The organism is Saezia sanguinis (assembly GCF_963921665.1).
Classification (GTDB): domain Bacteria; phylum Pseudomonadota; class Gammaproteobacteria; order Burkholderiales; family Burkholderiaceae_C; genus Saezia; species Saezia sanguinis.
The window spans coordinates 114,703-230,045 of record NZ_CAWUGC010000015.1; the positions used below are offsets into that span (position 1 = coordinate 114,703).

The window sequence follows — 115,343 nt, forward strand, 5'->3', positions numbered from 1 at the left end:
TTTCATTGCCAGCCTCATTTCCAGCATGATTCCCGGCTGCACCTTCAGCCTCATGCGGCACCACACCGCCTTGCAGACTGCCCAGCAGCGCCGCACTCACCGAAGCATCATCACGCACCTGCACCTCTCCGTTATCCGCACCCGCATCATTCACTGTATCCATGCTCATCACTCCATCGTTGATCATCATTCCCTGTGCCCGCATTCATCAGCCGCACCAGTTGTGCATCGCTGATATTGAGTGTCTGCACAATCTTCAGCCATACCTCGCGCCGCCCCTCCAGCACCGCCGTGGCGTGCGTATCCACACGTCCATCCTTGCCAAAAACTACGCACGACATATCGGCGCGGCAAAAGCCGCGCAAATCCGCCAGCACCTTCTGTGCCGCACGGCTCAACGCCTGCTCCTGCGCTGCATCTGCATCTGTGCCAACACCTCCACCAGCACCTGCGTTATCCTGCATCACCTCGCCGTACCAGAACACCCGCCGGTACCAGTGCCGCAGATTCTTAAAAAACGTCATCCGGTTCATTGCCAGCCCTTACGCCATCAGCCCGGCGAAACGCCCGGCATAGGTCCCTGCTCTGCCGTGGCAGCCAGCACCTGCGCCTGCGCCAGATCCTTGGCGGCACTTGCCGCTACCGGTGCGGCGGCCAGAATCTGCTGTTGCTGCTGCGCCTGCATTTCCTGCGCCTGCTGCTCCTGCCGCTGCTCCATCAGCGCCTGCACCTCATCATCCCCGCGGATCACCCGCGCCGGCACACCGCTTACTTCTAGCATCACCTTGGCTGCCTGGTCAAAATCCACCCGCGCCAGTACATCGGGCCCAGCTACCTGCGCCAGTGCGCCCAGTTGCTCAATCGATCGCATGATCGCCACCCCGTCATCCATACGGCGGTAACGCGCCAGCTCATTCGTATACTCAATGCTGTACTCGCCGCCCTGCTCCATCAACGCCTCAGGCATTTGCGGCAGCTCCTCGTGCATGGCCAGAATATCAATCTCCCGCGTAATCGTCGGCTCCAAAAACTCGCTCTCTACCCGGGCTGCGGCAGGCGCCAGCAACGCACCCTTTTCCTGCGCACGCAGCATTGCCTCGGTAGCGGTCATATTCGGTGTCTGCACCAGAATCTGAAACAACGTGTTCCACAGCGCATCATTGATAATCTGGCGCTTTTGCTCCATCATCTCCATGCCAATCGGCAGACTGTTACCAAACTGCATTGGAATCGCCAGTTGCCGCCCCTGGTCGTCCACCCCGCCATAATTGATGGCACCCGGCGTCAGATTAAACCCGGTCGAAAAAATACCGTCGCGCGCAGCCAGCATCGGCGGCATCACCGCCAGCTCGGCGGCCTGCATCATGTCGCGGTTCATCACATTCAGCATCTTGATATCAGGCAGCACCAACGCACACGGCCCCTCGCCATAATTACCATCGCCCGAAAACCGCAGAATCGAATACGGCATCGTGCGGTAGCCGCCCTCACCCACCACCTGCGAGCCCGTCAGCGAAATAAAAATAGACTCAAACGCCATGCCACGCGCATCCAGCCGCTGCTGCTCACGCTCCCTGCGCGGGCGCACCATATGCACAAACCAGAACTTCTGGTTCGGCGTGCGTTCCTTCGCACTGATCACCGTTGCCGGCAGCCTGTCGCCAAACCGCTGATACGCCTGGCGCGCCGTCAGCGCAAACTCGCGGTCCACCCAGTCCACTTCGCCATAATCATTGCTGCACCAGTACACCTGCTCCAGCGGCACATGGCGGTAATACAGCGAACGCCCCAGCCGCTCACCCACATACATACACGCATTGCCAAAACAGCCCGCATCCAGATAACACTCCTGCGTGGCCACATCAAAATTCGCCGAATAACGTGCCGAAAACAACCGGTCACGCACCAGCTCGGTATAAGCCCGCACCTGCGGATCACCGTCCAGATCCTCATCCACCGCCTTGATGTCATGCCACATGCGGTTTTTCGGCGTTGCCAGCGACGACAGTGCCGCCGCAAAACGTTTGAGCGCCAGCGCCGGCGTTGCATCATAAATATGCTCGGTACGCGCCTTGCCCTTGTACAGCGCCTCATCGGTCATCGAGCGGTGCTCCCTGAAATTTGCCCGGCTCGGTGCCACCCGCTCGGCAATACTTTGCCACAACTGCTCATACAACCGGCGCTCCTGGCGCAACTGCTCATGCAACGCCAGCAGGTCAGAAACCTTCTCCATGCTCACACTCCCCCTTCTTATCTGTGCCATCCGCTTCCTGCCGCGCCTTACTGCCCAAGCAGCGTTTTGCTGGCTACCGCACCACTCGTATTACCGCTGCCATCGGTCAAAATATTCGCAGCCACCCCCTTACGGCGGCGCGCCATATCCTGCGCGTTGCGCAGTGCCGCCTCATTGTTAGGCGTCACCTCCTTGTTACTCAGCGTATCCAGTTGCGGCCCGGCCTTATTCGCCTTGGATGCCATCATTGCGCTGCCAACCGCCCCGGCCGCACCCGCCACACCGGCAATCGTCGAACCATAAGTTGAAAGAAAACCACCCACAGCCGCCATCGTTCCTGCCATACCAAACTCCCTTCCCTGATCCTCATTCGCTCAATCCATGAAATTAAAATTCGCCACCGCCTTCGTCGGCAACCGCTCCTGCCGCTCACTCACCGGGTAGGCAAACGTCAGCGCCAGCGAATCCGCCCGGTCGGGCGACTTCACGCCCCGCCGCTTCGCATCCTCTTTACTCTCCATCAGCAACGCACCACCCCTGTAGCTATAACGCAGCGCCGACAAATCCGTCTGCAACTCCGCATCGTTAGGCAAAGACGCACCAGCCTTCAGATAGTCCCGCAAATCACGCCACAGCCGCGCGCGCAGGTTATAGTTCTGCCCGTCTGAGAGCCGCAGCGCCGAATTCACATCCACCACCACCGGCCCGAACTCACGCCGCAAAATATCCGCCACCCCCGCGCCAATACCTATCGTATCCACCGCAATCTGTGCCACACCGGCACCCCGCTGGCGGCTATAAACACCGCCCCAGTCATGCACCACATCCTTCACCCGGCCCGCCACATCCACCACATCGGCCTGGCCGAACACCACCTGAGGAAACACCACACGCCCCTGGCGCAGCGTAATCACACTCTTATCATCACCAAACCGCGCCACATCCACGCCCACCTGCAACGGCCCCAGCGCATGCACATCGGCCGGGCCGCAGCGCATACACTGGCTCACCACATCACCCGGTATATACGTATTGCTCACCGACGCCGCATAATTACGGTCCACCTCCTGCGCCAGCACCACCGCATCCAGCAGCGCCTGCTGGCGTGCATACCAATCCGTGCCCTTACGCGGATCATCCCGCCAGTCAAACACAAACACCGGCACGCGCCCGCCATGCCGCTTGCGGTAAAACGGATTACCCACCCCGTTGGGCGTACTCACATCAATCTTGCAGTTACTCGTCTGGCTCAGCGCCGCTTCAATCGCCTCGGGCTGCTCATAAAACGCCGACTCATCCTTAAAATAAATCGACGTGCGGTTACCTCGCCCGATATTGCTGCCCGCCTCGCCCACCATCACCGCGCCATTCTCCGGGTTGATGATGCGCATCGCCGGCGCATGCCTCTTCTCGTCATACCCTTTAGGCAAAAACTCACGCGGCAAATACTGCAACGCCGTACGCACCTTCCAGAACAACGACTTCGGGTCGCCCACCTTATCCACGTACTCCTCCTTGCGTGAACCAAACCCGATCACCACTCCAGGATGAAACAACCACATCCACACCGCCACGGCCACACACAGCCACGACACCCCCATGTCGCGGCTTTTTTCAACCAGCCCGTCCTCGCGGCTGCGCCAGCGCGCCACCAGCCAGCGCACACACTCGGCCTGGCGCTCAAACAGCACAAACGGCGTCAGCGCATCGCCCCCCACCTCCACATGGCGTGGGTCAAACGTACACAGCCAGTCGCTGATAAACGCCACCGGCTCCTCGCGGTAATGTGCTTTCACCGCTGAGAGCAACTGCGCATCAGCTTGCAAAAGAGCCAGCCGTGCGCTACGCGCCTGCCACACCGGCGCATAATCCGGCGCCAGCCAATCCAGATCAACAGCGCCCATCTCATCCAATGCTGCTGCCGCTGATACCTTTGCCGATGCCTCCGATGTTGTCGATGTTTTCAATACCGCCATGCTCCTGCTGAGAACTCCGGGCAGCCCCATCTCATCAAACACTCCTGCTGAACCCCGGCCATGCAGCATGGTAGAAGCGCTGCAACACTTTATGTGAACATGAGCACATCATTCAAAAAAACAGATAGCCGCAACAACGGGAACCCCGGATAAAATCAAACCACAGCCAGGAGAAATCTAATGCCTTATGTCATGGAAAAAATACAGCCAAAAAATTGGGCGCGTATCATCACCGACCTGCAAACGCACATGCATCAAAATGCCAACTGCCTATCCTACAGAGAAGAATTCATGCACGAATGGCTTGAAAAAGAACAGACAAGAGAGAAAAAATATCAGGACGCAATTGCAAAAAGCCCCGAACGCTCAGACATCCTCGAACAAAGCGAGTCCTCCATACTCAGCAACCGCAACTGGATGATAGACGCAGAAAACGACAGCTATCTGCTGTACGGCCCGCAATCATTCTACTTAAACGGCAGGTCAACCTATCGCAATTACAGTTTTTTCCACCAAAATGCTCTGTACTGGCTCAGCGTCGATTACTGTTCATACAGCTTTTACCATAAAGACATTGAACGCCTGTTAGCAAAGGATCTCCCGGCATTTCATGAGGCGGTTCAGCAGGCTTTTTCTGCTGCAAATGAATACCCTTTAAAAGACAAAGCACGGTTTCATATAAACCCCTACCAAAGAAACACAATCCCCGCATACAAAACAAGAACCTACTGGGACTAGCATCCGCGTAATTCCACCGCCACACAGCCACACAAAAAAGCCCTCCGCCCAAAGACGAAAGGCTTTTCCACCGCATCAGCGGTCCAGATGAACTGCGCTGAACTATCCGCCCTGCAGCGCCCCCATCATCACCTGCACCAGCTCTCCGCCTTCAGGCGTGCTCCAGCTGCCGGCCAGCTCGGCAATCAACTGGTTGGTACTGGTCAGCGTCACGCCACCGCGCTCCATGCGCCGCAATGCAATGTCATCTGCCATCTTCGTTGGGGAGCCACCGGCATCAGCCACCACCTGCACCTCATAACCATCACGCACCAGGCTCAGCGCCGGATACACCGTACACACATCATTGGTCACCCCGGCAATAATCAGCTTTCTGCGCCCGGTTGCCTGGACCGCACTGGCAAAGCTTTCATCCTCCATCGCATTCACAATCCCGCGCCGCCGGATACGTGCGGCAAACGCCTGCGGCAAAATCGTCTCCAGCTCGCTCAGTAAAGGCCCCTGCACATAATCCTCCATGCTCGAAGTCAGCACCACCGGCAGCTTGAGAATCCGCGCGGCCTGCGCCAGCATCAGCGCATTGCGCTTCAGCTCTTCAAATCCAATCGACTTCACCCAGCCCATCGTGCCCACCTGGTGGTCAATCAACAACATGGCCGCATTGCCTGCATCCAATTTTTCGCAACTCATGATCATTCTCCTCTCCAGCAGACGAAAACATACCGCCCCCGCCTGCATCAACCATCAACACACAAACACCGTTCATCCCATCAGGCCGTTATCACCAGGCGGTTAGGCTGCGTATAGCGGCCGCCCATCTGAACGGGGGTGAATAACTTACTCATCTTTTTAATCCTTTACTGTATTGACTGAACCATGGTTTTATTGTCAATAAATATGAAAATGGAATAAAGACGGTAAAATGGAAAATATTATTTCATTTATGGCGCAATAAAACGGAGCATCATCCATGGAACTCCTCAATGACATGGCCCTGTTTGTCGAAGTCGTCAACGCCATGAGCTTTCGCCGCGCTGCTGAAATCACCGGTGTGCCCAACTCCACCCTGTCACGGCGCATCAAGGCGCTTGAGCAGGCCATCGGCCTGCGCCTATTACACCGCACCACCCGCAAAATCGAACTCACCGAAACCGGGCAAATCTACTACGATCGCTGCAAACGCATTGTCCACGAAGCCCGCCTGGCGCACGAACAGCTTGGCGACCTGCTTGCACAGCCCAGCGGCACCCTGCGCGCGTCGCTGCCGGTCGACTTTGCCAGCGTTTTCCTCACCCCGCTCATTGCCGAATTTGCCCGCCTGTACCCCGGCATCCGTTTTGAATTTGACCTCACCCCGCGCCGCGCCGACCTCGTGAGCGACCCGGTCGATGTCGCCATCCGTATCGGCGAGCCGCCCGACTCCAGCCTCATCGCACGCCAGCTCACCCGCCTGTCCAGCCACCTCTACGCCACGTCGCGCTATCTGGAACACCACGGCGAGCCCACCCACCCGCACGAGCTTGAGCAGCACGACTGCCTGCACTTTCCCAAAGTCAGCACATGGACCCTGCACAACGCGGACCAGACCGTGGAAATCCCTATCCACAGCCGCTTTGCCATCAACAACGTCGGCATGCTGCGCCGCCTGGCCACACTCGACATGGGCATCATCATGCTGCCCGCAGAAGTCGTTACCGAAGACCTCGCCAGCGGACAACTGCGCCACATCCTGCCCCAGTGGCAGGGCACACCCGTGCCCGTCTACGCGCTCACCGAAACCCGCCTGCTGCCCGCCAAAACACAGCGCTTCATCGCATTCCTGCGCGAACGCCTGAGCCTGCTCACCTTTGCCCGGCCCGCTTTCGCCCATGACGCAGCACCCGTAACACCGTCCGCAACAACACCCGCTGCACAGCCTGCCACACACACGCGCCATACCAAAGCCGGCCCGCAAAAACCGCGCCCAAAAAACTGAATGATTTATCCCCTTGCACTGCTGCGCCGTACCGCGCCCAGCAGTCACGCCGGTGATATCGCCTGTTGTATACCTTATGCCTTGCCCGTATACCGCCCCAATCCCGTCTGACAGGCCCGCGCACAACCCCACACGCAACGCTGCTCACAGCATTGGTACAACGCCGGATTCTCTCAGACACATAACATGGCTACGGAATCCATGCAACACCATCCGTTTTACAAAACTTTACCCGGATGTAACAGGCCATTAAACCGATTCAGATAAACTAACAACCAAATCAAAAAACCAAAAACTGGGGAAAAGACCATGAAAAAAATACTGTTGGCCTTGAGCATACTCAGCCTTTGCATCGGCAGCGCGTCAGCAGCAGACTTTACCGACTTTCTGGCCGCCATCCGCGGCAAATCAGACGTCACCTACTACCGCAACAACGACGCAGTCGTCGGCTCAGACGGCTCAGCCATCCAGATCAAAGGCCGCAACATCTACACCAACTATGGCGAAGTCTACCGCATCAACGGCGACACCATCTACGCCAGCAACAACATTATCTATCAGCTCAGGGGCAGCAGCCTGTGGGGTTCCAACGGCACCGTCTACACGCGCGAAGGCAACACCATCATCGGCAGCAACGGCATCGTATGCTATACAGAAACCAGCCTCGAAAAAAGAGAAGTCATGACCTTCTGCAAATCAAACCGCTCCTCATCGCGGCCACCTTCACAGCACAATTCACGGCCCCATTACCGCTGAGCCAGAACCTAAGCCAAACCCACACGCGGTGGCATGATGCCGCCATCAGCACCGCGTCTCCCGCCATCCATGGTGCAGGTCGGCAACAGGCCGGGCGCCCCTAGCTGCCCAGCAAAGACCGCTGCATCCTGCTCACCACCTCATCGCGCACCTGCTCGGTCAGGAAATGCGTCGGCACATGTCCCAGGCTACTGCGAAACCACCTTTTAGGCCGTAATTTCTGGCGCACAAACGCCAGGATCCGCAACGCGTCTTGACGGTTGCGCGCATACAGCAACCTGCCGCGAACCTCCCATCGCCACCACGCATCCTCCGGCCATGACAGCACATGCACACGGTTATCGTGACAATGCGAACACAACACCACACCCTTGTGCCACCTCTGGTAACCCGGCTTGTCATCGCCAGCACCGCGCAAAACCTGGTCAGAAGAACTTTGCGGTGGCGTCCACCGCAGCAAATGCGGGAACCGCTCCATCACATACCAGCCACCCCACTGGTGGTATAGATGTTGCTCATCCTTTTTCGGCGTGCGGTTCAAAAACACAAACGGCTCATGAAACTGCGCCATCTGCCCGCAAGCCGGGCAAATCACATCATACGGGTCATCCTTCATCATCCACATCCCCTACTGCAAACGCAGCCAATCCACCCATCGCATCACGACCATGGCATCACTGGTCCGCCAGGCGCAAATGCACCGCATTCCTGAGCATCGGATCAGGATTCTGGTTACTACCCCTGGCCCCGGTCGGAAGCTGCTGCGCAATCCACGCGGTACTCAGCGTCTGCGCCTGGGCATCCCAGACAAACGGCTCACGCGTAATCGGGTGATACGCCCGCAGCGCCGTATCGCGCATAAACGCATCGGCCTGCGCCGCACGTACACCCGCGCTCACCAACTGATACTTAGTATGCACCAGCATCAGATAACTGTGCACATCATAAAAACGGTTCAGATACACATCAAACGTATCCAGCGTATCTCCAATCCCCTGTTCGACAAGCCAGTTCGACGGCACCAGCTCACCGTTTTGCCGGCGCTCATTTTGCAGCGCCATCTGCGCATCAAAAACAGCACGGCGTGCTTGCCCCGGCGCAGGCAGCTCATCGCGGGCATACAAATCGGCCACCTCATCCATACTCAAAGCCGCCCGGTCCAGCATCGGCTGCATGGTCAGAAAAATCAGATTCTCCGAAGCCTCCGGATCATAGCTGGCCTGAACCACCAGCCAGTTCACCACACCTTGAGGCCCCTGCGCCAACTCCTCCTCCACACCCACGTTATACAGCCACAGGGTATACATCATGAAATTGCGCTCCCCCGCAAACCCCTCCACCATCGCTTTCTGCTCATCTACACTCAACGGCGCAATGAGCGCCTGCAACCGCTCATCGTGCAGATAAGGCCGCATCTGCGGGCTGTCCAGCAGCACACTGAGCGTATGGTAAACCGTATAAACCTCATTGATCGCAACCATCTTCCCGATCAGCGTTTTTTCCTGAACCAGCATGCGCCGGGCAAAATCCGCCTCAGCCTGCAACAACGCAAAAGCCGTATCCGCATCGCCTGCATCCAGCGCAACCAGCGCCTGCGCCAGCCGCAACTCAGAAAGCCGCAAGGCGTAATGGTAACTGGGTAAACGGTCGATTACCCGATAAAAATAACCACCATAGTTCGGCAACCGCTGAATCGCCACATAACGCTGTAGCAACGCCCCGTTGCGCTCAATCAATGCCGCCACATCGGCCTTGCGCGCAACCGTTTGCGCCACGCAGTCATCCACATCCAGCCACCTGCAGGCAAACACAAAATCCTTCCCGTCCACCTGTATGTTTAATTTCAGCGGTTCCCCGTCCTGATAATGATTTTCCGGCACGTCATACTGATCGCGCGTCGGTCCGCCGCCGGCCGCCAGCGCCTGTTCCAGATAATCATAATTATTCAGCATCACATCCGCGCCAATGGCCATATAGTCCATGTCCGCAGGCACATCCAGCGCAAACAGCCCCACATACACATCCTGCAGCAAAAAATCCCGCTGCGGCCGCTGCGGATGCATGATCTGCTCAACCTGAGGCAACATTTCAGTCGCTGCCATGGACGGCGCATCCGGCCCTTCCTGCGGTGCAGCCACTGCGCACAACGCCCAAGCCATTGCAGCCACTGTCGCCGCTATTCTAAAAAAGAACCCTGACATCGAAATTACCCTCCGTTAAACGGCTCAATACGTGGCCCCAAGTTTATAACAGCACTCCACTTTTACAAAGCGCTGCATAACCAGGCATATCCGAACCAGGCTGCCCCAGCAACCAGCCACGGCCTTCACCCCAGGGCAAGCGCATCAACGGCACGGCAGGCTGAATTGGCCAGCCCGGCGAATCCGGCTTATTCCAGCTTATTCCGGCCTAATCCTGCGCCAGCGTGCAACCCTCGGTTGCAAGCGCTTGTTCACCTTCATGGCCTGTGGCGACCGCCGGATTGGCAGCAATCCACGCCTTTAACAAAGGCTTATACACCAGCCACCAGGCCAGCCCGTCATCTGTGAGCAAAGCGGCTATATCGGCATCATCAAACGCCCACCACTGCGCCAGCGGATACTGCTTGCACTGCATCACCATCACCTCGGCGGTATACACCACCTGGCAGCACCGCATCTGGACCGTCATCACCTCCCGGCCATTGCCCAGCTTCAGCCCTGACAGGCTGGCGCCCTGCAAATTCACACCGGTCAGATCAGCACCCCACAACACCGCCTCACTCAGATTGGCGCCACGCAAATCTGCATCTTCCAGCCTGGCCGCACTCAGATCCGCACGGCACAATTGCGCTGCCCGCAGGTCGGCCCGGTCCAAATATGCACCCCTCAGATTGGCACCGTACAAATTGGCATCACGCAGCTTGGCAAAACTCAGCTCGGCATCATGCAAATTGGCCTGGTACAGATTCGCACCATTCAAATTCACATTGCGCATACGGCACTCATGCAAATCTGCCCGCTGCAAATCCGCCATGCACAAATTGGCACCATAAAGCTGCACGCCACTCAGCCTTATGCCCCGCAGCTTGAGCTCCTGCAGATTAGCTTCACTCAGATCCGCCTGATATAAACGCGTTTGGCGCAAATCCGTCTCACGCAAATCCGCACCGCATAATTTAGCCCCCGTCAAATCCGCCTGGTACAGATCAGCCTCCCGCAGACACGCCTTTTCCAGCCTCGCATGGCGCAGCCGTGCCCCGCTGAGGTCACACCCCTTCAAATCCGCCTCATCCAGATCGGTACTGTCCAGCACCGCACGGCTCAAATCGGCCTCACGCAAATCCATGCCATGCAAGTCGTACCCGCTCAGATTCAACTCTGCCAGACTGGCACGCTGCCCGTCCGTTTTATCCCTCAGCCATTTCTGGTGCTGTGCCAGCCTGCGATTGACTGCCGTTATCAAATCCGGATCGATCATGTCTCCTCCTTTGCCAGAATTTTTTGCCCTGCTGGCTGTAGCTATTCTTGTGCCATCAGCACAGCAGCCCCTGAGGGTCCAGACCTGCACGGCCTGCCCCCGAACTGCCTTACAGCAAACAACGCCCTGAAATTCCGGCAACACCATCCGGCCCCGGTCAGCCACGTGCGACAGCCTGCTACATCACACACCAACCGCGCTTCTTCTCATTCATCTTTTGACAGCGATGCAACGGCATCGCTCAAGCGGTTTCTCGCAAAATTATAAAAACTTTTTCTCCCGAACAACTGCTGTTCAAAATCCAACCGGCTGATCTGGTATGAAAAAAAAATCAAACTCCAGCGCGCCCTGCGCCTCGAACCCATTCATATTTTGAGGTTTATCTCACCTGCCCTGCCTGGTACACACCGGCCAAAGTATCACTCCGTCGGCCCACCGGTATCACAGCCTGATACGCCACAAAAAACAGCCGGCTGCCGCCACAGCCCCTGCCTAGAATGCCAGCAACATCTTTGGAGAACACTTTATGTACCAGATCGAAAACAACCAGGTCTTCTACACCAAGCCGCTGGAGCTCCGGCTGCGCCTGAAAACGGCCCATGTGCAGCATTTCCAGCCGCTCAAAGACCGCACCATCAGCGCCGAACTCACCCGCACCATCACCCAGTACGGCTGCTGGCACCGGCTCAACAACCTGATGGCCAAAGACGACCGCACCGTCTGGTTCGGCAACCAGCCCGTGCCCGGCGCCGACCCCGAAAGCTTTGTCTACTATCACGGCGGCGAATGCGCCTGGGGGCAAGACAAAAACCAGCTCTACTGCTTTTTTGACAAAGGCAGGCACAACATCAAAACCATCAAAAGCAAAAACCCCGCAAGCTTCGGCTTTTTCGACTTTCCCGAAACCATCGGCTACCTGCGCATGTACGCGTTTGACGAACACCACGTCTACCACCTGGGCCAGCGTGTGCGAAAAGCACACCCGAACGCCTTTCGCCCGCTCACCAAAAAAATCTATTCATTGGACCGGCAACTCATCACCCATAGCTATCCCAGCAGTGCTTACTACACCAGCGAAAACAACCTCTATTACCACGGCAAACCGATCGAGGGTGCCGACGGCTACACCGCGCACTTGGTCAGCCTGGAAAAAGCCGGACAGGCCAAATACCTGATCGCTTACGACCAGCACCACTTCTACTACGAAGGCGTGCCGGTGCACCCGCGCTTTCAGGCCATGTTCGACCTGATACCACCACCCATCATCGCGCACCAGAACAGCCTGGCACAAAAAGCCGCCTGAGCCCTATGCTTTGTGCTTTATGCTCTCCCGTGCCTTGCGCCCTGGTGCACCCGATTCCCCTGCAACCCGCCAGAAAGCCTTGCAGACGGAAGGCTGAAAGCGGAAGACCTACACCCGGCCAATCATCTTCAAATACGCCACCCCCGGCTCCAGCGCCACCGAGGCCTCTGACTTGATGGCGGGCAACTCCTCGGCGCCGCCCACGGCCACGCGCTCGCCGTACTTGCGCGGCAGCAGCTTGCCAATCATCCACTTGAGCGTATCAATGCGCAACTTGGCCGCCTGCACCGACACACTGGTGCTGGCGTCAATCGCGCTCGTTTCATCCACAATCAAATCCAGAAAAAACTCCGCCTGCCGCTCACGCGCACGCGCATACTGCGCGGCAAAAGCCGTCTGCTCCTCCAGCCAGCGGTACACCGTGGCGCGGGCAGGCATGCCACTTTCGCTGCAAATTACATTCAGGCTCTCACCCAGCGACAGACGTTCACAAATCACATCTGCCAGTGCAGCATGAAACACCGTGGGCTTGCGGGAAACTCTGGTTGACTTCTTTTGACTTGCCATCCGGGCATGCTACGCTTGTGGCAGCATGTCATGTGAACGCCGCCAACACCTGCCAACCTCTCAGTGCTTTCTCAGTGCTTTCTCAGTGATCTCTCAGTACCCTCTCACCGCTCAGTCAGCGCCAGCCTGGCCGCCAACAGACCAAACGCCGCCGCAAAACTGCGCTGCAGCCATGCCAGCACATGCGGTCGGCTCAGAACCCGGTCACGCATGGCTGCGGCAAAAACACCATAAGCGCAAAACACCACCAGCGTCATCAGCATGAAAACACCCGATAACTCCGCCATGCGCCATAAAGGATACGCGTCCTGCACGCTAATGAACTGCGGCAAAAACGCCAGAAAAAAAACAGACAGCTTGGGATTAAGCACATTGGCCAAAATACCATGACCCACCACCCGCCGGTACGACGGCGCTGCCTGCTGCGCCACTGGCCGCTGCAGGCTGCTGGCACTCAATGCCCCTTTCCCCTTCAGCATGCCCCAGGCCATATACAGCAGGTAAACCACACCGGCAAACTTCACAGCATTAAACACCAGCGCACTCGTGTGCATCACGGCCGCCAATCCCAGCATGGCCGCTGTCAGATGCGGCACAATCCCCAGCGTGCATCCCAAAGCGGCCGCCAAACTGACCCTGCTCCCATGTGCCAGGCCGGCGGCCAGTGTATAAATCACCCCCACGCCCGGAGACACCACAATCAGCAACGTCGTGAGCAAAAACTCTATCGACATATCCGCACCTTCCCTCTCAATTTGAACTGATCCGCGGCAGCCGCCTGCAACATCTGCTCACCAGTTGAAATCCGGCCGTATCATGCTCTCAATCCCCTGCGCAGCCAGCATATCACGTACCCTTTTCACATCCCGGGCCGCCCCCTCAAACACAACAGGGCGTTCCTGTCGGAGCAAATCTTTCGCTGCCAAAAAATTAACCGACGCCACAGCGGCAATCACCCTGATGTGCTGCACATTTTGAAAGCTGCCATTCAGCACATGAACAGCATACACCGTTTCATCCAGCACAATCCCTTCAATACAGGAAGTCACGGCCGACCAGCCGCACTGCAGGCAACGCACCCCCTGGCATGAGCCCTCTTGAAACGCCTGCAAAGCAACGCCACACTGGCCGCACGCCAAGGCGTCATGCTTATTCATATCACTTGGCCAGAACCGTCACCACGCCGTGCCGGTCCAGCCGGCCCTCTTCGGCATACAGCACCGTCAGCCCCCCCTTATCCCAGAAAGCCGACTTCACGCGTGCCGTATCCACCGTATCCATCTCCACCCGCTGCGGCGCGCCCAGCATCAGCCGTAGCCGCTGCATCACCACCTGCTGCGAATCCGCCCGCGCCTGGAACAGCACCTTCATCAGCCGGCCCGCATCATCCAGATAACCGAACGCCCAGTGAAAATCCCCCATCGAAGGCTGTGCCCCTACAGGGAAAAAAACCATCACCTGCTCATGCGACACCCCATTCACCAGCCCCTGCCCGACATCACGGCGCACACACATCACCATCGGCTCGGCATAAATGCGGCGCACCAGTTCCTTGAACTCCTCATCCGGCACCCCGGGAATGCGGCGCACCTCCGCCGGCACACACGCTGGCAACGCCAAAGGCTGCCCCAGCTTCAGGCCAAACACCTCCGTCATGTCCTGTGCAGGTGCGGGCTCCTGCACCACTTCCGGCTCCTGCGCATCCTGCTCCTGCTGCATCACTTCCGGCACGCCACCCTGCTGCACCAGCCCTTCATGCGGCTGAATAACAGACTCCTGCCGGTCTGGCCCCTGTTCTGTCTGCTGATCTATCTGTTGCCCTGTCTGCTGTTGTGGTGATTGCTCTGGCTGCGGCGCCGTTTCAGCCCCTTCCAGCGCCTCCCCGGACTCCCCAGCCTGCACGGCTTGCTCAACCGGTGCATTCACCGCAGCGGGCGGCTTCTCGCCCATCATCGCGGCCAATGCCACCATCAACAGCAGCACCACCACAATCGCCGCGCCAGTCGCCACCAGCACGCCCCGGTTATACTGCCCGGCTTTCGAGCGCCGGCCCTTTTTCTTCTTGCCGACCGAAACATTCGCCGCCGGGCGTTTACCCTGCTTTCCAGCCCCCGGGGCGCCAGAACCTTTTTGTGACACTTTTTTCGGCACTTTTGACTGCGCCTTGGATGCCCCTTCGGGCTGCACTTCAGCCTGCGCGGCCGTACCAACACGCACATCGCCACCTTTAACAACCGCACCCCCCAGGTCTGCGCTGCCCTGCGGGCTGTCAGCCGTGTTCTCAGCCTGAGCGTTCACCTCAGCATCAAGCAAATCTGCACCTGCCGCCTTATCTGCCGCAACACCAATACGGACACGCCGGCCCTTCTTTGCACTTTCACCCTTGCTCATACACCCCCGCCCTTACTGGCTTCACATCCATTCACCGTCACACGTCACACACGCCTGCGGGCATACACGGTCATACCCAGTGTACCCGCCCGGTTGCCACCGCCGCTTCACAATACAGTGCAAAACCGCAGTCCGTCGCTCCCGTTCGCAATCCCGTTCCCGGTGTTCATTTTCCATAACCGCAATTGTACACAGGCCGCCCCATTTCACGCCCAATGACCCGCCGCACTGCACAGCACCTGCCAGGTGCCACACCAGCAGATACCACCTCCCGCACAGACAACACTTTGACAGCCCTGTGCTTAGCCGCTACAGTCTCAACACATCAGGGCACCACATTCACCCACTTCGCCTGAAGCCTTTTCACACCGCAGGAAAATACATGCAAAAACTCAATTTTCCCAATAACTTAGGTTACCGTTTGCCTGAGCCGGAAAGCGTCAGAGAGCTGCAACGCAACGCCGGCTTCAGCAATGCCTATGCCCATTACCTGCTGACACAAAACGGCGCCGACCTGGACCTGCTGGACGACTACAATGGCACACACCCCAGCCTAGTGCCATCAGACACAGAAGAAACAGGCCCATACCTGCGCACACTGTATGGTCTGGACACCGGCGAAACCTATTATGACCTGCGCGACTGCTACAACCCCGGCGACCTGCTGGCCCCCTATTTCTTCCCGATCGGTGAAGACAAAGGCGGCAGCCCCTTCGTTGAAATTCTGCATGGCCGCTACCAGGGCCATATCGCCAGCCTTGACCACAACATGTACATCGGTTGCGGCAACCCGCAGGAACTGGCAACCCAGATGGAAATTGAAAACTTCGGGCTCCTCAGCCTGGCTGAACAAACCGATGCTCTGTGCAACCCCGAAATCGGGCTGGCCTGGTTCCACGCCAGCACCATTGATGAATTTCTGAACGACTGCATCTACTACGACAACCACCTCAACTGCCGCGTACTTGATGCTCCCTCGGTTGAAAACATCGGCTGATACTACCTCCGCGGCCAACGCCACTTTTGACGCCATCTACTTCCTCACCCTGGCCAATCCGCCAGGTCCGCAAACGCTGCCACGCAGCCGCCCCCGCCGTTTAAGTTTAATTAAGCCACGGCCGTATGCAGCCACCCCGTCACCAGCCTGGCCGCCTGCGCAACCACCGCATCATCAGGCTTCGCATCGGGAACCAGCCTGGTAAAAAACACTGCGAGCACCAGCGGATTTTGCTGCGGCGTCCACAGCACCCCCACATCATTACTCACACCATAGGCGCCGCTGCCCGTCTTATCGGCCACAATCCAGCCCGGCGGCACTCCGGCGCGTATGCGCTGGCCGCCCACGGCATTGCCGCGCATCCAGTCCTGCAACTGGGCACGCTGCGCTTCACCCAGCGCATCGCCCAGCAACAGCTTGCGGGTGCTGAGCATCATTGCCAGCGGTGAAGTCGTATCACGCTCGTCGCCCGGAATCGCCGAATTCAGCTCCGGCTCCCAGCGGTCCAGCCGGAACACCTCATCCCCCACCGAACGCGCAAACGCCGTCACCGCCTGCGGCCCACCCACCAACTGCACCAGCAGATTGGCCGCCGTATTGTCACTGTACTGCAGGGCTGCCGCACACAACTGCGCCACGCTCATACCGCTGCCGGCATGCTTTTCCGTCACCGGCGAATACGACACCAGATCAGCCGCTTCATAAACAATCTGCTGCGCCATCAGGCTGTCATCATGCATGCTGTAATGCAGCACCGCCGCCACCGCCACCATCTTGAATGTGCTGCACATCGCAAAACGCTCATCGCTGCGGTACAGCACCGTGCTGCCGCTGGCCATATCCAGCGCAGCCACACCCAGCCGCCCCTGTGCCGAGCGCTCCAGCGCTGCCAGTTGCTCCTGAATATCACCGCGCGCCAGCGCTGTGCCGCCTTGCAGCACAGAACCACACCCGCCAAGCCACGGCGCCACGCCCGCAGCCAGCGCCCCCAGAACCCATACCCGCCGATTAACCGGCTGATTCATTGCCATTGCCCCATCTCCTTGCTTGTTGCACTTGCCCCCGACCGCCCCTGCGCAAACATACACACAGCAGCCATGATACCCACACCGCCAGTTTAACCAAATACCTGTCGCCCATAGCAAAAAGCCGCCATTTCCTCACAAAAACAGCAGTCTCGGCCCCATGCATGGCCTAGTGCAGCCACCCCAAACCCTCTACCCACCTGGGCACACATACAGTATCATCATGGCTAAACCACACAGACTCCAGACATTAGGCACACACCATGACACCGCACCGCTTATACAACATATACCAGCGCCTGCTGGCACCGGCTACATGCGCTATGCCCGATGCGCCTGATGCCGGCGACGCGCTGCATGCCATCTGCCAGGCGGCTGAACAAGGCGATGCGCATGCCCAGTACCGCCTTGCACACATCTACGACAGAGGGCTGGGCGTTGGCCAGAACCACCAACTTGCCGCACAGTGGTACCTCAAAGCCGCTGAACAAGGGCACGCCCAGGCACAACACGACCTGGCATACAGCTACGCCAACGGCGAAGGCATTGAACAAAACCACGCCAAAGCCTTTTACTGGTACACACAGGCCGCCCAACAAGGACTCGCCGATGCGCAGAACAACCTCGGAGCCGCCTATTTTTACGGCCAGGGCGTGAACCAGAACCCGTCCATGGCTGCCCACTGGTACCGCCAGGCAGCCAGACAAAACAATGCCGATGCCCAATACAACCTGGGGCTGATGTACAAAAACGGCCAAGGCATTGACCCCAACCCCGGCACCGCAATCCACTGGTTTTTACAGGCGGCACAGCAAGGCTTTACACGCGCCCAGCACCAACTGGCCGTCATGTACGACACTGGAACAGGCGTTGCACAAGACCATGCCGCTGCCGCCCACTGGTACCTGCAGGCGGCCCAGCAAGGTTATGCCGATGCGCAGTACAACCTGGGCTGCATGTATGCCAGCGGCGAAGGCCTTACCCGCAACACCGAACAGGCATGCTACTGGTACACACAAGCGGCCCAACAGGGCCATGCCCAAGCGCAATACAACCTGGGCTGCCTGTATGCCAGTGGTGAAAACCTTCCCCGCGACACTGAACAGGCATGCTACTGGTACACACAAGCAGCCCAACAGGGTTATGCCGATGCGCAATACAATCTGGGCTGCCTGTACGCCAGCGGTGAAGGCGCCACCCGCAACACCGGGCAGGCGCGCTACTGGTTCACCCAGGCGGCCCGGCAAAACAGCGCCGATGCCCAGCAGGCACTGTTAGAACTTTTTGAAAACCCCATCAGCCCTGATAACACTCCGCCATGAAACACCCATACACATCCATACTTCTGCCCCGTTTTCTAATCGCCTTATTCACCGGCCTGTGCCTGAGCCTGTCCGTCACAGCCCAGCCGCTCGACGAACTGCGCGAGCTGGCCGACCAAGGCGACGTCCAGGCCCAATACAAACTGGCCTGGAGATACTACGAAACACAAACGCCCGACAGCAACCCGCAGGCCGCCGCCCAATGGTTTCTCAAAGCAGCCGAGCAAGGCTATGCACCGGCACAGAACATGCTGGGCGTCATGTATGAAAAAGGAACCGGCGTCACCCAAAACGACCGCACCGCATTCGACTGGTTTCGCCAAGCTGCACTCCAGGACGATGCCGACGCCCAATACAACCTGGGCCGTATGCTCTTCACCGGCCAGGGCACCACCACGGACTACCGTGCCGCACACGACTGGCTGCTCAAAGCCGCCGAGCAAAACCACATGCAGGCACAGTACGAACTGGGCATCATGTACCGCGATGGCGAAGGCGTCGAAAAAAACAACGCCACGGCCATTCAATGGATCACCAAAGCCGCCCAGCAAGGGCTGCCTCAGGCCCAGACCGTGCTGGGCACCAGCTATTACAGCGGCGAAGGCGTACCACAGGATCACCAGGCCGCGCTCAACTGGCTCACCAAAGCCGCCGAACACGGGGAGCCGATGGCCCAGTACAACCTGGGCGGCATGTACTTCTCCGGCCAGGGCGCACCGCGCAACCTGCAAACCGGCATCACCTGGCTCACCAAAGCCGCTGAACAAAACTTTGTCCAGGCCCAGTTTGCCTTAGGCTCCATTTACAGCACCGGCCAGGGCGTGCCGCAGGATTACACCGCCGCAGCCGCCTGGTACCGCAAAGCCGCTGAACAGGGCCACCCCAATGCACAGTACAATCTGGGCCGAATGTACGAAACCGCCCGCGGCGTTCCCAAAGACCTGCAGCAGGCGCGCTACTGGTACGGCAAAGCGGCCGCACAAGGCCATCCCAAAGCCGGGCAGGCACTTAATATGCTCAAATAACCCCGACTTTTTTCACAAACACATCGCATGATCATAGGTAACACTGCATGAAACATCACCGCCAAAACCCCATCGCCTATCTGCTGCACCCGCTGCTCATCCTCATCGCATGCATGTGTCTGATCCTGCCAGCAACAGCCCAGCCATCGCTGGACACCCTGCGCCAGCAGGCCGAGCAGGGTGATGCCCAGGCCCAGTTTGAACTGGGAAGCATGTACGACTTTGGCGACGACGTGCCGCAGAATTACGACACCGCCATCACCTGGTATCTTAAAGCTGCCGAACAAGGCCATGCCGAAGCGCAATACCACCTGGGCAACATCTATGACCAGGGCGACGGTGTCGAACAAAACACCGAAACCGCCTACTCCTGGTACCTGAAAGCCGCCGAGCAGGGCCATGCCGAATCCCAGTACAACGTCGGCAACATGTATGACAACGGCGAAGGCGTTAAACAGGATTACACCTCCGCTGCTGCCTGGTACCGCAAAGCCGCCGAACAAGGCCACGCCGAAGCACAGTTCAGCCTGGGCGACATGTACGACCAGGGCGACGGCGTCCCCAAAAACCTGCAGACCGCCTTCTCCTGGTACCTGAAGGCCGCCGAGCAGGGGCACGTGGATGCCCAGTTCAACGTCGGCCAGATGTATTACACCGGTGAAGGCGTCAAACGCGACCACGAACAAGCCAAACTGTGGTTTACCCGCGCTGCCGACCAGGGCGATAAACCGGCGCGGCAGATACTGCGCGAACGGTTTCAATAAAAAAACCCGCTGCACACCGCCACAGCCACCACCACCGTCACAACAACAGTCGCCGGCCTGACACCTGCAAAAATTCACAAGTCAAAGCCGGCGGCTGTTTTTTTAAAGCCCCCTCTGCCACAGCTTGCCCCCCCGCTGACTGCTGCTCGCTGGCCACTGGCCACCACAACCGTGTGCGTGCGGCCATGTCACCATAACACTGTATGACAGCGTAAACACCACAGCCAACATCAAAAACACCTTCGCTTTTCTGACCCGCCAGCCTCCCCATCCCGACACCGGTATTGACAGTAACAAAGCACAGGCCTGACAATGGCTCGCATGACAACGTGTTCATACATACACATGCATACACACGCAGCCAGCCCCCAAATCACCATGATGAAACATACACACACCATGCCAGGCACCCTTTTCATAAAATTCGCATTGCTATTGATGGCCTGTTTTTACCTGGCATTTCCAGCCGCCGCCCAGCCACTGAACGCCCTGCGCCAGCAGGCTGAACAGGGCAGCGCACAGGCCCAGTACCAACTGGGCCGGAAATACGATTTAGGCCAGGGCATACAGCAGGACTACGCCGCTGCAGCCAGTTGGTACCTCAAAGCGGCTGAACAAGGCCACGTCAACGCCCAATATAGCCTGGCAGAAATTTACTACTATCAGGGCGATGGCATTGCGCGCGACCTGGAAGCCGCATTCTCCTGGTACCTCAAGGCCGCCCAGCAAGGTGACGCGCACGCCCAGTTCAATGTTGCGCGCATGTACCATAAGGGCGAAGGTGTCGGGCACAGTCTGGCAGATGCCTATTCCTGGTACCTCAAGGCCGCGCAGCAGGACTACACTCCCGCTCAGTTCAACATCGCAATGATGTATGAGATCGGCGAAGGCGTGGAGCGAAACCTCGAAACCGCCCATTCCTGGTACCTGAAAGCCGCGCAACAGGGCGACGCCAACGCCCAATTCAACGTTGCGCACATGTATTACAGCGGTGAAGGCGTGCAGCAAAACCTGGAAACCGCCTTCTCCTGGTACCTGAAAGCTGCGCAGCAAGGCGATGTTGACGCCCAGTTCAACGTATCGTACATGTATTACCATGGAAAGGGCGTGCAGCAAAACCAGCAGCAGGCCCAGTTGTGGATGACACGCGCCGCCGAACAAGGCAACACGAAGGCACAAAACGTACTGCACGACTGGTTCGAATAAAAACGACCAGCACGGCCCTATAGATAAGCATTCCCGCAGCTATTTCCGCAGCCACTCGCGCAACCATCCCCGGCCAGCCCTGTAATGCCCCTCACGGGGTCTCGCAGGGTCATTCCCCGTGCTTGGCCTTGCGGCGCAAGCGGATAAACCACACCAGCATCACCGCCACCACCACAACTGACCACAGCCATGGCCCTACCACCACAGCTACCTCACGTGGCAGCAACCCGCCTTGATGCTGATCCAGCAGGTTCAGGTTGTACTGCGCTTGAGCATCGCCCTGCTGTGCCGCCTGGGTAAACCAGGCCCTGGCAGCCTGCCTGTCTTTATCAACACCAATCCCATTAAGATACATCGCCCCCAGGTTATTCTGCGCATAAGCCAAACCCTGCGCGGCTGCCTTTTCATACCACTGCACAGCCATGCGGTTATCCTGCGCAACACCCTGACCATCACGGTACATCACGCCCAGATTGTACTGAGCCTCAGCCAGCCCCTGCGCCGCCGCTTTTTCAAGCCATGCCAGCGCGGCGGCATCATCCTGCGTAACCCCTGTTCCCTCGTAATACATCATGCCCAGGTTGTACTGGGCCGGCGCACAATCGCGACTGGCCGCACTTTCAAAATAAGCCAAGGCCATTTCATCGTCCTGCACCACACCACAGCCGTCCCTGTACAAAAGGCCGATATTGTTTTCAGCCATCTCATGCGACTGGTCTGCGGCCTGCTCGTACCACTGCAACGCCATGCCGCAATCAGGCTCCACTCCCAGCCCTTCATAATGCATCACGCCCAGGTTGTACTGCGCATCGGCATGGCCTTGCACAGCGGCCTTTTCAAGCCACGCTATCGCCATCACATAATCTGTATCCACCCCTTTGCCTTCGTGATACATCGTTCCCATCATGTATTGCGCATCGGCATAATTCTGTGCTGCGGCCTCTTCAAACCAGGCATTTGCCATCGCATCATCCTGCGCCCCTCCCAGCCCCTCGTAATACAGCCACCCGAGAAAATACTGCGCATCCATATGTCCACGCTGCGCAGCCTTCTCAAACCACACCCTGGCCTGTGCATAATCCTGCGCAATCCCCAGCCCCTCATAATACATCGCCCCCACGCTGAACTGCGCTGCATCATGCCCTTGCTCAGCGGCTTTCAAATACCACCCCAACGCCGCCGGATAATCCTGCGCCACGCCATTACCCAAGTAATACGCCTCGCCCATCTCATACTGTGCCTGCACATCACCACCCTGTGCATCCTCCAGCACACCGGCTGCGACCCCAAAAGCTGCACAAACCAGCAGGCACCCGCACAGAAGCATCTGCCGCAACCACTGAGTACACTTCATCATCAGCATTCCTTTTCACCTGTGCCATACATCTGTCACTGCCCCCTGTGGCATACAGTCAACATACTGTCGCACAAGGGCCAGACCCTGTGCATTTTCCGATAAACCCCACCATTTCCGCGCTACACCCCAGCACCCTTCTCGGTTACACCAGGGGGGTTACCGTTTCATACGCTATCATCAGCCATTCCAGCCACCGCTTTACACCCTCTTTAACGCACCAAGAGACATGCTGATGAAAACAATACATACCCTGCTGGCCGCCCTGCTGCTGACAGCCACCGTCGCCCAGGCACAACCTGCCGCCAGCGAAGCACAACCCGACCCGCTGCAAACCGAGCCAGCGCTCAACATCCTGCTGCGCCATACCGACATGGTCATCCCCCCTGCATCCTCATGCTATGGCCACTATGCAGACGTCAGCCAGCCCACACTTGGCAACCTGCTTGCCACCCAACTGGCCTATTTGTACAAAGGCGACAACATCATTGCCGGTGCGTGCCTGCAGGAAAAATGCCGCATCCGCATCACCCATGCCGCCGGTGAAGACCTGTTCTCCACCACCATTTACTTTGCTGTCGAACAGGGCACCATCAACCCCGCCAGCCTGCACTGCCTCATGACGCCCTGAATACCAGCCAGTACCAGCCAACCCATGACAAGCACCTCGAGCACCTGTTTTCCAAACTTCGACCTCACCCATTTTTGGCAAGACAGCGACTACGCCGCCAAAGAATACACTGGCAGCTACCCCGATGCCGCCACCATTGCCAGCCTGGAAAACGAACTCGGCTACAAACTGCCTGCGGCCTACATTGAACTCATGCAGGCCACCCGCAATGGCGGCATCCCCGTCAACACCTGCTTTCCCACCACTGAAGCCACCTCATGGGCCGAAGACCACATCGCCATCACCGGCATCCTGGGCATCGGGTGCGACAAACGCTACGCCACCGGCGGCGCATTCGGCAGCCAATTTCATATTAACGAATGGGGCTACCCGCCCATAGGCATAGCCATTTGCGACTGCCCCTCGGCCGGGCACGACATGGTGTTTCTCGACTACCGCCAGAGTGGCCCGCAAGGCGAGCCCGAAGTCGTGCACGTCGACCAGGAAGACGATTACCGCATCACCTGGCTGGCGCCCGACTTTGCCAGCTTCATCCGCGGCCTGGTCAACGAAGAAGTTTTTGACGACAGCCAGGCATACCAGCAGGAGCAGCTCCAAACCGTGCGCAACGCACCCTTCTCGCCCTTACTAGCCACGCTGTGCCAAAACATCACCGAAATAAACCACATCGAACCGCGCATCCGCCATCTGGCTGAAACCATCGTGCAACAAAAAGGCTTTTTTGCACTGCATGCCGATGAACACTCGCACCTGCTGTACGGCCTGCAATTCTGGCTGTACACCAAAGCCCACCCGCACACCACACAAGAGCAGTTTCTGCAAGCCTACCCTGGCATCATCGCCCTGGCCCCCGGCTTTTCCACCGGCGGTTATGCCCCCGACTTCATCTCCGAATGGCTGCACACCCGCATCGGGCAAGGGCAGATACAACCAAACAGCAACATGTACCTGGCCTTCACACCCCAGGCAGCCAGTGCGCTCATTGCGCAATTCAACGCTGCAACTGCGTCCACCCCCGGCCTGTAAACCCCGTAACGCGGCGCGTGCCTGAATACACACGCTGACACGCCGCCGCCCAACGTCACGACACCATCTTCACGTGCCGGATGCGGGCAATCGCCTGCCCGCGCCGCTCGCCCGACAAAATATAATGCACCTGCGTTTTGCCGCACTCCATCTTGCATGCAATCTGCGACAGCGACAGCCCCTGCGCCCGCAACTCAAAAATCAAATCCACGTCATGGTCAGTCAGCTTGGCGCGGTGATGCAACTGCCCAATGCGCCGCCCCTTTTCATTGAAACACATCTCCATCAAACCTCCTGTCTTCCACCTGCCCTGTGCCGTACCACCAGTAACAGGCCCTGAACCCCCTGCCAAGAACCACCGGCCCGCCCCCCGTCACATCGCCCACGGCAGTACATGCACACACCGGCTTTTCACCACCGGTTGCGAACGGATCTCACCATGCAAAATCTTCCATACCGTTGTCCTGCCGCACTCCATGCGCTCGGCAATCGAAACAATCGTCATGCCCTGCTCACGCAATTCAAAAATCAGCTCCACATCGCGGTCCGTCAACCGCGCTTTGTGATGTGACTGCCCAATGCGATACCCCCGGTCGTTATACTGAAGCTCCATGCTACACCCCCTTCCTTGCACACTCACCACTACAAACATTGTTGCAATCACTGTTACAACCACTGCCGCAACCATCCCCACAATTACCACTGCAACCGCCGCTGCCGCCACCACCGCAACACGCTGTGCCGCCATCCGTATGCAGCGTAACCGGCACAACACGCCCTTGCACACCACCTGCCTGCATGCCACCTTCTGGTACAGGGGGACAATGCCGCGCATCAGAACAAGCCGCCTGCTCAAAACACTGCGGACATGTGCGCCGCGCACGCGCAATTGCATCCTCCACCGCAATGCTGCGCCTGATCTCGCTGTCCGGATACATCGTCGCTGCACGCTTGAGCATATCCTGCACATACACAGGCAACAAATTGTGATATACACCTTTATTCATCCATCATTCCTTTTTCTGTTGTACTTCCTGAGCGTGTTCACACACGCCTCGCATACCTTTCACACACCCTCACCACAAGCCCACCCCGCCCGGTTACAGCCTGAGCTTCTGGTACGCCACAATGTCATGCGCATGCCCATCGTGCTGCCACCATGAACTCAAACCATTGGCAATGCCCATATCCCCCGAACGCGTTTTGATCTTGGCCGTCTCATACCACGCCAGCGGGCAAGGTCCACCCTGCCAGTTTGTCCACTCACTGCCCTCTGCCTCCCCTGCCGAACGCCTGGCCCGCGCCTCACACCCTGGGCAGGCATGCATATAACCGGCCCACAAAACATCCGTACGCGCCTGCGCACAATCCCTGCAAACCTGCGCATACAGCAACACATCATCACTGGGTCCGACCTCATCACCATCATTCCCAGCCAGGCCCGCCTGCCCATTGGCATTCACACCATCCATCATTGACACACCTTTCATCTGTACCTCCCCTATCTTCATGCACACCACACTGCTTCACGCCTCATCCCGCCTCATCCCGTCTTTGGCGGCTGATATAACGCGACACCGTGCTCTCATCCACCCGCACTTCATACGCAATATCCACCAGCCCCCAGCCATCGGCATACAGGCGCTTAATCAGCCGGGCCTGCCCGGCAGACAACGGCCGCCCTGGGTTCATCCGGGGTTCCGCCTTTTCCGGCCAGTTCACCAGCACATTCACCATCTTTTGCATCACATCCGACTGCGTCATTCCTTCTGTCCCTTTCATTTGTCACCATCTGCCAACCATCTGTCCAAACCACCTTGGCCGCCTTGCCGGCCTTCACTGCCTGCATTGCTCTCGCTGCTGTTGCTGCTTTTTTTTACTACCCATCCAGCGCTGCACCTTTACCTCTACCGCCACCTCACATTGCCTCCCCCGCCGCAACCGTATGCGCCCTTTCTGCCCGCAAGAAACCCCTGGCAATATCCGCCCGGCCAGCGCCACCGAAACGATCCCCCGTACCACCACCGGCAGCAACACCGCCATGCATCACCTGTGCACAGCGCAACTGCTCTCCGACCAGCACCGGTGCGGGCACCGGCAAACCCCGCCGCACATACAACTCATCGGCCCCACGGTCCCCCACCAGCACACAGGGGTAGGGTGCTGCGCCATCTCCGGCATATGCGCGGTAGCTTTCACAAAAACGGTGCTGCAAATAACCCAGCTCCTTCACCGGTGTGCGGCACACCACCGCCCAGCCGCCCAGATCAGCAACCACCCGATGAATCACCCCTTCGTCAAAACACACATCGCAATATGCCCCCACATGCACCATCGCCTGCAACACCTTGCCCCACGCCACCTGAGAACGCTCGGTACGCGAACCTTCCAGCAGCTTGATGATGTGCGCAGGCATCGGCACAAAACGCCCCTGCTCCGGGTCTGCCACATGCGCATCCACCGCCGCCTTGAACTGCTCCAGAGAAAAACGCTGGCACACCCGCCACCACATGCGCAACACAAAATCCGTCGCGTCCTGACGGTAAAACGTCAGCACACCGGCCAGGTACTGCACAAACTCCGCATAATCCTCACGCTGCATACCAGCTCCTTTGCCATTTCTGCGGTATTGCCATCTACGCTGGCCTTCCCTTGCCATTTGCACCACACGGCCCATCCACCGCTGCGCGCCTCTGCACTTCCTGTTCTTCCTGCGCAATCAGGCGAGCCACCACAGCGCCGTTGCGCTGCTCCAAAACCGCCTGCTTTCCAGCCGCGCTAAACCTCTGCACACCGCTGCTGGCACGGGCAAACTTCACCGCATTGCCACACCACGCACGCCAGGCGGCCTGCCAGTCCAGCATCGTGCTGCCTTTGGCGGTGTGATAATCCCTGAACGCCTGCAACTCCACCTCCACATCCACCCCCCGCTCCTGCGCAAATACCCGGCTGCTGTCTGAGAGATCAAAATCCTCCGGCAACATCTGCCTTTGCTTAATCACCCCTTTTGCTGAACGCCCCTTATTTGCACACGCCGGCACCTTTGGCACACCAGCAGCCCCCGCGCTTTCGCCTGCGGCTTTACATCCACTTTCATATCCGCTCTCATATTCGATTCCACCTCCGTCTCCGGTAACGTCTCCGATATCGTTTCCGACAACGCCTTCGCCTTCGAATACGGTGGCATCTGCTGTCCCTGTGCTACACCGATGCGCATCCGGTGCTGTGCATCTGCTATGCATCTGCTGTGCAACACCACCAGCAGCACCAGCACCATCGGTCGCATCAGCCCCAAATGGTGATGGAAACTTGCTCTGCTTGGCACGCGCCTGCTGCTTAAAATTCCACACCTGCAAATACAACTTGCCATCCACCTCGTACAAATCCACCAACCCGACCTGCCTCGTTTTCTCCAGCCAGTGCGCGACATCGTCATTACTCACCAGGTCAAGCCGCAATGCAAACAACGCTGCCCGCAGCAATGACACATGCGCGAAATAACGGCCATAATCGTCCACCACAGACAGCAGGCGGCGATAAAACACCTCGCTGGGCCAGTCCAGCCGGTTCACCCGCTCACTGGTCAAAATACCTTCTCTCAAAATCCGGTTAGGCACCATCCGCCTCCCTGCGCACACATACCACTGCACCTGTTTTTCCGGGCACCCTTTGGCATAGCAAACCGGCACTGCGCCGGCAATCCATGCCCTTGCCTGCCTCTGGTTTCAATTCACACACACAATTTTTCATTAATTTATTAAAAATCAGAAATAACTATAATTTAAGAAGAATTTACAGAAACACTGCCATAAACCCCAATTGACCTATAATTTAGAATATATTAAACAGCGTGCACAATTCGCCAGATCACCTGCACCCATCCGCCTGCATCATCCAGTAAGCCCCGTCGCTTTCTGGCACGGGCTGCATACCATCTGATGTAAAAAGAGAAAAGAACGCCCCACCCGGCAAACCAGTTTGGCTTGCAGGTTCTATACCTATCTATAAAAACAATGATTTTCCGTAACGCCTTTTGGCCCCGATCCGGACTGCTGAAACCGGGTTGTGATGCCTGCCTGTTGATTTCTCTATTTTGCTACTACTTTGAACTGAAAAATCAAGGGAACATTGCTATCACATAACTAAAGTTTAACAATTACTAAACGATCAGTCAAGGAAAATAACAATTATTTGTCAGGGTCTTTAGTTAATGCTAAACTAACTATCAGGCATTGTGTTGAAGTACTTGAAACTATTGATATTAGGCAGCCGCTCATGCGTGCAATGTGATGTATGAAACACAGTTAGACAAAAAGTATGCAGACTGTGTGAAAAAATCCCGGCAATAAGTACCTACCTGACCTTGACACTCTGAGCGATTCAGACCATGCTATAAAGTAACTATGAGAGCACGTAGTCACAAAGCATTTGAATGATCTGACAAGCTGCTTGGCATGACCTGTCAACACGTCGCTCCATAACCCAAGAGGCATAAACTATGAACAACATCTATTGCCATACCGAATTTCAGCGCCGTCCTAAAGACGCGCGCCATTGCCGTGCCGCCCTATGGCAGCACACCAGCACCTCAGAAGTCCCGGCCTGGGTCAGGCAGGGTGCAATCTTTCTTTCATAGCCAAGGCTTGACCATTGCAAGCCATTGCAGCAACCACAGCCAGTCATTTCATGTTGTATACATCCACCATCAGATTACACCCATGCAAATATTATGAAAGAATCCGACATCACACGCCGTACCGAATTTCAGCGCTATTTTGAAGACGTGTTACGGGGCAACCGCCAGCAACTGATCCAGTCGGGCATCAGCAAAGGCCGCGTTACCCAGTACCTCGATCCGAAAGAGCCTTTCGGCGAACGCGCTGCCATTGCCATTGAAGACAAACTCGGCGTTGACCGCGGCACCATATTCCCATCGCTGCTGGCAGCCAGGCACTACTACTCGCCCCTGCACATTCCGCACCAGCACGCGCCGCACCTTGCCGCAGCAATCCAGCACATTGTCAACCAGGCCATTCCGGTGGTTGGTTCGGCACAGCTTGGCGATAACGGACACTTTTACGAACTGCAATACCCTGTGGGCCAGGGTGACGGCTATATCCAGTGGGCCACCAGCGACCCCAATGCCTACGCGCTGCGCTGCAAAGGCGACAGTATGAAACCCCGCATCCGGCACGGCGAATTCGTCATTGTCGAACCAAATCATGACTACCACCCCGGAGACGAAGTCGTCGTGCGCGACAAGCGCGACAGAGTTATGGTCAAACAGCTCAACTACATCCGCGACGGCATGGTCTACCTGCAGTCCGTCAATGAGGCATTCGGACAAATCGGCATCCCGCAGGAAGACATTGAAATCATGCATTACGTTGCCGGCATCGCCAAATCGGCACTGCACATGCCCGATAGCAAGTAGCCCGGCAGCGCACACCGCGCAGCCGGTCCGGGCCGCGTACCTCTATCACTCATCACCTCCACCCAGCAGCAACACAATAGCCAGCATTGACCAGTAGTATGGCAACTCACCTGTTTGAGCCTTGCCACAAAAATGAATGCTGTAAATAAACTCTGCGCTATACTGCAGCGCAGCACCGTGAAGCAGTCACTGCCACATCCATCAACCCGAACATCTGAATCAACCTATGCTGCCCATCCTTATCGGAATCATCGTCTCCATCGCGATTCTGACCGTTCCGCTGATGCTGGTCGCCAAATTCATCGGCGCGGAACGCACCGACTTCAAAAGCTGCCTGCTGGCCGTCATCGTTCAGGTGGTTGCAGACGCCATACTGCGCGCCCTTTTTGGTGGCAACATCGCGCTGATCGGGTTCATCATTTATGTTGCCATTTACAAATACATGCTCGAAACCACCTGGGTCAAAGCCCTGATCATCAGCATCATGACCAACCTGCTGCTTTGGGCCATCATGCTGCTGGGGCTGGCTTCATTCATGTACCATACTGCACCATGAGTCCCCAGAAAACTCTCCCCCAAAGGGACTAGGGGGCCGCGCAACTGTGTGGCCAACTGTATGGTCAACTGTGCAGCCACGGCCACACCCCGGCTACGGCTGTCGTACAGCCGTCGGGTGCATACGCAACATCACGCGCGCACCCCGCATAACCAGCCACCTCAACACCCACAACTCCAGCGCCCACACAAACAAAGGCAATGACAGCGACAACAGCCAATCGCCTCCCATGCCATAGGCCTTTATCATGTCAAGCAGCCCCTCATAGGACAGCAGCACATACATTGTCCACAACAACGGCGAAAAACACACCAGCAGCATATAAAGCCGCCAGCCCCGCCCGTACACCTGGGCACACAGGCGCCATATCAGCAGCAACGCCAGTACCAACACAACCACCCGGCCTGCAGCAGAAAACAGCACCTCCAACAGATTGAAAATCGGCTCGGCCAGCACATCAGGAAAATTCCATACCAGCTCGACCAGCAGCCACAGCATCATATGCAAGCATAACACCCCGCCAAACGCCAGCAGCACGCCACGCGCCATATAAGGCTTATACAGCTTTTTAACATCCGGCAGCCGTATCGATGCCACCCACACATAAATCAGCAGCCCGACCGGCAACAAAGGCAGTGCCTGCCAGAACTGCACCAGCAACGGGTTCGGATGTGTCTGCTGCGCGGCAGCCATCAGCGCCCAGTAGTTCACCTGCTGGTACAGCGCCACCAGCAATGCCGCCAGTAGTGCCGAAAACCCCCACAGGGCGCAGCGCCGCCAGAGCCGGGCATCCAGTGCCAGCGGAGAGCGGGTCAGCCAGCGCATGTGATCCAGCAGCATGAACACCAGATGCATCCCCGCCCACAGAGCAAGGCAGCGAACCGCTGGCTGCCATATGGATACCCCATACAACTCCAGCGGATGAGCCCCGGCCCGGCTGAGCGCACCCCGCAAAAACGAATACCCGATCTGCACCAGATACATCAGCGCATAAAGCAGCACGCCGGTCAGCACACACCGAACCACATTTCCAACCGTCAGCCGGCACACCGAACGCGGAAACAGATAAACAAAAAACAGCACATACACATAAAACAGCAACAGCACATTGATGCTGCGACCCAGCACGTCCCACAGCGAATATCCAGCTTGCAGCCGCGGAGCCGCCATATATGCAAGTAGCGCCCCCAACAATAACAGCAGCCATACCGTCAGCGTGCCCCATGCCGCGAGCTTCAACACACCCGACACCTGCCCGCCCGGTACGGCAGACTTTCTGCGGGGCCGCGCAAGCGGCTCAACCGGCTCCCGATCATCATCTGTTTGCATCAGCCATGACTCCTCCAAAATTTATGATCGTTATCCGCATCATCGCACATGCAACAGCACTTGCCAAATTTAGCTTTCCGTGCCCTGCTGCTGGCCGCGCGGCTGGCACCCGGCCTGCCCCATCGCCTGGCGCAGTTCAGCCATTTCTGAGCGCAGGCTGCGCAGCTCATCCATCAGCAACTCATTTTCACTCTTGACCACTTCGCGCGTTTCCTCCTGCTCCTCGTGGTCGGCCTCATGCATCGTATCCACCATGATCGCAATGAACAGATTCAGCACCGCAAACGTGGCCACCAGCACAAACAGCACAAAAAACACCCAGGCCCACGGGTATGCCGCCATGATCGGGCGCGTCACCCCGGTTGCCCATGAATCCAGCGTCATGATCTGGAACAGCGTAAACAGCGAACTGCCCAGGTTGCCAAACAGCACCGGAAACTGCTCGCCAAACAGCTTGGTTGCCATCACTGCCGCAATATAAAAAATCAGCAGCAGCAAAGCCATCACCGAACTGATGCCCGGAATCGCCCGCAGCAGCGCATTCACCACCTTGCGCATGGCCGGCACCGTAGAAACCAGCCGTAGCGCACGCAAAATACGCAAGGCCCGCAACACCGACAGCCCAGCACCAGCCGGCACCAGCGTAATGCCCACCACCAGAAAATCAAACACATTCCAGCCGCTGAAGAAAAAACGGTGCCGGTACACCAACAGCTTGAGCACAATTTCAACAATGAAAATACCCAGCGCCAGATGATCCAGCGTCACCAGCACCGGGCCCGCTGCACCGGCCATCAGCGCAGGCGAAGTTTCAAACCCCAGTGTAATGGCGTTGATCACAATGACCACAATGATAAAACGCTGAAATACAGCAGACTCAATCAGCTTTTGAACCGCACCCATGGCAAACCACCACTTGTAATAAATAAAACCAACCGGCAACGCCCCTGCAACTGCACTCGCTTGCCACGACACTGAACAGCCCGGCCCCGGCCTGCTGCCCGCCAAACATTATAAACTTGGGCAATTTTGCTTCCGGAATAATCTGTGCAGCGCATGAGATAATCAGCCACTGACAATGCCGCCATAAATGCCGCCTATATCCAAAGAACCAATGGTCCAAATAACCAATGACACCGCATGACAAACCCGAACACACACCCGCCTGAACCACCCGCCCAGTACATACAGCGTTTTCAAACCTGCCAGACCCAGTACCAGCAGCTCAGAGCACAGGCGCACGCACAGGTGGTACGCTGGGTATGGGCCAGCGGCATGGGTTACCATCTGGAGCCCTTCTACCTCGAAGAACACCACTACCCGGCCAGCCGGATATTCAAAAAACCACCAGCACAAACCCGCGGCAAACACCGTTATGGACTGAACGCCCAAGACGAAGTGATCGTCAGCGAAGAACAGTACATGCGCTTTCCCCGGCGTGACTACGACCAGTTTTACGAGCGCTTCATCTTTCGCAAGCCCGGCAGCATCGAAACCGTCTATTTTCATTACGCCCCCGAAAAACCACTGGTCAACACCACCTTTTACCGCTGCGAGCAAGGGCTGATACATGAAGCATGGCTCATTGGCCGCAACGGCTGGAACCATCGAACCTACACCTACGACAACGGCACACTGCGCCACCAGCAACAGGACTTCCCCTATGCCGGGCAAATACGTCAAAGACACTTCGATTACGTTTGCACACCGGCTGGCGGGCTGGAGCGCATCACCGAGGCCGGTCGTATCATTTACGCCCGCCTGCCCGCAGGCATCAACTTCACCCAGCTCGAAACACTGGCCGTGCAACAGCTTGAAACCGCGATCGTACAAGCATTACAGGCATGGGCCGCGGCACACCCTGACCATAACCCCATTTATGCCGTATTTGTCAGCTACGGCAGCGAAACTCTGTTCCCGCCCCAGTTGACACTGGGTATGGGTGCAGCGGCACACCGCCAGACAAGACCGGTGCACGACAATGCCCCAGGCGCCTATGATCCCAATGAAATACAAAACACCCAACTGCAAATCGATGACCTGCCAGCCGGCAGCGCCATTGAGGGCCTGGATGTATATGAACTCTATAACCAGCAGGCACAGATGCTCCACCGGGAAAACCGCCAGAACAAAAAAATCGTCGAGATCTGCCAACGCCTGCGCGCCCGGTTTGATGCCGGAGAACACTGGAACCTGCGCACGACAGGCGACTTTTGCATCGTGCCCTCACACTGGGAACTGTCCGACCTGAAAAAAAACTTCAAAGCCGTCAACCCGCGCTGGTATGAACAACTGAAACCGCAACTGCCGGATTAAGCTGGATTCATCGACTGCATTCACCAACGGGATTCAGCCGGATGAAACCACCCGCTACGCCATCTTCAGCATCGCCCTGATGCCACCGCGCACCATCACCGCCAGCAGCCACAGGCACAACACCCACGGGAAAAAATACCACCCCAGCAGCGCCGCCACGTTGTAGCTCATCATGCTTGCCACACCCGAAGATGCACCATGCAGCGCCTGCGCTGTCAAAACAAACCATACACACAGCGGCAGCAAAGCAACCGCCACAACAAACAGCCGCCCAGCCCAGCCCGCAGCACGCCGGGTCACACGCCACAACACAAACAGCGCCAGCAGCGAAGCCAGCACCGTAGAAACAGCGGTCCCCAGCGACACCACCAGGCCGAGCACATCGTCAAACCACAGTGGGTGATGCACCCTGATCTGGTAAGCAATCCCGGCCAGAATCGCCAGCACCACCACACTGCCCCAAAACGTGCGCCATACGCCGCGCGCCACACGCGGGCGCTGCACCATCGGTGTTGACTGCCCATACTCGGCCGGCACAAACGCATACACCAGCATGCCCCCTTCTGTGTGAGACATGCCGCGCGTAATCTCAACCTCCTGCTTGGCCGGCTGGCGCATCGGCACACCGTACACCGGCAGTGCAAACACATACACCAGCAACACCGCCACCGCGTACGGCAGCAACAGCAAAAACTGCATCACCACCGGCCCGGCCAGTTCAATACCTTCAATGCCATCGCCCCACGTCACCATGTGGTACGGCACACGCCAGCGCTCCCACAAAATCAGCAGCAACGCCGCCAGCAGCGCCGAAAACCCCCACAAACAGCAACGCTTGACCTGCTGCGCATCCAGCATCAGCGGCGCGGGCTCCAGCCAGCGCTGCCTGGTCATAGCCGACATCACCAGTTGAAACACCGCCCACAACACCAGCACCCGCAGCAGACTGACCAGCGGCAGCAAGAAGCCAAGCACCACAGCGCTCACACGGCCTTCAACCAGCCACTGATAAACAAACACCTGCCCCACATCCACAGCACACAACAGCACACCCACGGCGCAGCACAGCAACCCGTTCTTTACCGTCAGGCGACACACCGAGCGCGAAAACAGCCCCACCCAAAACACCGCCAGCACAAAAATAAACGTCGGCATATGCAGCCCGGAAAGCAGCGCTTCCCTCCAGAAACCCACCGCCTGCAAGGCAGCCGTCTGCGAATAAAGCCCTGCCAGCAACAATATGGCCGTCAGCATATAACCTGCCAGCCCCAGCACAGCCAGTGCCGCCATACCGGCCAGACGCCCCGGCGGCTGCGCCACCAGTTCAACCATGGCAGCCGCTTCCTGCGGCAAGCTCAGGTGGGCAACTTCATTGCTCATCGGCGCTCCTTTATCATCATATTCTGGGTTAACACACCCTCGATCCCCCGCCTGAGACAAAAGCCCATCAAAGCCATCTCAAGCGCCGGAAAACACCTGGCTTTGCGACACCATACCAGCAACATACCGGGCACACAGCATGCCCGCACCATGCGTGCGCCCCCATTGTATCGACAGCCATGGCACACATCAATCAAAAAACACCGATCCACCCGGCACCATCGCCCACCTTTACTCAGGCGAATTAAGGGGAAATGCGCCATTGACACCATGTTTAGTATTTACTAAACTGATATTTCAAAACAAGGGGCAACACATGGCGACAAACGCAACCTTCAACGAAGACCGGGCACTGGCAGCAGACCTTGAACGCCATCAGGCCAGACTGTGCCAGGCCGATGACAAGGCACAACAGCAGGAAGACACAGAAATGACACTGCAACAGCAGTTCATCCATGCCATTTACACCCAGCCGGTCACCGCCAAAGCCCTGTTTGCGCCCATGTACAGAAACATCCGCGACAACAGCTGGCAGCACCAAAGCATCAGCGACATCTTTGCCCAATCGCTTGACTACGCAAACGGCCCAGGCATCGGCGATGCACTGGCCGTCATCATCGAAGCCGCACAACGCGGTCAGACATCCGCCAGCACACTCATCAACCGCTGTGCCAGCACCTGGGCCCGCTACAGCGCAGAATAGCCATCGCTATCCCATACACAAAATACTGCGCACAAAATAGCGTGCGCCATTACCGCTAATGGCAAATATTTTTGCCCCAGGCTCTTTACACGTTACCAGCAGGATACAAGCGGCTTGAACCATTCCAAACGCTGATGCACAATCCCCCGGCAATGCCTGGCTTTCCCAACATCTGCACTTTCCCATCGACACCCGCATCTTCAGACTCGCCGCATACATCAACGATTTAACATCCAGCGATTCACTGTCCACCTGACAGATTAGCCTGCCGGCGCAAAACAACTGCCCTCTTTACGGTCTGACCATCAACAACCTGGTATGACCAGAAATGCGCTGGGTAACTGATTGCCAATGCTGACTGCTCACGTATCATCCATATTTTGAGGTAAGGCCATGTCACAAAATACCAATACAGCCGATCTCATCTATGACTAAGCAGCCGACGCGCACCTGATCTCCGAAGAATTTCGCTATGCCCTGCGGATCATGGAATTTCAAAGCCGGCGTATGGGCGGGCGGGATAATGCGCGTGAGCGTAGCTGGCCCTATGTGCAGGCTAATGACTGGATGGCACACGATGCCTGGGGTGGGCGAGTATTTGGAACCAGCTATTACCGTTGCCTTGACCAGGCACAATTTTTACTCAAAATGCTACATCCGCTCAAGGGCTTGCGCTTAAAATGGCTGTTTATACTGGCACAGAAACCCGGGCATTATTGGGTGGAAGCGGTGCCAATTGCCAATGATTACCAGTTTACAGCACGAATGCCAGCGCAGTGGCAACAGTTTGCCAACGAGGAACAGCAGCCCGAAGGCATACGAGTACTCGTGCTTGACCCGTTGTGGGGCACCATAGAAACGCGCGCAGTTCCTACCGCAAATATTGAACCTCATCCGACAGGCAATCCTACTGAGCGGATATATTTTTAAAGATGAGCATTGCGATGAAAAAAGAAAAAGGCGATTTCATTTTCGGGGCAGTATGCGGTATTTTGTGTACCCTTTTGGCGGTGGCAATTATCCCGGTCATTTGGAATTTTTCAGATTCCTATAAAGTCGCAACGGACAAGGCATTGGCACACACACAAGCGTCTGAGAACCTGAAGCCAGGATTTAACGATACCAGCGACCTGCCCGAAGTTGAAATGCTCTACCTCTTTGACAGTGGCGATGTCATTTTATCCACCACAGACGGCGCTTTGGTCTGGCTGCATAAAGACCCGCAAGCCGACAAACATTGTTACGGTGCACCAGCCAAATATATGTCACAGGATTGCCGCATGGAGTAACGTCACTTGAAGAAACGCTCAAAACCCGGTTACTGTAAACCGCGCACCATGTCATAAGGATAATATGGTACATCCTTCAAAATCAGATCATCCAGCTCCAGAATCTTTACCAGCGCACCGCTTTCAAAACTCCAGTAACCCACGTGCACATTCTCCTTGCTTTCGTGAGCGTTATACCAGCCCGTCTCCTGATGGTCTGCATACCATTGCTGCGTCAGATACCGCTCCAGCCGCTGAACCGCTGCCAGTTTATCCAATGCTGCCAGCGTCACCACCTCTCTGATATTGCTGTAGGGCCGTGGCATCAAAAAATCCTGCGTGCGCTGTTCCCAGCCCGGGTTGCGTGAGCGGATCAGAAAATCCACCAGCGAATCCTGCAACTGCTGCTGCTTTACCAGCAACGCCAGCTTGTTAAACTCCACATCGTCCACCTCCAGCATGATGCCGATGGAAAGCATCCACACCATCTGGATATACCCATACTGCGCCTGCCAGCCGCGCTGCATGTAAGAAACGGCAATCAGATAATCATCCAGGAACGACGCATCCAGCCCGTTGCCTTTCGAATACTCGCACGAAATGATGTTGAACTGGCACTCCGCCAACTGCTGGTACAAATCACTCACAATACTCATGTTATCGCGTGGATAACTCTGCACCCCGGCCCGTTCGTCAGCCTCCCGTTCAGCAATCACCATCAGATCTTTCTGAACATACTCCCGGTTCCGGTTTTCAATATCCAGATAGTTATCAAAACTGTTCAATTGATCTCTGACCATCATGGCACATTCCCCTCATACAATTGACATCCACCTGCAACCGTCAACACAAATCCTCGCCGCACGCCGCAACAAGCGGCCGTGCCCAACCGATTCTAGCACCCGGGCATAAGCCATACCCGCAAAACACGTAATATACAGCCCGCACACCTTTTTCACACTTTTACACACCATTTAACCTTTACAACCACACCTGCATAATGCCTTAACAATAGCCCGCCGCGCCCACAAAAAAGGCCCCTTTGAGGCCCTTTTTATAAACACCGGATCATGGCTGCGCAACATCACGCACCAGCCCCATCAGAGCCGGGCCCGAAGTCATCCTCTTCCACCAGCACCCCATTCTTATCCCACTCGCGCCAGTGACCCACCTTTTCATCGTGGCGGTACTCCCCCTCTTTCCACTTCTGGCCATTCGGGTGCCACAACATCCATGTACCGTGCCATTGATCCTCCTGGCAGTGACAAAACGCCCGCTTCATGCCATTGTTGTACCAGAACGACCACTCGCCCTGCGTCTTGCCATTCGCAAAATCACCTTCACACTCTTTTTGCCCGTTGTCATACCAGAACAACCAGCGGCCCTCCATCAGCCCGTTGATATACTCCCCACTGCGACTCTCCTGGCCATTGTCATACCAACTGACCCAGCGCCCCTGCTCACGGCCGTTAGCGCAAAGCCCTTCTTCCGCTTTTTGACCATTGGCCCACCAGCGACTGAACAGCCCCTGGGCAAAACCATTTTCAAACTGCGATTCACAAAACTTCTGACCGTTGATATGCCACAGCACATACGGCCCCTCGATACTGCGGTTAAACAAAGCACGCACCGATTGGTTCTTATCAAACAAAAACGCCGTCACATCCGCGGCCCGCTTCAGTCGGTAAGGATCCGAATACTTAACATCGCCATCCTTATAAAACGCCTGCACCAGATACTCACCCTCAGCCGTCACGCCCAGAAACTTGCGATACATGTCATACGGATAAATTCCCCCCACGGCCACCACTTCACCCACTTTCCATGGCACCGCCGCAGCGCCCTCTGCCCCACCTGATGCAGGTTCAGACACTGCCAGAGTCATCAGACGCGCAAACCAATTCAGCATTTTTATCATGATATCCCTATGCTCCCATGATGAATAACCACAGCGCCCTTAAAACCGCCAACCCCTTTTATACCTTATCACATTTATACTGCCGGCCCAAAGCCTTGCAAACTGCATTGCAAAACCTGAGCCCGTTTCATTTTACCTGCACAAGATGAAACATTTGCCCCACTGCACCAGATAAACCCATGACATAACCCAAAATACACGCCACAGCAGCATATCCACCCCTGGCATACGCTGCGTTAACAACAACCATCACCCTTTCAGGGTCAGGAAAACACAGCGCCAACTAGATAACCACTCAGACACAGGCCTACTCGTCAACCGGATTACCCTGCTCATCCCAGTAACGCACACTCTCCTCCACGCCGTCACGGTACATCGCCTCGCCGCTCAGCTTGCCATTGGTATGCCACCACTGCCACTTGCCATCCATCATCTCCATGCCACCACGAAACTCCCCGCGCGAAGCCATCTGGCCATTAGGATGCCAACTCACAAACGGGCCCACAATCACCACCCCCCACAGCTCCACGCTGTCCACATGCTGTGCCAGCTCCAGCTGAAACGGATCCGTCAGCTTTTTATCACTCTGCTGATAAAAATCCTGTACCAGAAAATACCCCTCTGTGGTTACCCCTAAAAACTTGCGGTACACCGGCACCGGGTCGTTTTCACCCATATCCAGAGCCCCCTTGGCCGTGACCTGCCCAACCTTCCACGCCGCTGCGGCTGTTGCTGCCGGATCCATCTGAAAACCACCTGTCTGTGCATAAGCACCAGCCATCAGCGCCAAAGAACACAACCACACCGCTAAAAACCTTTTCATCACAACGCCTCCTGTTTGAATCAAATCATTGTACAAATTTTGTTTTTATACACATTCATACATCGCTCTTGAGGCCATGACGTGTGTTTAATGCCTCATCTACTACGGCCTCAAAGATAACCAGTTTCCCGTTGTATTTTAAATACTTGCCCCCATCCTCAGTTCCCTTATCTATCCAATACCAGCCGATCATAAAGCCTCTCATAACACAATCAAAGGGGACATCATGATTAAAAAAAGATGGCTAAAACACCTGCTGGCAGGCCTGTGTTTGTTGATGGCTATTCCTGCATTCGCGCAAGAAAAATATTTTATTCGCGTTTCTGACTATATGAACTCTCTGAACCCTGGAGCTGCAATAGATTCAGTTTCAAACCTGTGCAAACTAAATCCCACCTATGGCGCTTATGCGACGGGGGAACATACTTATCCGGGAACGTTGCCCAGAGTCGGTATATACGTTCAATGCTCTATGGAAAATCCGAACTCTACCTTTAAGAGTTTTGGCATGGACGTATATTGCCCTAAGGGATTTTCTCATCGCAGTATGGTAGGAATTGAAAATGGTCTTGAAGAGGGTTGCTATAGTCAGATGACTTGTGAAGCAGCAGCAGAAGCAGGATTACAGCGCCCACAAGAATGTTGTGTACCCATACCATTGCCTGTAAACGACACGTTGTGTCCCGCACAACCTCCTACTGATAAAAATGGAGATCCATTTGCCGGTTTGGTTGCATGTAACTCTGAAATAAGGCGGCCTTGTGTATGGACAGAGCATAATGGTAACCCTCAAGATCCTCAAGCTAAAGCGTTTATTAATCATTCGACATTTATTCATGAAACTTTTCATCAAAATGACGGTACTCTGACATGTATTCAAGGAGGGAAATATGCCGGTTTTGTTGGAGGTGTTCAGGGCTATGACTTTCTTAGCGAAGTCAATGCATCAGAGGCTCAACTGATTTATCTTGAAGACGTAAAAAAAGAATGCTGCACATCCTTATGTACATCAGAAATTAAAGATTTTCAAGAGTTTATTTCTGGATACAAGAAAATGAACGAAATAGAATACTGTGAGATGAGTATCACAGGTATTTCCTCTCAAATTGATTGTTCTGCTTACACAGAGGAGTAAAGAAATGAAGAAAATTCTTCTTATATGTACAATATTTCTATTGTCATTAATGCCATTGGCTTACGCTCAGCAAACAACGCCAATCACCAAGGACGAAGCGGTCGAAATAGCCAAGCAAGAGCTGATAAACCAGGGAAGTCTTGGAGATTGGTCAGACATCAAAATATCGGCTTATTTTATTGATAGTCAATGGTGGGTTAGATTTTCACCCAAGCCTAACAGCGAAGGGTTGGTTCCAATAGGTGCTTGGAATATTGTCCTTATCTCTTCAGATGGGCAAGAGAAGGAAATTGTGAGGGGCTTTTAATATTGAAGTTGTGTCAGGTCGGCATATACGCTGATCTGGATGCGCCCTGTTGCACCAAAGCCTGCGTCATGCTATTCAACGCAGGCTTTCTAACTCTCTATATGGCACTCCTGTTAACACCTTCCATGCAAGAGAATACTCTAACAAAAATTGCAAAAAAAACGGCTTTGACACTGATATCCCGTAAAAGTATATGACAAACCCGTTAAAATCAAACCAACCATGATGACATGGCCCGACATGCCCCGCACACCACCAGACCATCCATAACATCAGAAACAGGCCTATGGACAACGCCACCCCGCTCAAAGTATTTCTGTTCATCGGTGGTATCATTTTTTTTGCAGGTGTGCTTCCGATGCTATGTGCACACATCGTTTCACGCTTTATCAAAAAAGGCACCGGGGTCGATATCAGCCCCTTCACCACACATAAATATTCTAAAGAGCGTAGCATGGGAACGCTGTTGGGAATTCTGTGTTTTTTCGGCATTGTTTTCATTGCGGGGAAGGGTTTCTCTCTTTATTTCTCATACCAGGAAGAACGCGACCAAAGACTGGCGCATGCGCAAACCCAGGCTGCACAGGCCAGCGAGCAGGCGGCCGCCAACAGACAGGCTGAATGGGAAAGGCGCAATACCTTCTCTCCCGAAGAAACGTCCTCCGTAAACAACCGCCCTCATACGCCACCTGCTGCAACATCACGGCCTGCCGCAACAACCACCAGTCCTGAGCAGGTTGCAGCACAGCGCGAGCAATTGATTGCAGCCCAGTTTGACCCCGAAAGCGGCACGCACCTCAAGCTGGAAAGCTACATTCAAAGAAACAGAAATTTCGCTCCCGGCACCTACCGTCATGACCACACCGACTTTGTCGACCATGGTAATTACCTGATCGTCACCACCACATTTTTTGCCAGCGACAGTACCGCATACAAACAATACGAGTGGGTTGCCAAGGTCAATCTGGACGGCTTTTTAATGGGCATCATCAGCGAGAAGACCCTGCGTTCTGAAACACCGTGAAAAGTGCCTGCCCCTTTCTGCCCCTCCCTGCCCCAAATCACACCACTGCCGCCCCACTATCAACGGGCCGTTTATAAAATACAGTTTCCTTGTCATAATCCCGCTACAGGCAGACCCCTTCTTTATATTCTCCCAAAGGACTTCCGGCGTGACCAAAGAACATGTGGCCTATGTTAATGGTGAGCTTCACATCACACACCGCAAAGGTGCTGCCAGCGTCAGTCCGTCCTCCATTCTCCAGTTGAACACCTGCCTGCTGAGCCGGTTTGTCCCTGATTTCTGCGACGCTTTTGACGAATTCCATATCCTGATACAGGCACAGCAGTTCTGGCTGATCGGGCCTTTGATTCATGGTGCCGTACCAGCCATCGATGCACTCACCCACGCCCATCCTGAAATTCCACGCTGGGAAATGCATCTCCACAAACTGCCGTGGCGCTTCAGGGCTCCAAGCTGCTTGGGCCTGAGGCTTTTTCCTGACACCGGGCTGGGCTGTTTTCCGCTCAAGGCACTGCCAGCGCACACCCAACTCAATTACTGCACGCTGCCCCTTACTTATCTGTACAGGCCAGAACACGACAAAAGCTAGGTCAGGCTGCGCTGCATGCACTCTGCACGCCACCAGCACTCTTGCACCGCCTCAAAAGAAAATCCCGCCTCAAGCGGGATTTTTAACACTGTCACGCCAAACCTGAAGAGTCCAGGCTCACACCGCAAACAGATTTTTCAAATGCGCCTCATAAACCACCAGCGTTGCAGGCACATCCGGTGCTTTTTCCACATCGTTGGCGATAAATGTCGGCAGTGCCTTCAGCCCGATAAACTGCTGCGCCTTATGGAATGTGTAATACACACCCTCCACACCTCGGCCATCAAAGAAATTGCCAAACTCGTTAAACGCCTCCAGCGGCGCATTCCATGTCACCGAAAGCATGTAGCGTTTATTCTCCAGCATTCCACCGGTACCATAGTTCTGGCTCGGGTTGGTACGTGAGCGCCCGTCATTGCGGTACAGGCTGCCATGCCCGGCCGTAAACACGTCGTCAATGTACTTCTTCACCGGCCATGGCAGGCCCATCCACCAGCCCGCCATCTGGTAAACCACCACATCAGCCTGCAAATACTTCTGCACCTCCTGCGCATTGTCGTAGCCTTTGGCTATCACCGTTTCGTCCACCGTATGCCCGAATCCCTTGAGCACCTGCACGGCCCGGGCGTGCAGCGTATCATTAAGCCGCCCACCCGAATGTGCAAACTGGGCTGCACCATTAATCAGCAAAAATTTCATTTCTTATACCTCCAACAGAGCATTGTCATGCCGTGCAGACGCTGCCGCACCGGCAATACGCCTCATTATGCCCCGCGGGCATCTGCCAGTGTCAACCTGCGCCTTCTACCCCATGCCCCCATTGAGGGATACGCGTATGCGCTATACTCATTCTCTTCATTTGATACCCCAATCACATGCAAACAAAAAACCACCCGCAGGTGGTTTTTTATCTTCTGTATGTTTCTGTATATAAGCGCCTTCAGTCCACCGCCCGCACATACTGTTTGAACGATGCAATCGCGGCCGTATCTGACGTATTGCACACCCATGCATAACCGTCGCAATGCGTGCGCAGCACCAGCTCTTCACGCCCTTCGCCAGCGGGCACGCGGCGCACTTCAAACCCGCGCTCATCCGAGCCATCCATCGGCATCACCGTGCGCATGGTGTTGTCTGTAACATCCTCCACCTTCCACACCGTGTTAAGCACCATCCAGTCATATGCACGCTGCCAGTACACTGCGCACTGCTGTTCGCCTTCGCATACCAGGGGCTCAGCCGCCTGGTTCCTGACTGCGGATGTAGGCTGCGGCATCATGCATGCCGTCAGCGCCAGCGAAACCAATACAACACTCGTCCAACGCAACATCTTTGTGCTCCTTTTCAATTCATTCAGTTGCTCATTATTTCATTTTCAGCTCGGCAGCGTCAACCTGTGGCACAGAACCCTGCTTTTCCGTATACGCACCATACAGGGCCGCCAATACACTCAAGCCCTCTGCATTCATGATCCATGAGCCGTTGAAACACGCATGTGAATCCAGTCTATATACAGTCCATGCACTACATAAGTAGCACCCGGATAGAATGCGCGGGGGCAACCATCTGGTACCACACGGCCTTATGGCGTGGACACTAAGGGTGCTGCACCAAGTGCGGGGGCATTGTGCCGTGATCTTCCTCTTTGATCAGGTTGCCCTGCTCATCCCACCAGCGCCACAGGCCATAAGGCACCGGGTCCCTCACCTGTCCTGAAACACACCTGACCTGCCAGCGCTCAAAAGCCTTCTGCCCGTTGCGGTGCCATCCGGTGTGCATCCCGCTCTCGCAGTCATTGGCATACATGCGCTCTTCCTGCTTTACCCCGTTTTCGTACCACTGGGTTGCCGGCCCGCTCAGCCGGCCTTTTTCATATTCAAAACGCGACATCACGTTACCGTTGGGATACCAGTGTACCGATTCACCTGCAAGAGTGCCATCCACAAACATTCTTCTACCTTCCAGTTGTCCATTGCTGTACCAGCTTTTTTCCTCCCCCTGCAACACACCGCCATCGTACTGGGCCTCGTACCGTTTCTCTGCGTTCAGATACCACTCCACATAACGCCCCGACACACCGCCTTTGGAAGCCATGTTGGCAGAAAAATCCGCCTCGGTCACATACGCTGCATCCACCAGTTGATACGGGTCGGTAAACTTCACATCGCCCTCATCAAAAAACTCCTGCGCCACATAGAGCCCCTGGTCCGTCACGCCCAGAAACTTGCGATAAACGCCCTGTGCCACAAAATCCGGCCGGCTCAGATCTTTGCTCTGGTCAATATCACTCACCTCATACACCACACCATGCGCCACCACGCCACCCACCTCCCACGGCGCTGCCGCAGTGGCCGCCGCATTCAGCGTGTAGGCCAGCACCTCCTGCGCATGACATAAACACCCCAAGCACAAACAAAACAACACTGCCAGCATCTTTTTCATCGCATACCCCTACCGCAATACCTCCTATTGCGCATAATAGACCCATGGCATCATCTTCAATTGCCAGGCACATGGCCTGCGGTCACATGCGCCACAGGCAACTACTTCAAACCATGGCTAAAGAAATAAGGAACACACCCATGAAACCATTCAGCAAACTCATCGTTGCTGCCAGCATTGCAGCCCCTGCGGCGGCTTTTGCCGTCACGCCCATCACCTATACCTGTGAAGACGGGCAAAACATTCAGGTGGCCTACCCCGACCATTTCCACGCCATCGTCATACAGAATGACGATGTTGCCCTGCTCAAACACGCCATCTCTGCCAGCGGCGCACGCTATGTGGGCGGCGGCTGGCAATGGTGGGGCAAGGGCATGAACGAAGGCACCTTGTCCACCATCAAAGAAGGCGAAGCCGTTGCATCAGACAAAGGCCGCTTCTGCCGCGTACCGGCTGCTGCAGCTCAGCAGTAATATCAACAGCCCGAGGAAAGCCAACCAACAGGCTGGCTAACGCCCCAACAGCCAGTGCCTTGCCAGCACTGGCTTTTTGATGCCCGTGATAATACCACCGCGTACGCCCGCCATCAGAACCCGAACCATGCACCCAAACCAGCGTCCACAAATACGGGTTCAAATGGGCGAGCAAACACGTCCTCTTTTAAATTCCTTTGGACGTGCTATTTCTTACGCGTAACGGCACCATAAATCACCAGCACCACAATCGCGCCCACTATGGCAATCAGCATGCTGCGCAGATCAAATCCGGACACACTGCCAAACCCCAGCGTCGTGCCGATAAACCCGCCGACAGCCGCGCCAACAATGCCCAGCACAACCGTCACAATAAACCCGCCAGGCGCTGGCCCGGGGGTCAGCCATTTAGCCACCACGCCTGCAATCAGGCCAAAAACAATCCATGCCAAAAAACCCATGGTGCAATCCTTTCATCCGAAATCATACTGTTGTGATGCACATGATAAGCGAAGCCGAATTCCCGGCAGGGCATCATTGCTACCCGCCTTAATAGACCTTGACCACCTCAACCCGGATACCCGTTTTACTGCCGCCATCCAGGTTCACCTTGGCCCGCTCACGCGTTGCATACAGCAGCTTGCCCTGGTACTCGATCTTGGCATCCAGCACATAGGTATTGCCTGCACGCAGCTTGGTACTGTCATATGACAACACAAACGGCAGCGGAACCTGGTGTTTGATTTCATAGCTCGCATGAGACAAGGCGGTAGACACATCGCGGTTATCCGACTCGTCCATCAGCGTCACCGTCAGCGTGGCGCCCATCGGCAATGCCGAGCGGTCGTTGTAATACACCTCACCGCTCAAGGTGGAATTCTGGCTCATGGTGCCACAGGCAGACATGAACAGCGCTACAAAAAATAAACCCAATAACTTTTTCATCATTTCCCCTTTTTCCCTTTTGTTTGACGATCATTCACCGCAGCGCATCAAGGCCAGGTGCACTCAGGTGCGCCACAGCATCTGGCGCATACGGCTTTTCAGGTTAGGCCCGACCCTGGCCACAAAAAAGCAGGAATCACCCTAATTGGCAAAGACTCCAATCCACGTTAAGATGAAAAGTTATAGCCGCAGCCGTAAAAGCATTGCGACCCATTGCGCCTTCCTGTTGCGCCATGCCTTCAAATCAGCCACACATTAATCGCCGCTGCCCGCACAGCCTGTTCCCGCCTCATTTTGCGGGCGACCTGATTTGAACAAGCAGGCATTGCCATGGGTTACAAAGCCACTGATTCCACGCCACCGAAAGTGTTTTTATCCCCCAAAATTGCCCATCATGCAAACGCGTTCAATTGCGGCTAAAACGGTACAGAACATTCCATTTCCACAAAACCGCCACCGTTGAACGCGCCACCAACATCCTCTTTTCTACTTATCGCGCCCGCGCATGTGCGGGCAACTCAGGTGTCTGGTATCGCAAAAAGGCTTGTTCTGCGACTCGCCACAACGGCACAACGTCATGCGGTTGCGCACCTCATAAGTCCGGCCATCGGCACCTTCCACCGGTATGCCGCCTTTAACCCACAGCGGCCCCATAAACCCGGCCGCCGTATCCTCCACCGGACTGATCTCCTGCGGCAACTGCGGCTCATACACCCGGCCCTCTTTATCCACAACCGTCAGCCGGCCGGCTGCGCAGTTACACGCTTCACGAATGGCAATCTCTCTGTAATTCGCCCGGTCCGACTTCAGGGCTGCCACCCAGGCCCGCGGCGCACCATCGCAAAACCGCATCGAAGCACACAGGCTCTCATCATCCAGCAGATCCAGCTCACGCCCCTGATAGCGCCTGGCCCGCTGCATATACCCTTCGTGTGCGGCCGTCTCCTGCCCTTCAAACCCGATACGCTCATGCGTGCCATCACAGTACGGCTTATTCTTTGAATGCCCGCAGCGGCACAGGTAATACGGGTCGGTCTGCTGCTCATACGATTTACCGTCCACCCAGGACTGCGAAGTCCCCTCTTCATCAATAGCAATCACAGCCTGTACCAACGGGACATCACCCGAAACTTCATAGGGACCGTTTGGCAGGATACGGATTTTTTTAGCTTTCTCCATATGACACCTACCTTTCATCGTGCGTCAACACATCCATCATATGACAACGCATCGGGCAAATCAATTGACAGCAAATTAACAGTGCAGCATTCCACTCACACCATCGGGCAGCCGTTCTTCTGCGCCTGCTGCCATCTGATGCCGACCTGCACACCCACACCACTTTACCCGTAATGAAAACCCCGGGTTTCCCTTGATTGCCATGACCGGCACACGCCGTTATCATCAAGCTTCCTTCCTGGACATATTCAGCCGCACCGTGCCTTTCAACACAAGTGTGGCTATTTTTTTTCGGCCATGCCATATGCAATGCGCGCCAACAGCGGCCTGCAAACACCTGTCCATGTCTTTGCATGATCTGAACCGGCACAGACATCTGTCGGCAAAAAAGAAAAGCTACAATCACTTCAGCCCAATCACATCCTCCATTTAAAAAGAAACACGGACTGGCTTTTGCTAGGCAGCCATCGCCACAGTTATGAACCCATTGCGCTACCAGGTCATCCTTTCAGACTTTGATCACCAAACGCAGACCCGCTATACCGTCGCCACCCTGCTGGGTGAGCACAAAGCAGTCGCCATGGCAACCGCGGCACACCTTGCCACCCCCAAACACCACAAAGTCTACAAAGTCACGGTTAAACCACTGGCAGGGGAAATGCAGCCACACGACCTGGTAGACCGGATGGAATGGTAACGTCGACCGCCATTGCGCCCTGGCTTTCCTACATTGAATAGACACCCCTTTACGGTATTTGCCAGCGCAGCGCATCTTGCCATCATGGACAAACCCGGCAGGCATACCACCACGATGCGCACCTCCCTATAATGGCTCTGCGCCCGTTGGCGCTATTGCCCATGTATCACAACCGCTTTGCCATGACTGCCACACCGGATATCAAAAAATTTGTTCTGACCCCTGCTCTGCTCATGCTGATGGCCGTGACCACCGGCATTGCTGTAGCCAGCAACTACTATGCGCAGCCACTGCTGCACACTCTCGCGCTGTACTTTGACATCTCCGAAACCGCAGCCAGTTTTATCGTTACCGTGGCCCAGCTAAGCTACGCACTGGGGCTGATACTGCTGGTACCGCTGGGTGACATCTTCGAGCGCAAACGCATGATCATCATCATGATGACACTCTCCACCGCCGGGCTGGTTGTATGCACCGTTGCGCCCGGCCTGCTGGCCCTGCTCATCGGCACCGCGGTGGCCGCCCTCTTTTCTGTGGTCGCGCAGGTACTGGTGCCGTACGCGGCCACACTGGCCGACCCGGCATCCAGAGGCAAAGCCGTTGGCACCGTCATGAGCGGCCTGCTGCTGGGCATACTGCTGGCACGCACCTGTGCCGGCGTCATCTCCTACATTGGCGGCTGGCGGCTCGTCTACGCCATTGCCGCACTGCTCATGCTGGGCATCACCATTGCGCTGGCGCTGCGCCTGCCGCCCTATCCGGCCAGCATCAAAATCGCCTATCCCCGGCTCATCGTATCCATCTTCGACCTGTTCAAAACCTACCCGCAACTGCGCCTGCGCTCACTGCTGGGCGCATTCACCTTTGCCATATTCTCCGTACTGTGGACGCCGCTGGCGTTCCTGCTTGGCGGGCAATACCACTACTCCGACCTGACCATCGGCCTGTTCGGCCTGGCCGGTGCCGCCGGCGTCCTCATTGCGCCGCTATCCGGACGCCTAGCAGACAAAGGCCAGTCCGCCCGCATCACCACACTGGGCCTGCTGTTGCTGCTGGCTTCATGGGCCATCATCTACTTTGGCTCTGTTTCAGTCATTGTCCTGCTTGTTGGCATCCTGTTTTCCAACATTGCCACCCAGTCCGTGCACATCATCAACATGAGCGAAATATTCAAGCTCCAGCCCGATGCCCGCAACCGCCTCAACGCCGGCTACATGTTCACCTATTTTCTGGGTGGCACCTTCGGCACCCTGATCTCCGCGCTGGCTTACCAGCACCACGGCTGGGCCGGTGTGGCCATCCTCGGCTCGGCACTGTCGGCCATGACGCTCGTGATCTGGCTGCTGGCCCAGAAAAACCGCCCGGCGTAAGCAGTACCGGGTGCGACCAAGCGGCCTGCACCCCTGCATCGCATCCGGCCTTATACGCTGTGCGCGTCCTTATCCGCAGACCCTGCGCACGACCATCTGTGATATTTATTGCAATGCAATTCCCCGCTATGCTCACTGCACTTTATTGTGCAGCAGAGGCACTCAGCTCCGCCAGCCGCCGTTTCGCTTCAGCCAGTTCATAGCGTGCTTCAGCCAGCTTCTCTTCGCGGCGGGCAATCTTATCCGGGTCACCTTTGGCAATGGCCTCACGCAAATCAGCCTCGCGCTCCTGCACTTCCAGCTCCTTTTGTGCAACATCCCGCTCCAGTTCAGCCTTCAGGCTTTCATCGGTACAGTAAGTATTCACATTGCTCAATGCCCGCTCCAGCCCCTGAATGCGGTGGGTATTGCCATACTGCCGTGCATAGGCCAGCTCCTGCTCCAGCGCAACACGCTTGGCATCGCAACCCGTCAGATTGGCAGGCCTGGCCTGCGCAGGCGCAGCACACCACAGCGCGGTACCCAGCAGCATGGCTGCCAAAGAAAATTTCAACGTGAATGCGGATTTGATTTGTTGTGATATCTGCATGACTGATTCCGTCCGTTCAAAAGCCACGTATTGTATAAGCCCGACCGAGTTCCGCTGGGCGGACTGACAAAACCACATGCACAGGTGCGATGATGCGCCCATTACTCCACCAACAACACCCGCTGACATCACTCACCACGCACAACAAAAGCAGCATCCATTTCCCCTCGCACCAGCGACAAACCACCCACTCCACAAGCGCCTACAAAGCCATTACCGGCATCCCAGACAATCGCAGGCAGCACCCGATCATCTTCTATAAGTCAATGATTTTTATAACAAAAACAGCGCTAGGGTTTCACCTGATTGTGAGCCGGAATGGCACTCTCTACCATGGGAACCGCTTCCAACAGCGACTTCGCCGTGCCTGACCGCACGGTTTTTTTTATGCGCTGCCAGCATATAGCGCATGCCTTCTCTCGATTCGGGTTTACGGTAAGTCTGGCAATAAAAACTTTCTCCATCGCCAACGCCCTCAACCCTAGCAAAAACATCGCAAGTTCTGCCTTGGCATCCTTTCATACACCTCGCCAAACGCTTTCCCAAGCATCAATGCATCTGCCTCCTCAGCCCCACCTATACACAGTTTCCCAGCCTTCAATCGTTCACTTAGCCGGCCTTATCCGGGCGATCATACAGCCTCATTATTAAAAAAGAGAGGGAAATATGAAAATGATCAATGTCATCAAAAAAGGCACTGTGCTGGCTCTTGCCACACTTGGCCTGTGTCTGTCGGTTTCAGCGTCTGCCGGACCACAATGGACCAGAGTTTCGGGTATTTTTACCAGTACAGGTATCGAAACCCACAATGGTGACTCCTTTTGCGAAAACATCAATTGGGTTTCGCATACACAATATATAGGCCCCTGGAATTGGGCCGGCGAAACAAGTATCGCCTGCAAGACATCTTACAACTATGGGAAGGAGGAAATCTGGTTCACTAAAACTACCTACTGCAAAGAAGGTGGTCAGATTGATCAGGAAAGATTTGGCTGTTATGAATTTAGAGAAGTCACAGAACCAGAACCTCGATGTCCACCAGCCGGTACCATCACTGGATCTATAGACGGCAAAGACTTTGGTGTGGATTCATCAGGACGTTTTTGTGCAGGCGGTTGCGTCATTAACGTACCAACAATGCCTAAATGTGAAGTCACCGATGAAGGTAATATCGAAATATTCTCTGAGATTGGCTCTGCTTCACATATGACCTATACCGGCGAGGAATGCGAATAAACATTTACTTTCATGCTTAGTTAATCGCAATCAAGGGCTTCATCGCTTTATATCAGTGATGAAGCCCTTTTATCAAAAATGCATCAACTCTACGCTGTGCTGTCTTCAGCGTACTTTCTCAAAAGACCCGGCTTTAAAAATCAACGCATGGGAGAGCGTGCCAGCCTTTCCCGGATACCCATCACTGCCTTGCGGCCTTTGCCAACCACGGCCTGCTGCCGGCAACGATAAAATAAGCACCGATGGCAAAATGCCTGCCCTGATTTGACTTCGCTGTACAGATGGGCACAAAATAGCCGTGGACCTTGATACTGCCGACACCGTACACGTCCTGTTGCGCACACCTGCCGCCCGGTTGGGGCTGGTGCAGACGAACCGCTTATCACAACGACAATCACGACACACACAGACCCGATTCCTTATGAACACACCCAACACATCCTATCCGTGGACATTTCAACGCATCGGCGGACTTGACCAGGTAGTCCTGGCCAGCGCAGACGACATCAGCTACCTTGACCAGCTTGACCCCAAACTCTGGGTCGCGCTGAGCTGCCCGACTTCGGGCATGGAGTTTGATACACGCACGCTGCAATTGCTTGATAGCGACAAGGACGAGCGCATCCGCATTCCTGAAGTGGTGCAGGCCGTCAAATGGTTGTGTCAGCGGCTCAACGACCCGGGGGAAATCATTCATGATCCGCAGGAACTGCCGCTGGCCAGCATCAAGGCCGATACCGACGAAGGCCAGCGCCTGCTGGCCACGGCACATGCCATTTTGAACAACCTCGGCAAACCCGATGCGCAAAGCCTCACCCAGCAGGATGTGGCCCGCTCGGCCGCACACGCTGGCGAAAACGTCTTCAACGGCGACGGCATCCTGCCGCCACTGCCAGCGCTGCAAGCCGATATCTGCGACTTTATCCAGAATGCGCTGGACATCATCGGTGGCGTGGAAGACGCCGGCGGCCAGATTGGCATTAACAGCGACATCGCCAATGCATTCACCCAAAGCCTGCAAAACTGGCAGCACTGGCGCAAAACGCTGGACGGCGCAACCACCCCGCTGGGCGCCAACACACCCGAAGCATGGGACCTGCTGAGCGAACTCTCAGACAAAATCAACGACTACTTTTTGCGCACCGAACTCGCCGGCTACGCACCACAGGCGCAGGCCGTGCTCAATGTTGACGAAAAATTCCTGGTGCCGGTACAAAACGGCCTGCTCGAATCCGAAGCCCTGTCTGAATTGCCGCTCTCCAAAATCCAGCCGCAGCAGCCGCTGGACCTGCACTCGGGCATTAACCCGGTATGGCGCGACCGGGTACAGCGCTTTGCCGAACTCATCGCCCCCCTGCTGGCACAGCCCGCAAGCCTGACCTTTGACGAATGGCGCAACATACAGAAAACGCTGGCACCCTATTCGCAGGCCGTTGCGCTCAAACCGGCGCTGGTCAGCGCCAAAGTCACCACCCCGCCCACATCCACCATCGACAAGCTGGGGGCCGACAAAATCAGCGAGCTGCTCAGCAGCGGCGTGGCCGAACGCTTCATCGAACTGACCGAAAAAGACAGCACCACCCCGGCCGCCGCCGCCGACATTGCCGACGTGGAACGCCTGGTGCTGTACTACAAACACCTGTACCACCTGCTGCGCAACTACACCAACTTCCACGACTTTTACGACATGGACTGCACCGCCGCATTCCAGGCCGGCATCCTGTTCATCGACGGTCGCAGCTGCCGCCTGTGCGTGCCTGTGGCCGATGCAGCCAAACACGCCACACTGGCCGCCTACACCGAGCTGTATCTGCTGTACTGCGAATGCACCCGCACCACACAAACCGCCGATGGTGAAAAACAGGAAAAACGCCTGATTGCCGCCGCCATGACCGCTGGCAACTCCGACCTGCTGCTGGAAAGCCGCAACGGCGTCTTCATTGACAACCAGGGCAACGACTGGGATGCCACCGTCATCAAAATCATCGCCAAACCCATCAGCCTGAAAGAGGCCATCTGGTCGCCCTACAAACGCTTCGGGCGCATGGTCTCCACCCAGATCAACAAATGGGCCAGCAGCAAAGACGACGCGATTGCCGCCAACGGCACCCAAAAACTCCAGACACTGGCCACCAGCACCCCGGCCGCAGCCACCACCGGCACGGCAGCTACAACCGCCGCCCCCAAATTCGACATTGCCAAAAACGTCGGCATCTTTGCCGCCATCGGGCTGGCACTGGGTGCCATCGGCACCGCACTGGCCACGCTGGCACGCGCCCTGTTTTCACTGCAGTGGTGGCAGTTCCCGCTGGTCTTTCTGGGCATCTTTTTACTGGTCTCCGGGCCTTCAGTCATCATAGCCTGGTTCAAACTGCGCCAGCGCACGCTGGGTCCGCTGCTCGAAGCATCCGGTTGGGCCGTCAACGGCCGTGTCAGCATCAACTACTTCCTGGGCTCCCAGCTCACACGCAAAGCCGAGCTGCCCGACAACGCCACCCGCAGCTACAGCGACCCCACCAAACCGTCACGCAACAAACCGCTCACAGCATTCATCGTGGCGCTCATCATTGGTGCTGCTGCCATGGGAGGCTGGCTGTGGTATCGTGCGGCGGCCAAAACCCCGGCCACACCAACACCGCCTGCGGCTGAAGCCGTGCAGAACGCACCTGCGGCACCCGCGACAAATGCGGCACCAAATACAGTGCCAGAAGCAACACCGGCAACCCCCGGCACAGAACCGGCCCTGCCTGCGGCCGCTACCGAATAAGACTCTGCATCTGGATGGCACCGGCAAGGCCCTGGCTCGCTGCCAGGGCTACAGTAGGCGGTAGTATGCTGCTGAGTTATGCTGAGATTGCTGCCCGGGCCCAACCGCCCGGCCCATCCAGGCAGCACTTCAGACAGTACGCTAGCGCATCAGACGACTGGCACAACTCTCTGCCGCCTGTTCCGTAAAGTCCATAAACGCCTGTGCTTCGCGCGCATCTTCGCCAGTCGTTTCCATCAGGTAATTCACATCCAACAGCGCCTTCGCATCGTAATGCGCCGTAATACGGTCCAGCGTACACTGGCAAACCGGCTTCAAATCCGCGCCATACTGCACACACTCGCGCATGAAATTATCCTCAAACCCCTTTAACGCGACCTCAGGATAGGTCAGCCCGCACTCGTAACCCACGCGCAACGCATCCTGCTCCATTTTCCGGGTCTCAGGCGATGAGGCTGGCAACGCAAAAACCCGGCTTAATTCCGGCAGCGTATAGGCTTCCTCCAGCTTTTGAAAGCCGCACTGGCATACCGGCTCCATATATGCCCCGTACTCAAGGCAACCGGCCATAAACGCGCTCTGCGCACGCTCTCTCATCGCACTGGACGCGGCCGCCGAATCTTCACGGCGCTCATCACACCCTGCGAGCAATGCCAGCACCCCACATAAAAACAGCGTTACCAGTCTCATGACATCCCCTAATCGTACAAAAATGCATCCAGTATAAATGCCAGCAGGCAGAAAACCCCAATTCCAGACAAACCGGTACCAGCCCGGCACGGCAACTTCAGGTCGATGACAGCTTTCACATGCATGTGAGTCAGGAGAAAAAGAAGGAAAAGAAACAAAACAACAGCGCAAATACAACAATGGCAGCAGTCAAAAGCCACCAACGTTTACCACCAGCGTTTTTTGCCATCCGGATAATATCAATACGCGCCGCAACGGGGACATGAATCTATATAGCGCTATATAGTTAGTGGCCAGCCTGGACGACCCGCTTGCATTGGGGACAGGATCGCATCAAGAATGCGTCCCTCTTGAAACAAAACCGAACAGGAAAAGAAAATGGTCAAGGTTTTTGCCCGCCCTTGACCATCAAACCAGAAAACCACTGGCATATAAACCTAGGCACCGTTTTGGGTTTTCTGGCACTCTCTCTTTACATATTGTCGTTATAAAAACACCTGTTCTGTTTCATTATTATGGGCCAAGCAAGGCGTTTAAAAATAGCAATAAGCGGTAATATTACCGGTTTTCGCATTTTTCTTACTTAATCTGGCACAGGGTTGCGTTAAATCACAACTTTAAAGTGCCAGCCAATGGGAAAATACAACAGATCCTTGCACCCGGCATACACAAAACCCGCCATCTGTTCCCTCATTCCCATTTTCAAAACATGGGCAATATCCCTGTTGCCTCTGCCAGAGCGCTGCAATACCCCTGTATAGATTGAAATTGCGCGCGCATGGGTCTATGATGAAACCTTATGCATCCCCTTGCTGGCATTGGGGCATTTAAGGCCTCCGGGGCATTTCAGCTTGTCCCATGCCGCAACGCCAGGACAAGCCAATAGCCGGCAACCAACAGCACACGCTACCTAAGACTTGCGGCAATTTGCCGCAACATCCAACCCCGAAACTACAGCACCGCCTCAAAACACTCCAGTTGCGGTGGCCCCAGGTAAATATCGCGTGGCGTTTTCCCTGCATTGGCATGGGCCTGCCGGAACGCCTGCGAATGCGTCCAGTCGACAAACGCCTGCTGCGACGCCCACACCGTATGCGAAGCAAACAACGTGTACGTATCGGTCTGCGGACCGCGCAGCAAATGAAAGTCGACAAACCCCGGCACCTCTTTGAGGTGACTATCCCGCGCACGCCAGATCTCAACAAACGTCTGCTCATCGCCGCGCTTCACTTTAAACCGGTTCATTGCAATATACATCCTGATCCTTTCTGTTCACATCACTGCATCTGTTACATACCATAATGCATCCGCACCAACCAAACTGCGCCCATGGTTAAAAACCAGTGCGTGCTAACGCGCACTCAACAGCCAAATCCGGAACAATTAAACACAATGGCCCGCAGAAACACCTGTAATCACATTTATAATCATATGCATTATTTTCACCAATTTCTCCACCCATTGACAGCCCGCCATGCCATTTAACCAGCTCTGCTCCCACCCTAGCGCCAGCATCTGCAAAACATGCAGCAAAACGCTCTGCCCTGAATGCGGCAAGGCCCTGGGCTAAAACACAGACACTGCCGCCAACCACCTATGCCACCAGCCAACAGCCCCCGCAAAACAATCAACCTGGCCCTTCAGGGTGGCGGCGCACACGGCGCATTCACCTGGGGCGTGCTCGATGCATTGCTGGAAGACGGCCGGCTGGGATTCAGCGGCATCAGCGGCACCAGTGCCGGCGCCATGAACGCCGTGGTACTGGCTCATGGCCTGCTCAGTGACGGCAACGACGGCGCCCGTCAGGCCCTGACACGTTTCTGGCAGGCCATCATACAGCAGGCCGCGCTGGCCACACTGCCATTTGGTTACTCCAGCTCGCACATGCTGCTGCAATGGAGCCGCTTCATGTCGCCACAGCAGATCAACCCCATGGCGGCCGACCCGCTGCGAGACATCCTGCAAGACCAGATCGACTTTGAGCACCTGCGCCGCGCCTGCCCGCTGCAACTGTTTGTTGCAGCCACCAACGCCAATACCGGCAAACTGCGGCTGTTTGAAAACCACGAACTCAGCGCACAGGCGCTGCTCGCATCCGCCTGCCTGCCCACCATCCACCGCGCGGTAGAAATCGATGGCGAGTTCTATTGGGATGGCGGCTACAGCGCCAACCCGGCGGTATTTCCGCTGTACACCAACTGCCCGGAACGCGACATCCTGCTGGTGCTGCTCAACCCGCTGCAACACCTCAAAACACCCAAAAGCGCCGAAGACATCCGCACCCGCTCACTGGACCTGGCGTTCAACGCCGCATTCCTGCGCGAAATGCAAATGCTCACCCTGCTGCGGGAACAATCCGCCTTCACCTTCTTCCCCAGCGGACGCATAGAACGGCGCGTCAAAAAACTGCACTTCCACCTCATCAACGCCGAAGACCTGCTGCCCACGCTGGCGCTTGAAACCAAACTGGTACCCAGCCGCAGCCTGGTGGAAATGCTGTTCGAGCAGGGCCGCACACGCACACAGGAATGGCTTGCCAACCACTTTGAAGCCATCGACAACCGCTCCACCCTTGATCTGCAGGCCGTATTCAATTAAGCAATTTTTTACCGACCGTCAGGTGCGTCGTTGCCGTTTCGCATGCGGTTTCAGGCACGCCGCCATACCGTACGTCATACACCGTACATAGCGTCATACACCGTGCACACACTGTGCACACGGCGCCCGCAGCATGCCATGAAAAAACCGCCCCCTGCGATCCCTAATCCTTATCTGCCGTTTGAGATGATGGCGCCTGCTGGTCAGCGGGTTTTGCCTGATCCTGCTGGGCTTTCTTCGCCTTCACCTTTTTCATATCCTTGATGAAAAAAAACAAAGCCACAGCGCCTACGCCAAGAACCATTCCCAAAGTGGATGTATCCATCTGTATATCTCCTTTTTAACGCAAGAATAACATCAACCACATCAGCCAAAGGCCAATAACCCACTAAAGGCGAAAACACATCGCCGCGCTCTCCTTTGTTAACCCACCTTTATACCACCCCTATGCAATCTGCACAGCGATACATGAACCAGATACCCGCAGTATCAACAAAAAAGACTTCTTATGGAGTTCACATAAACTTCTCCATCAGTCATTAAAGTTACTCCTCAGGGGCCATGCCAACACCAGAAACAATACACCGTATGGGTGCAGTTTGAACGTATTTTCTGTGCTTGTTACGCTCAATACCCGCCGGAAAAGATATGTGTTGCATGTATTCCCGACATTGTGCTAACTCAAAACAAGGATACACCGTGAACAAAACAACAACCGCTGACAATTCACACAGCACACAACAGACAGGTGGCCCGCTGCGCCAACCTGCAAGCACATCACCTGAACTGATGCAACAAGCTGCCGATGCGCTTTATCAGATCATCCGCCAGTCAGACCTGTGGTTATACCAGGCACAGGCCATCCGCGACCTGGCAGCCGTCCATGAACAGTACACCGACATCAACCAGTTTGTACAGCTTGTCGGTGCCCTGGCTGAAACACTGCGGCAATCCATTCACGGGCATCCTGTATTGGCACAATCTATCTCACTGGCCTACCAGCTGCAGCAGACAGCATTGCAAAACACCTGCCCAGAGCCCCCCCTAACGCCATAACCCAACCCCATCGGGCATATTACCGGGGCGACATTCATACAAAACAAAAAGCCACCTGCGGGTGGCTTGTACATTATTCATACGCAAACAACGGCATCCATACCATCAGACAGACTCAGACACATCCATACCGGCCCGGCATTCAAGCCCCGACGCACACCTACTTGTGATACCGCTTTTAACTGCTGCGAAGCTCATTCATCGCCAGCACCAGCGCCTCATCTGCCCGCTCCATACTCAGATAAAGCTGTGCACTGCGCCGATAAGGTTGTCCCAGCCTGTAAATAGTCCATCCCCACAAGCCATTCTTCTTCAAATCCAGCTTGCCGAGGAGATCACACGCTTCCGATAATGGTCCACACTGCATGGCAGACCCCTCCTGTAAAGTACTCTCAAACCATAAACTATCCATGGTGCAGTGCCTACTTGTCAGTCGTTTGTGCCCCATATTAAAGAAAAAAGACCTTCTTCATAGCGCATGCCCATATACACGACTTCAAATCTGGTCTATCCAGATTTCCATCCACCCGCCTTTTGCCTCATCGCACAGCAACATAGACGCCGCATGCAATAACCGTTATCATGAAACTATTAGGGCAAACACCGCCACGGCAGATCCGCAGGTCCAAAAACACCTGACGCTATTTGCTTCCTCCAAAATAACGATTACAACAATTCAAATGAAAAAACTCATCATCATCGCAGTGATAGCAATCTGTGGCTATCTTGCCTACCAGAAATACACAGAAAAGCCGCCCGTTTACACCGGCGCACCTTATATCCATGTATATGGCCGCACAAGTTGCGGCTATACCCGCCAGATGATGCAATACCTGCAAACCCAGGGCACCCCCTTTAGCTTTTACTCGGTCGACAACGCCGGTACAGCAGACATCCTGCACACCAACATGCGTGCTGCCGGCCTGAACACCCGCAGCTACTACCTGCCGGTGGTTGACGTCAACGGTAAAATCAGCATCCGGCCAGACCCCAAAACCGTCAGCGCAGACTACTACCGGTAAACACCGCTGAACACGGCACTACTCCTCCACATTGAGTCCGCCCATACTGCCGCCATATATACTCCAGCCCGGCATCTGGCAACAGCCGGCAAAGGTATAAAATACGCTTATGAGCAAAAAATTTCCGGTCCACCCCAAACACCCCGAGCGCAACTGCTGGGGTTGTGACCAGTATTGCCCGGCCACATCGTTGCGCTGCGGCAACGGCTCAGAAAGAACACAACACCCGGTCGAACTGTTCGGAGAAGACTGGCTCGAGTGGGAACAAAACCACCCCCCACAACCTGCCCCTGCCACCAGCGACAAAACCGGCAGCACACACTGACTTCGCATCCAACCACCGGGTTCATGATTTTGCTTTGGGAACATTCGAGAACAAAGCGCACTACACCAGATGCCCCTTTGGACAAGAGCTGCGACTCAGACTTTTTTATGCTTCCCACAATTGCCGCCTCGCTTTTACTGGCTGAATCCAGAATTAAACACTGCCGGCTCTGAGCGCTCCTCCTGCATTTTCCCTGCTCAGGAGCAAACAGCACCGACATGGCAGCCATTGCATCGGCAAACTTTTCCAGTTGATCAGGCGCATGCGCATACAGCTAATCACTGGTTACACACACGCCACCACACCGGCACGGCATCCGCCACAGATACAACAGGCCACCTTCATACCATGGCTACCGCCCGCGAAACTCCGCAACCACCTCTTCAAAACTCGGGTTCGACTTCGCCCGGCCATGCACAAACACCATCGGCGGCGGCTGATCCATCACCTGATCAAGCCTGAGCAACAAACGCCGGTTCTCTTCCGTCGCCTCCAGCGAAAGACTCAAAGAATTCGTCCTTCTGAACGCAATCCCCTCTGCCCGCAACGCCGCAGCCAGATCATCCGCAGCACGCGCTTGCTGCGACGTACAATTCATCGGCGCCATAATCACAATGCCTTCCCCGACCACCTTGGTTGACAGCTCCACAAAGCCATTGTCACTCGTCGCCCGATTCAATGCCGCCTGCTCCAGTGCCTGTTGCTGCTGCTCCCTGTTCATGAAATAAAACACCGAAAAAACAGCCAATGCAGCCACCATTCCCATGACAAGCAATCTTCTCATCTTCAGGCCTTTCAAAACTAAACACATTCATATACGCGCTTATCACACCGTATCATTCAAACACCATATTCAAATACATATCGCCACAAATTCGTTCAGATACCACCCCCACATAACAACCCGCAACCGCTACTGCCGCCACCCTGCCCCCAACCCTTAGGCGACAGCCAGTTCGCTCGCCGGCTCCCAGTCTGCGTGATACGCCTTGCCCAGCAGCACGCAAACGTATTTTCCCAGGCTCATCCCTAGGCACTGCTGCACCGCCTGTGCGCCAGCATCCTGCCACTGTGCCGCCAGCGCCAGCCGGGCAAACACCGGCCAGTCTTGCGACAACTGCTTGACCAGCGTTGCCGCCAGGTCGTACGCCTGCGACATCGTTGCCTGCTTTTGAAATGCATCGCCTGACCAGAACGCCTGAATCGTCTGCGCCGTCCAGTAAGCCTGTTGGTTTGCCAGCATCTGCCAGGCGTCCAGCTCAGCAGGCACACGCCCGGCCAGAGACTGCTCCACATTCACCGCAATCCCCTCATTCAACCATAACGGCAGCGGCAGATGCGACACATAACTGTGCGTCAGCTCATGCACAATCACCGGCTCCATCAGCAGCAAATCGGCATCCATCGTCACAAAATGCCCGCAACCCGCATTCAGATACATCCCGCTGCTGCGGGCAATCTCCGCCTGCTCATCCGGATAATAGGCAGCAATATACGAAAAATACGCATCCACATCGTCACACACTACCAAAATATCCTTGCCCCAGCCCTGATCATCGGCCACCCCCTGCAGCGTGTGCATGATGCGCCTTCGGGTGCGGTCAATAAACGCCATCGCCGCCACCGCCCGCCGCTGCTCCAAAGAAGAAAGCACAAACGTCTGCGCACTCTCCATCAGAACATACCCGGCACCCAGCGCATCACGCAAATGCAGCAGCCAGCCGCGCTCACACGCCAGCCAGGCTTCAGCCTGCTGCGCCGCCGGCACCTCCTGCTCAATCCAGTCATACACCCGCTGCCAGTCCGGCAGCGCTACACCATCGTGCAAGCGAATCAGCTCCGGCAAATACAGCCGTGTCTTTTTATTTTTTTCATCGCCTTCATTTCCCTCATTCCCATCATCTTCCTTCTCCAGCTCAACCCACTGCGGCGCCTCCCCTTCACACACCCAGGCACCCTGCCGCCCGGCCTGCGGGCGGCCCTTCAACCATCGCCACAACTTGTTCAGCATACATATCCCCTGCTTCAAATCTATGTCACTCAAGGTAATCACCATAATAACATCACGCCCTGATGGTACCAACCCGAATCACCGCCTGAAGCCTGCGTCTTTCACCGAAACCATCACAACTGCCTACCCCGTCGCAGCACCGTAATCTCCTCCGCCTGGTCTGGCACACACCGCCAATGCAGGCACCCTGTATACCCTGGGCTGTGTACCCGACTTCCGTGCTGGTCTTACCACAGAAAAACCTCTGCCCTCACCCATAATGACCCTGTAGACACCCCAAAACACAGGAGCCTGTCATGCCAATTTCAGCAGATGACTACAACCAAGCCCGTGCAACAGTCAGACAGTTTTATAACCTGAACCATATCAATGGCGCTGCCGGACATACGCATGCCGTCCATAACACTCGCGGCGGTGTACCCAATCGCTACGGCACCGAACTGATCGACACCGTCCGTGCCGACCTTGCCAACACCACCGTCGCTCAAGGCGCGCGTGACGATCTGATACGTCGACTGGAACGCATTCTCAATATCTAGCGCACACTCCGCAGGCACCATATACCGCACATTTTCGGGTGAACCAGAGCACCTTTGGGACAGCGTCACAATTGGAACGGACAAGGAATAAACAACTCTGCAGTCCGTGCGGAAAACATTGGCCCAGCAAACCTGCTTCATACACGGGGCATAGGCAATGGCCGAAGCGGGTTGCGCATCAGAAGCGCATCAGAAAATACACCCCCGGCCGAGCAACCGGTTGCAGCAACCGGCCTCCTTACCTGCCTGCGAGCGCTCCAATCACCTGCAAAACAATAAAAACCACCAGACAGCCTAAACCAAACAGGGACACTATTTTCGAATAAGGCCCCAGCAGGCGATTCCTCATAACGATATTAACGGCGCAAAGCACAACAATAACAGCCATTGCTATACCGACAATCCTGATCATCACAATCAGCATTTCAAAGCTCCCCTTATCGGCTTCATGGCGTTACACACAGCACCCCATATAAAAAAGAAGGAAGGTGGATTGATGCACAGATGTCATTCGCGTAATCTTTTAACATCCTCTTTTGTTAGCAAACCAAACTTTTGCATCTTACTCGCCATCGCATTAAACACCAGCATATTTTGAGAATCCAAAGAAACGCCTGTGTATTTTTCATAAATTTCAGCAATAGCACGCACACTTAAATCTAGCGCATCAATATATGCACCCTCTTCACTCTTTTTGCTTATCACCGCATTCACAGGTGATACTTTTAAGCTACTGTTAACAATAGATGTAATAAAAGCATCGTTTAAAAAAGACTCAGGAACACCATATTTTTCAAGCAATTCTCGAAAAAACTCTTCTCCTGTAAGATTTCTGGCTGTAACCGTTGGAATATCCGGTTTTGGTATAAAGTGAATAAAAAGGAAAAATAAGAATATACCGACAAAAACAGCAATAAAGATTTCCAAAATAAGCCCCTTATCAATTACATTCTCACTCTAATGGTATATCAAAATCAATTCAGCATACCGAGAAGTAACCGTCTGTGCGCATATCCCATGTCACCTGAAATTATCGCCTGATATGCCTACGCATCAGGCACAAGACAAATTCAATCATTTACTCTATTTCTTAACCTCTTTACTAAATAGTAAATCATCGGTTTAAGTATATAGTTACCTACCCCTGCTCCAATGATTACGCCTAACAGAATTGTCCAGCGCATACCAAAAGAACGAGGTCCATTTCCTGAATATAAACCATCTTGAACACCAAATACATAAAACGTCAGATAGGACATAAGCCCAAAAGTTAATAGCAAAAACACCAAAGCCAAAAACCAGAGAACAACCGATTCAGCGTCCCATTCAATTGCAATGATGATTGGAAGAATGAAAAGCATTGACACAAATCCAGCAACAATATCCCTTACCTCAGCAGTCACGCTCTTCCCTCATTTCTCCCAAGTGGTTATGCACATGCAATTCTATCTGGCCACTTCCTCAGACCTCCACCCGAAAGCCCGGCGCAAAACATCTAAGATCAAACACTTGGCAACAAAAGCATATAGGCAGATACAAGCGTGTCTGGCAAAACATGGCAACGCCTTATGGCTTTTAGCTGAAAACAGTTGCTCCCCAAACCCCAAATCATTGAAAGCCATTTACCGCTGCTTGGAACGCCTGATCAACTGCAGCACCACCGACACCACCACACACACAATCCCCGCCACACTCACCATTGCCCCCGCACCATGCAAAACCGTACCCTGGTTAAATGCGTCATAAGCACACAGCAAAAACAAACACACGCCCGCCAGCGCAAACACCACTTCTGCCACTCTTGAATACTTTGTCATAATCAACCAGCCAAATTCATATCAGAAAAACACACAAAAACCAGGGCACACCGACCGTATCCCCCGCCAACATCTACATCTATGACTACGCCCCGCACTAAACGCTGCACACCTCCGGCAAATCAATTTCAGCAAACTCCTCAGGGTCGTTACGGTCAGGCCAGTAACGCAGCCTCACATTCACAAAGCGGATATCCTCCGCATCCGTATCCAGCACCACATGGGTGTGAATCCCCTCCAGCGAACTCGGCGTCGTGCCAAACACATCATAAACACTTCTGCGCGGTATATTGCGGTTACCTTCGTGCGCCCACTCCAGCTGCTTATGCCACACGCCCAGCATCGGGTTAGACGTAATCTCATTTGGAGAAGCCGTCGTCGTATGCGGCCTTCCGCTGGGCGCAGGCAGGCTCTCCACCGTCAGGTTATTGTGGCGCACATCCAGTGCCGCCAGACGCTCATTGCGTGTAGGCGCAGGCCCTGAAAACAGATCATACGGGTGCGAAGCCGCCGCCACAATCGCGGCCCGGTTCGTCTGCCCATTTGCGCCCCGCCCCGTCAGGTAAACCTCCAGATAATAAGACAGTGCCGCCTTCTCCTTGCTGTAAGACGGCAAATCCACCTTGCACTCCACCTCCACCCCCCTGATCGTATGGTGATGCATCACAGGCGTTATCGTTCCCACCCAATCATCCCGGTATTTTTCATGCAGGCTGATGGTCCCGCCGGTCACAGCAAGCTGCGGCCACAGCCCCATCCAGGCCGCCTTCAGCGCCTGAAATGCACTGTTCATATGCTCATACCGGTTCCACTTGTAGGCAAACCCGGCCACCGTCCTTTGCGGCGGCGTGCCTTTGCCAAACACGCAGCGCTTCATCCAGCCCTCCAGCGGCTTGGTTCGCTTGCTCTCGGCCACCATCACAAATATAGCCGCTGCCGTGCCCGCCACCAGCGCCACCACCCCGCCAATCACCGGCACCGCAACCCCCAGCGTTCCGGCCAGCAGCAGCACCGACCCTACTGCCGCCGTCACCGAACACGCCGCCGCCAGGTTATAGTACTGCGCCACCTGCGGGTTATCGCCCATCTTTGCCGCGTTAGAAGCCTTCACCGCCGATGCCGACGCATCCAGCATATTCGTCACCGCGCCCAGAATCACGCCATTGCGCGTCAGGTTCCTTGCCAGCGTATACGCAGCCGTACCCGTACCCAGCGTCAGCGGCTGCCGGTACGCCAGCACCCCTTCAATCGTGCCACCGGTCAGCGTCATCGCGCTCGACGCAATCCCCACCGACGCACTGAAAAACTCAAAATATGCCGCATCCCGCATCTCGCCGGAACTGTTATCAATCGCCTTGCACGCATTATTGAGCGACTGCCACAGCAGAATAATCGACACAATATCCAGTGCCGCCCCCAGCTTGGCCGAATTAATCGTATCCCCCGCCTGCCCCACCGCGCCCCTGCGCCGCTCCAGCGCCACATCGGCGTCTGCCCGGCGCTGTTGTGCTCCTGCGCCATTGGCCGCCCGTGTTTTAGCATCCAGGTCAGCCTGTGCAGCAGTCACCGCATCGCTGGCCGCCTGCGCCTTGCCGTTGGCAACAGCCAGTTCCGCTTCCCGTGCCGCCAGCTTCTCTGCACTGTCCTGCGCGGCCTTCACCGCACTGGTTTTTTGCGCCTCGCTGGTCCCAGCCTGCCCGTTCAACACACGTGCCTGCTCCGCTTTAGCTGCAGCGTCCTGGCGTGCCTGCTGCGCACTCACTTTGGCCTGCTCCAGTTCGGCATTAGCCGTGCGGGCATTTTCCCGCGCCTGCGCCGCCGCACGTTCAAGCTCCTGCACACTGCCGCTGCCTTGTGCGCCAGCACCATCCGCAACACCGACCGCTACATCGCCCTGCTGCCCGTAGGCAATCGGCGCCAGCATCTTAAACACCGTTCGGCGGTGCCTGTTTGCAGCCTGCGCATCCGCGTTTCCTCGCGTCAGGCTGCTGCTGCCGGCAAACTCATTATGCCCGGCATCGGCCTTATAAGCCGCAATGGCCCGCTGCACCGCAGCGGCCCGCGCCTGCGGCGCAAGCGACTCTACGTTGGAAGGAAAATACCGCGCCGGAATCGACACCTCGGTAAAAAACCGCCACTTGATCCGCGTGCTGCTCGTCAGCCGCCACCACGTGCGCCCCTTCACCGGCAGCTTGCCGCCGTGCCCCTCATGAATTCGCGTCAGGTAATCCTCCAGTTGCGAATACACCTTCTTTAAATCATCGGTACTGGTAATCACCATCGTCTGCGTCACCGCCTTGTTCTCATACAACAGCACACTGTAGCGCAACATATTGTTCGCCTTGCCGGTGCGCGGCGGCATCGGGTCAGAGCCAATACCGGCATTATTTGCACGCGCCCTCTCCCGCGCCAGCGCCTGCTCGGCTGCGCGCTGCTGCCTTTGCGCCTCCTGCAACTGTTCTTGCGCCCGCGTCTGCGCCCTGGCTGCCTCGTCAGCTGCGGTCTGTGCTTTCTGCGCCTCGTCGGCAGCAGCATTGGCGGTATCGCGTATACGGTTAGCGTCGGTCTGCAATTTTTCTGCATCGCTTTGCAGCTTCTGCGTATCGGCACTCTGTGTCCGGGCCGCCTCCTTGGCTGCCGCCGCTTTCTCATCGGCCGCCCGCTGAACCGCCTGTGCCCCTGCCAACTGCACAGTTGCATGGCCTTTGGCTACATCAGCCTGTGTGGCTTTTCCCTGGGCGGCACTGCGTGCACGCTCCAGCTCCACCCGGCGCGCCTCGGTTTCGTTAAGCGTTTCCACCTCGGCCATCGCGCTGTTGGCCGCCACCGACAACGCCTGCCGTATTCGCTGTAGCGAAAGCTGGTCCTGCCACTTTTTATACTCGTCACCCACCTTCACAATACCGGCCACAACGCCATGCATCGCTTTCACTTGATCCAGCAGCGATCCCTTCACCGCCGCATCCAGTTGCGCTTGGTTACTGGCGCTGTATGGCCTGCTGCCCATGCTGTCCAGCAGCGTTTCATACGCCTGCTGCGCGGCCTTCTCCTGCGCAATGCCACCCTCAAGCAGCGCATCAATCTGCGGCGTGCGCCGGAACAGCGCTTTGGCAAACAGCGAATCATAACTACCCAGCAAATCCTGCCAAAGCAAAATGGAAGGCGTCGCCCCTCTGCGCTTGTACACCAGCGGCCCCAGCGACAAATCATTTTTACCCGTATCGTACTGCGCCAGGTCCGACGGTCCGCCATCCAGGCAGCGCGCCACCATCCGCATGAAACTCGTGGCAGACACCCGGTTGTCCGGCACCGCGGCATCATCATCCGTATAGTCGTACTGCGCTACCCGTTGAAAATCCTCTGCCCTGAACGCATTCACATACGTCTGTGTGATCTTGTTGATGGTGTCAATAAACCGGTTGTTCCACGCCGCGTAGCTGTTATTAAACGCGCGCCGCTGCGCAATGTCGTAATACTCACCAGCACGCTGGTCAATATCCCTGATCTCGCTGGCCGTCAACTGCGTATGGTTTGGATAGCGTTGGCGCACCTGCGGCAGATACGCTTCACGCCAGTGCCCATGCTCGCGCTCATAGTCACGCTCGGCCTGCGGAATATCGGTTGGTGCGGCTGTGGCCCTTCTGCGGTTAGTCACCACCAGGTCCAGAAACTGGCTTGTTTTCTGGTTTGTTTCATCCCGAATCTTCGCCTCACGAATCTTGGCAATTTCCACTGAAGTCGCATACTTGTACGAGCGCAGCTCCGAACTGTTCCACTTCTTCCTGTCCAGAATCAGCGCATTGCGCAGGTAGTTTGTTTCCAGCACCTCGCCCACCGGGTCGGGCACCACCACCGCGGCAATACCGGCCACCGGCCGCTTGGCCCGCTGGTAAGCCGCAATCGTGCTGTTGACATAGCTTTGAGTTGCAGTTAGCTTATCCGATGCTCCTCTCGGATACGCCTTGAACAATGAGAAAATTCTTATAGTTTCTTGGGCTATCGTATATTCCAGCACCTGCTTCAAAAATGACACATCATTCTCGCGCAACATCCCTCCGTAAGCGGTCTGGTTGTTGCCCTGTTTCAGTGCGTCAATATCCAGCGCCATAAAACGCGCGTCAAACTGCTGGCCGGCCTTGTAGTCGTTAATCACCTTCGCCGGCCAGCAATCATTGGCAAACGCCAGCCACACGCGCTCATAGCGCACGTCGTCCACTGTGATGAACGCCGCCGGAATATCATGATTCGCTGCCGTGCACTTGGCCGGTAGCGGCGCCGGCCGCCCGCGCCGCATGTTGTACGGGTTGATGCTGCGGAAATGCCCTTGCTCCGTCACCTGGTACGCCTGCACCACTTTCTGTGCGTTTGGCTGCCCGCGCCGTTGCAGGTACACATACAGGTAACCTTGCCGCAGCACCCGCCGTTGCAGCGCGGCTTTTTCTATCGCCTCGCGCAGCGGCAGCAGCGACGCCGCATTACCCCCCGGTTGTCGATCAAATATTTCGCGCTCATGAACCCAATTCGCATAGCTTAACTGTGCTGCTGTAGTTCCCCGACGCAATGGCAGTATCGGCAGCCCCCGGCGCTCGCACGCTTTGCAACCGTGGGCATCGCGCGGGCATTCGCCGTCCATCGCGTCTTCCATCACCGAGAACACATTCTCCTCGGTCACAAGCGGGTTGTCATTCTGCTGCTGCCGCAGCGCTTCATACGTTTGTTCTACACCGTTTGTCATTCTTCTTTTTCTCCATCATGCCTTTATTTGTTCGGCACCTGTCCGTCTGCAAACATACTTCTCAGGCCAATTTCAAGAAACCCATTATTTACTTCATCATGGCGACCAACATATTTGGCCCACACATCTTTTTTCAACCACACTGCAATCATTGCCTGGTCTGCTGCCACATCCCACATTGCTGATGGAACCCCTTCTGGCGCCCTATCTCGCATCATCGCTTCAATTGATCTGTCTTCGCTCCTAGTTCTAATAATTAAAATATCTGCAGCACCTAATTGTTTAGTTACCATAGCGATATATTTCTCCTGATCTCCTTGAGTCATTTCCGGTGGTAACCCTGTTGTTTGATCATAAGGATTCTGCGTATAAAAACTGAAATACACCATCCGGTCATCTTTGTCCGTACCTATAACAACTGCCTGAGGATACCTATTGCTCTGCATCGCATCTGGGAACCATATCACGACCTCATCAGCCGTACCATACTTCAAATGTGGATCAACTGTTGAATAAAACCCTTCTGCGTAGGTGATGCAGATGTCATCGCCAATCCTTCCAAACGCCACATCGGGGTGGCATTCGGGAAGCTGCGGCACCACCTCGCCCAGCGTCAGCCCGTACAGCGTGACCGCATGTGCCGGTGCACTTGCTGTCGCCGATTGGGTTGTGACGGGCTCAGCAACAGCAGTAGCCGTATCGGCGTATGCCGCCACGCCCAACAATAAACCAAGTAATGTGCTGATGACCATTTGTGGTACTTTCCTGATCAAGCCGGTTTGCATGTGTTTCTCCTGTTTCGTTTTTTCTCTTTGCCACAACAGCATTGCAAGCCTCCGGCGCTCACGTACCCTACAGCCGTGGGCATCACGCGGGCATTCTCCATCCATTGCGTCTTCAATCACCGAGAACACATTTTCCTCAGTAATCAGCGGGTTGTCATTATCCTGCCGTCGAAGTTCAGCCTGTATTTGTTCTGTAGTGCTTCCCATTGCCTTACCTTTTATATTCTGTTATTAGCGAGGTAAATTCCCGTCTGTAAACATGCTTCTTAGACCCATTTCCAGATATCCTGCTGAATTTTCCCCATATTTCCCAATGTACCGTCCCCAAAAACCGTCTTTGTGCCACGCTGCCATGATTGCACCATATTCCGCAGAAGACCAAGTTTCTTGAGACACCCCCCCTGGTGGACTGGCAAGTGCCATGTCATCTATGGGGTCATCTTTAACACGAGTCCTCACGACGTAGATGTCAGGTTTTCCAAGAAATTGATTAACCATTTCCACATATTGTTGTTGACGCTCATGAGTCATCTCTGGTGGAAGTCCAGTTATTTCATCATACAAACCTCGCACGTAAAATCCAAAATACACCATCCGGTCTTCTTTATCCAACCCAACTGCTATTGCTTTTGGGTAGCCTTCCACCATCATCTGTTCAGGAAAATATATTCCCACCTCATCGGCTGTACCGTATTTCAGGTGCGGTCCCATAGTGGAATACATCCCATCTGCATACTCGATACACGGGCCATCGCCTTTGCTGTACCACAGCATCCTGTCTGTACATTCAGGCAACTGCGGCAACACCTCGCCCAGCGTCAGCCCGTACAGCGTGACCGCATGTGCTGGTGTGTGTGTTGGTGTATGTGCCGCTGCACTTGCTGCTGGTTCAACATGAGGCGCTGTTTGTGATGCAGGCTGTGCAGATACCGCTGCACCCAGCAGCAGTCCATACAGAGCGCCTGTAATGGCCAGCGTCATTTTGATGGGCATGGCGGTATTGTTTTTCATGCATCCAGCTCCTGCAATATGCGCATGATCTGCACATGCGACAACTGCCTCATCTGTGCGGCCAGTGATGACGGGTTCTTGATAGCATGGTCAATTCTTTCGCGCACCACGGGGTGCTGCTCCATGCGCGGGTGCATGGTCAACCGCATGATGGCAAACACCTGGCGGTCTTTTGCGTCTGCAAGCCCCCGGCTGTGCGCCGCGTGCAGTTGCTGCAAGGCCATGTAAACCGCCCCTTGCGGCAGCGTGTACTGGCTGCGGGCCAGCAGTGGCATTTGTTGCCGCTGCTCAGGCCCAAGCGGCTGCGTGCACAGGTAAACCCAGGTTCTGAGCACATCTGCCGCCAGCGCGGTGTCGATCTGCGCATTAATGGCACTTTGCGGCAACATCACCGGGCCGTCTGCTGTATTTGCCGAATCTGCCGTGCTCACCGGCTCGGCCTTAAAGCACAGAAAACCCCGGTTGCTTGCCGGCACAATCCACTGCGATATGGCCCCCAGCCACTGCGCATGGATATGCGGGGCTGCCTCATTGCACGCGTAGGCGATCAGCTCCTGGCGCAACGGCTCATACACCGGGTAGATGCGGGCACCGGCAGGCAATGCATCGTCTGCATCGGCATTGGCAATTGCAATCATGTCGCCCTGCGCTGCTGCGTACACAGTGCGGCGGGCAATTTCTGCCGCCAGTGCATGCAGGCCCAGGCCGCTTTGCAGCCAGCCGCAAATATAACGCCGCTCGGCCGGGTGTTCGTTATGGGCGTATTCAATGGTGGCATCAAATACATCGCCCAGCTTGCCGTCAAGCGGCTCGCCGGCCTGCGCCAGCAGCACCAGGTGCGGGCAGTCGGCCAGTGTGTGGCTTAAATCGGGCCGCTCCACCACGGCAATGCTGCCTTTGCCCAGCGTGTTCTCCAGCGATTCCAGGCTGAAACAATCGTCTTCGTCCGCCACTTCCAGCGGGTCCACCAGCAGGTATAGCGGCTGGCTGATGTCGCGCTGCGACCGGATCAAATCCATATATGACTGCACCACACTCATTCCTTTACCTATGCAGCTACACGGCTCGCAGCAGCTGCCCCGGCATTGCTGCCGCTATGTGAATTGGCCTGCCCCGTGCTGGCCTGGCCGCGCACCGCGTACATGTACAGGCGCGGAATTATCATTTCCACATAATCATCAGGCTCGCTCACATCGCGCCAGTAGCGCAGGTTCACCACCACATGGTCCAGCGTATCGGGTTCCACATCCAACACGTGGTAGGTTTTAATCTGCTCTACGCTAGGCTTCCTGGCCGCCGCTGCGGCCTGCGCCTTGTCGTACTGTTCGCACCAGAATTCCGACGTGTAATTGTAAGTCTGGGCCATCATGCTTTTGTCTCCGGCCGCAGCAGGCATCATCACATCGGTATACACGTAGGAAATATCGTCCAGTCCCTCGTTATCCACCTCCAGCGCAAAAGGCCGCGGCAACTGTTCCTCCGACCGCAGCCCCGGCGTAAACCGGCCCAGCGCATGGCTGTGCCACAGCACCTGCTCATCTGCCATCACCGCACGATTCTGGCTGTCTGGGCTGGGCAAGCTGCCTGTTACATTCTGCACCAGCGGTCTGGGCGCATTCACCGATGGATGCCTGAGCGGCAGCCCCACCTCGGTGCCGTTGGTCAGCACCGCATGCATGGTCATGCTGTAGCCGGGCTGCATGCCTTTGCCTGCGCCCGCTGCGGGCAGGTTTACCATGGTCTGCACATGCATGGTGGCAGGCACATACCATATGTTGTATATCGGCTTCATCCTGTCTGCACCGCGGCGCGCCTGCCTTGCCTTCAACTCTGCCGCGCTCAGCGGCTCGCGGTAAAAGGCAAAGTCACTCATCCTGAAAGACAACTGCGGCAACAGCCCCAGCCAGGCCGCGCTCAGCGCGCTGAACGCCGTATTCATATGCTCATGGCTGCTCCACTGGTAGGTATACCCCTTGACCACCTGCCCTGATGCCGGGTCGCGCACACCCAGCCCGAACACGCAGCGCTCCAGCCACGCTTCCAGCGGCTGCGTGCGGTTGGCATCAGCCCAGTGCACCAGTATGGCGGCAATGGCGGCAAACGTTACCGCCACCACCAGGCCTACCACCGGCATTGCAATCACCATGACCCCGCCCACGCCGGCAACCAGACTGCACCCGGCGGCCAGGTAATAACACGTCACCACCTCTGAGAGCTCTTTCTCATCCTGCGCGGCAGATGCCTTATAGGCGTAGCCCATGGCTTCAAGCAGGCTGCTGAAAGCGCATATCACCGCACCGCCCTTGACCATGTTGCCCGCCAGTATGTACGCCATACTGTTCTTTGCCACCGTCGCGGTCATGCGCCATGCCAGCACACCTTCGGTTACCCCGCCAGCCACTGCAACCGAACTGCCCACAATGCCGGTTAACGCGCTGTAATACGCCATCACCTCGGCCATATGGGCCTTGCCCACTGTCTTCTTCATCGCCTGGGCAGCATTCTCAAGCGACTGTGAATAAAAATAAATCGCCAGCAGATCAAGCCCTACACCGGCAAACGACGAAACGTTGCCATAACGCCCATGCGCGCTGTCCTTGCTGCTCACCTCTGCCTCGGCACTCCTTTTCGCATCAATGGCCGGGTCACTCACCCCTTGCTGCTTGTCCACATCGCTCTGCGCGTTGCGCACCCTGTCGTCGGCATTATTCACATCAGTGGTTTTGTCCGTTACCTCCTGCCCGGTGCGGTTCACCTCGCCATCGGCCCGGCGCGTATTCTCATTGGCCGTCTCAAGGCTGCCCTGGCTGCGTTTGTTCGCATCTTCAGCCTGCTGCGTGGTTCGTTTAGACTCCTCATACTCGCCCGCCGCCGTCTGCGCCGCCTCTGCCGTGCGCTTGGCCTCTGCCTGTGCATTTTCCAGCGTCTCATTGGCGGTTTTCAGCTCATCGGCTGCGCGGTTGGCTGCAGACTGCGCCTGCTCCAGTTCGGCCTGCGCTATCTGGGTGTTCCCCTGTGCATTTCCCGCATCGGCCTGTGCCTGCTTGAGCCGCTCCTGCGCCTGCCGGTTGTTCGCCTCGGCCTGTTCGGCCTGCTGCTGCGCCTCTTTCAGCCGCTGCTGCGCCTGCCGGGCCTCTTCACCCGCACCGCTGGCCACACCCTGCAGGTACTGGTTATACAAGCCCGGTACCAGCCACTTGAGCAGCGTCATGCGCTTTTTGTTTGAAGGCACCGCGCGCTTGGTGTCGCTGCTCGAAAACGAGCGGCTGCGCTTGAACTCATCAGGCTCATCTGCGGCAAAACGCTCCACCGCCTGCTGCATCAGTTGTGAGCGCTTGGCTGCGTCCGTTATCTCAAGAAAATCGGCTGGCAGGTACTTTGCCGGCACCCGCACCTCCTGAAAATGCCGCCACGCAATCTTGTCGCTCGAAGTCAGCGCGTACAGCCAGCGTGCCTTGCGCGGCAGCTTTTCACCGCCTGCGCTGCGGTGAATCTGCGCCAGCATATCCTCAATCAGCCCCGGCAGGTATTTAATATCCTCCACATCGGCCGGAATATTAAACGGCAGGTACACCCGGTTATCGTAAATCAGCGCACTGTAGCGCTGCATCACCTCTCTGGGCCGGGGCATTTCCGCTTCCATCTGCATTGCCACACTGCGCAGCCGCTCGGCTTCGGCCTGCGCCTTTTGCGCCTCGGTCTGGGCCGTATTCACCTGGCCCTGTGCCTGCGAATTCGCGGTACGAGCATCATCGGCCCGTTGCTGCGCAGGCTCAACCTTCTCAGCGGCTTCTTGTGCCTGCTGAGCCTTCGCGTTGGCCTGCTCCTGCGCCTCCCCGGCAGCCTTCTGGGCACCATCGGCCTTGGCCTGTGCTTCGTTGGCCGCAAGCCTCTTATTCTCCATATCCGTTTCGGCCTGCTCCAGCGCTTGGGCATCCTGACTGGCCTGCTTTTGTGCATCGGCCTGGGCCTGCTTGGCTTCCGCCTGGGCCTGCCTGGCGTTGTCCTGCGCCTTTTGTGCATCGGCCTGGGCCTGCTTGGCGTTGGCCTGGGCCTGTTGCGCCGCAGCCAGTGTAGCCTTTTTCATATCCAGGCTGTTCAACTGCTCGGCGGCATTAGCACAGGCCGAGCGCAACACCGCCACCGAGCGCTGCATTGACTTATCGTTGAGCCATACAATGAGCTTGTCACCATCGTTCACAATGCCGTAAACCGCCTTGAACATGGCGTTATGCAGTGACATTATCCTGCTGCGCTCGGCATCATCACGCGCCTGCTCCCACGCTTCATGGCTCGGATGGTTCTGCTTGAGCGTCTGCACATAAGCCTGCTCGGCCTCATACTCGGCGTTGGCCGCCTCCTCGAGCTTGGCCCGCAGGTCGGGGCAGCGCCTGAACAGCGCTTTGGCAAACAGCCCGTCATAGTCGTCAATCAGCCGCTCCCACAGCAGTGTGGAAGGCCTGCTCTCAATCTCGCCGCGCTCCATCCACGGGAAAGAACTGTTCGCCTCCTTGGACGCTTCATACAGCGCCATATCGCTCGGCCCGCCCTCCAGCGCCCCGGCAATCAGGCGCGTAAAACTCGTCGCCGACACCCGCTCGTCAGGCTCTTTCACATTGTCGTCGGTATAATCATGCTGCGCCACCAGCTCAAACAGCTTGTGCTCAAACGCGCTCACATACAACTGCGTCACGTGGTTAATCGCCCTGATAAACACATTGTTCCAGCGGCCGAAAGCCTCGTTAAAATCCTTGCGCTCGCCCAGCTTGCAGTACTTGTTCAGCCGCTCGTCAATCTTGGCGTAATTCACATTCTGCTTAGGCATATACGCCTTGACTGCATCCTCATACGTTTCATAAGGCCGCAGCGAGCCAAAAGCCTTCCTGTAGCCATCCCAGTTGGTACGCAGTTGCTCTTCTGAAAGCATTGAGGCGGCAATTATCTCACCGCCGTTGTTCGACGCCGGATCATCCACCGAATAATTTGACGCCGCCATCTTGATCGCCGTCACCGCCCGCTCGCGCCGCTGCTCCTGCACCTTGGCGCTGCGGATTTTACCCATCTCCACCGAGGTCGAAAACATATACGCGCGCTGCTCGGAGCTTTCCCACTTTTTCTTGTCCATCACCAGGCTGTTGCGCAGGTGATTCGTCTCCTGCACATCACCCACCGGGTCGGGCAGCACCAGCGCCGGCACTGCCGCCATGCCGTGCTTGGCTACCTCGCTGCGCACAAAATCCTGTGTGGCCTGAGTTTTGGCCGTTCGTGAATAAAAACCATGCAGTGTAAACACGAGTGTTTCATCCTGCTGTGCATATTCAAGTACATTATCTAAATAAGAAGAATCACCATCGCGCAGTAACCCGCTCCATGGCGGCAGCCCGTCGCCCTGCTTCAGCGCATCCACATCCACCTCAACAAAGCGCTCATCAAACGCCTGCCCGTCACGGTAGGCGTTAATCACTTTGGCCGGCCAGCAGTCGTTGGCAAACGCCAGCCACGCCTTGCTGAAATATTTGTCGTTGATGTTGATGAACGAGGCCTTGATGTCGTGCCCGTCGGCCACGCAGCCCCGCGGCAGCGAGGCCGGGCGGCCATAGCGCATTTTGTACGGATAAAAACGCCGCAAATGCCCTTCCAGCGTCACCTGGTAGGCATGCACCACCTTGTCCCCGCCCTTGCGCGGCTGCAAATACACATACAGAAAACCGCGCCGCAGCGTGCGCAACTGCGGCTGGGTATTCGTCACCGCCTTGCACAGCGGCAACACCTGGTCTTTTTTTGTGGTCGATTTCGAAGAGAATACGTTGCTCTCATGGTCCCACCAGGCATTCTCCAAAACCTGCGCTGTCAGCACACGCCGCAGCGGCAGAATTGGTATGCCGGGACGCTCGCACGCCTTGCAACCAAAGCGCTCGTCCTGCGGGCAGGCATCCTCGGCCATCGCTTCGAAAAACGTCGCGTCGTCCTCCAGGCTAACCCTGCCGTCTGCACCCCGGTTATGTTCATTTTCTAAAGCCCGGATGTCTTCTTCGTTTCTTCTGCCCTGTGCCATGCTACTGCTGCCCCTTGTTGCTGTTATGTCGTTTCCATGTTATGAATATGTACGCTGTCCGTGACCTTACCACGGCGGCAACGGCCCACCGTTCAGAATCCGCTTCAACCCGATCTCAAGGTAACCCATCGTCCCTGGTTTATTACTACCCATGTACTGTGCCCAGGCATAATCCGTCTCCCAGACCGCAATCACCGAGCCATTGCCTGCACGCCCCCAGATGTATTCTGGAATGCCTTCCGGCGCTGGCTCCCGTGGATTATCACTTTGGCTTTCTTTGACCGTTAGCAGCACCGGCGCACCTAACAGCTTGTTGAGAACTTCAACATACTGATCCTGCATAGAAATACCTCCTTGTGGGAGCGCCCGCATATACTGTACGCCCTGCGTGTCAAATCCGACCGTCACAGCATCTGTATATCCAGCATTCATCATTTTTCTTGGGAAAATCACCCCACCCAGTTCACCAACCAGATCAAATACCGCCCGCCGCTCACCCTGTTTATCGTTTGGCAAAAAACACGGGCCTGGCGCGTCGCGCTGCCAGAGCATATCGTCGGTGCACTCCGGGTAATCGGGCAGCGGCGCATCCAGTGTCAACCCGTACAGCGTCAGCCGCGGCGGCTGCCCGTCTGCACCCGGTTCCACCTGCGCCATGGCCAGCAGCGGATTTTCCGGCGTAGCCGGAGCTGTAGCTTCGGCCTGCGGTGCGGCGGCTTCATCTGTGGTTGCGGTGGATTCCTTGCACCCGCCCAGCAACGGCACCCCAGCCAGTGCCAGTGCGGCTATCCACCATGCCAGTCTGTTCCTATTCATGCCATGTTCTCCTGTTTGTTCCTTCTACCCTGTGCCATGTTGTTCTGTCCTTGTTCTGAATATCGTCTTTAACTTGCTGCCCCGTATGCGCCCCGCGTACTCACGATCTCACCAGTCCGGTAACTGTCCGTTTCGCAATATACGTTTCAGCCCAAACTCAAGATATCCTCTCTTCATCGCCTCACTTTGCCCAACATACCTTGCCCATGCATAATCCGTTTCCCAAATAACAACTACTGCCCCATTTTCACTGCTAACCCACATCATCCTAGAGACCCCTACAGGTGCATTAGCTCCACGGTCACTGTTTCCGCCTTCTTTTATATGTATCAGTATTGGTTCGCCTAACAGCTTGTTAAGAACTTCAACATACTGATGTTGCGTGGAAATACCACCATCTGTAAACACCCGCATATACTGCACGCCCTGCACATCAAACCCGATCGTTACCGAATACGGGTACCCGGTATCCATCATCTTTGTTGGGTAAATCACCCCGCCCAGTTCATCAACCAGTTCAAACGCAGGCCGCCGCTCACCCCCGTCATTTTTATTGTTCGGGAGAAAACACGGGCCTGGCGCGTCGCGCTGCCAGAGCATATCGTCGGTGCATGCCGGGTAATCGGGCAGCGGCGCATCCAGCGTCAGCCCGTACAGCGTCAGCCGCGGCGGCTGTCCGTCTGCACCCGGTTCCAGCTGAGCCATGGCCAGCAGCGGATTTTCCGGCGTAGCCGGAGCTGTGGCTTCGGCCTGCGGTGCGGCGGCTTCGCCAGTGGTTGGGGTGGAGTCTTTGCACCCGCCCAGCCATACCGCGCAGCATAACGCGGCAATGACAATAGCAATGGTTTTAGCGTAACCCACAGGGCGGATAGAGCTGATGAAACGAATATGATGGATAGAGCGGGCCGTGAAGGTCATGCGTTCAGCTCCTGCAGGATACGCATCATTTGCACATGCGAAATAGCGCCTATTTGTGCAGCCAGCGTGTCTTCGCCCCTGATGGCGCGGTCGATGCAGGCCTGTATGACAGCGTGTTGCTCTATGCGCGGGTGCATGGTGAGCCGCATGATGGCAAACATCATCTGGTCGCGCATATTGGTGAGGCCGCGCCGGTGTGCCGCGTGTAACTGCTGTAGCGCCATGTAGGCAGCGCCCTGAGGCAGCTCGAACGGGCCGCGCCGCAGCAAGGGCATTTGCTGCTGCCGCTGCGCGCTGATGGGCCGGGTGGCAAGCTGCTGCCACATGCGCAGCACGTTGGCTACCAGCGGTGCATCAATTTGCGCATTGACGGCATTTTGCGGCAGGGCAACGGGGCTGTCTGCTGTATTTGCTGCATCTGTTGCATCTGTTGCATTTGCGGCATCTGCTACGTTTGCGGTGTCTGCCGCACCTGCTGATTCGGCCTTAAAGCACAGGAACCCCTGGTTGCTGGCCGGAATGATCCACTGCGATATTTCACCCAGCCATTGGGCATGAATGTCCGGATGGGTTTCGTGGCATTCATAGGCAATAAGTTCCTGGCGCAACGGCTCGTACACGGGGTAGATGCGCGTGTTGGCGCGGCTTGGGTCTGCTGCATTCACAACCGCAATGGTAGCTGTATTTGAGGCGAATGTCATGCGCTGCGCCAGTACTTCGGCAAGCGGCCCGAGGTCCAGGCTGCTTTGCAGCCAACCGCAGATGTAGCGCCGCTCGGCCGGATGTTCGTGGCGGGCGTATTCGATGGTGGCATTGAGGATGGAGTCAGCTCCTGTACGCGCCGGTTCTCCGGCCTGTGCCAGCAACACCAGGTGCGGGCAGTCGGCCGGGGTGTGTATGAGGTCGGCACGCGGCACAATTTCAATGCGTGCCTTGCCCAGGGTGTTTTCCAGCGATTCCAGGCTGTAAGCCTCATCTTCGTCTACCGTTTCCAGCGGGTCTACCAGCAGGTACAGCGGCTGGCTGATGTTGCGCTGCGAGCGGATCAGGTCAATATAGGGCTGGGTGCCGCTCATCGGCTTTTCTCCGAGCACTCGCCAAATGGTGTTGCCAGCGGCGAGCCGCTGATGGAGATGCCTTCGCCACCGCCTGAGCCGACCTGGTTCATCGGGCCCTTGATGTTGATGTTGCCTTCAAGCGTGATGCCCGATGCATCGAGCGTGATTTTGCCGCCCGGTGCCTTGAGCACGATCTGGGTTTGCACGCCCAGCTCGTAGACCTGGGTTTTGCGGATGATTTGCTGCCCGGCCTCGATCTGGTGGTGCCCTTCGACCTGTATTTCGATATGGCCACCGACTTTTTCCCAGTGGTTGGCGGCAATGTCGTCCTTACGGTGGTTGCGGATGGTTTCTACCCGATTGTTACCGATTTCGATGGTCTGGTTCTGGTCGATGTTGAGGAATTCGTCATTGATGACGTGGTGCTTGCGGTCATGCCCGATTTCGACGGCCTCGTCGTTGATGACCTGCTCGCTTCTGTCGTTGCCGATGAAGATTTTTTCGTTGTGCTCAACGTGTTCACTGCGGTCGTTGCCGATCCAGGTGGTTTCGTTGTTGAGGACTTCGATGTTCTGGTCTTTCTGGGCGTGGACGTAGATTTCTTCCTGCTGGTTTTCGTCTTCAAAGCGGATTTCGTTAAAGCCTTCGCCCTTGTGGGTGTGGCTGCGCCAGGTGCTGCGGGTTTTGTGTTTGGGCAGCTCGTAGGGGGTGGGGTTTAACGCGTCGTTGGTGCGCCCGGTGATGATGGGCTGGTCGGGGTCGCCATCGAGGAAATCGACTATGACTTCCTGCCCGATACGGGGAATGGATTGCTGGCCGTCACCCCCGCCAATGCCCCAGGCCTGCGCAACACGGATCCAGCAGGTGCTGTGTTCGTTGTTTTGGCCAATGCGGTCCCATGGGAACTGGACTTTAACGCGGCCCCATTCGTCGCAGTAGATTTCTTCACCCTGCGGGCCGACCACGTGCGCGATTTCGGGGCCATGCAGGTGCGGTTTGGCTGGCAGGGGGGCTTTCCAGTCGGCAGCGGCGGGCACGAGTTCGGCGGTTTGTGTATAGCTGGTGCTGACTTGCGCGCCTGCGGCTTCTTCTTCGGCGCTGGTGTGTTGTTTGCCCCAGTGCTCAACTTTGACAGGGCGCCACACGGTGTTGAGGTTTTGGCGCGGGTGGCCGGTGAGTTCAAAGGCGACACCGGGCTCAATGCGGGCATCGTCCCCGGTGGCGATGGCAAGTTTGGCGTCGCGCCGTAAGGCGGCCAGCCGGGTCTGGGTGAAGGGGCTGCCTGCGGCATCCTGCTTGTAGCGCCCGGGGTAGTCGTAGCGTTCGTATTCGCTGGACTGGGCCGGCATATCGCGCCCGATGCTGGCCTGGTGCTGGTTGTAGCGCGGGTTTTTGAAGGTGTAGTCGCGCTGGGTCTGGCGTGCGGTGCGCACCTGCTCGTGGTAGGAGAAGGTGTGCAGCGCAGGCTGGGGCTGGTCACCTGCCGGGGTGGGCTGGTACAGGACGGTGCCGTCTGCGCCGTCGCTGCCTTCGAGCGCCCCCAGGGTCTGGATGACGTCGGTAAGAATCATCTGGTGGCCCTGCTCGCTGTGGGCAAAGCGGTAGACAAAGCCTTCTTCGGCAACCAGTCGCTGGATGTACTGGAAGTCGGTTTCGTCGGCCTGCACGCAGTATTCGCGGGCAAGATGGGTTTGCTGCTGCTGGAGTTCAAAATTGGTAACGTGGTCAGCATTAAATACTTGCGTCAGTATTTCGGGCACGGGCTTTTGCTGGAAGATTCTCCAGTCGGAAAACAGTTGCGTGCGCGAGAGCATGGGCTCGATAACCGCGTGGTAACGGGTTCGGCGAAAGCCGCTGTTGCCCTGGCTGAAATGGCTGACGACGCCATGGACACGGCGCACAGCGGTCGCGCCCTGCCAGATGGTGAGTAGCGCGCCCTGGTCCAGCAGTTTGGCAAAGTCGATGTCGGCGTCTGCGCTTAAGAGTTCAACTTCCAGCACAAAGGGTTCATTGAGGGCCTCTGTCAGTTTGAATTCAACCACGTCAAAGTTGATTTCTGTGCCTGCCTGGGCGCTGGCGTTGTGTGCGGGTTCAAAGCTAAATCGGAGGTCTGTCTGCGCCATAATGATTCCTGTACTGATATGTTGATGTTATAGATGTTGATACGGTGGTGTGCAGTGGTTTAATCGAGCAGCCAGTCGCTCTCGCCTTCAATCAGGGTGCCGCCGTGGCTGGTGACATCGCCCAGCCGCGCGATCGGATGCCCGTCGTCCAGGCTGGCAATGGCCGAGCCGGTAATGATGGTGGCCCCACAACTGACAAGATCGCCAACACGGGCCACCGGACGGCCGTTAAGTATGCTGGTGGGCGAGCCGGTCACCACGACCCCAGGGCCATGGATCGGGCACATGTGTGCATGACCTACTAATACGACGGGGCGGCTTGCCATGGGTGAGTCCTCCAAATGCAAATGCTGCTGGATTGTTGTTTTGGGCTACAGACAGCTGATTGTGTTTTTATGTATGTTTTCATTATGGGTAGCTGTGTGAATAATGTGTGAAGTTTCTGTGAAACCTTACGGTATTTCTGCCTGAGTATATTGAACGGCGTTTGCTCTATGACGTGCTGCCGGGCACCTGCCTGGTCATATAGAGCCGTCCAACTTGAACGCTGTTTTTAAAGACACATCAAGCCAGAGCAGGAATAACCATGCTCCGGCTTTAGACGGAAGAGTGTGCGCCGCACCTTATATGCATGCGTGCGCACATGTCCGATTAACCTTCGATCGGCGCTCTCCAGTCGTCAGAAGCTTCTGTACCGGCGACTTCATGGCTCCAGATGATCTTGCGGTAAGCCAGTGACACGCGGACCAACTGGGTGTAGTTGGCGTTGTCTGCGTTCTGCGCATGCGGCAGTACGGTGTCAATGTCCACCACTGTCGCATCTTCCAACTTGGTGGAGAAGAAGTGTTCCTGTTTGCCATCTACAGATGTACGGTACCAGCGGACTTCCACGGTAGGCAGCATTTCACCGGTGGTCAGTGCCTGGTACAGCAGCGGTACGCCTTTGTTCAGGGCACAGGTGAAGACAAACGGTTTGTGCACGCGCTGGCCTGAAGGCTGGCCGCTTTGCGGATCGGTCGGGGTCGTGACACGGTGGCTGATTTCCTGCACCAGGATTTCGTCTTCGTGGCCTTCGACGTAGACGTTACCGACGGAATCTGCTGTGAATGCACCCTGGGTGATGTTGCCCTGGGTTTTGCCTTCGATCGAAATATACGCTGGGGTTGGCATTGATATGCTCCTTATTGAGTTAATTGTCTGCACTGTTGCAGAAGCCTTTACCCTACTGCAATTCGCGTGCCACCTATAGACCATCATCCATAATAAATTGATTTCATTGAAAAAATTATCATTTCAAACAATAGCAAAATGAGTTATCCACAGAATCTCGACTTATCCACAAGCCAAAACGGGTCATTATTGACCCGATTTTTGCTAAGCTGTTGTTTTAAAAGAAAAATCATACTGGGCCACTTTTGACCCGATTTTTACTAACTATTTGATTTCAAAGAATAATCATGCCGGGTCAAAAATGACCCGCCAATTCTTGAAATGGAATTATTTCTCACTTTTGATGTGATTTCACCCTGTCAAGCTCTTCTTTACTTTCTGATCATCGCATCGAACTTTTTAACCAGCCTGCACGTTTTTCCATAGTATTTGGTTGCAAGATAATTGCTTGTTCAACCATCTGTAGCCCCGCCCATTATTTTCATGCTTTTTCTTTGTACCCAATAAAAAAGCCGCCTACTCATCGTAGACGGCTGTTGTTTGATTGGATAAACATAGATGCAGCAAGGCCTACGTGCATCTACAGCAACATAATCATTCGTTTGGTTTGGCGTAGCACCCCGTGCTTATGCCTGGAATAATCCAGCCTGGGTTTGTTCCGCTTACTAATTTTTTGCATGTAATTGTCTTACCCACATTTGTTGTCCTTCCAGTATCACTGGTGTGGACAAAACAAGATAGAAAGCTTGATCTGGCTGGCTTTGTAGCACTCAGCTTATATTCATTATCATAAATATAACTCCACGCACCTGACAATTTATCATTAGCTTTTTGCACAATGAGGGTACACATATGATCTAATGATATGCCAACCTCTGTATCTGCGGGACTATCAAAAGAGTAATCCTGAATCCAGGCACCCACCTCGGGCTGCTGCGCCGATGAAACTGTGACGAGCCCCAGTCCAAGCATGAGTGCCACGCCTAATTTTTTCATTCCTGCTTTCATTTCCACATAACCTCCAATAAGTTGTTGAGGTTTTATGATCGCAGCCAAACAATGTGTCATGTGAACAAAAACTGCTTTTTTGGACGTTCACATTAGCGGTATTTACCAACTTACCATTTATCCTCACCAATCAACAATGAGAGGATCTATGATGAAATTGAAACTTAAGAAACTGGCTGCTGCTGTGGCCGCAGGTGTTGTCGCTTCAACTGCACTGGTGGCCCATGCGCAAAACATTGACCGTGACAATATCTATACGGCTGATTTCCGTGGAATATCCGCTTACCAAGCCTTGGGAGAAGCAGTAGGAACCCCTAAGCAGATATGTGATCTGCTTGCCGAATATCAGACCCAAAAAAATGGTGACATTATGATTTATACAACCGTAGATGCCCTTGTAAAAGACAGTTGGGGGGCGACAGGAAGGGCATTGTATTGTCAGTTTGATACTTACCATACACAAACTCATTACACACACCATCACTCACTAATTAGATATGCTCCTGTTACCCAGTAACTAAACGAGTAAACCCGTACAGCAAACCTGTTACGGGTTTATTTTCACCTCCCCATTTCTCTCCTTTGCCCCCACAGTATGACTTAACGTGTCGCTATCTGAGATACCTGCGATCAAACAAAATAAATCTTCTCAATCACCGTTCGATGAAATGGTTCAATTCACTCTCAATATATATACGAGATGATTTTTTCATCAAAAGCAATTAAAAAAATGGGGTACTTGTGTTTAAAGTGCCAACCCATAAAAACGACATTTCCTGCTTGCTGTTTCCTCTGAACAAAGACCTTTTCTCCCAATACAAATTTGGGAGCAGGTACTGCTTTAAATATTTGAGGTTTAACTTTGTAAACATCGTCTCCATACTGGAGCGCCAGCCATTCTGCATCTGCATGGATACATTGAAAAATCTGCACTGGAAACTGAGAAAACGTTGCCTGGCTTTCAGAATGAACCAGCTCCAAGCCCTGCGCAGGGCTCCAAACACAGGTGCCAAAAACGTTTTTACTAAACTCACTCACAATGTATTGCGCTGAATGAAATAATCCAAATCATCTTCATCATACCGGCGCTTCACATCTCGCACATTTTGCTGCAGCAATGCAGTCATACCGCTTTCAAACAAGTTCTAAAGCAGTTTCGTTTTCAACTCTATTTGGCGCTGCTGTGAAGTTGTAGCTTCAGCATATACCCCTATCTTCCAGAACGACCGTCTGATATGCCGGCGATGACACAAAAGAAGCGTTTGTACACTGATCATTATGCCGACCTGATAAATCAAAAACTATACAATCTATTTATCAGCTTAAATGATCAGGACGCAACAATGAACAAAACACCTGAAAATGAAAATTTAAACAACGGCATACAAAACGCTTCAACAAAAGGCTTCTCTTTCAAAGGATTCGCAAAAAGCGTAGCCATATGGCTGACATTCTTTTTTGGCATTCTTGCTGTGGGCTTCCTTATTCTCTGTTTGCCTATGTATAGCGACTACACGGTACGGACCAGAATCGGTGAAGGCCTTGTTCTGGCAGGCTCTGCAAAAAATCTGGTTATTGATAATGCGGTTAATAACCGTCCATATGACTTCGGATGGGTGCCAATTAAACCTACAACTAATACAGCAAGCATCGAAATTGCCAAGACAACCGGCGTGATCACCATTGTGGGAACCAAAAGAGCAGACAATATTGTTCTCCTCTTAACACCCATGGTTGACGAAACGCCTTTAAGTGGTCAAAAAATTGAAGGACGCATATACTGGGTCTGCTCTGAACCCACTGGGAAGGTCCCGCCTCATGACATCCCGCCTGAGTGCCGGTAATGCTCTGGTCAGAGCACATATCCCAAAGCAAAGCCTTCTTTCGAGGTTTTATAAACCGTCGCTTACCTGATAACAACTAAGGAAAAAATGAAGCCTCTTTTCACACTAGCCCTCTCATTGGTTGTTTTGGCAGGATTGACAAATGGCTGTGCTAAAAAGTCCGATATTCCTACCGTATTTGAAACGGATCCCAGCTACTATCAATTGACAGAAGACCAAGTCAAAGCGCGGGAAGGCGTCACAGTGATGACCAGAGATCACGTCACCCCCAGATGCACCAACTATTTTTATGCTATTCAAGCACTGACAGACACATCAATGGGGTGGGTGTATTCAAAAGAAACCCGCCAATTGGTTTCTTTCAGCAATGACATCCGTGCCAACACTAAAATACTGGAAGAAAACCTGCAAATACTCAGCGCCCGTTACGGGCAGGCAACCGTGATAGAACATGCTTCAAGGGACCCAAGGCCGTATTACTACGAATGGAACTCCCAATCTAATGAGCAGTTAAGAAATGACGGAATATATAAAATAGAAGTGCGAGATTTTCTCAGCCATGGCATGCTCTCATATCGCATCCTCTTTGTGGACGATGACAAAGCCTGCGCCAGAATCAGAGAACAATAACACCCAAGACAAAAGCCCTTTTACAAGGACTTTCGCTGTTCTATGCGGCCCCTTCGGGGACTATCAACTAATCGTCACGCAAAGGATAGTCAACCCCGCACGGTTTTGATTCTGTCCAATTTATCAACGCCTCCCGCTGGGCGGCAGTTGCAGCACGGGAGTTAGCCTGCTTGAGCTGATCCACAGAAAATTTTTCAAACAGCGATTGAGCAAAACACTGACACTGCTGCGCCGTGTTGCTCTCATTTTCCAGACATCTTTCTATCACCGCTTTCTTTATTTCACCTTGTTCATTTTCAGGCGCTGCCAATGCAGCTTGAGCACCCCAACCTGTTAATACAGCAAAACAAAGTACAGCATGCAATTTTTTCATTACCCAACCTCCGATTCCTGTTCAATCAATATGTCTGGCTTTCTTCTCTAACTGAGGTTTCATTATCTGCTACTTGACACCATTTCGCAAAGTGTACGCATCACAATAAGCTCCTTCAAAAACTACGTTGTTTTTAAAGAGCCAATCAATCTACCCGCCAGATTTTCATCCGGCAAGATATGAAAGAGATAACACGTACACTGATCAAGTTGAGCATAGAATAGATAAAGTCCAAATTGACATTAACCGTTTCAATCATACTTTACTTGCTATAAGCGGTTAGAAATTATTTTTAAAAGGAAAGATATGAAAAACTCATTCGTCCTAATTTCTACAGCGCTCTTATTGTCAACACCTGTATATGCTCAAGAGCAGCCAGTAGCTACACAAGTGCAAACGACTATAACAGAAACACAAACCATCGATACGGAAAAAAGCCATACAACTAATCAAAGATGTAATCCACCTGAATTGTTTGGTGGAAGGGTAGATATTTGTTATTATCCATCCAAAAAGAAAACGGCCTGATTGTTCACTTCAACGGGAAACCTGTTGATGGTAATAATCTGTATTTAACAGGTGATCATTTCAGCGTGTATCTGTCGCCATCAGGAGAATTTACCGATTTTTTTAAAGGGCTATAACTAAAATCCCGGTCAGAGCATATATCCTAATTTGGGAGTTTTATTTAGCGATACCAACAATCAGTGAAAGAAGAATACAAGTCTTACAAATAATGATGTATCTCCTATACTTGAGCTTGGGTTGCTCTCTTGTTGCTGCTTTAATGGCAATATATCAATTAGTAAAAACAACGCTACGGGGTAATAATCCTTGAAATCAGAACAAACAACAGGGAAGCGCTCAGCGTCGAAAATCTATTTTCAATGCGTTGCGCTGATAACAGGATTGCTGCCAGCCATCTGGGGTGTCTATTTGATTACTTATGACAATGGCTGCACAGGATCTATCAGTTGCTTGGGTGGCATCTTCGCATATTTCTTGGGCATCGCATTGATCTTTGTTTCAGCCATATTTTTCCTTGTTTGGGGCATCCTGATTTACTTCAAACAGAGGAAAATTAAATAGAGCAATGACTCTACATTTGGCCCCATAGATAGACCAACAGGTAATGACCCGTTCAAGTTAAAAATATACCTCAACAAATGCTCCCTCAACACCATTGCTCAAAAAAATTTTCACTTGTGGGACATGGGACACAAATTCAAAAATCAATCGCTAGAAAAACATCGCGCGGGCACAACACCCACGCGTAACACATTACAGGCAAAGTCCACACATCTGCATAGACCTTAAACGAAAGAAATTTCTATTCAGGTAAAGCCGCACACTTGTTTAAGTTTATTCGTGTGCTATTTACAATAGGCAGCGCTTCAACACATGATGCTGGGGATTGATACCGATTACGACAAACCTCCTCATCCGTTTCGTTGGCAAGATCTGCCCAAGGCTGCAAGGTTTCGAAACATGCCTGTTTCATATTGAGTCTTGCCTGAATCTCTGCAAGCTCATTCCTCAAACGTCCATCGTCAAAGTGATCCAGTGTCACCTGACAATGAGTTAAAAGCTCCCTTAAGACGCTTTCTGCTTCAACATATGCCCCCTGCCTTACCAATTCATCAGACCGATCCACTGTCTGTTTCATTGCGTCTCCCTCACACCCCTGCGAGGGTTTTAAATAATGCCCGTCAAAGCTTGCTCTACTCCCACAATTGGATCGACACGCTTCATACATTTCATCATCAACAACAACCTCAATACCGTTGTCGTTTCTATAAAAAACGATTTCGCAGCCACCCCCCTCTGTCACACCAACATGTCTATCTATTTTCCCGGAAAGCTCGCAAACATGAGCATTGCCACCCACTGCAAAAATTTCAAATGATTGATACCCATTTTCAAATGGACCTATGTTCATAACACCCCAGCCACCTTCTGTAATATATTCTCCGGCCTCAAATGGTTTTGACTGTGCCATAGCATGAAAGCTAAGGAAGCATAAAATTAACATCATCGCTTTTTTCATTTTGAATCAACCTTATACGTTTGTAATGCGTGAAGTATCGATTCAGCCTGTGAAAATAAAATGAAAAATCCATGAAGTCTTTGTGAAACTTACCCTTTTCACTGCCTCAAACGCTTCTCGTATCGCCCCCTGTATTGCCTGCCGTAAATGCCGGCTATCAATGCGGAGTTACCGTCTTTTGCACCCCACCATATAAATCAAGTACTTACTTTCCAGACCTCCCCAAAAAGCGGACTAACCGCTTCAACCGGCTTGTTTGCCTCTTTGGTGTCACGTGCCTGGGTCTGGGCATATTTGATATACAGGAAGAAGTTTCTACTCCTACGCTTTGACTACAACCATTCAGGGTACTGATCGCTTGGCCTGCCAGGTTCTTTTGGACTGTCATATTTCTATCACATTTCAAAATGATAATAAAACTACTTATTCCAAAACGGGCACGCCATGGAGAACATACCAACTTCTGCCACCGAAACAGAAATCGCTCTTTTCATCGAACAGCTTGATTTTCCCAACAACCACATCAACATCCGATTTGCTGCCATAGCCTACCTGGGAATGTGCCGCCATGAATATATGAGCCATGAGTGGATGGCCAACCACTTTGCCTGGGAAAAAAGCCTTCGCGATATTGGCTATATCGCCGGCGAGAAAAATGCCAACACCATCAGAGACCGTATCACACAAACCTACCGCAGCAAAGGATATTGCCTTGTCTCTGACTGATGAAAGTACGGTTGAATAGCGCGCCACCAGATGTGCCGCCACGTTTCTCCGCCTTACAGCTCTCGCAGAGCTGGCTATGTGGTGCTATATATCTTTTATACCCACAGTATCATTTTGGGCTACTCAGTTAGAATGAATTTTCCAGCAATCCTTACAGGAGAATCACGATGCCTTATTACACTGCGGTTATCGAAGGTCCAAGTGGAGGAAATTCACGTTACTATTATCGGTATCAGGTCCATAGCCACCAAATGGCAGTAGCATTTGGAAGAGCCGCAAGACAAGCATATGCAGATACTCATCATGTAGCGTTCGGGGATACACATGAACGTCCTGGAAGCTTCCAATCCGGGGTAAACCATTTCCCTGGAGATGGACATGAGCTTGATGAGATTTAAGTAGGCCCATCGCTCCAAAACAAAAAGCCCCACTGCTCGGCTATTGCCTGCCATGTGGGGGTTGCTACCTTCCTACAGAATAAAGAGATGAAAAATAATATAGTTTGTTTTATTTCGTTTCTCATCATAAGTTTGACTGCTACTGCTCAGCAGGAAACTTTGATTGAAATACCGGAAAACCTTCGCACAACACAAATTAGCATGGATACTTATCTGTCTCTTCCATCAGGTGTTTATGTCGTACCCAACAACCCAAATCTAAGGTATATTCCTGTAACCTTAAGCTATTCACCTGCACAAGAGGGGCTAGTCTGGAAAGCGGCTCCGTTAGAAAGTATAGATTGCACAACCCGCAAACCGATCTCCCCCTCTATTTGGGACCATTGTAATTCACATACTTCTACCACTGAAACAACGCCTTTATGCCAAACACTTGATCAGTTACTGAATGTAGTTTGCCCTCAATAACCCCAAAAAAAGCCACCGCTGGGGTGGCTTCCATTTAATCTGGTGACACGTGTAACCAAATATCCCCTAAGATACCGCAGCCTCGCTATCTTTATCCATGGATTATTTTGTACTGAACTGTAAAGTGTTGCTGCAATCATTCAGGGCACTCATCGCTTAGCCTGGGGCTACTGGGTTTTGTTTTTATCATTTCGTATCATCGGCTGTTATTTAGGGGGCATTATGAAAAAAACACTGCTATTTCTATTCATATCCCTCATGCTGTCTGGATGTACAAGCCAAATTGGAGTTTCGAATGGATGGCAAAAAATACACGAGAATGAGAAATTATCTTTCTATATAGAAAATCCTCTTAACACTAATATTGAAAATTGGAGAGGAGAAGTCTCGGGGGACTGGACCTTCTTTTATCTGCTAGTCCAGGGTAAATACAATGAAGATCCTTGGTCAATGGACATTGATAGTGCAGTAAATTGTTCATCCCAAACTTTTCTATGCCGATATATAGTCAGATATGACCAACCTTTTGGCAAAGGAAACATTACCCAACAATTGATCTCTAGAAACTATTCTACTTGCGAAAGAAATAATACTTTTCCTGTTCCGCAAATTATTAATTTCATTTGCCAATAATGTAGCCAATACTTTGAAAACCTATGTAACAAAAAGCCACCCCAGTGGTGGCTTGCATATGTGCTCTAGCCGGAACTATAGAACAAAGGTATCAAATCTTTCTTATAGGTCTCCATATTGCACCAGCAACTTGAAGTTACCAGTTTGTTCTGTTGATTCGTCATATTCATGCGCAACAGCAACTACGCCTACAAATGTCTGTCCTTGAAACATCATCAATGCCTTGTCTATTGCCTCATCTGCTGTTTTGCATTGTATTGACGGGGCTGCCCACAGTTGTACTTTTTTTCCTTTTTTATGACGCGTGAAACCCCGTGCGAAATAAATTGTCTTCATGGCAGCTAATTTACCATACTTTTATGGTCGCCCCAGCCCAACAAAAAAGCCACTGCTTGGAAGATCGTCAGTCCACTGGAATTGCGGAAAATTTCCGCAAATGAAAAAAGGGAAAGACCAGAAAAATGATCTAACCCTTTGATAAATATGGAGGCGCGAGCCGGAGTCGAACCGACCTACACGGATTTGCAATCCGGTGCATAACCGCTTTGCTATCGCGCCATGTTCCCTGCCCTCTGAATATACCGGTAAACGATTTGCCAGAAGACCGAACCGAAGTATAAACGATCTTCTGCCACTTACGCCACCGGCTGGCTAATTACCCTTAGATGCATCCTGCAACCCATCCATATTCAGGCAGTGCATCCCTGATGCAAAGCTGGTTATCGTTTCTGCAGTGTTAGCAATATATACTGGCCGCAAGTTTAGCAACATGCACCATTTTTATGTCTGTTCGATTGCAACTGGCCGGAACAATTTGGCAGCGCACCACCTCTAACGGCATTATTACAACCATTTGTCATTATGCCCCTGCTGTGCATACAAAACAACCGATGCACCCTGTACTATGCATTCCTGCATAAAACATGACACAGACAACAACGCTCACTCCTCCTGCACACAAAACCCTCCCCTGGCTCCTGATTGAACGCTTTACTGCGTATAAACAGGTGGCGGGGGCAGTCATTGCGCTGGTGTTATTCATTGCAGCACTGTTTATCTGCTGGAAACTGGTGAAAGAAACCAATATCGCCGAAATGCGCCAGGCCGTGCATGATGTGCCTTGGTCGGCACTGTTGCTGGCACTGCTGACAGCCGCGGGCAGCTACACCATGCTCATAGGCTACGAATGGTCTGCCTCACACTATGCCGGCGTACAACTGCGCCCGGGCATACTGGTTACCGGCGGGTTTTGCGCTGCGGCCGTGGGCAATGCGGTTGGCCTGTCCATGCTTTCCGGCGGTGCAGTGCGCTGCCGGCTTTATTTCAGCCAGGGGTTAAATGCCACCGATGTGGCTCGAATGTCCATTTTTGCCAGCCTGTCGCTGGGCTGTGCTTTGCCGCTGCTGGCAGCCATAGCCGCCCTGAGCAATGTGCAGGCGGCGGCTATGGCACTGCATCTGTCTGCCGCATGGGTCACTGGCATTGCATGGGGGGTATTGGCGCTGTACCTGATAATCGCCATGGTGCTGTACCAGCACCGCCTGCGGTCATCCCCCCCGGACGATGCACCTGGCACTGGCAAGTCCCGCTGGTTTCAGTATGCTCAGTTCGGGCGCTGGCCCATTCGCATTCCGAGCCTGCGCCTAGCGTCATGGCAACTGGTCATTACGCTGTTTGACGTGATCTTTGCCGCAACCATTCTCTACCTGCTGCTGCCTTCGGCGCCGCCTTTCATCACATTTGTACTGGTTTACCTGCTGGCGCTCGCAGCCGGCGTGCTCAGCCATGTGCCAGGTGGCCTGGGCGTGTTTGAGGCCGTCATACTTGCCGCATTTGCCGGACAACTTGGTGCCGCACAGCTCGCTGCCGCCCTGCTGCTTTACCGCGCCGTTTACGTGCTGCTGCCACTGGTGCTGGCCAGCATCATTTTGCTGCTTAACGAGGGGCGAAACTATCTGCCGCTGCAATCGGTCATACGCTCGGCCGCCAGTGTGGCCGCACCCATCATATCGGTGCTGGTTTTTGCTGCGGGCATTATTTTGCTGTTCTCCGGCGCCACCCCCGAAATTGACAGCCGCCTGCAAATACTCAGCTTCATCATGCCAGACCAGTTGATCAACGCCTCGCACCTGGCCGCCAGCCTGGTTGGCGTGCTCTGCCTGGTGCTGGCCCGTGGCCTGCGGCGGCGCCTCTCGGCCGCCTGGATGCTCACACTGCTGCTGCTCATTGCCGCCAGCGTGCTGTCCATCCTCAAGGGGCTGGACTGGGAAGAAGCCTTTGCCATGCTCGTCATTGCCGCACTGCTGTACGCCTTCCGCAGCTCCTTCTACCGCAAAAGCCGCCTTACCGAAGTACCGTTTTCTGCACTGTTTGCCACGGCCTGCTTTTGTGTTATCGCTGTTTCACTGTGGCTCACGTTCTTTGTTTACCAGGAAATTCCCTACCACAACAAACTGTGGTGGCAGTTTGAGCTCGACAGCGAAGCCCCGCGTGCCCTGCGCGCCGCACTGGCCAGTTTTTTACTGCTGGGCTGCATTGCACTGACCTGGCTGCTGCGCCCGGCACTGCCCATAGCCAGACAGGCCCGCAACGAACAACTGGATGAAGCCTACCGCATTGTACAAACCAGCAACCAGCCCGAAGGCGGGCTGGTCATGAGCGGCGACAAAGCCATACTGTTCAACGAAACACGCACCGCATTTCTCATGTATGCACGGCACCGCCGCAGCATGATTGCGCTGTTTGACCCCATCGGCTCGGCGCTGGAGCGGGCCGACCTGATCTGGGAGTTTCGCGACCTGTGCGACCAGCACCGCGTGCGCCCGGTGTTCTACCAGGTCAGTGCTGCCAACCTGCCTTATTACATGGATGCCGGGCTGACCGCCATCAAACTGGGCGAGGAGGCCATTGTCGACCTGGCCCGGTTTGACCTTCAGTCCAAAACCAACCGCGACCTGCGCTACACCTGGAGCCGTGGCCAGCGCGACGGCCTGTCGCTGGCATTTTACGCACCCGGCACTGCCCCCATGGCACAGTTGCAGGAAATATCCGACCAGTGGCTGCAAAACAAACATGTGCGCGAAAAAGGATTTTCGCTCGGGCACTTTGCGCCAGACTATCTGCGCCACTTCACCATTGCCACCGTTGAACACCAGGGCCAGATTGTCGCTTTTGCCAACCTGCTGCAAACAGCCAATGGCACATCGGCAAGCCTGGACCTGATGCGCGTGGCCGACCATGCGCCCAACCTCACCATGGAATTTCTCATGGTCGGGCTCATTCTGCACTTTCAGCAGCACCAGTTGCAACGCTTCAGCCTGGGCATGGTGCCGCTTTCGGGACTGCATTTGCGCCGTGGCGCCCCCGTAACCCAGCGCCTGGGCGCAATGATCTTTCGCCGAGGCGAACAGTTCTACAACTTCCAAGGCCTGCGCCGCTTTAAAAACAAATTCTCCCCCCACTGGGAACCCCGCTACATGGCAGTTCCTGCCGGGCTGGACCCTTGGATGGCGCTTGTCGATACCGCCACTCTGATCTCAGGCGGCTGGAGCGGGCTGGTCAAGCGCTAGCCGCATCACATCACCAAGGCAGACCTTCCTCATGACGCCACACCACACCCGCCCGCAAAACCTGCAACCTCCGCAGGCGCCACAACACCAGCCGCCATCACGGCGCCGCCGCTGGCTGCTCATCGTACTGCTTGTCGTCATCTTCATCTGCATGGCAGCGGCCATTGCCTGGTGGCTGCTGCAACGCACCCCAAAAGCCTGTGTGCAAGCCACCACTTTGGCCGATGGGGCCACCCTGCTCATCGCACACCCGCAGGGCGAACCTGTAGCGTACAGCATCATTGCCGCCACCGAAGCCCAGCACCTTGACCCCAACCAGTTGCTACAGCTTGCCAGGCAGACCGATGCCCAACTGGTGCAGTTTGTACTCAAACCGCAAGGCAGCTGCAGCGACCAGCAGGCACGGCTGCAAGCCGCCACCGATGCGCTGGATAATCCGCCAGACATTGTCGTCGGGCTGGACAATGGCGCGGCACTGGCCTATCGCTGGCTGGCGCAACAGCAAGACGACGATGCGCGCGCACTCTCCATTGGCTTTAACGTGAAACAGCTCGACTGTGGCGACCAGCCGCTGCCCGCTGAAGCACCGCACGGCCACTGGGAAATACTCTGGAACAACGACCCCGAAAGCGATACCGGCCTGTTTGTACGCCAGATGCAGCACACCCAAACGCACACCACCATCGGCCAGTACATGGCCGGCTCCACGCTGCTGCTGAGTACACACCTGGCCGCTGTGCTCGACGACCAGCAGCAGGGCTTTCCGGTTGTGGAACTGCCCGCCCCCGCAGACAGCCCTTATTCCGATACCGTCACCCTGTACTATTCAGGCGATGGCGGCTGGCGCGACCTGGACAAAGTCTCCGGCGAATACATGGCCGCCCATGGCTATCCGGTTGTCGGCGTGGATACCCTCAAACTCTTCTGGCAGCACCGCTCTCCCGAACGCAGCGCGCAGGACCTTGCCGAACTCATGCAGGCCTACCGCGACAAATGGGGCACCAAACGCTTCATACTGGCAGGCTACTCGTTTGGTGCAGACATCATGCCCGCACTCTACAACCGTCTCTCACCACAGGACCAGGCCAGCGTCGGCGCCATCGTGCTGCTTGCGTTTTCACGCAGCGCCAACTTTGAAATTGCCGTGAGCGGCTGGCTTGGCCAGGACGCCGACGAAACCCTCACCGGCCCCGAAATGCAGCAACTCCCTGCCGACAAAGTCCTGTGCATTTACGGCAGTGAAGAACGGGAAGACTCCGGCTGCCTGCAACCCCAGGCCGTTGGGCAGGCCATCGAAATACCCGGAGACCACCACTTCGACAAAAACTACGAACACCTCGCGCAGCTCATCATGCAGGGCATTGACAAACGCATGCCCCCTGCTACCATCACAGCCAATACACCGCGCGCGGCGCCCTGAACCACATGTCCGTTTTCATCTGCTACTTTGAAAAGCCACGCCCGCTGTCCGGCAGCAACCATGCGCTGTACCGGCAGGTCGGCCATTTTCAAGCACCCACTCTGTTTCACAGCGGGCAGGTCACACTGCTCACACATGACGGCAAAAACATCAACGCCGTCAGCTTCACCGACGGCATCTCGTCATCCACCTTTTACCGCTTTACCGGCCCCGAAAAAACCAGAGGCCATCTGTTTCGCCAGACCCTCAGCCAATTTATAAGCGGCAGAATAGAGAACCCCTGCATTGCGTCATTTTTATACATCTTTATCCTGCACCATAGCGAAATGGAAATCACGCTGCCCCAAAAAAGCAGCGCCATACAGCCGGCAAATCTGGACGCCCTGTTTCAAAACAACATATTCAACGGCCTGTATCAGATACAAAAACAGCCACCCGGTCATGCCGGTGATCAGACTTTCCCCAACCCGTCAAAAACCCGTTTTGAATAAGCTTTGAATACAGCCCGCAGGTGCAGGCGGTCACCTGTGCCGCAGCGCAAGTTCAAGCCACTGCCCGCACACACTCAGCCTTGCATCACGCCTCAGGCAGGCCGGAAATACCGCGCAGATCCATCTCTCCCAGAAAGTCATCCAGCGCCTGCCGGTTGCTCATGCGCTGCGCGTCACTCGGACCCAGCAACAGCGGTTCAGCACCTTTCGGTGCCGGAGCCAGTGCCCCCGGATAAAAACGGATGCTGCTGGCAACAGCATCCCACATATCAAAAAACGCCTCTTTTGTGGGCACCGCTGAATTCTCTATCTGCTCAGGATATTCGCCCAGCGTATCCGGCAGCCATCGGTCATCCACCGACAACACCAGCTCGGCATGCACAAGCGGCTGCGGGTCAGGCGTTTCCTGCCCGACAAACTCCCACCGGGCTTCGACATCGGTTGTAAAGTCCCCCATGCCCTTACCCTCTATGGCAACCCCTTGCGTATACCCCGTCACCAGCTCCTGCGCAGGCAAATGATCCTGCGCGCGCTCTGCTGCGCGGAACACAATGCCGCCCTCAATCCAGTCATCCTCCACATCGGCAATCATCGGCGCAAAAGGGCCAAACTGCTCCAGCAAAGGAACGCCATCCACCTCTTCGGTATGGCGGATTAAAAACGTGAAATAAGGCGCCGATATCGTACCAATATACAGTTCAGAACACACACCGTAATGCTGCGCAATGAACCCACCCTGCAGACAAATACCAGCCTGCTCAGGCATTTGCCCGGGCGCCAGGTAACTCATGCGCGCCATGGCCTCGGCAATCTTCTGGTTCACCGTGTCATAACCACCGTCCTTGATGGTAAACAGCGTGCCCTTGTCCCAGAAATAAGCTTCGGCATCGTTGACCGTCACATAATCGGCCGTCTTCACACCATTCACAACCCGCGCGTTATACGAAATACTCTTCTGGTTGAACGAAAAAAGACCGCCGTTTTCCCGGATCGGATGATACTGCGGGGGCGCAGCCAAAGCCGCAGCAGACTGCCCCTGCTCCATAACCTGCAACTCCGCCCAGCGGGCATCAACCAGATCCTGAAACGCCTGAAAACTCACCCCTGTTCGCGTTGTAATCAACATGCCATCCAGCCTCAGCTCTTCCGACATGTCAAGCGAACCATCTGCTGGCCTCAACGAAACCAAACGCTCAGGCAGATCAACCAGCATACGCCCGATACAAAAAGTTTTAAAGTCACGCGTCATATTCATAAATCCAACAAACTCCTCTCAGGTGCCAGGCATCACGCTCACCCTACGCATGGCATACCATGCAGGCATGGCTCACCACTCTGGCCTGTCAACTCTCTTTCTGGGCCTCTTTAGATTCGGGCTTTTTACTCTGCTCTTCGATTGACTTGGCAGTCTCTTCACAACCAGCCACCCCTAAAATCGAATACAAAGTCACCTTGACCGCCCGCGCATCGTCAAATGCCTGATGGTGATCCAACAGCTCTTTGCGCTTCTCACCTTCCTTTACGGCAAACCTGTAAGGAATCATCTGCCCTTCCGTATCCCCTTGCTTAACCTCCTGGGCCGGATACGCTGAGAAGTACGGTACAACGCCATCACCATCACTGTCGGCCTTGGACATCTTGGCGGTAAACCTTGCATTGTTGACCTGGTTTTTCAGCCACACACTGTTTGACGGCAGGTATGACAAAGAAGTATCTGCCGCCTGGTTGGCGCCGAAATAAGGAATATTTTTCAACAGCGCGCCAATCGGGCCGTCCTTACCAAAAATCGGCTCCACCGGAAATGCCCCGTCTTTACCCAGTTGTTCCAAAGAACCCTTTTCCTTGAACTCTTCAAACATCGGCAGCGAATCTTCCCCATACAGATACTCCTGTATCAGGTTATCGTGCTCATTGGGCACCAGATTTTCCGAAAATATCTCTTTGGCCAATTCCTGGCCCGTTTTGATACCGTCCAGTTTCTGCTTCACGCCTTCAGACAACGCCCTTGACTCAACCGCCTGGGCAGATTTTGCATCTGTGCCTGCAGCGGTCCCTGCTGCTGCTCCAGACTTCGCGCCATCTGCTGCAGGAGTTGACGAGGCACTTCCGCTTTGCCCGGGCTTGCTGCCTTCTGTATCCAGAGGCAGTTTATATTTAAATTCAAAGTCGCTTTCCGTTGCTGCCGTCTCTTCCTTGCTTTTCTCCGCAGCACCTTTGCCGCCTTTGGCAGTCTGCGCCACCTTCCAGGTCAGCTCACCGAATGCCGGAGTTGCCTTGTTCTCCGAATAAAAAGCAAACGTCTTGGGGTGTACATATCCATCCAGCTCATATTTATGAAAATCCCCGACTTTTTCCATCAAAGCCAGATACTTCGTCCACTGCTCCTTGCGTTTGGTTTTATCTGTCGACAGACGCACCGGGTTAGCCAGCCCGTACCAGCGGGTCTGTTTATAAATATCCTCATAAGGATCAGTAACCGGTAGCGACATCAACGCAGTTCCATTCTTTTTATCCTGAAAATGCAGCCAGCCCGTCTGTGTACCCTTTTTATACAAATGGCTTGGCACATGCTCCAGCAGGCCCGGTGACTGTGCAAATACCGGCGTCACAAATTTGCTGTCAAACCCCATCGCATAAGACGTCACGGCCGAACGGGCGCGTTTAAACAAGCCCTTGCCCTTGCCTTCAACCTCCCAGCCCAACTGCATACGCCGGTAAATAGCAGCCATGCCGTTGAATGCATGCATACCGTGTATCGCACCATGCGCAACCACCGGCTTTTTGGCAGCCTCTGCTTTCTTGCCCAACTCTCTCTTTTTCTTCTCGGCGGCAGCCAGTTTTTTCTTGCGCTCTTCTTCGGCTTTTCTATCAGCCTCTATCTTTTCATCAGCAGCTTTTCTTTTCTGCGCCTCAGTCTGCGCCTGTGGTGTCTCCTGTTTGCCCGAAGTAGTAGCAGCGCCAGCAGGAGCCCCCGCAGCCGGTTGGGTTGATTCTTTGCCAGCGGGGGTGGTTTGCGCTGTAGACGGTTGAGCAGCATCCTGGCCTCCACCTTTACCCCCCGGAGTACCCGATGCTTCAGTTGGCTGCGTGCCCTCTGCTGTGGCAGGCTTCTTGCCCTCTTGTCCTGGCTGCAAGCCTTTTATTTCCTTATCAACAGCATCCAGCTGTGCCTGAATCTGCTCCGCTTTCTGCTGATTAAAACTGTCCAGATTCTTGAGCAGCGTTCTGCCTACCAGGCCGCCCATGGAATGGGTCACAATAATGAACCCGCGGCACTTCAAATTCAGCCCATATCCATCACGCTTGGGAATGTCTTTATTGACGCTTGCCGACGAACCTGACTTGGCAGAATCAGAAGACTTTTCCGAAGCCGCCGGAGTTGCCGCAGCCTCCTGCGTGGTTGTTGCCGTATTGGTCTTATCTGTTGTATCTGCCGCATCAGCAGCAGATGATGACGCTTCAGTCTTTGTTTCTGCTGATTCCGTTGAGGGGTCCTGCGCGTTCTCCGTTTTGGCAGCATCGGCATTTTCATCTGATGCACTGTTCGGTTGAGCAGTAGGCCGTCTTTCCGCTTCAACATACTTTTGAATCTCACACAACCGCGCATAAATATCGATGGCTGTCTGCCGGTTTGAGCCCAGCCAGTTATACCCGACAGCAAACACCGGAAAGTGGTACTTAATTGCCCGGCCCATATGGTTCACCAGCTCTTTGCTGTAAGCCTCTTCATTGGCCGAATCCGCCTGATCGGCTGCTTTGCCCGTGCTTTCCTCATCAGACGCAGCAGCTGCGTCCTCCTGATCAGCAGCCTTGTCATCACCAGCCGTCTCATCGGCAGCCTCAGCGGTTTGCTCTCCCGCAACATCAGATGGCGCCTTTTCCTCCTGCTTGGCCTCCACATCGGTCACATCTGTGGCGTCAGCATCCTGCGGCTGCTCCGTTTTCGTCACCGCGGGAACATACCCCGGCAAAATAGCACCTTTCGCTTGAGGAAACGCAGCATCAATCAACTTGAACACATCGTTGAAAACAGGCATATTCTTCAGCGACGTCTCATTGATGCCATCCTGAAACACCGTCCCCCCTGAATAGGTCAGGTGGCGCAGGCTGTTTTCCAGATTGATCAGAAAATCGCCATAGGAATTCCAGCACACGGTAGCCCAGCCGCGCCGCAATGCCTCCTGCACGCCAAAAAGCTGCTGATCATCGTAGGCGGCATCTTTTTTCCCTAAATGGCGTTTGATTCTGGAGATAATGCGCTTTTCAATATCTGCATCATAAGCTGTCAGAGCCGCCGTTTTCGCCGGGTCCAATAACTGCTGGCGCTCTGTCGGCGTCAAGTCAGTAAAGCCTTTGGACTTGGGGAAAATCAGGTTAACGATCTTATCGGTATCCAGTGGGAACACCACTTTCGCCAGGGCACCCGTAACATCTGTACCCACTTGTTTCATCGCTTTTTCAAACTTGTTCTTGAACTTGCGGTCTTCCTGCTTTTGTTTGTACTTTTCCCACTGGCTGTCGGCCTCCGTCTTCAACTCCGCAACCAGTTGCCCCAACAGCGTTTTCGGCAAACTTTTTTCTTCTGTCTCTTCTGTCGCCGCAGTCTCCGTAGTTCCAGTGGTTTCATCCTCTTTTGGAAACTCCTTGCCCGTCACCTTGGTAATCAGCTGTTCAACACCCTTGTTGATCTCTGTATTTAATTTTGCAATTTCTTCATCCAGCTTACCCTGTGAAAAACTTTTGACCACGTCCAGCAGTGCTTTGGTCGGCTCACGGACTTCATTGAAAATTTTCTCTTTCAGCCCCAGTCCCCAGTCCAGCGGATAATCCGGAAACCAGGCCCACTTGTTTTTAGCACTGATCAACTTGGCATTCTCACCCGTGGCACGCAGGGGAGAACCCATCACATCCGGTATGAAAATAATGGGAATCGCATCGGTAATAGATGCTTCCACCTCCCGACGACTAGGATCACTTTCAGGCGTTGTCGATACGATGCCAAGAGGCATACCTTCTTCATCTATCGTCGTTTTTACCCGGATTATTTTCTTATTTCCAGTTACCATATCGAATCCTCAGTTCATACTCTATGGCAATAGCCGCCACTCAAAAAAAATCAGATGCAAAATGCAAGTAACCCGCACTGGCAGTAACCATCACGCGGTTTGCTCTTCATCCGCAGGCCCCAGCAGGCGCACAGCGTAATCCTCCGGTACCAGCGCTTTTTGCACCGGCGTCCAGCCTTCGGCATCGGTCACACCGCTGATGATCGAACCATCAGCCCGGATCAGCTCAAACTTGTAATTGGCCACCGGCTGACCGGCCCGAACCAGCCGCACACGCTGGTCAAACGCCGCATCACCCCACGAATTCACCTGTTCGGAAAGCGACGCCGGCCCCGACACATTCACCGGCATGCGCATATTGCCCACCTTGCCGCCAAACTCAATGCCCGACTCGGTCAGCGTGATGTAACTGCCGCCGCAAGTTAGCGTCAGGCGCTTTTTAGCCACCAGCGTCATATGCCCGGCGGTGGCAAAACGAATGGCCTCTTGCGACTCCCCAATCAGCGTGCCATGCTGCGCCTGCAGATGGATATCGTCCTGGTTGGCAATCTGTTTGATACCGCCGGTAACAGCAAACAACGACATCGCATCCCCCGACACCAGATGCAACTGCTGGTTGACGGTCATGTGCGCGTCCTTCTCCGCCGCAAACTCCAGGTTGCGCCGAGCACCAATCATGACACTCTTAGGCGTTGCCATCGCAATGCCGTCCGGCGCGCTCACAGCCACAATCGGCTTGGCCCCTTCTTCCTCACTGCGGTCATTGGCACCGGCTCCCAGATGGTTCACCGCATCCACCAGGTTTTCAAAATCGTCATACCGCGCTTCAGGCGCTTCATGTGCGTTAGCAGTATCCAGCAGCGAACGGACCAGCGACTGCAGCCCATCCACACATTTGCGCAGTTCAGCAACATCCAGTTGCCCGCCCACGGCCTCGGTACGGCCATCGGTTCCGATATACAGCCCTCTGGCAGCACGCACCGCACCATTAAAGTCCGTACGCAGCTCAAAGCCTTCACCACGCGGCTCGCCGGTACCATCCTGCTCGCGCGGGTGTGTCAGAAACCCCAGGTTCAACTGCGTTGCCGCATGGGTGCTGCGCAACTGGGTCTTGATCTCGCCGGTGGTATCGTCAATCAGCAACTCATTTAGGCCGCTGCCCTTATGCTCTTTGCTCTTGATCGTGCTCAAAGTCTTGAGTGCGGGCAGTTTATAAGGTGTGGGGTTGGTCGCATCGTACGAACGCCCGGTAATCATCGGCTGGTCCGGATCGCCGTCCAGAAAATCAACAATCACCTCCTGGCCAATGCGGGGAATCGCCATGTGTCCCCAGCTTGCACCCGCCCAGTTCTGTGCCACGCGTATCCAGCACGAACTGTGCTCATCACTTTCCCCTTCGCGGTCCCACGGGAACTGAACCTTCACCCGGCCATACTCATCGGTATAAATCTCTTCGCCTTCTGGCCCCACCACATGGGCAATCTCCGGGCCGTGCAAATGCGGTTTTGCCGGAATAATAGCTTTCCATTCCGCCTGCGCCGGCACCAGATAAGCGGTCTGCTCATACTGTGTACTCACCTGGGCATTGGCAGCCTCTTCCTCTGCGCTGGTATGTTGCTTACCACTGTGCTCCACCCGTACCGGACGCCAGAAAATATTCATGTCGTCGCGCGGGTGCCCGTCAAGCTGGAATGCAATACCCGGCTCCACCCTGGCGTCATCCCCAATGGCCACAGCCGTTTTCGCATCGCGCCTTAAAGACTGCAACCGGGTCTGCGTAAAAGGAACGCCCGCGGCATCCTGCTTGTAACGCCCCGGATAATCATAACGCTCGTACGCCGCCGACTGTGTCGGCATATCATGCCCGGTGCTGGCCTGCTCCTGGTTATAACGCGGGTTTTTAAACGTATAGTCACGCTGCGTCTGCCGCGCGGTACGAACCTTTTCCTGATAAGTGAAACGGCGCAGCGCAGGCTGCGGCTTGTCACCTGCCGGATTGGGCTGGTATAAAACAGGCTTGGCCTGCTCACCACCGGTCTGCCCATCATCCTGTCCAATAGCGCCCAGCGTCTGGATCACATCCGTAAGCACCATCTGGTGCCCCTGCTCGCTGTGCCTGAACCCGTAGACAAACCCCTCTTCAGCCACCAGGCGCTGAATAAAATCAAAATCCGTCTCATCGGCCTGCACACAGTACTCGCGCTGCAAATGCGTCTGCTGCTGATACACGCCATAATCCGTCAGCCGGTTTTCCTTGAACACCCAGGCCAGTATTTCCGGAATGCTCTGCTGCTGGAAAATACGCCAGTCCGAACACAGTTGCGTTCTGGCAAGCTGCGGCTCCATGACTGCGTGATAACGCGTTCTTCTGAACCCTGTGTTGCTCTGGCTGAAATCACTCACAATGCCATGCACGCGCCTGACTGGCACAGCCCCGCGCCAGATGGTAAACAGCGCCGGCTGGTCCAGCAGTTTGCCAAAATCCACCGCCGGATCAGAGCTGATCAGTTCCACCTCCAGTTGATAAGGCTCGTTAAGTGCCTCCACCAGATGAAACTCAATCACATCAAAAGCCACTCCCGATGCGGGTTCAAAACTAAAGTGCAAGTCCGTTTGCGCCATGGCCGTTCCTTGTTTGACTTCTTTTCTTGCTTTACCAGCGCGTATTAACACGCCCTAACCTGAATCACCTGCACCTACAAGCAGGTGAACCGGTTCTGCTTTTTTCCTCAAGCAAAACCGGTACTCGTCATCAACAACATGCACAAACGCTGTTACTTCACCATCCAGCTTGCATCGCCTTCAATGAGCACACCGCCATGACTGGTGGCATCGCCCTGCCTGGCCACACAACGACCATTCACTTTGGTGGCACCTGTCCCGCTCACAATCACGGCGCCACAACTGATCAAATCTCCAACACAAGCCGCATTGCGCCCATTCACCTTGAACCCCGCAGTTCCGGTAACCACCGTCCCTGCGCCGTGCTCCGGGCATGAATGCGCATGTCCTACCAATACCACGGGACGCCCACCAGACGAACCTCCCGCACCTTGACTGCTTGCTGTCATATCAGATCCTGCATGATCATTGTCGTGATGACGACTTACTTTCCTGACACATCAAACCGTCAGGAATCAACCTTCAATCGGCGCTCTCCAGTCGTCAGAAGCTTCGGTTCCGGCGACTTCATGGCTCCAGATGATCTTACGGTAAGCCAGTGACACGCGGACCAACTGGGTGTAGTTGGCGTTGTCGGCGTTCTGCGCATGTGGCAGCACGGTGTCAATGTCTACAACCGTAGCGTCTTCCAGCTTGGTGGAGAAGAAGTGTTCCTGTTTGCCATCTACAGATGTACGATACCAGCGGACTTCCACGGTAGGCAGCATTTCACCAGTGGTCAGTGCCTGGTACAGCAGCGGTACGCCTTTGTTCAGGGCACAGGTGAACACAAACGGTTTGTGCACGCGCTGGCCTGAAGGCTGGCCGCTTTGCGGATCGGTCGGTGTTGTGACACGGTGGCTGATTTCCTGCACCAGGATTTCGTCTTCGTGGCCTTCGACGTAGACGTTACCGACGGAATCGGCTGTGAATGCGCCCTGGGTGATGTTGCCCTGGGTTTTGCCTTCAATTGAAATATACGCTGGGGTTGGCATTCTGAGTGCTCCTTGTTGAAATGAATAAAACAGACATGAATCAAATAAACGTGCTGCTTTCTAGCAGCTCTACTCTATTTATCATGCAAACTATGTGCCTGAATTCACCTCAACAAGCTAACCCACTGAAAACAAATAAATAATTAATATCCTAAAAAAATAATCGGGTCTATTCTGACCCGAATTCGGGCCACTTTTGGCCCGCTCATATTCAATCACTGATCTTTTTTGTTTAACGTCAGAGCAAAATTGACAGAACGCGTTACTTTTTTGTCAGCGTCACGCATTTTTGACACCCTTAAAATAGTACTTGGCACCTGCCCGGTTTATCTCAAACCAGATCAGGTGCCATCGTTTGAAAGCAACCCTAGAAGCTGTGGTGCTCAGCTCATACCAATATCACCTTTGTTGCAGCACGGTATCCAGTGAACGAATCACCTCATTGGTGGTCGTGTTGAGCACCAGCGAATAAATCACAAATGCCAGCACCAGCACTACTGCAGCCGCGGCCCATGGCGCCCACCAAGCCCACTGTTTACCCACACGGAAGTTGCGCGAAGCCACATTGCTGTGCGCTGCGGTCAGCGTCTCCGGCGTTTCACCACGCATCTGCCGCAACGCCTTGTGCAGCTTGGTGATGATCGCCTGCAGCTCATCGCCACTGTTGATCTGCACGCCATAGCGGCCCTTGAAGCCCATGCACAGGCACACGTACATGAACTCCAGCACATCGCGGTATTTCTCCTGATCCATCAGCATGCGCGACATGATCGTGAAAAACTTTTCACCGCCCCAGGTCTCATCATGGTAAATGCTCAATAAAGAACGCTCGGCCCAGATCGACTGCGCCCCCCAGGGCGTACCCATCACCGCCTCATCCACAAAAGAACACAGGCAGTAACGGTACGCCAGTTGCGTGGCGTTATCATACTTATGCTGTGCAATCTCCTCACCAATGGTGGCGATCTGGTTGCGCACCGTGGTATAAAGCTCATCCACATTCGGATTTTTGTTGAGCTTGCGAATACGCATCACCAGCCCGATGATCGGCAGCGACGCATCCACCAACGGGTTATACCCATAACCACGGATCTGAAACCACAGGTCGCTGTCCTGGTCAATCTGCTCCACCGTGTTGAATGACACATCGGCCTTGTTCGTCAGCGCCGCGCGTTGCGGCTCCCGAATACCGCCGGGCTCTTTGAAGATCGGCTCTCTTGTAGCTGATTGCATTGTCATGTCATTGACTCCTTATCGCCCAGAACTGAAGCTCAAGCTCAGGGAACTGGCCGGCAATGTGAAAACCGAAGCCGGCGGTATTTTTCATCATCCGCTGCCACGGTGTGCTGGAGCGGTCCAGCTCAAAATAATTAAAGCCCGAGTGATACGGCAGATGGCGCGGCGCCACCGGCAGTGAATTCAATGGAATGCCCGGCAATTGCAGGTTGACCAGCTCGTTGATCTTTTCGATCGAAGCCACCTTGGCCTGTTGCAGGAACTGCTGGCGCAACTTGTCGTTGGGCATACGCGCGCGCACTGCCAGAATAAATTCGGCACTCTCCAGCAAGAAGCGGTCCTGCAGCGGTGCGGTCAGCAGACCGTACTGGTGCTTGGTGATTGGCAGCGACACGGCACGCGGCTGCATCACGGTACTCAGGATGCGGCGCAGCGTTTCCTCCAGCACCACAAACGACTCCCGCAACCGGTCATGCTGGTACGCCGGATACTCCGCCGGCAGCCGGCCTTCATCGGTAAACGTGCTCAACTCGCCGCAAGCCTGGCTGAACGCAATATAAATATCTTCCGGATGCACCTGCCGGCAGCGCGCCAGATGCTGGAAATACGGCTGCAGCCGGTTCAGGCACAGCAGCAGGTTAAAGTCCGTCACATCAGCCACCCCGGCCTGGCTGGGCGAACCAATGCGCATGGCAATATTTTTGGCGCGCTCGCGCATCAAGCCTGCCACCTCTCCCAGAAAACGCTTCAGCGGTGACACCGCCTCCAGCGAAATACTGGTCGGGTAAAACGACTCGTCCATCACCAGGCTGCCATCCGGGCGCTTATCCAGAATACGCCCCAGCGCCAAGCTGGTATACGCGCTGCGGTCATCGCGGTCCAGCGCCAACTGCATGTTAGGCACACTCAAAGGCACATCTACATAACTGCCGTCAGGCGTCACAATGTCCTTGATCTCTTCAGACTTGGCCATGTAGCGCGCATTCACATACGTGTCAGGCCACTGCACCTCCAGCATACCGTCGGCGTGCATAGGCAGCGTCAGATACACAATCTGGTTCACGGCCGACACATCGCTGATCGTCAGCGGCGTGGGCGGCGGCACATCATTGGGAATATCAAAAATCGTACCGTCAGGCATCACCCCCTTGGCACGCACAATCGCAATCTTGCCAAAACTCAGGTACTCCTGGTTCAGCTCCAGTTGTTTGAACCCGTACAGATATTCGCTCGCGCCACTGATACGCTGGTGCAACTGATACGCGTTAAAACGGGCCTGCTGCTGAAGGTGTTGCGGTTGAACAAACAGCCCCTCTTTCCACAGGACATTATTTTTTGATGCCATAACTCGCAACCTTTTCCATTATTTTGTTTTGTTGATTCTGCATAACCATGTCATTACTTCGACTCATCGACGCCCTCGTCCTGCAACGTCACCGTATTGCTGTCAAAACCGACCAGCAGCCGATACATGCGCCCCTGCGCCGCCACCGGAATCGCACGCTTCCAGGTCGCGCCATTCATTTCATGGAACTGCGCAAAAACGGCGATGTAACGCGTATCGCTGTCAATCTTCTTGAAGTCAATGTACTTGAACTGCCCGGGCTGCAGCACATAATCATCCACCTTGATATAGGTACTGCCCAGCGCCTTGCGGATATCTGCTGCTAGGCTGTCCACGTCGGCATTCAGAAACATCGAGTCATCGGTCAGTTGCAACACCTTGAACGACACCGGCGTGGCAATCGCACGCGCCATGGCTGGCGGATACTCCGACACCGGAATCGCCGCAGTGCCTGTCAGATTATCCTCACCGGCATCCGCCACCAGAGCATCGTTTGATGCACGGCCGCCATACTCGCCCACCTGCAGCGAATGCAGCCTTTCAGCCTCCGTCACAGAAGCAGGCAGCATGCCACTTTCATCACGCAGCGGATACGGTGCCCCCGCCCCTACTCCTGCGGCAGTTGTTGCCGGCGTGGCTGCAGACGCCGTGGCAGGCGCGGTTGCCTGGCCTGCTGTCTGCCCTGCTACCGGCGCTGCGGGCGAGCGGTCAGCCATTAATATGCCCGATGCACCCGAGCCCGGCACTTCAATCAGAATCGGGTCGCGGGTATGCTCCTGCCCATCCAGCACCCTGAAACGAATCACCTGTCTGGCTCCCGATGCAGGGCCACGTTCAGCCGCAGCCGCAGGTGAAGACAATGGCAATGGCGAGACCTCTTCGCCCGTAATGTTCTGCCCTTCCATCTGAGTCAGCGTTTCGCGCACCTGCTCCAGCAGCGCCTCCTGGCTTTCCGCCTTCAGCGTCAGCGAATACTCTTCAGGCTCCTCCTGCTCCGGCGGCACGCTGTTCGGATTGGGGTTGGTCGTCGGGCTCGCGTACAGACTGAACGCAATCTGTGTCGGCTGGTCCTTGGCGTCTCCCACCTGAACCGACGGATCCCACACCACCTGCCCGACCTTCACTGCAGCACTGAACATCTCTTTGGGTGTACAGGCCGAAAGCGTCAGCCCCAGTGCTGCAACCAGCGGTAAATACTTCAAATTCATGATGCCTGCATCCTTATTGCGCGGTCGTAAGCCTGCTCAAACACCTCCCAGAACAGCTTCTCAAGCCCCTGTTGGCGTGATGACACCATCTCGTTGTAATAGTGGTTATACATGCGCCAGGCCCAGGCCTCATCCCCCGCGCGCTGCTCGCCTTCCACGCCATAGCGCTGAAAACGGTGCGCCAGCACATCGGGAGAAAACGCCTTGAGCAGCGCATTCAAACTCTCGCCAATCGCCTGAATCACCGCAATATTATGAATACGGGCCTGCTCCAGACTCTCTTCAATGGCGGCCGGGGCCGACAGATGCACAGCGCTGCGATACTCCGAAAACATCGCACGCGCCGTATCTTCATAACTCTGCTTGAGCCGCAGCGGGTTATCCTCAATCGGCTGCAATGTGCGCGTGAGCATCGTCAGGCTGTGCGTTGTACCCACCTGGTCGCCATACAGTCTGGCAATACCTTCCAGCGCCGCCTTGACCGACTTGCCCACCTCCTGCAACAGCGTATACGATGCCGAACTGTCCATCGAGCCCAGATTCACCTGCATGCCCTGCTGCAACGGCAACGTGGCCAGATGCTGCCCGCCCTCGCCCGCATTGGCGTGCTCGGTCATCCACTCTTGCGCACCGGGGTAAGGCAGATTGGTTGCCCCCGGAACCATCTGGCTGCTGGGCGTGGCCGAATGAAAATGGCTCACCGCCTCGCTCGCCGTGGCGGTAAAATCCGGCTGCGTTTTGGCATTGGGCGAAACCCCGAAATGCGTCGGGTCCAGCGGCACGCGGTCAACAACCGGTTTATGGCGCTGGTCGTCAGCATCCATGGCTGCCAGCGGATCAATGGAAGATTTCAGATGATTAGAGGGTGTTGTCATTTGTTGCAATTCCTTCTGACCTGCCGCAGCAGAATAGGGTTCATCAGCGATATGTTCCTCGTTTGGGCTCGCCTGCTCCATAAGCTGTTTCGAATTTTCATTCACCAGCTCACCAACATCATATTGGCCCAGAGTCCTCTCGGAATCAATGAGCGCATGATATTCTTCATTAAAATGGACCGCAATCTTATACGGCCCCACCTGCAGCACATCGCCATCATTGAGCTGTGCAATATGCCCCGCACCGACACCACGCGTACTCTCGTTGATACAGGTATCGCCGCAACGGTCAATCACGCAGAACGCGCCGTCAATCCAGGCCACCTCGCAGTGAATCGGGTTGACCCGGTTCAGCGCGTCCTGCAGCACCCAGTTGGCGCCACGTGAGCCAATCGTACCGCCGGTACGGTCAAAATTAAAACGCGACACCGCACCCGGCTGTAGCTTGCTGGGGTTGGACACCATCAGAGAGACACGGTTCTGCATTGATTTTGTATTCATGTTCTTGCCTTAATTTTGACAACAGATTCCAAGCGTAAAGGCGCATCCTGCGGCAAAAATGTTGTCCAGCCCAGGTGCGTGCCACTTTCTTTTTTTAATACAAACGGGGGCACTTCCTTTTGCTGCAACCCCAGTTCCAGGTCATAAGCCATGCTGTCACGCAGCAGAAAATCAATCAGCTTGCGCAGCGGCTCATAATCTTTGCCATTGGGCAAAAAGTCACGGAAACGCTGCTGTGTCAATTCCGAAATCACAATCGTGAACTTGCTCGCACGTGTGCTCACGCGCGCGCCCAGCACAAAATTATCGCCCAGCGTGGCGTTGGCCTTGCCCATGGCGTTACGCTGCCCGGGCGCCACATCTACATAGCGCTGGTCAAACTCACGGATATGCACCGCCTCCAGATCAAAGCAATGCGCAATGATACCGGACACCACGCTCGGAGAGCGGCTGCGGCTGGCAATGATGCCGGTAAAACTCAGCAGCCGCGCCCATGGAATCGGTGTGGCGCCGCGCAGCTCCGAATCATTCAGGCCGATCAGCGCAAACACATATTTCGAGAAACGGTCTTTCGCCTCGTGCTGAAAACGCACGTAATAGCGGTATTTGCGCCAGGCCTGGTGCAACAGCGTGAGCAGGCGGTGATTAAAAAAATCCAGAAACGCCGGCCGGATGCCTATGCCATGCGCATAGTCATACGCCAACTGGTCAATGTAATAGCCCGGCAGCGGCGAATCCGGTCCCTGCATGCTGAAAAAACTGGTCTTGACGCGGTACTGCTCGTCAGAATCAGGCAGCCGCTCGGCCAGCACCACGTCAGAAGCCGGAAACCCCAGTTGCGCATCGCCCTCCAGCACCACGCGCTGGAACAGGGGCGAATCCGCCTCGCCTGATTCCAGGTCATCGTCGTGCAACCGGTGCAGGTGCTCCAGCAGGCGGTAAAACGCATAGTTATGCGCATCGCCCAGCACCACATCGGCTATATCACGGGTTGCTTGCCGTTCCTTAATGGCCATGCGTAATGCTCATTATTCAGTGTATTGACAACTTCCAGTTTGTGAAAAGAATTGATACTGGGATACAAAGCAAAAAAATGGGACAGCACCGTACCAAACATATACAGCTCGCCCTCACACGAAAAAGTACTGCCATCCATATCCAGCACCGTCTTCAGCCCCCGTACCGGCAGGCCCTTGACCAGATGATCCACCGGCGTGGTTTCCGCCTTGCTGATCCCGTCCAGCCGTTTTTTCGTGGCTCTGGCGTGCTGAATGTCATACAGCGCGGTAAAGTCATACGCGCCAATCACCGCTTTCATCGGCTCGGCCGACAGCAGCGAGAGATAATTCAGCGACATGTTGGAAATCAGCGTCCAGTGCAGCGAACCATCCAGCAAAGGCCGGTAAGGCGGCGTCGGGCGCATGATGTTGGTATACGTCACAAACGAAGGTGTCGTCTCCGTGTGCACACAGATATCGCCCGCGCCCAGCGCCAGCGGCAACTGGCGGTTGGTACACGTCAGCTCAATCGAAACCGTTTCATTTTTACCCAGGTAATACGTTTCGTCCGAGCGCACAAAAGCCACCCGGTAATTCAGAGCCTCGTCATTGACAGACTCTTCAATGCGCAAGCGGTAATACAACGCCGAGCGGTCCTGCGCATATTCAATCTCATGCTGAAAAGACTCGAACGGATGAAACTCACGCAGAAAATCGCCCCGCTTGCCATCCTGCTGCACCTTCCATGAGCAGATGCTGTCCACGCTGAACACCTCAAAACACTCGGGCTGCAGCGCACTGGCCTGCAAACGGTGTTCCAGCGCACGGCCGGTCAGGTTGATCGGCTCGGCATCGTGCGAAAACAGATTCACGGCCGGCGCACAGTACAGGCTCAGATCGCCGGTACGCAATTTAAAATCGCTGGGCATCGGCCTGGAAAAATGAAATTGCAGCCGCACCTGATGCGCTGCGGTGGCAGGCCACATTGAACTCAGCTTTTTAAGGCGGAAAAAATAAAACCGCTGCGGGAAAACAAAATACTCCTGCAAAATGCGGTAACCATCGTACACATTGCGCGGGTACGGCAACAACGCATCTTTGGGCGAAAAACCCAAAAACTCAATATTCCTGACATCCAGATGCCGCGTCTCTTCGCCAATTTCAATCCGGATTTCACTCAGATACTTGGCCAGCCACAGATACAGGGTAGACGCCGTGACATCATCACTGCTGATATAAAAATCCAGGTCATCGCAGCCAATCGTATTCAAAGGCTGCTGCGACAGCGTTTGCAGATCAACGCGGACAATCGACTCCTGCCGGCTGTGCGCGTCACTCACCTTGTCAATGGCCAGCGGATACACCGACACATCGGTACACGTTCTGAAACGACATTGCGTGCCATCCACCGGCTGCGAACGCAATTCCGTGGCGCGCGGAATCACCTGGCGCTCGGTCAGCGCCTGGGCAATCGGGTCAAAACGCACAATCGTTGCACTGGGAATCGGGCGCAGATAATTCGGCCACAACAACTGAATCATCGAATGCGTCAGCTCGGGAAAATCATCCTCGATCTTCTGGCGCAGCTTGGCCGTCAGAAATGCAAAACCCTCCTGAAGTCTTTCAACATCAGGATCAGATGCCTGCTCCCCCAGTGTACGCGCCAGTTTAGGGTTATGACGTGCGAACTCCTTGCCCTGTGCCCGCAGGTAATTCAGTTCATCTCTGAAAAAGTCTTTAAGCGCCACTGCCTCATCCTTATTTCACCTTGAAGGTTCCATCATTCATGATGAGATCTATTTCAACCAGTTCTCTTTTGTCTTTCACTGGCACAAGACAATCAATACGAAAGTTCAGCTCTATCGGCATGTGCGGGTTGGGAATCGAATGCACCCGGCGTACCACCACCCGAGGCTCTCCTTCCCGAATCACACGGCAGATATCCTCCCCGATGCGCTGCATCAGGTCACTGCTTCCCAGGACTGCATCATTAAAATCCATCAAACCATCATGCGGGCTGCTCTGCGAGCAGCCCTGACGGGTATTCAACATCCGTTCCAGGTTGCGTTTGATTGCCTCGATACGGTGCGCCAGTTGACCCTGCTGCGAAACACTGCGAGGTCTTTCGTCCTCACTGCCCAGGCGATCAAACAGGCTGCTATTTCCTAACGATCTAGGCATAAATCAACGCACCCTAAAACGATGTGGCTACTTGCCGTTACTTATTCTTTATCCAAACGGCCAACCAGACTCAGCGCGAAGCTGGCACCCATGTATTTGAAGTGCGGGCGCACAGACAACTGAACCTGATACCAGCCCGGATCTCCTTCCACATCCGAAACCACCACCTTGGCTGCACGCAAAGGACGACGGCTGCGAACTTCGGAAGACGGATTCTCCTGGTCGGCAATATACTGTTTCAGCCACTGGTTGAGCTCGCGCTCCAGATCCTGGCGCTCTTTCCAGCTACCGATCTGTTCACGCTGCAGCACTTTCAGGTAGTGCGCCAAACGGTTGATGATGAACATGTAAGGCAGTTGCGTGCCCAACTTGTAGTTGGTCTGCGCTTCCTGACCTTCCGGCGTTTTCTGGAAAATCTTCGGTTTTTGCACCGAGTTGGCCGAGAAGAACGCTGCGTTGTCGCTGTCTTTGCGCATCGTCAGCGGAATGAAACCTTCCTCGGAAAGCTCAAACTCACGGCGATCCGACACCAGCACTTCGGTCGGAATCTTGGCCTGAACCTGGCCCAGCGCTTCATACAGATGCACCGGCAGATCATCCACCGCACCACCGGAGAGCGGGCCGATGATGTTCGGGCACCAGCGGTATTTGGCAAAGCTGTCTGTGATACGGCTAGCCAGCATGAATGCGGTATTGCCCCACAGATAATTCTC

115 protein-coding genes and 1 tRNA gene (2 of these 116 only partly in view) are annotated in these 115,343 nt (G+C 55.0%); 39 read left to right on the plus strand and 77 right to left on the minus strand.

Features of this window, described 5'->3' with window-relative positions:
• The 5 genes in view from AACY98_RS10100 to AACY98_RS10120 are tightly spaced (at most 47 nt apart) and all read right to left on the minus strand, a layout consistent with a single transcriptional unit that may run on beyond the window.
• On the minus strand, positions 1-163 hold the 5' end (the start) of the coding sequence (locus AACY98_RS10100; RefSeq protein ID WP_339804710.1) for a hypothetical protein. Its footprint begins 608 nt before the window's first position; the window shows 163 of its 771 coding nt (coding positions 1-163); the start codon lies at positions 161-163; its stop codon lies beyond the left edge, outside the window.
• Entirely contained in the window at positions 147-524 is a 378-nt protein-coding gene (locus tag AACY98_RS10105) for a hypothetical protein (RefSeq protein ID WP_339804712.1), read from the minus strand. The genes AACY98_RS10100 and AACY98_RS10105 overlap by 17 nt, the downstream gene beginning before the upstream one ends.
• A gap of 26 nt (positions 525-550) precedes the next feature.
• Entirely contained in the window at positions 551-2,233 is a 1,683-nt protein-coding gene (locus AACY98_RS10110; protein WP_339804713.1) for a portal protein, read from the minus strand.
• 47 nt (positions 2,234-2,280) lie between these two features.
• On the minus strand, positions 2,281-2,577 hold the full coding sequence (locus AACY98_RS10115) for a hypothetical protein (protein ID WP_126980045.1): 297 nt from the start codon (positions 2,575-2,577) through the stop codon (positions 2,281-2,283).
• Positions 2,578-2,607: 30 nt separating this feature from the next.
• On the minus strand, positions 2,608-4,209 hold the full coding sequence (locus AACY98_RS10120; RefSeq protein WP_339804715.1) for a TerL protein: 1,602 nt from the start codon (positions 4,207-4,209) through the stop codon (positions 2,608-2,610).
• 180 nt (positions 4,210-4,389) lie between these two features.
• Between AACY98_RS10120 and AACY98_RS10125 the strand changes: the two genes are divergently transcribed.
• Positions 4,390-4,947, plus strand: a complete 558-nt coding sequence (locus AACY98_RS10125; protein WP_339804716.1) for a hypothetical protein — start codon at positions 4,390-4,392, stop codon at positions 4,945-4,947.
• Between the two features lie 102 nt (positions 4,948-5,049).
• On the opposite strand, the gene AACY98_RS10130 is transcribed toward AACY98_RS10125, so the two are convergent.
• Entirely contained in the window at positions 5,050-5,637 is a 588-nt protein-coding gene (locus AACY98_RS10130) for an isochorismatase family protein (protein ID WP_339804718.1), read from the minus strand.
• 280 nt (positions 5,638-5,917) lie between these two features.
• Here AACY98_RS10130 and AACY98_RS10135 point away from each other — a divergent pair, with 280 nt between their 5' ends.
• Positions 5,918-6,922: a LysR family transcriptional regulator gene (locus AACY98_RS10135; RefSeq protein WP_339804720.1), complete on the plus strand. Its 1,005-nt coding sequence runs from the start codon at positions 5,918-5,920 to the stop codon at positions 6,920-6,922.
• A gap of 309 nt (positions 6,923-7,231) precedes the next feature.
• Entirely contained in the window at positions 7,232-7,678 is a 447-nt protein-coding gene (locus AACY98_RS10140) for a hypothetical protein (RefSeq protein ID WP_126980040.1), read from the plus strand.
• Between the two features lie 100 nt (positions 7,679-7,778).
• On the opposite strand, the gene AACY98_RS10145 is transcribed toward AACY98_RS10140, so the two are convergent.
• From AACY98_RS10145 to AACY98_RS10155, 3 genes are all read right to left on the minus strand, one after another.
• On the minus strand, positions 7,779-8,297 hold the full coding sequence (locus AACY98_RS10145) for a hypothetical protein (protein WP_339804723.1): 519 nt from the start codon (positions 8,295-8,297) through the stop codon (positions 7,779-7,781).
• Between the two features lie 55 nt (positions 8,298-8,352).
• A complete protein-coding gene (locus tag AACY98_RS10150) occupies positions 8,353-9,837 on the minus strand; it encodes a hypothetical protein (RefSeq protein WP_339804724.1) in 1,485 nt (494 codons plus the stop codon).
• 250 nt (positions 9,838-10,087) lie between these two features.
• On the minus strand, positions 10,088-11,137 hold the full coding sequence (locus AACY98_RS10155) for a pentapeptide repeat-containing protein (RefSeq protein WP_339804726.1): 1,050 nt from the start codon (positions 11,135-11,137) through the stop codon (positions 10,088-10,090).
• Between the two features lie 526 nt (positions 11,138-11,663).
• Here AACY98_RS10155 and AACY98_RS10160 point away from each other — a divergent pair.
• Positions 11,664-12,440, plus strand: a complete 777-nt coding sequence (locus tag AACY98_RS10160; RefSeq protein WP_126980036.1) for a DKNYY domain-containing protein — start codon at positions 11,664-11,666, stop codon at positions 12,438-12,440.
• 108 nt (positions 12,441-12,548) lie between these two features.
• On the opposite strand, the gene AACY98_RS10165 is transcribed toward AACY98_RS10160, so the two are convergent.
• From AACY98_RS10165 to AACY98_RS10180, 4 genes are all read right to left on the minus strand, one after another.
• Positions 12,549-13,007, minus strand: coding sequence for a hypothetical protein (locus AACY98_RS10165; protein WP_339804727.1), 459 nt, complete (start codon positions 13,005-13,007; stop codon positions 12,549-12,551).
• A 104-nt stretch (positions 13,008-13,111) separates the two neighbouring features.
• Positions 13,112-13,741 (minus strand): LysE family translocator, encoded by a 630-nt coding sequence (locus AACY98_RS10170; protein WP_339804729.1) that lies wholly within the window; start codon positions 13,739-13,741, stop codon positions 13,112-13,114.
• A gap of 57 nt (positions 13,742-13,798) precedes the next feature.
• Positions 13,799-14,164, minus strand: a complete 366-nt coding sequence (locus AACY98_RS10175; RefSeq protein ID WP_339804731.1) for a hypothetical protein — start codon at positions 14,162-14,164, stop codon at positions 13,799-13,801.
• 1 nt (position 14,165) lies between these two features.
• Positions 14,166-15,398 carry a hypothetical protein gene (locus AACY98_RS10180; RefSeq protein ID WP_339804732.1) on the minus strand — a complete coding sequence of 411 codons (1,233 nt, stop codon included), beginning with the start codon at positions 15,396-15,398 and terminating at the stop codon, positions 14,166-14,168.
• 382 nt (positions 15,399-15,780) lie between these two features.
• On the opposite strand from AACY98_RS10180, the gene AACY98_RS10185 reads away from it, so the two are divergent.
• A complete protein-coding gene (locus AACY98_RS10185; protein ID WP_339804734.1) occupies positions 15,781-16,395 on the plus strand; it encodes a hypothetical protein in 615 nt (204 codons plus the stop codon).
• A 110-nt stretch (positions 16,396-16,505) separates the two neighbouring features.
• Here the strand turns inward: AACY98_RS10185 and bla are convergent, their stop codons facing one another.
• Positions 16,506-17,420: a class A beta-lactamase gene (bla, locus tag AACY98_RS10190; RefSeq protein WP_339804909.1), complete on the minus strand. Its 915-nt coding sequence runs from the start codon at positions 17,418-17,420 to the stop codon at positions 16,506-16,508.
• Between the two features lie 263 nt (positions 17,421-17,683).
• Here bla and AACY98_RS10195 point away from each other — a divergent pair, with 263 nt between their 5' ends.
• Genes AACY98_RS10195 through AACY98_RS10205 form a run of 3 tightly spaced genes read left to right on the plus strand, consistent with a single transcriptional unit; the run spans position 17,684 to position 20,531 of the window.
• The gene (locus AACY98_RS10195) at positions 17,684-18,742 is read left to right on the plus strand and encodes a tetratricopeptide repeat protein (RefSeq protein WP_339804736.1); all 1,059 of its coding nucleotides are present in this window, start codon (positions 17,684-17,686) and stop codon (positions 18,740-18,742) included.
• Positions 18,739-19,767, plus strand: a complete 1,029-nt coding sequence (locus AACY98_RS10200; RefSeq protein ID WP_339804737.1) for an SEL1-like repeat protein — start codon at positions 18,739-18,741, stop codon at positions 19,765-19,767. Before AACY98_RS10195 ends, AACY98_RS10200 begins: the two co-directional genes overlap by 4 nt.
• Positions 19,768-19,814: 47 nt before the next feature.
• A complete protein-coding gene (locus AACY98_RS10205; protein ID WP_339804739.1) occupies positions 19,815-20,531 on the plus strand; it encodes a tetratricopeptide repeat protein in 717 nt (238 codons plus the stop codon).
• Positions 20,532-20,568: 37 nt separating this feature from the next.
• Here the strand turns inward: AACY98_RS10205 and AACY98_RS10210 are convergent, their stop codons facing one another.
• Positions 20,569-20,868, minus strand: coding sequence for a hypothetical protein (locus tag AACY98_RS10210; RefSeq protein WP_339804740.1), 300 nt, complete (start codon positions 20,866-20,868; stop codon positions 20,569-20,571).
• Between the two features lie 101 nt (positions 20,869-20,969).
• Here AACY98_RS10210 and AACY98_RS10215 point away from each other — a divergent pair, with 101 nt between their 5' ends.
• Positions 20,970-21,737, plus strand: coding sequence for a tetratricopeptide repeat protein (locus AACY98_RS10215; protein WP_339804742.1), 768 nt, complete (start codon positions 20,970-20,972; stop codon positions 21,735-21,737).
• A 109-nt stretch (positions 21,738-21,846) separates the two neighbouring features.
• Here the strand turns inward: AACY98_RS10215 and AACY98_RS10220 are convergent, their stop codons facing one another.
• Positions 21,847-23,094: an SEL1-like repeat protein gene (locus tag AACY98_RS10220; protein ID WP_339804743.1), complete on the minus strand. Its 1,248-nt coding sequence runs from the start codon at positions 23,092-23,094 to the stop codon at positions 21,847-21,849.
• Positions 23,095-23,326: 232 nt separating this feature from the next.
• Here AACY98_RS10220 and AACY98_RS10225 point away from each other — a divergent pair, with 232 nt between their 5' ends.
• Positions 23,327-23,722, plus strand: coding sequence for a hypothetical protein (locus AACY98_RS10225; protein ID WP_339804745.1), 396 nt, complete (start codon positions 23,327-23,329; stop codon positions 23,720-23,722).
• 24 nt (positions 23,723-23,746) lie between these two features.
• Positions 23,747-24,748 carry an SMI1/KNR4 family protein gene (locus AACY98_RS10230; RefSeq protein WP_339804746.1) on the plus strand — a complete coding sequence of 334 codons (1,002 nt, stop codon included), beginning with the start codon at positions 23,747-23,749 and terminating at the stop codon, positions 24,746-24,748.
• 55 nt (positions 24,749-24,803) lie between these two features.
• Here the strand turns inward: AACY98_RS10230 and AACY98_RS10235 are convergent, their stop codons facing one another.
• The 7 genes from AACY98_RS10235 to AACY98_RS10265 all read right to left on the minus strand — a co-directional run bounded on the left by AACY98_RS10235 (position 24,804) and on the right by AACY98_RS10265 (position 28,437).
• Positions 24,804-25,028: a hypothetical protein gene (locus tag AACY98_RS10235; RefSeq protein WP_148113754.1), complete on the minus strand. Its 225-nt coding sequence runs from the start codon at positions 25,026-25,028 to the stop codon at positions 24,804-24,806.
• 93 nt (positions 25,029-25,121) lie between these two features.
• Positions 25,122-25,361 carry a helix-turn-helix domain-containing protein gene (locus AACY98_RS10240; RefSeq protein ID WP_162615294.1) on the minus strand — a complete coding sequence of 80 codons (240 nt, stop codon included), beginning with the start codon at positions 25,359-25,361 and terminating at the stop codon, positions 25,122-25,124.
• Position 25,362: 1 nt separating this feature from the next.
• A complete protein-coding gene (locus tag AACY98_RS10245) occupies positions 25,363-25,755 on the minus strand; it encodes a hypothetical protein (RefSeq protein WP_339804749.1) in 393 nt (130 codons plus the stop codon).
• A gap of 93 nt (positions 25,756-25,848) precedes the next feature.
• Complete coding sequence (locus tag AACY98_RS10250) at positions 25,849-26,238, minus strand: hypothetical protein (protein ID WP_339804750.1); 390 nt, start codon at positions 26,236-26,238, stop codon at positions 25,849-25,851.
• Positions 26,239-26,281: 43 nt separating this feature from the next.
• On the minus strand, positions 26,282-26,530 hold the full coding sequence (locus AACY98_RS10255) for a helix-turn-helix domain-containing protein (protein WP_339804752.1): 249 nt from the start codon (positions 26,528-26,530) through the stop codon (positions 26,282-26,284).
• A 136-nt stretch (positions 26,531-26,666) separates the two neighbouring features.
• The gene (locus AACY98_RS10260) at positions 26,667-27,350 is read right to left on the minus strand and encodes a DUF6475 domain-containing protein (protein ID WP_339804754.1); all 684 of its coding nucleotides are present in this window, start codon (positions 27,348-27,350) and stop codon (positions 26,667-26,669) included.
• A 34-nt stretch (positions 27,351-27,384) separates the two neighbouring features.
• A complete protein-coding gene (locus AACY98_RS10265; protein ID WP_339804756.1) occupies positions 27,385-28,437 on the minus strand; it encodes a hypothetical protein in 1,053 nt (350 codons plus the stop codon).
• Positions 28,438-29,246: 809 nt separating this feature from the next.
• Here AACY98_RS10265 and AACY98_RS10270 point away from each other — a divergent pair.
• The 3 genes from AACY98_RS10270 (at position 29,247) to AACY98_RS10280 (ending at position 30,738) form a co-directional block, all read left to right on the plus strand.
• Positions 29,247-29,384, plus strand: a complete 138-nt coding sequence (locus AACY98_RS10270) for a hypothetical protein (protein ID WP_339804758.1) — start codon at positions 29,247-29,249, stop codon at positions 29,382-29,384.
• A 93-nt stretch (positions 29,385-29,477) separates the two neighbouring features.
• Positions 29,478-30,182, plus strand: coding sequence for a S24 family peptidase (locus tag AACY98_RS10275; protein ID WP_126980020.1), 705 nt, complete (start codon positions 29,478-29,480; stop codon positions 30,180-30,182).
• A 226-nt stretch (positions 30,183-30,408) separates the two neighbouring features.
• Positions 30,409-30,738, plus strand: coding sequence for a hypothetical protein (locus tag AACY98_RS10280; protein WP_339804760.1), 330 nt, complete (start codon positions 30,409-30,411; stop codon positions 30,736-30,738).
• Positions 30,739-30,831: 93 nt separating this feature from the next.
• Here the strand turns inward: AACY98_RS10280 and AACY98_RS10285 are convergent, their stop codons facing one another.
• Together AACY98_RS10285 and AACY98_RS10290 are read right to left on the minus strand one after the other, a co-directional pair.
• Positions 30,832-32,067, minus strand: a complete 1,236-nt coding sequence (locus tag AACY98_RS10285) for a hypothetical protein (RefSeq protein ID WP_339804762.1) — start codon at positions 32,065-32,067, stop codon at positions 30,832-30,834.
• 69 nt (positions 32,068-32,136) lie between these two features.
• Entirely contained in the window at positions 32,137-33,042 is a 906-nt protein-coding gene (locus tag AACY98_RS10290) for an ion transporter (RefSeq protein WP_339804763.1), read from the minus strand.
• A gap of 165 nt (positions 33,043-33,207) precedes the next feature.
• On the opposite strand from AACY98_RS10290, the gene AACY98_RS10295 reads away from it, so the two are divergent.
• Entirely contained in the window at positions 33,208-34,383 is a 1,176-nt protein-coding gene (locus tag AACY98_RS10295) for a hypothetical protein (RefSeq protein ID WP_339804765.1), read from the plus strand.
• A gap of 54 nt (positions 34,384-34,437) precedes the next feature.
• Here the strand turns inward: AACY98_RS10295 and AACY98_RS10300 are convergent, their stop codons facing one another.
• Positions 34,438-35,763 carry a hypothetical protein gene (locus tag AACY98_RS10300; protein WP_339804766.1) on the minus strand — a complete coding sequence of 442 codons (1,326 nt, stop codon included), beginning with the start codon at positions 35,761-35,763 and terminating at the stop codon, positions 34,438-34,440.
• Positions 35,764-36,079: 316 nt separating this feature from the next.
• On the opposite strand from AACY98_RS10300, the gene AACY98_RS10305 reads away from it, so the two are divergent.
• The 3 genes from AACY98_RS10305 to AACY98_RS10315 all read left to right on the plus strand — a co-directional run bounded on the left by AACY98_RS10305 (position 36,080) and on the right by AACY98_RS10315 (position 37,755).
• Positions 36,080-36,466, plus strand: coding sequence for a hypothetical protein (locus AACY98_RS10305; RefSeq protein WP_339804768.1), 387 nt, complete (start codon positions 36,080-36,082; stop codon positions 36,464-36,466).
• Between the two features lie 486 nt (positions 36,467-36,952).
• Positions 36,953-37,396 carry a hypothetical protein gene (locus AACY98_RS10310; RefSeq protein ID WP_339804770.1) on the plus strand — a complete coding sequence of 148 codons (444 nt, stop codon included), beginning with the start codon at positions 36,953-36,955 and terminating at the stop codon, positions 37,394-37,396.
• Positions 37,397-37,410: 14 nt separating this feature from the next.
• On the plus strand, positions 37,411-37,755 hold the full coding sequence (locus tag AACY98_RS10315) for a hypothetical protein (protein WP_339804772.1): 345 nt from the start codon (positions 37,411-37,413) through the stop codon (positions 37,753-37,755).
• 29 nt (positions 37,756-37,784) lie between these two features.
• On the opposite strand, the gene AACY98_RS10320 is transcribed toward AACY98_RS10315, so the two are convergent.
• The 3 genes from AACY98_RS10320 to AACY98_RS10330 form a co-directional block, all read right to left on the minus strand.
• Positions 37,785-38,537 carry a PoNi-like cognate immunity protein gene (locus AACY98_RS10320; RefSeq protein WP_126980011.1) on the minus strand — a complete coding sequence of 251 codons (753 nt, stop codon included), beginning with the start codon at positions 38,535-38,537 and terminating at the stop codon, positions 37,785-37,787.
• A gap of 281 nt (positions 38,538-38,818) precedes the next feature.
• The gene (locus AACY98_RS10325) at positions 38,819-39,643 is read right to left on the minus strand and encodes a toxin-antitoxin system YwqK family antitoxin (protein ID WP_339804774.1); all 825 of its coding nucleotides are present in this window, start codon (positions 39,641-39,643) and stop codon (positions 38,819-38,821) included.
• A 316-nt stretch (positions 39,644-39,959) separates the two neighbouring features.
• Positions 39,960-40,475 (minus strand): toxin-antitoxin system YwqK family antitoxin, encoded by a 516-nt coding sequence (locus AACY98_RS10330; RefSeq protein WP_339804776.1) that lies wholly within the window; start codon positions 40,473-40,475, stop codon positions 39,960-39,962.
• 226 nt (positions 40,476-40,701) lie between these two features.
• Between AACY98_RS10330 and AACY98_RS10335 the strand changes: the two genes are divergently transcribed.
• The 4 genes from AACY98_RS10335 (at position 40,702) to AACY98_RS10350 (ending at position 43,530) form a co-directional block, all read left to right on the plus strand.
• Complete coding sequence (locus tag AACY98_RS10335) at positions 40,702-41,610, plus strand: hypothetical protein (RefSeq protein WP_339804778.1); 909 nt, start codon at positions 40,702-40,704, stop codon at positions 41,608-41,610.
• A gap of 4 nt (positions 41,611-41,614) precedes the next feature.
• Positions 41,615-41,917 (plus strand): hypothetical protein, encoded by a 303-nt coding sequence (locus AACY98_RS10340; protein WP_339804780.1) that lies wholly within the window; start codon positions 41,615-41,617, stop codon positions 41,915-41,917.
• Between the two features lie 286 nt (positions 41,918-42,203).
• Positions 42,204-42,941, plus strand: coding sequence for a hypothetical protein (locus AACY98_RS10345; RefSeq protein ID WP_339804782.1), 738 nt, complete (start codon positions 42,204-42,206; stop codon positions 42,939-42,941).
• Positions 42,942-43,089: 148 nt separating this feature from the next.
• A complete protein-coding gene (locus AACY98_RS10350) occupies positions 43,090-43,530 on the plus strand; it encodes a hypothetical protein (protein WP_339804784.1) in 441 nt (146 codons plus the stop codon).
• Between the two features lie 117 nt (positions 43,531-43,647).
• On the opposite strand, the gene AACY98_RS10355 is transcribed toward AACY98_RS10350, so the two are convergent.
• The 3 genes from AACY98_RS10355 to AACY98_RS10365 form a co-directional block, all read right to left on the minus strand.
• Positions 43,648-44,229 (minus strand): NAD(P)H-dependent oxidoreductase, encoded by a 582-nt coding sequence (locus AACY98_RS10355; protein ID WP_339804786.1) that lies wholly within the window; start codon positions 44,227-44,229, stop codon positions 43,648-43,650.
• A gap of 241 nt (positions 44,230-44,470) precedes the next feature.
• Positions 44,471-44,860, minus strand: a complete 390-nt coding sequence (locus AACY98_RS10360) for a hypothetical protein (RefSeq protein ID WP_339804788.1) — start codon at positions 44,858-44,860, stop codon at positions 44,471-44,473.
• Positions 44,861-45,126: 266 nt separating this feature from the next.
• Positions 45,127-45,972 (minus strand): toxin-antitoxin system YwqK family antitoxin, encoded by an 846-nt coding sequence (locus tag AACY98_RS10365; protein ID WP_339804791.1) that lies wholly within the window; start codon positions 45,970-45,972, stop codon positions 45,127-45,129.
• A gap of 140 nt (positions 45,973-46,112) precedes the next feature.
• Here AACY98_RS10365 and AACY98_RS10370 point away from each other — a divergent pair, with 140 nt between their 5' ends.
• Positions 46,113-46,445 (plus strand): MliC family protein, encoded by a 333-nt coding sequence (locus AACY98_RS10370; RefSeq protein ID WP_339804793.1) that lies wholly within the window; start codon positions 46,113-46,115, stop codon positions 46,443-46,445.
• A gap of 206 nt (positions 46,446-46,651) precedes the next feature.
• On the opposite strand, the gene AACY98_RS10375 is transcribed toward AACY98_RS10370, so the two are convergent.
• The 3 genes from AACY98_RS10375 to AACY98_RS10385 form a co-directional block, all read right to left on the minus strand.
• Positions 46,652-46,906: a GlsB/YeaQ/YmgE family stress response membrane protein gene (locus AACY98_RS10375; RefSeq protein ID WP_126980000.1), complete on the minus strand. Its 255-nt coding sequence runs from the start codon at positions 46,904-46,906 to the stop codon at positions 46,652-46,654.
• An 88-nt stretch (positions 46,907-46,994) separates the two neighbouring features.
• Positions 46,995-47,393: a YbaY family lipoprotein gene (locus AACY98_RS10380; RefSeq protein WP_126979999.1), complete on the minus strand. Its 399-nt coding sequence runs from the start codon at positions 47,391-47,393 to the stop codon at positions 46,995-46,997.
• A 483-nt stretch (positions 47,394-47,876) separates the two neighbouring features.
• On the minus strand, positions 47,877-48,569 hold the full coding sequence (locus AACY98_RS10385; RefSeq protein WP_339804796.1) for a CDGSH iron-sulfur domain-containing protein: 693 nt from the start codon (positions 48,567-48,569) through the stop codon (positions 47,877-47,879).
• Positions 48,570-49,047: 478 nt separating this feature from the next.
• Here AACY98_RS10385 and AACY98_RS10390 point away from each other — a divergent pair, with 478 nt between their 5' ends.
• Together AACY98_RS10390 and AACY98_RS10395 are read left to right on the plus strand one after the other, a co-directional pair.
• Positions 49,048-49,266, plus strand: coding sequence for a hypothetical protein (locus AACY98_RS10390; RefSeq protein ID WP_126979996.1), 219 nt, complete (start codon positions 49,048-49,050; stop codon positions 49,264-49,266).
• 161 nt (positions 49,267-49,427) lie between these two features.
• Positions 49,428-50,636: an MFS transporter gene (locus tag AACY98_RS10395; protein ID WP_339804799.1), complete on the plus strand. Its 1,209-nt coding sequence runs from the start codon at positions 49,428-49,430 to the stop codon at positions 50,634-50,636.
• A gap of 142 nt (positions 50,637-50,778) precedes the next feature.
• Here AACY98_RS10395 and AACY98_RS10400 read toward each other — a convergent pair whose 3' ends face one another.
• Positions 50,779-51,225: a DUF1090 domain-containing protein gene (locus AACY98_RS10400; RefSeq protein WP_339804801.1), complete on the minus strand. Its 447-nt coding sequence runs from the start codon at positions 51,223-51,225 to the stop codon at positions 50,779-50,781.
• A 666-nt stretch (positions 51,226-51,891) separates the two neighbouring features.
• Between AACY98_RS10400 and AACY98_RS10405 the strand changes: the two genes are divergently transcribed.
• Positions 51,892-52,461, plus strand: a complete 570-nt coding sequence (locus AACY98_RS10405; protein WP_339804803.1) for a hypothetical protein — start codon at positions 51,892-51,894, stop codon at positions 52,459-52,461.
• A gap of 421 nt (positions 52,462-52,882) precedes the next feature.
• Entirely contained in the window at positions 52,883-55,228 is a 2,346-nt protein-coding gene (locus tag AACY98_RS10410) for a hypothetical protein (protein ID WP_339804805.1), read from the plus strand.
• Positions 55,229-55,369: 141 nt separating this feature from the next.
• On the opposite strand, the gene AACY98_RS10415 is transcribed toward AACY98_RS10410, so the two are convergent.
• Together AACY98_RS10415 and AACY98_RS10420 are read right to left on the minus strand one after the other, a co-directional pair.
• Positions 55,370-55,918, minus strand: a complete 549-nt coding sequence (locus AACY98_RS10415; protein WP_339804807.1) for a hypothetical protein — start codon at positions 55,916-55,918, stop codon at positions 55,370-55,372.
• A gap of 951 nt (positions 55,919-56,869) precedes the next feature.
• Positions 56,870-57,175 (minus strand): antibiotic biosynthesis monooxygenase family protein, encoded by a 306-nt coding sequence (locus AACY98_RS10420; protein ID WP_339804809.1) that lies wholly within the window; start codon positions 57,173-57,175, stop codon positions 56,870-56,872.
• Positions 57,176-57,514: 339 nt separating this feature from the next.
• Between AACY98_RS10420 and AACY98_RS10425 the strand changes: the two genes are divergently transcribed.
• Positions 57,515-58,516 (plus strand): patatin-like phospholipase family protein, encoded by a 1,002-nt coding sequence (locus AACY98_RS10425; protein WP_339804811.1) that lies wholly within the window; start codon positions 57,515-57,517, stop codon positions 58,514-58,516.
• Between the two features lie 163 nt (positions 58,517-58,679).
• On the opposite strand, the gene AACY98_RS10430 is transcribed toward AACY98_RS10425, so the two are convergent.
• Positions 58,680-58,841, minus strand: a complete 162-nt coding sequence (locus AACY98_RS10430; RefSeq protein ID WP_339804813.1) for a hypothetical protein — start codon at positions 58,839-58,841, stop codon at positions 58,680-58,682.
• 374 nt (positions 58,842-59,215) lie between these two features.
• Between AACY98_RS10430 and AACY98_RS10435 the strand changes: the two genes are divergently transcribed.
• On the plus strand, positions 59,216-59,572 hold the full coding sequence (locus tag AACY98_RS10435) for a hypothetical protein (protein WP_339804814.1): 357 nt from the start codon (positions 59,216-59,218) through the stop codon (positions 59,570-59,572).
• Between the two features lie 178 nt (positions 59,573-59,750).
• Here AACY98_RS10435 and AACY98_RS10440 read toward each other — a convergent pair whose 3' ends face one another.
• A complete protein-coding gene (locus AACY98_RS10440; RefSeq protein ID WP_126979987.1) occupies positions 59,751-59,984 on the minus strand; it encodes a hypothetical protein in 234 nt (77 codons plus the stop codon).
• Positions 59,985-60,252: 268 nt separating this feature from the next.
• Here AACY98_RS10440 and AACY98_RS10445 point away from each other — a divergent pair, with 268 nt between their 5' ends.
• Positions 60,253-60,594: a hypothetical protein gene (locus tag AACY98_RS10445; RefSeq protein ID WP_339804816.1), complete on the plus strand. Its 342-nt coding sequence runs from the start codon at positions 60,253-60,255 to the stop codon at positions 60,592-60,594.
• A 109-nt stretch (positions 60,595-60,703) separates the two neighbouring features.
• The gene (locus tag AACY98_RS10450; RefSeq protein WP_126979985.1) at positions 60,704-60,919 is read left to right on the plus strand and encodes a DUF3079 domain-containing protein; all 216 of its coding nucleotides are present in this window, start codon (positions 60,704-60,706) and stop codon (positions 60,917-60,919) included.
• Between the two features lie 352 nt (positions 60,920-61,271).
• Here AACY98_RS10450 and AACY98_RS10455 read toward each other — a convergent pair whose 3' ends face one another.
• On the minus strand, positions 61,272-61,703 hold the full coding sequence (locus tag AACY98_RS10455; protein WP_126979984.1) for a hypothetical protein: 432 nt from the start codon (positions 61,701-61,703) through the stop codon (positions 61,272-61,274).
• A 156-nt stretch (positions 61,704-61,859) separates the two neighbouring features.
• Positions 61,860-62,930, minus strand: coding sequence for a hypothetical protein (locus tag AACY98_RS10460; RefSeq protein ID WP_339804819.1), 1,071 nt, complete (start codon positions 62,928-62,930; stop codon positions 61,860-61,862).
• Positions 62,931-63,226: 296 nt separating this feature from the next.
• Here AACY98_RS10460 and AACY98_RS10465 point away from each other — a divergent pair, with 296 nt between their 5' ends.
• Positions 63,227-63,469, plus strand: a complete 243-nt coding sequence (locus AACY98_RS10465; protein WP_339804821.1) for a hypothetical protein — start codon at positions 63,227-63,229, stop codon at positions 63,467-63,469.
• 238 nt (positions 63,470-63,707) lie between these two features.
• On the opposite strand, the gene AACY98_RS10470 is transcribed toward AACY98_RS10465, so the two are convergent.
• From AACY98_RS10470 to AACY98_RS10545, 16 genes are all read right to left on the minus strand, one after another.
• Positions 63,708-63,893: a hypothetical protein gene (locus AACY98_RS10470; protein ID WP_126979981.1), complete on the minus strand. Its 186-nt coding sequence runs from the start codon at positions 63,891-63,893 to the stop codon at positions 63,708-63,710.
• 83 nt (positions 63,894-63,976) lie between these two features.
• On the minus strand, positions 63,977-64,396 hold the full coding sequence (locus tag AACY98_RS10475; RefSeq protein WP_339804823.1) for a hypothetical protein: 420 nt from the start codon (positions 64,394-64,396) through the stop codon (positions 63,977-63,979).
• 143 nt (positions 64,397-64,539) lie between these two features.
• Positions 64,540-64,872, minus strand: a complete 333-nt coding sequence (locus AACY98_RS10480) for a hypothetical protein (RefSeq protein WP_339804825.1) — start codon at positions 64,870-64,872, stop codon at positions 64,540-64,542.
• Positions 64,873-65,091: 219 nt separating this feature from the next.
• A complete protein-coding gene (locus tag AACY98_RS10485) occupies positions 65,092-65,286 on the minus strand; it encodes a hypothetical protein (protein ID WP_126979978.1) in 195 nt (64 codons plus the stop codon).
• Between the two features lie 97 nt (positions 65,287-65,383).
• The gene (locus tag AACY98_RS10490) at positions 65,384-70,021 is read right to left on the minus strand and encodes a T6SS effector BTH_I2691 family protein (protein WP_339804827.1); all 4,638 of its coding nucleotides are present in this window, start codon (positions 70,019-70,021) and stop codon (positions 65,384-65,386) included.
• 23 nt (positions 70,022-70,044) lie between these two features.
• Entirely contained in the window at positions 70,045-71,013 is a 969-nt protein-coding gene (locus AACY98_RS10495) for a hypothetical protein (protein ID WP_339804829.1), read from the minus strand.
• 24 nt (positions 71,014-71,037) lie between these two features.
• A complete protein-coding gene (locus tag AACY98_RS10500) occupies positions 71,038-71,817 on the minus strand; it encodes a hypothetical protein (protein ID WP_339804831.1) in 780 nt (259 codons plus the stop codon).
• Positions 71,814-72,836, minus strand: coding sequence for a hypothetical protein (locus tag AACY98_RS10505; RefSeq protein ID WP_339804833.1), 1,023 nt, complete (start codon positions 72,834-72,836; stop codon positions 71,814-71,816). Before AACY98_RS10505 ends, AACY98_RS10500 begins: the two co-directional genes overlap by 4 nt.
• A gap of 29 nt (positions 72,837-72,865) precedes the next feature.
• Positions 72,866-77,872: a T6SS effector BTH_I2691 family protein gene (locus tag AACY98_RS10510; protein ID WP_339804835.1), complete on the minus strand. Its 5,007-nt coding sequence runs from the start codon at positions 77,870-77,872 to the stop codon at positions 72,866-72,868.
• Positions 77,873-77,938: 66 nt separating this feature from the next.
• A complete protein-coding gene (locus tag AACY98_RS10515) occupies positions 77,939-78,688 on the minus strand; it encodes a hypothetical protein (RefSeq protein WP_339804837.1) in 750 nt (249 codons plus the stop codon).
• Positions 78,689-78,796: 108 nt separating this feature from the next.
• The gene (locus AACY98_RS10520) at positions 78,797-79,606 is read right to left on the minus strand and encodes a hypothetical protein (protein WP_339804839.1); all 810 of its coding nucleotides are present in this window, start codon (positions 79,604-79,606) and stop codon (positions 78,797-78,799) included.
• The gene (locus AACY98_RS10525) at positions 79,603-80,682 is read right to left on the minus strand and encodes a hypothetical protein (protein WP_339804841.1); all 1,080 of its coding nucleotides are present in this window, start codon (positions 80,680-80,682) and stop codon (positions 79,603-79,605) included. The genes AACY98_RS10520 and AACY98_RS10525 overlap by 4 nt, the downstream gene beginning before the upstream one ends.
• Positions 80,679-82,787, minus strand: coding sequence for a type VI secretion system Vgr family protein (locus AACY98_RS10530; RefSeq protein ID WP_339804843.1), 2,109 nt, complete (start codon positions 82,785-82,787; stop codon positions 80,679-80,681). Before AACY98_RS10530 ends, AACY98_RS10525 begins: the two co-directional genes overlap by 4 nt.
• Before the next feature lie 59 nt (positions 82,788-82,846).
• Positions 82,847-83,113, minus strand: a complete 267-nt coding sequence (locus AACY98_RS10535; protein ID WP_126979969.1) for a PAAR domain-containing protein — start codon at positions 83,111-83,113, stop codon at positions 82,847-82,849.
• Positions 83,114-83,438: 325 nt separating this feature from the next.
• The gene (locus AACY98_RS10540; RefSeq protein WP_126977702.1) at positions 83,439-83,957 is read right to left on the minus strand and encodes an Hcp family type VI secretion system effector; all 519 of its coding nucleotides are present in this window, start codon (positions 83,955-83,957) and stop codon (positions 83,439-83,441) included.
• A gap of 594 nt (positions 83,958-84,551) precedes the next feature.
• Positions 84,552-85,025: a hypothetical protein gene (locus AACY98_RS10545; RefSeq protein ID WP_339804846.1), complete on the minus strand. Its 474-nt coding sequence runs from the start codon at positions 85,023-85,025 to the stop codon at positions 84,552-84,554.
• An 88-nt stretch (positions 85,026-85,113) separates the two neighbouring features.
• Between AACY98_RS10545 and AACY98_RS10550 the strand changes: the two genes are divergently transcribed.
• Positions 85,114-85,482: a hypothetical protein gene (locus AACY98_RS10550; RefSeq protein ID WP_339804847.1), complete on the plus strand. Its 369-nt coding sequence runs from the start codon at positions 85,114-85,116 to the stop codon at positions 85,480-85,482.
• Positions 85,483-85,649: 167 nt separating this feature from the next.
• Here the strand turns inward: AACY98_RS10550 and AACY98_RS10555 are convergent, their stop codons facing one another.
• Complete coding sequence (locus tag AACY98_RS10555) at positions 85,650-86,003, minus strand: DUF6960 family protein (protein ID WP_339804849.1); 354 nt, start codon at positions 86,001-86,003, stop codon at positions 85,650-85,652.
• Positions 86,004-86,200: 197 nt separating this feature from the next.
• Between AACY98_RS10555 and AACY98_RS10560 the strand changes: the two genes are divergently transcribed.
• Entirely contained in the window at positions 86,201-86,809 is a 609-nt protein-coding gene (locus tag AACY98_RS10560; protein WP_339804851.1) for a pilin, read from the plus strand.
• Positions 86,810-86,896: 87 nt separating this feature from the next.
• Positions 86,897-87,439, plus strand: coding sequence for a hypothetical protein (locus AACY98_RS10565; protein ID WP_339804853.1), 543 nt, complete (start codon positions 86,897-86,899; stop codon positions 87,437-87,439).
• A gap of 67 nt (positions 87,440-87,506) precedes the next feature.
• Here AACY98_RS10565 and AACY98_RS10570 read toward each other — a convergent pair whose 3' ends face one another.
• Positions 87,507-87,812, minus strand: a complete 306-nt coding sequence (locus tag AACY98_RS10570; protein ID WP_339804855.1) for a hypothetical protein — start codon at positions 87,810-87,812, stop codon at positions 87,507-87,509.
• Positions 87,813-88,118: 306 nt separating this feature from the next.
• On the opposite strand from AACY98_RS10570, the gene AACY98_RS10575 reads away from it, so the two are divergent.
• Positions 88,119-88,340, plus strand: a complete 222-nt coding sequence (locus AACY98_RS10575; protein WP_339804857.1) for a hypothetical protein — start codon at positions 88,119-88,121, stop codon at positions 88,338-88,340.
• Between the two features lie 802 nt (positions 88,341-89,142).
• Here the strand turns inward: AACY98_RS10575 and AACY98_RS10580 are convergent.
• The 4 genes from AACY98_RS10580 to AACY98_RS10595 form a co-directional block, all read right to left on the minus strand.
• A complete protein-coding gene (locus AACY98_RS10580) occupies positions 89,143-89,859 on the minus strand; it encodes a hypothetical protein (RefSeq protein ID WP_339804858.1) in 717 nt (238 codons plus the stop codon).
• A gap of 423 nt (positions 89,860-90,282) precedes the next feature.
• Complete coding sequence (locus AACY98_RS10585) at positions 90,283-90,627, minus strand: hypothetical protein (protein WP_339804860.1); 345 nt, start codon at positions 90,625-90,627, stop codon at positions 90,283-90,285.
• A 1,559-nt stretch (positions 90,628-92,186) separates the two neighbouring features.
• Complete coding sequence (locus AACY98_RS10590; protein ID WP_339804862.1) at positions 92,187-92,420, minus strand: hypothetical protein; 234 nt, start codon at positions 92,418-92,420, stop codon at positions 92,187-92,189.
• A 148-nt stretch (positions 92,421-92,568) separates the two neighbouring features.
• Positions 92,569-92,642: transfer RNA gene (locus AACY98_RS10595), tRNA-Cys, on the minus strand.
• Between the two features lie 365 nt (positions 92,643-93,007).
• On the opposite strand from AACY98_RS10595, the gene mprF reads away from it, so the two are divergent.
• Genes mprF through AACY98_RS10610 form a run of 3 tightly spaced genes read left to right on the plus strand, consistent with a single transcriptional unit; the run spans position 93,008 to position 97,564 of the window.
• Positions 93,008-95,653: a bifunctional lysylphosphatidylglycerol flippase/synthetase MprF gene (gene mprF, locus AACY98_RS10600; protein WP_339804864.1), complete on the plus strand. Its 2,646-nt coding sequence runs from the start codon at positions 93,008-93,010 to the stop codon at positions 95,651-95,653.
• Positions 95,654-95,684: 31 nt separating this feature from the next.
• Positions 95,685-97,073 carry a virulence factor family protein gene (locus tag AACY98_RS10605; RefSeq protein ID WP_339804866.1) on the plus strand — a complete coding sequence of 463 codons (1,389 nt, stop codon included), beginning with the start codon at positions 95,685-95,687 and terminating at the stop codon, positions 97,071-97,073.
• Between the two features lie 5 nt (positions 97,074-97,078).
• Positions 97,079-97,564, plus strand: coding sequence for a hypothetical protein (locus AACY98_RS10610; protein WP_339804868.1), 486 nt, complete (start codon positions 97,079-97,081; stop codon positions 97,562-97,564).
• 85 nt (positions 97,565-97,649) lie between these two features.
• Here AACY98_RS10610 and AACY98_RS10615 read toward each other — a convergent pair whose 3' ends face one another.
• The 13 genes from AACY98_RS10615 to tssC all read right to left on the minus strand — a co-directional run.
• The gene (locus AACY98_RS10615; RefSeq protein ID WP_339804870.1) at positions 97,650-98,819 is read right to left on the minus strand and encodes a T6SS immunity protein Tli4 family protein; all 1,170 of its coding nucleotides are present in this window, start codon (positions 98,817-98,819) and stop codon (positions 97,650-97,652) included.
• Positions 98,820-98,907: 88 nt separating this feature from the next.
• Positions 98,908-102,573 (minus strand): hypothetical protein, encoded by a 3,666-nt coding sequence (locus AACY98_RS10620; protein ID WP_339804872.1) that lies wholly within the window; start codon positions 102,571-102,573, stop codon positions 98,908-98,910.
• 147 nt (positions 102,574-102,720) lie between these two features.
• Positions 102,721-105,252 carry a type VI secretion system Vgr family protein gene (locus AACY98_RS10625; RefSeq protein ID WP_339804874.1) on the minus strand — a complete coding sequence of 844 codons (2,532 nt, stop codon included), beginning with the start codon at positions 105,250-105,252 and terminating at the stop codon, positions 102,721-102,723.
• A gap of 152 nt (positions 105,253-105,404) precedes the next feature.
• Positions 105,405-105,701: a PAAR domain-containing protein gene (locus AACY98_RS10630; protein WP_339804876.1), complete on the minus strand. Its 297-nt coding sequence runs from the start codon at positions 105,699-105,701 to the stop codon at positions 105,405-105,407.
• A gap of 66 nt (positions 105,702-105,767) precedes the next feature.
• Positions 105,768-106,286: an Hcp family type VI secretion system effector gene (locus AACY98_RS10635; protein ID WP_126977702.1), complete on the minus strand. Its 519-nt coding sequence runs from the start codon at positions 106,284-106,286 to the stop codon at positions 105,768-105,770.
• 399 nt (positions 106,287-106,685) lie between these two features.
• Positions 106,686-107,525 carry a type IVB secretion system protein IcmH/DotU gene (icmH, locus tag AACY98_RS10640; RefSeq protein WP_204250866.1) on the minus strand — a complete coding sequence of 280 codons (840 nt, stop codon included), beginning with the start codon at positions 107,523-107,525 and terminating at the stop codon, positions 106,686-106,688.
• Between the two features lies 1 nt (position 107,526).
• A complete protein-coding gene (gene tssK, locus AACY98_RS10645) occupies positions 107,527-108,867 on the minus strand; it encodes a type VI secretion system baseplate subunit TssK (protein WP_126979951.1) in 1,341 nt (446 codons plus the stop codon).
• Positions 108,868-108,920: 53 nt separating this feature from the next.
• Positions 108,921-110,075, minus strand: a complete 1,155-nt coding sequence (gene tssJ, locus AACY98_RS10650; protein WP_339804880.1) for a type VI secretion system lipoprotein TssJ — start codon at positions 110,073-110,075, stop codon at positions 108,921-108,923.
• The gene (gene tagH / locus AACY98_RS10655) at positions 110,072-111,451 is read right to left on the minus strand and encodes a type VI secretion system-associated FHA domain protein TagH (RefSeq protein ID WP_126979949.1); all 1,380 of its coding nucleotides are present in this window, start codon (positions 111,449-111,451) and stop codon (positions 110,072-110,074) included. Before tagH ends, tssJ begins: the two co-directional genes overlap by 4 nt.
• Positions 111,448-112,467, minus strand: a complete 1,020-nt coding sequence (gene tssG / locus AACY98_RS10660) for a type VI secretion system baseplate subunit TssG (protein ID WP_126979948.1) — start codon at positions 112,465-112,467, stop codon at positions 111,448-111,450. The genes tagH and tssG overlap by 4 nt, the downstream gene beginning before the upstream one ends.
• Positions 112,431-114,197 (minus strand): type VI secretion system baseplate subunit TssF, encoded by a 1,767-nt coding sequence (gene tssF, locus AACY98_RS10665; protein WP_126979947.1) that lies wholly within the window; start codon positions 114,195-114,197, stop codon positions 112,431-112,433. The genes tssG and tssF overlap by 37 nt, the downstream gene beginning before the upstream one ends.
• 10 nt (positions 114,198-114,207) lie before the next feature.
• On the minus strand, positions 114,208-114,630 hold the full coding sequence (gene tssE / locus AACY98_RS10670) for a type VI secretion system baseplate subunit TssE (RefSeq protein ID WP_126979946.1): 423 nt from the start codon (positions 114,628-114,630) through the stop codon (positions 114,208-114,210).
• A 41-nt stretch (positions 114,631-114,671) separates the two neighbouring features.
• Positions 114,672-115,343, minus strand: the end of a protein-coding gene (gene tssC, locus AACY98_RS10675) for a type VI secretion system contractile sheath large subunit (RefSeq protein WP_339804884.1). 804 nt of this gene lie beyond the right edge of the window; the window shows 672 of its 1,476 coding nt (coding positions 805-1,476); its start codon lies beyond the right edge, outside the window; it ends in the stop codon at positions 114,672-114,674.

What these genes read in the sequence shown, in the direction of transcription:
- AACY98_RS10105 (WP_339804712.1), bottom strand. Translation starts at nt 524, where the DNA reads ATGACGTTTTTTAAGAATCTGCGGCACTGGTACCGGCGGGTGTTCTGG.
- AACY98_RS10110 (WP_339804713.1), bottom strand. Translation starts at nt 2,233, where the DNA reads ATGGAGAAGGTTTCTGACCTGCTGGCGTTGCATGAGCAGTTGCGCCAG.
- AACY98_RS10115 (WP_126980045.1), bottom strand. Translation starts at nt 2,577, where the DNA reads ATGGCAGGAACGATGGCGGCTGTGGGTGGTTTTCTTTCAACTTATGGT.
- AACY98_RS10120 (WP_339804715.1), bottom strand. Translation starts at nt 4,209, where the DNA reads ATGGCGGTATTGAAAACATCGACAACATCGGAGGCATCGGCAAAGGTA.
- AACY98_RS10125 (WP_339804716.1), top strand. Translation starts at nt 4,390, where the DNA reads ATGCCTTATGTCATGGAAAAAATACAGCCAAAAAATTGGGCGCGTATC.
- AACY98_RS10130 (WP_339804718.1), bottom strand. Translation starts at nt 5,637, where the DNA reads ATGAGTTGCGAAAAATTGGATGCAGGCAATGCGGCCATGTTGTTGATT.
- AACY98_RS10135 (WP_339804720.1), top strand. Translation starts at nt 5,918, where the DNA reads ATGGAACTCCTCAATGACATGGCCCTGTTTGTCGAAGTCGTCAACGCC.
- AACY98_RS10140 (WP_126980040.1), top strand. Translation starts at nt 7,232, where the DNA reads ATGAAAAAAATACTGTTGGCCTTGAGCATACTCAGCCTTTGCATCGGC.
- AACY98_RS10145 (WP_339804723.1), bottom strand. Translation starts at nt 8,297, where the DNA reads ATGATGAAGGATGACCCGTATGATGTGATTTGCCCGGCTTGCGGGCAG.
- AACY98_RS10150 (WP_339804724.1), bottom strand. Translation starts at nt 9,837, where the DNA reads ATGGCTTGGGCGTTGTGCGCAGTGGCTGCACCGCAGGAAGGGCCGGAT.
- AACY98_RS10155 (WP_339804726.1), bottom strand. Translation starts at nt 11,137, where the DNA reads ATGATCGATCCGGATTTGATAACGGCAGTCAATCGCAGGCTGGCACAG.
- AACY98_RS10160 (WP_126980036.1), top strand. Translation starts at nt 11,664, where the DNA reads ATGTACCAGATCGAAAACAACCAGGTCTTCTACACCAAGCCGCTGGAG.
- AACY98_RS10165 (WP_339804727.1), bottom strand. Translation starts at nt 13,007, where the DNA reads ATGGCAAGTCAAAAGAAGTCAACCAGAGTTTCCCGCAAGCCCACGGTG.
- AACY98_RS10170 (WP_339804729.1), bottom strand. Translation starts at nt 13,741, where the DNA reads ATGTCGATAGAGTTTTTGCTCACGACGTTGCTGATTGTGGTGTCTCCG.
- AACY98_RS10175 (WP_339804731.1), bottom strand. Translation starts at nt 14,164, where the DNA reads ATGAATAAGCATGACGCCTTGGCGTGCGGCCAGTGTGGCGTTGCTTTG.
- AACY98_RS10180 (WP_339804732.1), bottom strand. Translation starts at nt 15,398, where the DNA reads ATGAGCAAGGGTGAAAGTGCAAAGAAGGGCCGGCGTGTCCGTATTGGT.
- AACY98_RS10185 (WP_339804734.1), top strand. Translation starts at nt 15,781, where the DNA reads ATGCAAAAACTCAATTTTCCCAATAACTTAGGTTACCGTTTGCCTGAG.
- bla (WP_339804909.1), bottom strand. Translation starts at nt 17,420, where the DNA reads ATGAATCAGCCGGTTAATCGGCGGGTATGGGTTCTGGGGGCGCTGGCT.
- AACY98_RS10195 (WP_339804736.1), top strand. Translation starts at nt 17,684, where the DNA reads ATGACACCGCACCGCTTATACAACATATACCAGCGCCTGCTGGCACCG.
- AACY98_RS10200 (WP_339804737.1), top strand. Translation starts at nt 18,739, where the DNA reads ATGAAACACCCATACACATCCATACTTCTGCCCCGTTTTCTAATCGCC.
- AACY98_RS10205 (WP_339804739.1), top strand. Translation starts at nt 19,815, where the DNA reads ATGAAACATCACCGCCAAAACCCCATCGCCTATCTGCTGCACCCGCTG.
- AACY98_RS10210 (WP_339804740.1), bottom strand. Translation starts at nt 20,868, where the DNA reads ATGAACACGTTGTCATGCGAGCCATTGTCAGGCCTGTGCTTTGTTACT.
- AACY98_RS10215 (WP_339804742.1), top strand. Translation starts at nt 20,970, where the DNA reads ATGGCCTGTTTTTACCTGGCATTTCCAGCCGCCGCCCAGCCACTGAAC.
- AACY98_RS10220 (WP_339804743.1), bottom strand. Translation starts at nt 23,094, where the DNA reads ATGATGAAGTGTACTCAGTGGTTGCGGCAGATGCTTCTGTGCGGGTGC.
- AACY98_RS10225 (WP_339804745.1), top strand. Translation starts at nt 23,327, where the DNA reads ATGAAAACAATACATACCCTGCTGGCCGCCCTGCTGCTGACAGCCACC.
- AACY98_RS10230 (WP_339804746.1), top strand. Translation starts at nt 23,747, where the DNA reads ATGACAAGCACCTCGAGCACCTGTTTTCCAAACTTCGACCTCACCCAT.
- AACY98_RS10235 (WP_148113754.1), bottom strand. Translation starts at nt 25,028, where the DNA reads ATGTGTTTCAATGAAAAGGGGCGGCGCATTGGGCAGTTGCATCACCGC.
- AACY98_RS10240 (WP_162615294.1), bottom strand. Translation starts at nt 25,361, where the DNA reads ATGGAGCTTCAGTATAACGACCGGGGGTATCGCATTGGGCAGTCACAT.
- AACY98_RS10245 (WP_339804749.1), bottom strand. Translation starts at nt 25,755, where the DNA reads ATGAATAAAGGTGTATATCACAATTTGTTGCCTGTGTATGTGCAGGAT.
- AACY98_RS10250 (WP_339804750.1), bottom strand. Translation starts at nt 26,238, where the DNA reads ATGAAAGGTGTGTCAATGATGGATGGTGTGAATGCCAATGGGCAGGCG.
- AACY98_RS10255 (WP_339804752.1), bottom strand. Translation starts at nt 26,530, where the DNA reads ATGAAAGGGACAGAAGGAATGACGCAGTCGGATGTGATGCAAAAGATG.
- AACY98_RS10260 (WP_339804754.1), bottom strand. Translation starts at nt 27,350, where the DNA reads ATGCAGCGTGAGGATTATGCGGAGTTTGTGCAGTACCTGGCCGGTGTG.
- AACY98_RS10270 (WP_339804758.1), top strand. Translation starts at nt 29,247, where the DNA reads ATGAACAACATCTATTGCCATACCGAATTTCAGCGCCGTCCTAAAGAC.
- AACY98_RS10275 (WP_126980020.1), top strand. Translation starts at nt 29,478, where the DNA reads ATGAAAGAATCCGACATCACACGCCGTACCGAATTTCAGCGCTATTTT.
- AACY98_RS10280 (WP_339804760.1), top strand. Translation starts at nt 30,409, where the DNA reads ATGCTGCCCATCCTTATCGGAATCATCGTCTCCATCGCGATTCTGACC.
- AACY98_RS10285 (WP_339804762.1), bottom strand. Translation starts at nt 32,067, where the DNA reads ATGCAAACAGATGATGATCGGGAGCCGGTTGAGCCGCTTGCGCGGCCC.
- AACY98_RS10295 (WP_339804765.1), top strand. Translation starts at nt 33,208, where the DNA reads ATGACAAACCCGAACACACACCCGCCTGAACCACCCGCCCAGTACATA.
- AACY98_RS10300 (WP_339804766.1), bottom strand. Translation starts at nt 35,763, where the DNA reads ATGAGCAATGAAGTTGCCCACCTGAGCTTGCCGCAGGAAGCGGCTGCC.
- AACY98_RS10305 (WP_339804768.1), top strand. Translation starts at nt 36,080, where the DNA reads ATGGCGACAAACGCAACCTTCAACGAAGACCGGGCACTGGCAGCAGAC.
- AACY98_RS10310 (WP_339804770.1), top strand. Translation starts at nt 36,953, where the DNA reads ATGGAATTTCAAAGCCGGCGTATGGGCGGGCGGGATAATGCGCGTGAG.
- AACY98_RS10315 (WP_339804772.1), top strand. Translation starts at nt 37,411, where the DNA reads ATGAAAAAAGAAAAAGGCGATTTCATTTTCGGGGCAGTATGCGGTATT.
- AACY98_RS10320 (WP_126980011.1), bottom strand. Translation starts at nt 38,537, where the DNA reads ATGATGGTCAGAGATCAATTGAACAGTTTTGATAACTATCTGGATATT.
- AACY98_RS10325 (WP_339804774.1), bottom strand. Translation starts at nt 39,643, where the DNA reads ATGCTGAATTGGTTTGCGCGTCTGATGACTCTGGCAGTGTCTGAACCT.
- AACY98_RS10330 (WP_339804776.1), bottom strand. Translation starts at nt 40,475, where the DNA reads ATGAAAAGGTTTTTAGCGGTGTGGTTGTGTTCTTTGGCGCTGATGGCT.
- AACY98_RS10335 (WP_339804778.1), top strand. Translation starts at nt 40,702, where the DNA reads ATGATTAAAAAAAGATGGCTAAAACACCTGCTGGCAGGCCTGTGTTTG.
- AACY98_RS10340 (WP_339804780.1), top strand. Translation starts at nt 41,615, where the DNA reads ATGAAGAAAATTCTTCTTATATGTACAATATTTCTATTGTCATTAATG.
- AACY98_RS10345 (WP_339804782.1), top strand. Translation starts at nt 42,204, where the DNA reads ATGGACAACGCCACCCCGCTCAAAGTATTTCTGTTCATCGGTGGTATC.
- AACY98_RS10355 (WP_339804786.1), bottom strand. Translation starts at nt 44,229, where the DNA reads ATGAAATTTTTGCTGATTAATGGTGCAGCCCAGTTTGCACATTCGGGT.
- AACY98_RS10360 (WP_339804788.1), bottom strand. Translation starts at nt 44,860, where the DNA reads ATGTTGCGTTGGACGAGTGTTGTATTGGTTTCGCTGGCGCTGACGGCA.
- AACY98_RS10365 (WP_339804791.1), bottom strand. Translation starts at nt 45,972, where the DNA reads ATGAAAAAGATGCTGGCAGTGTTGTTTTGTTTGTGCTTGGGGTGTTTA.
- AACY98_RS10370 (WP_339804793.1), top strand. Translation starts at nt 46,113, where the DNA reads ATGAAACCATTCAGCAAACTCATCGTTGCTGCCAGCATTGCAGCCCCT.
- AACY98_RS10375 (WP_126980000.1), bottom strand. Translation starts at nt 46,906, where the DNA reads ATGGGTTTTTTGGCATGGATTGTTTTTGGCCTGATTGCAGGCGTGGTG.
- AACY98_RS10380 (WP_126979999.1), bottom strand. Translation starts at nt 47,393, where the DNA reads ATGATGAAAAAGTTATTGGGTTTATTTTTTGTAGCGCTGTTCATGTCT.
- AACY98_RS10385 (WP_339804796.1), bottom strand. Translation starts at nt 48,569, where the DNA reads ATGGAGAAAGCTAAAAAAATCCGTATCCTGCCAAACGGTCCCTATGAA.
- AACY98_RS10390 (WP_126979996.1), top strand. Translation starts at nt 49,048, where the DNA reads ATGAACCCATTGCGCTACCAGGTCATCCTTTCAGACTTTGATCACCAA.
- AACY98_RS10395 (WP_339804799.1), top strand. Translation starts at nt 49,428, where the DNA reads ATGTATCACAACCGCTTTGCCATGACTGCCACACCGGATATCAAAAAA.
- AACY98_RS10400 (WP_339804801.1), bottom strand. Translation starts at nt 51,225, where the DNA reads ATGCAGATATCACAACAAATCAAATCCGCATTCACGTTGAAATTTTCT.
- AACY98_RS10405 (WP_339804803.1), top strand. Translation starts at nt 51,892, where the DNA reads ATGAAAATGATCAATGTCATCAAAAAAGGCACTGTGCTGGCTCTTGCC.
- AACY98_RS10410 (WP_339804805.1), top strand. Translation starts at nt 52,883, where the DNA reads ATGAACACACCCAACACATCCTATCCGTGGACATTTCAACGCATCGGC.
- AACY98_RS10415 (WP_339804807.1), bottom strand. Translation starts at nt 55,918, where the DNA reads ATGAGACTGGTAACGCTGTTTTTATGTGGGGTGCTGGCATTGCTCGCA.
- AACY98_RS10420 (WP_339804809.1), bottom strand. Translation starts at nt 57,175, where the DNA reads ATGTATATTGCAATGAACCGGTTTAAAGTGAAGCGCGGCGATGAGCAG.
- AACY98_RS10425 (WP_339804811.1), top strand. Translation starts at nt 57,515, where the DNA reads ATGCCACCAGCCAACAGCCCCCGCAAAACAATCAACCTGGCCCTTCAG.
- AACY98_RS10430 (WP_339804813.1), bottom strand. Translation starts at nt 58,841, where the DNA reads ATGGATACATCCACTTTGGGAATGGTTCTTGGCGTAGGCGCTGTGGCT.
- AACY98_RS10440 (WP_126979987.1), bottom strand. Translation starts at nt 59,984, where the DNA reads ATGGATAGTTTATGGTTTGAGAGTACTTTACAGGAGGGGTCTGCCATG.
- AACY98_RS10445 (WP_339804816.1), top strand. Translation starts at nt 60,253, where the DNA reads ATGAAAAAACTCATCATCATCGCAGTGATAGCAATCTGTGGCTATCTT.
- AACY98_RS10450 (WP_126979985.1), top strand. Translation starts at nt 60,704, where the DNA reads ATGAGCAAAAAATTTCCGGTCCACCCCAAACACCCCGAGCGCAACTGC.
- AACY98_RS10455 (WP_126979984.1), bottom strand. Translation starts at nt 61,703, where the DNA reads ATGAGAAGATTGCTTGTCATGGGAATGGTGGCTGCATTGGCTGTTTTT.
- AACY98_RS10460 (WP_339804819.1), bottom strand. Translation starts at nt 62,930, where the DNA reads ATGCTGAACAAGTTGTGGCGATGGTTGAAGGGCCGCCCGCAGGCCGGG.
- AACY98_RS10465 (WP_339804821.1), top strand. Translation starts at nt 63,227, where the DNA reads ATGCCAATTTCAGCAGATGACTACAACCAAGCCCGTGCAACAGTCAGA.
- AACY98_RS10470 (WP_126979981.1), bottom strand. Translation starts at nt 63,893, where the DNA reads ATGCTGATTGTGATGATCAGGATTGTCGGTATAGCAATGGCTGTTATT.
- AACY98_RS10485 (WP_126979978.1), bottom strand. Translation starts at nt 65,286, where the DNA reads ATGACAAAGTATTCAAGAGTGGCAGAAGTGGTGTTTGCGCTGGCGGGC.
- AACY98_RS10490 (WP_339804827.1), bottom strand. Translation starts at nt 70,021, where the DNA reads ATGACAAACGGTGTAGAACAAACGTATGAAGCGCTGCGGCAGCAGCAG.
- AACY98_RS10495 (WP_339804829.1), bottom strand. Translation starts at nt 71,013, where the DNA reads ATGGGAAGCACTACAGAACAAATACAGGCTGAACTTCGACGGCAGGAT.
- AACY98_RS10500 (WP_339804831.1), bottom strand. Translation starts at nt 71,817, where the DNA reads ATGAAAAACAATACCGCCATGCCCATCAAAATGACGCTGGCCATTACA.
- AACY98_RS10505 (WP_339804833.1), bottom strand. Translation starts at nt 72,836, where the DNA reads ATGGATTTGATCCGGTCGCAGCGCGACATCAGCCAGCCGCTATACCTG.
- AACY98_RS10510 (WP_339804835.1), bottom strand. Translation starts at nt 77,872, where the DNA reads ATGGCACAGGGCAGAAGAAACGAAGAAGACATCCGGGCTTTAGAAAAT.
- AACY98_RS10515 (WP_339804837.1), bottom strand. Translation starts at nt 78,688, where the DNA reads ATGAATAGGAACAGACTGGCATGGTGGATAGCCGCACTGGCACTGGCT.
- AACY98_RS10520 (WP_339804839.1), bottom strand. Translation starts at nt 79,606, where the DNA reads ATGACCTTCACGGCCCGCTCTATCCATCATATTCGTTTCATCAGCTCT.
- AACY98_RS10525 (WP_339804841.1), bottom strand. Translation starts at nt 80,682, where the DNA reads ATGAGCGGCACCCAGCCCTATATTGACCTGATCCGCTCGCAGCGCAAC.
- AACY98_RS10530 (WP_339804843.1), bottom strand. Translation starts at nt 82,787, where the DNA reads ATGGCGCAGACAGACCTCCGATTTAGCTTTGAACCCGCACACAACGCC.
- AACY98_RS10535 (WP_126979969.1), bottom strand. Translation starts at nt 83,113, where the DNA reads ATGGCAAGCCGCCCCGTCGTATTAGTAGGTCATGCACACATGTGCCCG.
- AACY98_RS10540 (WP_126977702.1), bottom strand. Translation starts at nt 83,957, where the DNA reads ATGCCAACCCCAGCGTATATTTCGATCGAAGGCAAAACCCAGGGCAAC.
- AACY98_RS10545 (WP_339804846.1), bottom strand. Translation starts at nt 85,025, where the DNA reads ATGACACATTGTTTGGCTGCGATCATAAAACCTCAACAACTTATTGGA.
- AACY98_RS10550 (WP_339804847.1), top strand. Translation starts at nt 85,114, where the DNA reads ATGATGAAATTGAAACTTAAGAAACTGGCTGCTGCTGTGGCCGCAGGT.
- AACY98_RS10560 (WP_339804851.1), top strand. Translation starts at nt 86,201, where the DNA reads ATGCCGGCGATGACACAAAAGAAGCGTTTGTACACTGATCATTATGCC.
- AACY98_RS10565 (WP_339804853.1), top strand. Translation starts at nt 86,897, where the DNA reads ATGAAGCCTCTTTTCACACTAGCCCTCTCATTGGTTGTTTTGGCAGGA.
- AACY98_RS10570 (WP_339804855.1), bottom strand. Translation starts at nt 87,812, where the DNA reads ATGAAAAAATTGCATGCTGTACTTTGTTTTGCTGTATTAACAGGTTGG.
- AACY98_RS10575 (WP_339804857.1), top strand. Translation starts at nt 88,119, where the DNA reads ATGAAAAACTCATTCGTCCTAATTTCTACAGCGCTCTTATTGTCAACA.
- AACY98_RS10580 (WP_339804858.1), bottom strand. Translation starts at nt 89,859, where the DNA reads ATGAAAAAAGCGATGATGTTAATTTTATGCTTCCTTAGCTTTCATGCT.
- AACY98_RS10590 (WP_339804862.1), bottom strand. Translation starts at nt 92,420, where the DNA reads ATGAAGACAATTTATTTCGCACGGGGTTTCACGCGTCATAAAAAAGGA.
- mprF (WP_339804864.1), top strand. Translation starts at nt 93,008, where the DNA reads ATGACACAGACAACAACGCTCACTCCTCCTGCACACAAAACCCTCCCC.
- AACY98_RS10605 (WP_339804866.1), top strand. Translation starts at nt 95,685, where the DNA reads ATGACGCCACACCACACCCGCCCGCAAAACCTGCAACCTCCGCAGGCG.
- AACY98_RS10610 (WP_339804868.1), top strand. Translation starts at nt 97,079, where the DNA reads ATGTCCGTTTTCATCTGCTACTTTGAAAAGCCACGCCCGCTGTCCGGC.
- AACY98_RS10615 (WP_339804870.1), bottom strand. Translation starts at nt 98,819, where the DNA reads ATGAATATGACGCGTGACTTTAAAACTTTTTGTATCGGGCGTATGCTG.
- AACY98_RS10620 (WP_339804872.1), bottom strand. Translation starts at nt 102,573, where the DNA reads ATGCCTCTTGGCATCGTATCGACAACGCCTGAAAGTGATCCTAGTCGT.
- AACY98_RS10625 (WP_339804874.1), bottom strand. Translation starts at nt 105,252, where the DNA reads ATGGCGCAAACGGACTTGCACTTTAGTTTTGAACCCGCATCGGGAGTG.
- AACY98_RS10630 (WP_339804876.1), bottom strand. Translation starts at nt 105,701, where the DNA reads ATGACAGCAAGCAGTCAAGGTGCGGGAGGTTCGTCTGGTGGGCGTCCC.
- AACY98_RS10635 (WP_126977702.1), bottom strand. Translation starts at nt 106,286, where the DNA reads ATGCCAACCCCAGCGTATATTTCAATTGAAGGCAAAACCCAGGGCAAC.
- icmH (WP_204250866.1), bottom strand. Translation starts at nt 107,525, where the DNA reads ATGACAATGCAATCAGCTACAAGAGAGCCGATCTTCAAAGAGCCCGGC.
- tssK (WP_126979951.1), bottom strand. Translation starts at nt 108,867, where the DNA reads ATGGCATCAAAAAATAATGTCCTGTGGAAAGAGGGGCTGTTTGTTCAA.
- tssJ (WP_339804880.1), bottom strand. Translation starts at nt 110,075, where the DNA reads ATGAATTTGAAGTATTTACCGCTGGTTGCAGCACTGGGGCTGACGCTT.
- tagH (WP_126979949.1), bottom strand. Translation starts at nt 111,451, where the DNA reads ATGAATACAAAATCAATGCAGAACCGTGTCTCTCTGATGGTGTCCAAC.
- tssG (WP_126979948.1), bottom strand. Translation starts at nt 112,467, where the DNA reads ATGGCCATTAAGGAACGGCAAGCAACCCGTGATATAGCCGATGTGGTG.
- tssE (WP_126979946.1), bottom strand. Translation starts at nt 114,630, where the DNA reads ATGCCTAGATCGTTAGGAAATAGCAGCCTGTTTGATCGCCTGGGCAGT.